This window comes from Ralstonia sp. A12, assembly GCF_000801955.1.
Taxonomy (GTDB): domain Bacteria; phylum Pseudomonadota; class Gammaproteobacteria; order Burkholderiales; family Burkholderiaceae; genus Ralstonia.
In genome coordinates this window covers 168,827-283,522 of record NZ_JSZO01000001.1, presented here as the reverse complement: position 1 = coordinate 283,522, position 114,696 = coordinate 168,827, and the positions used below count along the sequence as shown (strand labels likewise).

103 protein-coding genes (2 of these 103 only partly in view) are annotated in these 114,696 nt (G+C 64.0%); 63 read left to right on the top strand and 40 right to left on the bottom strand.

Annotated features, from left to right (window positions below; translation table 11 throughout):
* The 5 genes from smc to PI87_RS01275 all read left to right on the top strand — a co-directional run.
* Positions 1-965: the end of a chromosome segregation protein SMC gene (gene smc, locus PI87_RS01295; protein ID WP_039595878.1), read on the top strand. Its footprint begins 2,551 nt before the window's first position; the window shows 965 of its 3,516 coding nt (coding positions 2,552-3,516); its start codon lies off the left edge, out of view; its stop codon occupies positions 963-965.
* Positions 966-2,201 (top strand): cell division protein ZipA C-terminal FtsZ-binding domain-containing protein, encoded by a 1,236-nt coding sequence (locus PI87_RS01290; RefSeq protein ID WP_039595877.1) that lies wholly within the window; start codon positions 966-968, stop codon positions 2,199-2,201. It abuts the gene before it with no gap.
* A gap of 10 nt (positions 2,202-2,211) precedes the next feature.
* Positions 2,212-4,647: an NAD-dependent DNA ligase LigA gene (ligA, locus tag PI87_RS01285; protein WP_039595876.1), complete on the top strand. Its 2,436-nt coding sequence runs from the start codon at positions 2,212-2,214 to the stop codon at positions 4,645-4,647.
* Between the two features lie 24 nt (positions 4,648-4,671).
* A complete protein-coding gene (gene def, locus PI87_RS01280; RefSeq protein ID WP_039595875.1) occupies positions 4,672-5,205 on the top strand; it encodes a peptide deformylase in 534 nt (177 codons plus the stop codon).
* A gap of 80 nt (positions 5,206-5,285) precedes the next feature.
* Complete coding sequence (locus PI87_RS01275) at positions 5,286-6,407, top strand: hypothetical protein (RefSeq protein WP_039595874.1); 1,122 nt, start codon at positions 5,286-5,288, stop codon at positions 6,405-6,407.
* A gap of 78 nt (positions 6,408-6,485) precedes the next feature.
* Here the strand turns inward: PI87_RS01275 and PI87_RS01270 are convergent, their stop codons facing one another.
* The 3 genes from PI87_RS01270 to map all read right to left on the bottom strand — a co-directional run bounded on the left by PI87_RS01270 (position 6,486) and on the right by map (position 12,035).
* Positions 6,486-8,474 carry a pseudouridine synthase gene (locus PI87_RS01270; protein WP_039595873.1) on the bottom strand — a complete coding sequence of 663 codons (1,989 nt, stop codon included), beginning with the start codon at positions 8,472-8,474 and terminating at the stop codon, positions 6,486-6,488.
* Positions 8,475-8,499: 25 nt separating this feature from the next.
* Positions 8,500-11,094 (bottom strand): [protein-PII] uridylyltransferase, encoded by a 2,595-nt coding sequence (locus PI87_RS01265; RefSeq protein WP_039595872.1) that lies wholly within the window; start codon positions 11,092-11,094, stop codon positions 8,500-8,502.
* Between the two features lie 116 nt (positions 11,095-11,210).
* Positions 11,211-12,035, bottom strand: coding sequence for a type I methionyl aminopeptidase (map, locus tag PI87_RS01260; RefSeq protein WP_039595871.1), 825 nt, complete (start codon positions 12,033-12,035; stop codon positions 11,211-11,213).
* 305 nt (positions 12,036-12,340) lie between these two features.
* Here map and rpsB point away from each other — a divergent pair, with 305 nt between their 5' ends.
* The 19 genes from rpsB (at position 12,341) to PI87_RS01165 (ending at position 32,105) form a co-directional block, all read left to right on the top strand.
* A complete protein-coding gene (rpsB, locus tag PI87_RS01255) occupies positions 12,341-13,084 on the top strand; it encodes a 30S ribosomal protein S2 (protein WP_039595870.1) in 744 nt (247 codons plus the stop codon).
* Positions 13,085-13,347: 263 nt separating this feature from the next.
* A complete protein-coding gene (gene tsf, locus PI87_RS01250; RefSeq protein WP_039595869.1) occupies positions 13,348-14,238 on the top strand; it encodes a translation elongation factor Ts in 891 nt (296 codons plus the stop codon).
* Positions 14,239-14,533: 295 nt separating this feature from the next.
* Positions 14,534-15,244 carry a UMP kinase gene (gene pyrH / locus PI87_RS01245; RefSeq protein ID WP_039595868.1) on the top strand — a complete coding sequence of 237 codons (711 nt, stop codon included), beginning with the start codon at positions 14,534-14,536 and terminating at the stop codon, positions 15,242-15,244.
* Between the two features lie 176 nt (positions 15,245-15,420).
* A complete protein-coding gene (frr, locus tag PI87_RS01240) occupies positions 15,421-15,981 on the top strand; it encodes a ribosome recycling factor (protein ID WP_039595867.1) in 561 nt (186 codons plus the stop codon).
* 52 nt (positions 15,982-16,033) lie between these two features.
* Positions 16,034-16,810, top strand: a complete 777-nt coding sequence (uppS, locus tag PI87_RS01235) for a polyprenyl diphosphate synthase (RefSeq protein ID WP_039595866.1) — start codon at positions 16,034-16,036, stop codon at positions 16,808-16,810.
* Positions 16,811-16,813: 3 nt separating this feature from the next.
* Positions 16,814-17,632, top strand: a complete 819-nt coding sequence (locus tag PI87_RS01230; RefSeq protein WP_039595865.1) for a phosphatidate cytidylyltransferase — start codon at positions 16,814-16,816, stop codon at positions 17,630-17,632.
* A 14-nt stretch (positions 17,633-17,646) separates the two neighbouring features.
* Positions 17,647-18,837, top strand: a complete 1,191-nt coding sequence (gene ispC, locus PI87_RS01225) for a 1-deoxy-D-xylulose-5-phosphate reductoisomerase (protein WP_039595864.1) — start codon at positions 17,647-17,649, stop codon at positions 18,835-18,837.
* An 88-nt stretch (positions 18,838-18,925) separates the two neighbouring features.
* Complete coding sequence (gene rseP, locus PI87_RS01220) at positions 18,926-20,314, top strand: RIP metalloprotease RseP (protein ID WP_039595863.1); 1,389 nt, start codon at positions 18,926-18,928, stop codon at positions 20,312-20,314.
* A gap of 114 nt (positions 20,315-20,428) precedes the next feature.
* On the top strand, positions 20,429-22,726 hold the full coding sequence (gene bamA / locus PI87_RS01215) for an outer membrane protein assembly factor BamA (protein WP_039595862.1): 2,298 nt from the start codon (positions 20,429-20,431) through the stop codon (positions 22,724-22,726).
* The gene (locus tag PI87_RS01210) at positions 22,726-23,283 is read left to right on the top strand and encodes an OmpH family outer membrane protein (protein ID WP_039595861.1); all 558 of its coding nucleotides are present in this window, start codon (positions 22,726-22,728) and stop codon (positions 23,281-23,283) included. Before bamA ends, PI87_RS01210 begins: the two co-directional genes overlap by 1 nt.
* Positions 23,284-23,293: 10 nt before the next feature.
* On the top strand, positions 23,294-24,367 hold the full coding sequence (lpxD, locus tag PI87_RS01205) for a UDP-3-O-(3-hydroxymyristoyl)glucosamine N-acyltransferase (RefSeq protein ID WP_039595860.1): 1,074 nt from the start codon (positions 23,294-23,296) through the stop codon (positions 24,365-24,367).
* Complete coding sequence (gene fabZ / locus PI87_RS01200; protein ID WP_039595859.1) at positions 24,364-24,867, top strand: 3-hydroxyacyl-ACP dehydratase FabZ; 504 nt, start codon at positions 24,364-24,366, stop codon at positions 24,865-24,867. Before lpxD ends, fabZ begins: the two co-directional genes overlap by 4 nt.
* Entirely contained in the window at positions 24,864-25,676 is an 813-nt protein-coding gene (lpxA, locus tag PI87_RS01195) for an acyl-ACP--UDP-N-acetylglucosamine O-acyltransferase (RefSeq protein ID WP_039595858.1), read from the top strand. The genes fabZ and lpxA overlap by 4 nt, the downstream gene beginning before the upstream one ends.
* A 41-nt stretch (positions 25,677-25,717) precedes the next feature.
* Positions 25,718-26,851, top strand: coding sequence for a lipid-A-disaccharide synthase (gene lpxB, locus PI87_RS01190; protein ID WP_157003070.1), 1,134 nt, complete (start codon positions 25,718-25,720; stop codon positions 26,849-26,851).
* A 4-nt stretch (positions 26,852-26,855) separates the two neighbouring features.
* Positions 26,856-27,542, top strand: coding sequence for a ribonuclease HII (rnhB, locus tag PI87_RS01185; protein ID WP_039595856.1), 687 nt, complete (start codon positions 26,856-26,858; stop codon positions 27,540-27,542).
* Positions 27,543-27,547: 5 nt separating this feature from the next.
* Entirely contained in the window at positions 27,548-28,330 is a 783-nt protein-coding gene (locus PI87_RS01180; protein ID WP_039595855.1) for a TrmH family RNA methyltransferase, read from the top strand.
* 141 nt (positions 28,331-28,471) lie between these two features.
* On the top strand, positions 28,472-29,347 hold the full coding sequence (locus PI87_RS01175) for a M24 family metallopeptidase (RefSeq protein ID WP_039595854.1): 876 nt from the start codon (positions 28,472-28,474) through the stop codon (positions 29,345-29,347).
* A 17-nt stretch (positions 29,348-29,364) separates the two neighbouring features.
* Positions 29,365-31,164, top strand: a complete 1,800-nt coding sequence (locus PI87_RS01170; RefSeq protein ID WP_039595853.1) for an SDR family oxidoreductase — start codon at positions 29,365-29,367, stop codon at positions 31,162-31,164.
* A 44-nt stretch (positions 31,165-31,208) separates the two neighbouring features.
* Positions 31,209-32,105 (top strand): metal-dependent hydrolase, encoded by an 897-nt coding sequence (locus PI87_RS01165; RefSeq protein ID WP_039595852.1) that lies wholly within the window; start codon positions 31,209-31,211, stop codon positions 32,103-32,105.
* A gap of 76 nt (positions 32,106-32,181) precedes the next feature.
* On the opposite strand, the gene ppsR is transcribed toward PI87_RS01165, so the two are convergent.
* Positions 32,182-33,033, bottom strand: coding sequence for a posphoenolpyruvate synthetase regulatory kinase/phosphorylase PpsR (gene ppsR, locus PI87_RS01160; protein ID WP_039595851.1), 852 nt, complete (start codon positions 33,031-33,033; stop codon positions 32,182-32,184).
* 219 nt (positions 33,034-33,252) lie between these two features.
* On the opposite strand from ppsR, the gene ppsA reads away from it, so the two are divergent.
* From ppsA to PI87_RS01145, 3 genes are all read left to right on the top strand, one after another.
* Positions 33,253-35,640: a phosphoenolpyruvate synthase gene (gene ppsA, locus PI87_RS01155; protein ID WP_039595850.1), complete on the top strand. Its 2,388-nt coding sequence runs from the start codon at positions 33,253-33,255 to the stop codon at positions 35,638-35,640.
* Positions 35,641-35,790: 150 nt separating this feature from the next.
* Positions 35,791-36,222 carry an NfeD family protein gene (locus tag PI87_RS01150; RefSeq protein WP_039595849.1) on the top strand — a complete coding sequence of 144 codons (432 nt, stop codon included), beginning with the start codon at positions 35,791-35,793 and terminating at the stop codon, positions 36,220-36,222.
* A gap of 34 nt (positions 36,223-36,256) precedes the next feature.
* The gene (locus PI87_RS01145) at positions 36,257-37,183 is read left to right on the top strand and encodes an SPFH domain-containing protein (RefSeq protein WP_039595848.1); all 927 of its coding nucleotides are present in this window, start codon (positions 36,257-36,259) and stop codon (positions 37,181-37,183) included.
* A gap of 26 nt (positions 37,184-37,209) precedes the next feature.
* Here PI87_RS01145 and smpB read toward each other — a convergent pair whose 3' ends face one another.
* Positions 37,210-37,656: an SsrA-binding protein SmpB gene (gene smpB / locus PI87_RS01140; RefSeq protein ID WP_004626709.1), complete on the bottom strand. Its 447-nt coding sequence runs from the start codon at positions 37,654-37,656 to the stop codon at positions 37,210-37,212.
* Between the two features lie 126 nt (positions 37,657-37,782).
* Between smpB and PI87_RS01135 the strand changes: the two genes are divergently transcribed.
* On the top strand, positions 37,783-38,220 hold the full coding sequence (locus tag PI87_RS01135; RefSeq protein ID WP_039595847.1) for a type II toxin-antitoxin system RatA family toxin: 438 nt from the start codon (positions 37,783-37,785) through the stop codon (positions 38,218-38,220).
* Positions 38,207-38,578, top strand: coding sequence for an RnfH family protein (locus PI87_RS01130; protein ID WP_039595846.1), 372 nt, complete (start codon positions 38,207-38,209; stop codon positions 38,576-38,578). The genes PI87_RS01135 and PI87_RS01130 overlap by 14 nt, the downstream gene beginning before the upstream one ends.
* Positions 38,579-38,582: 4 nt before the next feature.
* Here the strand turns inward: PI87_RS01130 and PI87_RS01125 are convergent, their stop codons facing one another.
* Both PI87_RS01125 and PI87_RS01120 read right to left on the bottom strand, forming a co-directional pair.
* On the bottom strand, positions 38,583-39,128 hold the full coding sequence (locus PI87_RS01125) for a hypothetical protein (protein ID WP_039595845.1): 546 nt from the start codon (positions 39,126-39,128) through the stop codon (positions 38,583-38,585).
* Positions 39,129-39,283: 155 nt separating this feature from the next.
* Positions 39,284-40,228 carry a DMT family transporter gene (locus PI87_RS01120; protein ID WP_039595844.1) on the bottom strand — a complete coding sequence of 315 codons (945 nt, stop codon included), beginning with the start codon at positions 40,226-40,228 and terminating at the stop codon, positions 39,284-39,286.
* A gap of 153 nt (positions 40,229-40,381) precedes the next feature.
* On the opposite strand from PI87_RS01120, the gene guaB reads away from it, so the two are divergent.
* From guaB to pbpC, 5 genes are all read left to right on the top strand, one after another.
* Positions 40,382-41,845 carry an IMP dehydrogenase gene (gene guaB, locus PI87_RS01115; RefSeq protein ID WP_039595843.1) on the top strand — a complete coding sequence of 488 codons (1,464 nt, stop codon included), beginning with the start codon at positions 40,382-40,384 and terminating at the stop codon, positions 41,843-41,845.
* 126 nt (positions 41,846-41,971) lie between these two features.
* The gene (locus PI87_RS01110; RefSeq protein ID WP_039595842.1) at positions 41,972-42,550 is read left to right on the top strand and encodes a membrane protein; all 579 of its coding nucleotides are present in this window, start codon (positions 41,972-41,974) and stop codon (positions 42,548-42,550) included.
* The gene (gene guaA, locus PI87_RS01105; protein ID WP_039595841.1) at positions 42,525-44,144 is read left to right on the top strand and encodes a glutamine-hydrolyzing GMP synthase; all 1,620 of its coding nucleotides are present in this window, start codon (positions 42,525-42,527) and stop codon (positions 44,142-44,144) included. Before PI87_RS01110 ends, guaA begins: the two co-directional genes overlap by 26 nt.
* Before the next feature lie 374 nt (positions 44,145-44,518).
* The gene (locus PI87_RS01100; RefSeq protein WP_039595840.1) at positions 44,519-50,527 is read left to right on the top strand and encodes an alpha-2-macroglobulin family protein; all 6,009 of its coding nucleotides are present in this window, start codon (positions 44,519-44,521) and stop codon (positions 50,525-50,527) included.
* Positions 50,496-52,910 carry a penicillin-binding protein 1C gene (gene pbpC / locus PI87_RS01095; RefSeq protein ID WP_232313918.1) on the top strand — a complete coding sequence of 805 codons (2,415 nt, stop codon included), beginning with the start codon at positions 50,496-50,498 and terminating at the stop codon, positions 52,908-52,910. Before PI87_RS01100 ends, pbpC begins: the two co-directional genes overlap by 32 nt.
* Before the next feature lie 60 nt (positions 52,911-52,970).
* Here the strand turns inward: pbpC and PI87_RS01090 are convergent, their stop codons facing one another.
* The 8 genes from PI87_RS01090 to PI87_RS01055 all read right to left on the bottom strand — a co-directional run bounded on the left by PI87_RS01090 (position 52,971) and on the right by PI87_RS01055 (position 60,788).
* A complete protein-coding gene (locus PI87_RS01090) occupies positions 52,971-55,304 on the bottom strand; it encodes a putative bifunctional diguanylate cyclase/phosphodiesterase (RefSeq protein WP_039595839.1) in 2,334 nt (777 codons plus the stop codon).
* Positions 55,305-55,695: 391 nt separating this feature from the next.
* The gene (locus tag PI87_RS01085) at positions 55,696-56,955 is read right to left on the bottom strand and encodes an MFS transporter (RefSeq protein ID WP_039595838.1); all 1,260 of its coding nucleotides are present in this window, start codon (positions 56,953-56,955) and stop codon (positions 55,696-55,698) included.
* On the bottom strand, positions 56,952-57,281 hold the full coding sequence (locus PI87_RS01080; protein ID WP_039595837.1) for a hypothetical protein: 330 nt from the start codon (positions 57,279-57,281) through the stop codon (positions 56,952-56,954). Before PI87_RS01080 ends, PI87_RS01085 begins: the two co-directional genes overlap by 4 nt.
* Positions 57,282-57,304: 23 nt before the next feature.
* Positions 57,305-57,757, bottom strand: coding sequence for a MarR family winged helix-turn-helix transcriptional regulator (locus tag PI87_RS01075; RefSeq protein WP_039595836.1), 453 nt, complete (start codon positions 57,755-57,757; stop codon positions 57,305-57,307).
* A gap of 116 nt (positions 57,758-57,873) precedes the next feature.
* The gene (locus PI87_RS01070) at positions 57,874-58,332 is read right to left on the bottom strand and encodes a DUF3828 domain-containing protein (protein ID WP_039595835.1); all 459 of its coding nucleotides are present in this window, start codon (positions 58,330-58,332) and stop codon (positions 57,874-57,876) included.
* Positions 58,333-58,340: 8 nt separating this feature from the next.
* Entirely contained in the window at positions 58,341-58,715 is a 375-nt protein-coding gene (locus tag PI87_RS01065; protein ID WP_039595834.1) for a CHAP domain-containing protein, read from the bottom strand.
* A 146-nt stretch (positions 58,716-58,861) separates the two neighbouring features.
* Positions 58,862-59,530: a Vgb family protein gene (locus PI87_RS01060; RefSeq protein ID WP_039596414.1), complete on the bottom strand. Its 669-nt coding sequence runs from the start codon at positions 59,528-59,530 to the stop codon at positions 58,862-58,864.
* Positions 59,531-59,567: 37 nt separating this feature from the next.
* Positions 59,568-60,788: a hypothetical protein gene (locus tag PI87_RS01055; RefSeq protein WP_039595833.1), complete on the bottom strand. Its 1,221-nt coding sequence runs from the start codon at positions 60,786-60,788 to the stop codon at positions 59,568-59,570.
* 85 nt (positions 60,789-60,873) lie between these two features.
* Here PI87_RS01055 and PI87_RS01050 point away from each other — a divergent pair, with 85 nt between their 5' ends.
* Positions 60,874-61,644 (top strand): DUF899 domain-containing protein, encoded by a 771-nt coding sequence (locus tag PI87_RS01050; RefSeq protein ID WP_039595832.1) that lies wholly within the window; start codon positions 60,874-60,876, stop codon positions 61,642-61,644.
* The gene (locus PI87_RS01045; protein WP_039595831.1) at positions 61,619-62,416 is read left to right on the top strand and encodes a DUF2182 domain-containing protein; all 798 of its coding nucleotides are present in this window, start codon (positions 61,619-61,621) and stop codon (positions 62,414-62,416) included. Before PI87_RS01050 ends, PI87_RS01045 begins: the two co-directional genes overlap by 26 nt.
* Here the strand turns inward: PI87_RS01045 and PI87_RS01040 are convergent.
* The 4 genes from PI87_RS01040 to PI87_RS01025 all read right to left on the bottom strand — a co-directional run bounded on the left by PI87_RS01040 (position 62,409) and on the right by PI87_RS01025 (position 67,181).
* Entirely contained in the window at positions 62,409-63,920 is a 1,512-nt protein-coding gene (locus tag PI87_RS01040) for a UxaA family hydrolase (RefSeq protein WP_039595830.1), read from the bottom strand. The two genes, PI87_RS01045 and PI87_RS01040, sit on opposite strands and share 8 nt — an antisense overlap.
* 14 nt (positions 63,921-63,934) lie before the next feature.
* Positions 63,935-65,062 (bottom strand): D-mannonate oxidoreductase, encoded by a 1,128-nt coding sequence (locus PI87_RS01035; protein WP_039595829.1) that lies wholly within the window; start codon positions 65,060-65,062, stop codon positions 63,935-63,937.
* Between the two features lie 4 nt (positions 65,063-65,066).
* A complete protein-coding gene (locus PI87_RS01030) occupies positions 65,067-66,074 on the bottom strand; it encodes a zinc-binding alcohol dehydrogenase family protein (RefSeq protein WP_039595828.1) in 1,008 nt (335 codons plus the stop codon).
* Positions 66,075-66,473: 399 nt separating this feature from the next.
* The gene (locus PI87_RS01025) at positions 66,474-67,181 is read right to left on the bottom strand and encodes a FadR/GntR family transcriptional regulator (protein ID WP_039595827.1); all 708 of its coding nucleotides are present in this window, start codon (positions 67,179-67,181) and stop codon (positions 66,474-66,476) included.
* 245 nt (positions 67,182-67,426) lie between these two features.
* Here PI87_RS01025 and PI87_RS01020 point away from each other — a divergent pair, with 245 nt between their 5' ends.
* From PI87_RS01020 to PI87_RS00965, 12 genes are all read left to right on the top strand, one after another.
* The gene (locus PI87_RS01020) at positions 67,427-68,974 is read left to right on the top strand and encodes a sugar ABC transporter ATP-binding protein (protein WP_039595826.1); all 1,548 of its coding nucleotides are present in this window, start codon (positions 67,427-67,429) and stop codon (positions 68,972-68,974) included.
* Positions 68,967-69,998: an ABC transporter permease gene (locus tag PI87_RS01015; protein ID WP_039595825.1), complete on the top strand. Its 1,032-nt coding sequence runs from the start codon at positions 68,967-68,969 to the stop codon at positions 69,996-69,998. Before PI87_RS01020 ends, PI87_RS01015 begins: the two co-directional genes overlap by 8 nt.
* A 47-nt stretch (positions 69,999-70,045) precedes the next feature.
* Complete coding sequence (locus PI87_RS01010) at positions 70,046-70,993, top strand: ABC transporter substrate-binding protein (protein ID WP_039595824.1); 948 nt, start codon at positions 70,046-70,048, stop codon at positions 70,991-70,993.
* Positions 70,994-71,145: 152 nt separating this feature from the next.
* Positions 71,146-71,895 (top strand): SDR family oxidoreductase, encoded by a 750-nt coding sequence (locus tag PI87_RS01005; protein WP_039595823.1) that lies wholly within the window; start codon positions 71,146-71,148, stop codon positions 71,893-71,895.
* Between the two features lie 35 nt (positions 71,896-71,930).
* Complete coding sequence (locus tag PI87_RS01000) at positions 71,931-72,803, top strand: fumarylacetoacetate hydrolase family protein (protein ID WP_039595822.1); 873 nt, start codon at positions 71,931-71,933, stop codon at positions 72,801-72,803.
* 35 nt (positions 72,804-72,838) lie between these two features.
* Positions 72,839-74,116, top strand: coding sequence for an L-fuconate dehydratase (locus PI87_RS00995; RefSeq protein ID WP_039595821.1), 1,278 nt, complete (start codon positions 72,839-72,841; stop codon positions 74,114-74,116).
* 4 nt (positions 74,117-74,120) lie between these two features.
* Positions 74,121-75,017 carry an amidohydrolase family protein gene (locus PI87_RS29380; protein WP_039595820.1) on the top strand — a complete coding sequence of 299 codons (897 nt, stop codon included), beginning with the start codon at positions 74,121-74,123 and terminating at the stop codon, positions 75,015-75,017.
* A gap of 3 nt (positions 75,018-75,020) precedes the next feature.
* Entirely contained in the window at positions 75,021-75,797 is a 777-nt protein-coding gene (locus PI87_RS29375) for an SDR family oxidoreductase (protein WP_039595819.1), read from the top strand.
* A 7-nt stretch (positions 75,798-75,804) separates the two neighbouring features.
* On the top strand, positions 75,805-76,149 hold the full coding sequence (locus PI87_RS00980) for an L-rhamnose mutarotase (RefSeq protein WP_039595818.1): 345 nt from the start codon (positions 75,805-75,807) through the stop codon (positions 76,147-76,149).
* Between the two features lie 49 nt (positions 76,150-76,198).
* Positions 76,199-77,251, top strand: coding sequence for a porin (locus tag PI87_RS00975; RefSeq protein ID WP_039595817.1), 1,053 nt, complete (start codon positions 76,199-76,201; stop codon positions 77,249-77,251).
* A gap of 185 nt (positions 77,252-77,436) precedes the next feature.
* Positions 77,437-78,654, top strand: a complete 1,218-nt coding sequence (locus tag PI87_RS00970; RefSeq protein WP_039595816.1) for a DUF418 domain-containing protein — start codon at positions 77,437-77,439, stop codon at positions 78,652-78,654.
* Between the two features lie 127 nt (positions 78,655-78,781).
* Positions 78,782-80,170 carry an L-cystine transporter gene (locus PI87_RS00965; protein WP_039595815.1) on the top strand — a complete coding sequence of 463 codons (1,389 nt, stop codon included), beginning with the start codon at positions 78,782-78,784 and terminating at the stop codon, positions 80,168-80,170.
* Between the two features lie 115 nt (positions 80,171-80,285).
* On the opposite strand, the gene PI87_RS00960 is transcribed toward PI87_RS00965, so the two are convergent.
* Positions 80,286-80,720: a hypothetical protein gene (locus PI87_RS00960; protein ID WP_039595814.1), complete on the bottom strand. Its 435-nt coding sequence runs from the start codon at positions 80,718-80,720 to the stop codon at positions 80,286-80,288.
* 475 nt (positions 80,721-81,195) lie between these two features.
* Entirely contained in the window at positions 81,196-82,155 is a 960-nt protein-coding gene (gene pcaQ / locus PI87_RS00955) for a pca operon transcription factor PcaQ (protein ID WP_039595813.1), read from the bottom strand.
* 94 nt (positions 82,156-82,249) lie between these two features.
* Here pcaQ and pcaH point away from each other — a divergent pair, with 94 nt between their 5' ends.
* From pcaH to thpR, 3 genes are all read left to right on the top strand, one after another.
* Positions 82,250-82,990: a protocatechuate 3,4-dioxygenase subunit beta gene (pcaH, locus tag PI87_RS00950; RefSeq protein ID WP_039595812.1), complete on the top strand. Its 741-nt coding sequence runs from the start codon at positions 82,250-82,252 to the stop codon at positions 82,988-82,990.
* Complete coding sequence (gene pcaG, locus PI87_RS00945; protein ID WP_039595811.1) at positions 82,990-83,649, top strand: protocatechuate 3,4-dioxygenase subunit alpha; 660 nt, start codon at positions 82,990-82,992, stop codon at positions 83,647-83,649. The genes pcaH and pcaG overlap by 1 nt, the downstream gene beginning before the upstream one ends.
* A gap of 133 nt (positions 83,650-83,782) precedes the next feature.
* Complete coding sequence (gene thpR / locus PI87_RS00940) at positions 83,783-84,367, top strand: RNA 2',3'-cyclic phosphodiesterase (RefSeq protein WP_039595810.1); 585 nt, start codon at positions 83,783-83,785, stop codon at positions 84,365-84,367.
* Between the two features lie 41 nt (positions 84,368-84,408).
* Here the strand turns inward: thpR and PI87_RS00935 are convergent, their stop codons facing one another.
* Positions 84,409-85,104, bottom strand: coding sequence for a DsbA family protein (locus PI87_RS00935; protein WP_039595809.1), 696 nt, complete (start codon positions 85,102-85,104; stop codon positions 84,409-84,411).
* Between the two features lie 13 nt (positions 85,105-85,117).
* Complete coding sequence (locus tag PI87_RS00930; protein ID WP_039595808.1) at positions 85,118-85,999, bottom strand: MBL fold metallo-hydrolase; 882 nt, start codon at positions 85,997-85,999, stop codon at positions 85,118-85,120.
* A gap of 106 nt (positions 86,000-86,105) precedes the next feature.
* Here PI87_RS00930 and PI87_RS00925 point away from each other — a divergent pair, with 106 nt between their 5' ends.
* A complete protein-coding gene (locus PI87_RS00925) occupies positions 86,106-87,008 on the top strand; it encodes a LysR family transcriptional regulator (protein ID WP_039595807.1) in 903 nt (300 codons plus the stop codon).
* A gap of 81 nt (positions 87,009-87,089) precedes the next feature.
* Here PI87_RS00925 and PI87_RS00920 read toward each other — a convergent pair whose 3' ends face one another.
* The 4 genes from PI87_RS00920 to PI87_RS00905 all read right to left on the bottom strand — a co-directional run bounded on the left by PI87_RS00920 (position 87,090) and on the right by PI87_RS00905 (position 90,435).
* Positions 87,090-87,917 carry an isocitrate lyase/PEP mutase family protein gene (locus tag PI87_RS00920; RefSeq protein WP_039595806.1) on the bottom strand — a complete coding sequence of 276 codons (828 nt, stop codon included), beginning with the start codon at positions 87,915-87,917 and terminating at the stop codon, positions 87,090-87,092.
* Between the two features lie 3 nt (positions 87,918-87,920).
* Positions 87,921-88,592 (bottom strand): 2-hydroxychromene-2-carboxylate isomerase, encoded by a 672-nt coding sequence (locus PI87_RS00915; protein WP_039595805.1) that lies wholly within the window; start codon positions 88,590-88,592, stop codon positions 87,921-87,923.
* On the bottom strand, positions 88,585-89,424 hold the full coding sequence (locus PI87_RS00910; protein WP_039595804.1) for a CmcJ/NvfI family oxidoreductase: 840 nt from the start codon (positions 89,422-89,424) through the stop codon (positions 88,585-88,587). The genes PI87_RS00915 and PI87_RS00910 overlap by 8 nt, the downstream gene beginning before the upstream one ends.
* 66 nt (positions 89,425-89,490) lie before the next feature.
* On the bottom strand, positions 89,491-90,435 hold the full coding sequence (locus tag PI87_RS00905; protein WP_039595803.1) for a LysR substrate-binding domain-containing protein: 945 nt from the start codon (positions 90,433-90,435) through the stop codon (positions 89,491-89,493).
* A gap of 137 nt (positions 90,436-90,572) precedes the next feature.
* On the opposite strand from PI87_RS00905, the gene PI87_RS00900 reads away from it, so the two are divergent.
* From PI87_RS00900 to PI87_RS00875, 7 genes are all read left to right on the top strand, one after another.
* Complete coding sequence (locus PI87_RS00900; protein WP_039595802.1) at positions 90,573-91,799, top strand: MFS transporter; 1,227 nt, start codon at positions 90,573-90,575, stop codon at positions 91,797-91,799.
* A complete protein-coding gene (locus tag PI87_RS29815; protein ID WP_269746591.1) occupies positions 91,796-91,924 on the top strand; it encodes a hypothetical protein in 129 nt (42 codons plus the stop codon). Before PI87_RS00900 ends, PI87_RS29815 begins: the two co-directional genes overlap by 4 nt.
* Before the next feature lie 111 nt (positions 91,925-92,035).
* Positions 92,036-92,674, top strand: a complete 639-nt coding sequence (queE, locus tag PI87_RS00895) for a 7-carboxy-7-deazaguanine synthase (RefSeq protein WP_039595801.1) — start codon at positions 92,036-92,038, stop codon at positions 92,672-92,674.
* 77 nt (positions 92,675-92,751) lie between these two features.
* The gene (gene queD / locus PI87_RS00890) at positions 92,752-93,228 is read left to right on the top strand and encodes a 6-carboxytetrahydropterin synthase QueD (protein ID WP_039595800.1); all 477 of its coding nucleotides are present in this window, start codon (positions 92,752-92,754) and stop codon (positions 93,226-93,228) included.
* 19 nt (positions 93,229-93,247) lie between these two features.
* Positions 93,248-93,796, top strand: coding sequence for a tRNA adenosine(34) deaminase TadA (tadA, locus tag PI87_RS00885; protein WP_039595799.1), 549 nt, complete (start codon positions 93,248-93,250; stop codon positions 93,794-93,796).
* Positions 93,793-94,713, top strand: a complete 921-nt coding sequence (ldcA, locus tag PI87_RS00880; RefSeq protein WP_039595798.1) for a muramoyltetrapeptide carboxypeptidase — start codon at positions 93,793-93,795, stop codon at positions 94,711-94,713. Before tadA ends, ldcA begins: the two co-directional genes overlap by 4 nt.
* A 111-nt stretch (positions 94,714-94,824) precedes the next feature.
* Positions 94,825-96,447: an ABC-F family ATPase gene (locus tag PI87_RS00875; protein WP_039595797.1), complete on the top strand. Its 1,623-nt coding sequence runs from the start codon at positions 94,825-94,827 to the stop codon at positions 96,445-96,447.
* Positions 96,448-96,515: 68 nt separating this feature from the next.
* On the opposite strand, the gene PI87_RS00870 is transcribed toward PI87_RS00875, so the two are convergent.
* Positions 96,516-97,043: a hypothetical protein gene (locus tag PI87_RS00870; protein ID WP_039595796.1), complete on the bottom strand. Its 528-nt coding sequence runs from the start codon at positions 97,041-97,043 to the stop codon at positions 96,516-96,518.
* A 151-nt stretch (positions 97,044-97,194) separates the two neighbouring features.
* Here PI87_RS00870 and PI87_RS00865 point away from each other — a divergent pair, with 151 nt between their 5' ends.
* The gene (locus PI87_RS00865) at positions 97,195-98,631 is read left to right on the top strand and encodes an aldehyde dehydrogenase family protein (RefSeq protein WP_039595795.1); all 1,437 of its coding nucleotides are present in this window, start codon (positions 97,195-97,197) and stop codon (positions 98,629-98,631) included.
* Positions 98,632-98,685: 54 nt separating this feature from the next.
* Here PI87_RS00865 and PI87_RS00860 read toward each other — a convergent pair whose 3' ends face one another.
* Together PI87_RS00860 and PI87_RS00855 are read right to left on the bottom strand one after the other, a co-directional pair.
* Complete coding sequence (locus tag PI87_RS00860; protein ID WP_039595794.1) at positions 98,686-98,919, bottom strand: DUF1289 domain-containing protein; 234 nt, start codon at positions 98,917-98,919, stop codon at positions 98,686-98,688.
* A 37-nt stretch (positions 98,920-98,956) separates the two neighbouring features.
* On the bottom strand, positions 98,957-100,840 hold the full coding sequence (locus tag PI87_RS00855; protein ID WP_039595793.1) for a glycoside hydrolase family 15 protein: 1,884 nt from the start codon (positions 100,838-100,840) through the stop codon (positions 98,957-98,959).
* 35 nt (positions 100,841-100,875) lie between these two features.
* On the opposite strand from PI87_RS00855, the gene PI87_RS00850 reads away from it, so the two are divergent.
* The 3 genes from PI87_RS00850 to PI87_RS00840 all read left to right on the top strand — a co-directional run bounded on the left by PI87_RS00850 (position 100,876) and on the right by PI87_RS00840 (position 104,389).
* Positions 100,876-102,108: a DUF2252 domain-containing protein gene (locus PI87_RS00850; protein ID WP_039595792.1), complete on the top strand. Its 1,233-nt coding sequence runs from the start codon at positions 100,876-100,878 to the stop codon at positions 102,106-102,108.
* A 159-nt stretch (positions 102,109-102,267) separates the two neighbouring features.
* A complete protein-coding gene (locus PI87_RS00845) occupies positions 102,268-103,809 on the top strand; it encodes a methyl-accepting chemotaxis protein (RefSeq protein WP_039595791.1) in 1,542 nt (513 codons plus the stop codon).
* 52 nt (positions 103,810-103,861) lie between these two features.
* Positions 103,862-104,389, top strand: a complete 528-nt coding sequence (locus PI87_RS00840; protein WP_232313917.1) for a hypothetical protein — start codon at positions 103,862-103,864, stop codon at positions 104,387-104,389.
* 4 nt (positions 104,390-104,393) lie between these two features.
* Here the strand turns inward: PI87_RS00840 and PI87_RS00835 are convergent, their stop codons facing one another.
* From PI87_RS00835 to PI87_RS29370, 10 genes are all read right to left on the bottom strand, one after another.
* The gene (locus PI87_RS00835) at positions 104,394-105,116 is read right to left on the bottom strand and encodes an MgtC/SapB family protein (protein WP_039595789.1); all 723 of its coding nucleotides are present in this window, start codon (positions 105,114-105,116) and stop codon (positions 104,394-104,396) included.
* A gap of 109 nt (positions 105,117-105,225) precedes the next feature.
* Complete coding sequence (locus PI87_RS00830; RefSeq protein WP_039595788.1) at positions 105,226-106,329, bottom strand: SDR family oxidoreductase; 1,104 nt, start codon at positions 106,327-106,329, stop codon at positions 105,226-105,228.
* Between the two features lie 282 nt (positions 106,330-106,611).
* On the bottom strand, positions 106,612-107,643 hold the full coding sequence (locus PI87_RS00825; protein ID WP_039595787.1) for an XdhC family protein: 1,032 nt from the start codon (positions 107,641-107,643) through the stop codon (positions 106,612-106,614).
* A gap of 49 nt (positions 107,644-107,692) precedes the next feature.
* Positions 107,693-108,358 carry a CoxG family protein gene (locus PI87_RS00820; protein ID WP_039595786.1) on the bottom strand — a complete coding sequence of 222 codons (666 nt, stop codon included), beginning with the start codon at positions 108,356-108,358 and terminating at the stop codon, positions 107,693-107,695.
* Entirely contained in the window at positions 108,349-109,548 is a 1,200-nt protein-coding gene (locus tag PI87_RS00815) for a vWA domain-containing protein (protein WP_039596413.1), read from the bottom strand. Before PI87_RS00815 ends, PI87_RS00820 begins: the two co-directional genes overlap by 10 nt.
* 26 nt (positions 109,549-109,574) lie before the next feature.
* Complete coding sequence (locus PI87_RS00810) at positions 109,575-110,471, bottom strand: AAA family ATPase (protein WP_039595785.1); 897 nt, start codon at positions 110,469-110,471, stop codon at positions 109,575-109,577.
* A gap of 21 nt (positions 110,472-110,492) precedes the next feature.
* Complete coding sequence (locus tag PI87_RS00805; protein ID WP_039595784.1) at positions 110,493-111,299, bottom strand: FAD binding domain-containing protein; 807 nt, start codon at positions 111,297-111,299, stop codon at positions 110,493-110,495.
* A gap of 15 nt (positions 111,300-111,314) precedes the next feature.
* Positions 111,315-113,693: a xanthine dehydrogenase family protein molybdopterin-binding subunit gene (locus tag PI87_RS00800; RefSeq protein ID WP_039595783.1), complete on the bottom strand. Its 2,379-nt coding sequence runs from the start codon at positions 113,691-113,693 to the stop codon at positions 111,315-111,317.
* A 19-nt stretch (positions 113,694-113,712) separates the two neighbouring features.
* The gene (locus PI87_RS00795; protein WP_039595782.1) at positions 113,713-114,237 is read right to left on the bottom strand and encodes a (2Fe-2S)-binding protein; all 525 of its coding nucleotides are present in this window, start codon (positions 114,235-114,237) and stop codon (positions 113,713-113,715) included.
* A gap of 363 nt (positions 114,238-114,600) precedes the next feature.
* Positions 114,601-114,696 carry the 3' portion of a hypothetical protein gene (locus PI87_RS29370; RefSeq protein ID WP_021194451.1) on the bottom strand. 81 nt of this gene lie beyond the right edge of the window, so 96 of the gene's 177 nt are visible here — the last part of the coding sequence; its start codon lies beyond the right edge, outside the window — the gene reads right to left on this strand; it ends in the stop codon at positions 114,601-114,603.

The following is a 114,696-nucleotide window of genomic DNA, read 5'->3' as shown; positions in this document are numbered from 1 at the left end:
TCAACGAGCAGACCGCCCACACGGGCCTGCAGGATGCGCTGGAGCGCCGTGCCGAGAAGGAAGAAAAACTCGGCGTTGCGCGCATCGAACTGGATGCGTTGACCGCCCAGTTGCGTACCTTCGATGAGCAGCGTCTGACGGCCGAACGTGCGCAGCAGCCGTTGCGCGATCGCATTACCGAACTGCAGCTGAAAGAGCAAGCCGCACGCCTGAACCAGGAGCAGTTCTCCGAGCAGCTCACTACGGCCAACGTGGATGAAGTTGCACTGGCCGAGCGCCTGACGGGTGACCTCAAGCCTTCGTATCTGCAAGGTGAAGTCACGCGCATCAACAACGCGATCAACGCGCTGGGCCCGGTCAACATGGCTGCGTTGGACGAACTGGCGGCGGCGCGCGAGCGCAAGGGCTTCCTCGATGCGCAGTCGGCAGATTTGACCGACGCCATCACCACGCTGGAAGACGCGATCCACAAGATCGACCAGGAAACACGCTCGCTGCTGCAAGGCACGTTCGACCAGGTCAACCACCACTTCGGCGAGTTGTTCCCGACGCTGTTCGGCGGCGGTCAGGCCAAGTTGATCATGACCGGCGAAGAGATTCTCGATGCAGGCGTGCAGGTGATGGCGCAACCGCCGGGCAAGAAGAACTCGACGATTCACCTGCTGTCGGGCGGCGAGAAAGCGCTGACCGCGATTGCGCTGGTGTTCGCGATGTTCCAGTTGAACCCGGCCCCGTTCTGCTTGCTGGACGAGGTGGATGCGCCGCTGGACGACGCCAACACCGAGCGCTACGCCAACATGGTCAAGCGCATGTCCGACAAGACCCAATTCGTTTTTATTTCTCACAACAAGATTGCGATGGAAATGGCGCAACAGCTCATCGGTGTGACCATGCAGGAACAAGGCGTGTCCCGGATCGTGGCGGTGGATATGGATGCCGCGCTGACCATGGCGGAGGCCGCGTAAATGCAAGACAACAACCTGGTCATGGCGCTGCTGGGCGCCGGTTTGGTTTTCGTACTGGTTATCGTTGTCTACAACCAATGGCAGATTCGCAAGGCGCGCCGTCCGGAGGCTTACAACCCGCCCACGGATGAGGCGCCACGCGGCGAGGGCTGGACAGGGGCAGAGCGCCACGAACCGGCGCTGGGTGGTGAGCGTGATGACATTGGTCGCGTTGAACCGCGCCTCGAGCCCGGTCTCGCACCGCAAGCCAAGCCGCATACGCCGTCCACCGGCAGCGCAGAAACCGAAGCTGGCGTGATTGGTGCCGAACTCACTCCCACCGGGGAGGACGTTGCGCTAGAAGCTGCCGAGGCTGATGAAACGCAAGAGGCTGCCGAGCCTGCACCCGGCTCGCTGGAGCCTGCAAACGGCGTGATCGATCCGCTGATCGATTGCATCGTTTCACTCCACCCCGAGCGTGAAGTGTCGGGGGACCGCCTGCTGCCGACGCTGTCCAAGCTGCGCCGCGCAGGGACCAAGCAGATCCACGTGGAAGGCCTGAACCCGGCGGCAAATGCATGGGAAGCCATTCGCGCCGGCCAGCGCTACCTCGATCTGCAGGTGGCCGTGCAGCTGGCCAACCGCACTGGCCCGCTCAACGCGCTGGAGTTCTCGGAATTCATCAACGCGATCGACCCGCTATCGGATGCGGCGGATGCTGTGCCCGAGCTGCCGGACATGAACGAGACCATCGCCAACGCGCGCGAGCTGGATGCGTTTGCCGCTGAATGCGACGTGCAGCTCGGCGTGAGTGTGATCTCCGACGGTGCGCCGTGGTCGGCTGCCTACGTGCAGACCGTGGCCACGCAGGACGGCCTCGTGCTCTCGCGTGACGGCACGCGCTTCACGCGCTACCACGCCGGTACCGACGGCGTGCAGCGCGCGCTGTTCACACTGCAGTTTGGCGACACCAATTTCCTGCGCGACGACCTGACCGTCAAGGCCGGCCGCCAGATCACGCTGTTGCTGGACGTGCCGGTGGCCGAAGAGGCTTCCAAGCCGTTCAAGCTGGTCTGCGAATATGCCTACACGCTGTCGCAGCGCATGGGTGCGCAGGTGGTGGACGATAACCTGCGCCCGCTGACGGAGCAGTCCTTCGTTGCCATCCAGAAGCATCTGCGGGTGCTGTACGACAAGCTTGAATCGCGTGGCGTGCCCGCCGGTTCCAGTGCTGCGGTGCGCCTGTTCAGCCACTGACGGAATCACCATGAGCAAGACTGTAGAACCCGCGTCTGGCCCGTCATCGCAAGATCGGCCCGAGACGCGGGCAGCGTGGCTGCGCGCCACGCTGAACCGTTACGCCCACGAGTACTACGTGCTCGACCTGCCCAGCGTGCCGGACGCCGAGTACGATCGGCTGTACCGTGAGCTGGAGGCGCTGGAAGCAGAACATCCCACACTCAAGACGCCTGACTCGCCCACGCTGCGGGTAGGTGGCGCGATCCTGCCGGAGTTCGCACCCGTCAAGCACGTGGTGCCGATGCTGTCGATCCGCACCGAGACCGACACCACTGCGAACGGCGCGCTTGCCTTTGACGCCAGCGTACGTCGCGAGCTGGGCCTAGCCGATTCCGATTCCGCCATCGAATACGCCGCCGAGCTGAAGTTCGATGGCCTGGCGATCAACCTGCGCTACGAGCGCGGCTTCCTTGTGCAAGCCGCCACGCGCGGCGATGGCGCAACGGGCGAAGACGTCACGCAGAACATCCGCACGATCCGCCAGATTCCGCTGAGCCTGCACGCGGTGGATGGCGCCGTGCCTGAGGTGCTCGAAGTGCGCGGCGAGGTCTACATGCGCCGCAACGATTTCGAAAAACTCAACGCCCGTCAGCGCGAGCGCGGTGACAAGACCTTCGTTAACCCGCGCAACACCGCGGCCGGTGCCGTGCGCCAGCTCGACCCGAAGATGGCCGCCGAGCGCCCACTGTCGTTCTTCGCCTATGGCCTGGGCGAAGTCGTTGGCTGGACTGGCCAACCCAAGACGCACGCCGGCATGCTCGACGCGCTGCAAGTGTTTGGCTTCCCGGTTAGCAAGGAGCGCGCAGCGGTGCAGGGCGGTGCGGGTCTGGTCGAATTCCACGCAGCCATTGGTGCCAAGCGCGACAGCCTGCCGTTCGACATCGACGGCGTGGTCTACAAGGTCAATGACCTGGCGCTGCAACGCGAGCTGGGCTTCCGCACGCGCGAGCCGCGCTGGGCGGTGGCGCACAAGTATCCGGCGCAGGAAGCGTTGACCACCGTTGAGGCGATTGACGTGCAGGTGGGGCGTACCGGTGCGATTACGCCGGTGGCGCGCCTGGTGCCGGTGTTCGTTGGTGGCGTGACGGTCACCAATGCGACGCTCCACAACGAAGACGAAGTCCGCCGCAAAGACGTGCGCGTGGGCGACACCGTGATCGTGCGCCGCGCTGGCGACGTGATCCCCGAGGTGGTGAGCGTGGTGCTTGAGCGGCGCCCGATGGTGGAGCAGCCCGGTAGCGATCTTTTCAACGCAGAACGCGTGCCCGAGCACGGCCCTTACCTGTTGCCGAAGACGTGCCCGGTATGTGGCTCGCACGTGGTGCGCGAAGAGGGCGAAGCGGTAGCCCGCTGTTCGGGCGGGCTGTTCTGCTCCGCGCAGCGCAAGGAGGCGATCCGCCACTTCGCCGGCCGCCGCATGATGGACATCGAAGGCCTGGGCGAGCGCTATATCGACAACCTGGTCGAGCTGGACTACGTGCACGGCATTGCCGATCTGTACAAGCTCAAACTCGAGGACTTCCTTGAGATGAAGCGCCGCGCCGACGAGCGTGATGGCGTGACGCCTGAAACCGTCGCCGCCGGCAAGATCGCTACCAAGTGGGCGGAAAACCTGCTCGACGGCATTCACGCCAGCAAGACGCCGCCGCTGGCGCGTTTTCTGTTCGCGCTGGGCATCCGCCACGTGGGCGAATCGACTGCCAAGACGCTCGCCGATTGGCTGGGCAGCCTGGCCATGATTCGGCGTGCACCGGCGCCGTTGCTGTTGGCATTGCCGGACGTGGGAGGCACGGTGGCAGAAGCCATCGCAGATTTCTTTGCCGAACCGAAGAACCAGCAGGCATTGGATGCGTTGCTCGATGCCGGCGTCGCTCCGCAGGGTGAACACGCGCCGAATGCCAAGCTGCGCGAAAAGCTGGAGCCGGCCGAACTGTACGCCACGCTCGGCGTGCCCAAACTGACAGCCACACGCGCCAAGCAATTGGCCGTGGCTGTGCCGATGCTCGCACAACTAGCGAGTGTGGATGGTGCCCAAGTGGCCGGCTTGCCCGCCGACGTATCTGTATCACTGCACGAATGGCTTGGCGTTCCAGACCACCGCGCGCAGTTGGCAAAACTGGACGCGTTGCGCGAGGAACTGCTTGCAGCCATGCCGGCTGAGGCGGCGGAAGAAGGTGTGCTCGCCGGCAAGACCGTGGTGCTGACCGGCACGCTGCCCAACCTGACGCGCGACGATGCCAAGGCCATGCTGGAAGCGGCAGGCGCCAAGGTTTCAGGCTCGGTGTCCAAGAAGACCGACTACGTGGTTGCCGGCGAAGAGGCCGGCAGCAAACTCGCCAAGGCCGAAGAGCTGGGGGTGAAGGTTCTGGACGAAGCGGGTATGCTCGCGCTGTTGCAAAAATAGCCAGAAATAGGCAGGAGACTCGGCATGATCCGAAACATCCTCAAAATGGGCGACAGCCGCCTGCTGCGTGTGGCAAAACGGGTCGAGCGTTTCAACACGCCCGAGTTGACCGCGCTGATCGAAGACATGTTCGACACGATGGATGCCGCGCGCGGCGCCGGCCTGGCGGCTCCGCAGATCGGTGTTGATCTGCAGGTCGTCATCTTCGGGTTCGATCGCAACGAGCGTTATCCGGACGCACCAGCGGTGCCCAAGACGGTGCTCATCAACCCGACCATCGAGCCGCTGACTGAAGAGACCGAAGAAGGCTGGGAGGGCTGCCTTTCGGTGCCCGGCCTGCGCGGAGTGGTGCCGCGCTACACGCGCTTGCGCTATACCGGCTTTGACCAGCACGGCCACACCATCGACCGCATTGCCGAGGGCTTCCATGCCCGTGTCGTGCAACACGAGTGCGACCACCTTCACGGCGTGCTGTATCCCATGCGCGTGAAAGACTTCACCCGCTTCGGCTTTACCGAAATCCTGTTTCCAGAATTGCCCGCAAATCACGACGACTGAGACAACAGCAGATCGTGACTGTGGGAGCGCTGCACCTGCGGGGGCGGGTGGGCGCGTTTTTCATCCACGACGGAGATGATATGAAGCGTGATGGTTTGAGGGGGTGGCGCCGGCTGGCGCTTGGGATGGCCGCGGTGGCCTTGCTGGGGTTGGCGGCGTGCGCCGGTCCGCAGACAACGGACACTGCCGCCGCGCCGGTCGCTGAGAAGCCCCAGGGCCCGGTCTGGCAGCGCGTGCATCTGGGCCGCGATGCCGTTGCCTATGACTTCCCCGTCTACGCCAACCATCCGCTTGACGGCGACCTGAGCGGCATCCGCGAGGTCGTGCTCGTGCAGCACGGTCTGCAGCGCAACGGTAACGACTACTACGCCGCCGGTGCTGATCTGCTTGTAGCCAGCGGACGCAACGCCGACGAAATCCTGCTGATCGCCCCGAATTTCCCCGGTGAGCCGGACGCGGGCAAGGGCTTCGACGGTATGCCGGTGTGGTCGGTGGATGGCTGGATCGGCGGCTTCAATGCCACCAATGCGCCCTACACCGAGCTGAGCTCGCTCAAGGTGCTGGATGACCTGATCGGTTACGTGACCGACCCGGCGCGCGCACCCAACGTCAAGCGCGTGACGGTGGCCGGCCACTCGGGCGGCGGCCAGATCGTGCAGCGCTACGCCGTGCTCAACAACGTGGACGAAGGCATCCGCAAGCGCGGCATCGACCTGAACTACGTCGTCGCCAATCCGTCGTCGTACCTGTACTTCACGCCGGATCGTCCGCACGGCAAGAGCTTCGCTCGCTACAGCCCCCACACCTGCCCGGACTACGATCACTACAAGTACGGCATGGTCGACATGGTTCCGTACGCCGCCGGCAAGAGCGGCAAGGTGCTATTCAGCCGCTACGCGCAGCGTCACGTGACGTACCTGGTGGGCACGAGCGACAACGACCCGAACCATCGCGTGCTCGACAAGACCTGCGGCGCCGAGGCCGAAGGCCCGACGCGACTGGACCGCGCACGCAACTACTGGCGCTATGAGCGTCACCTGGCCGGCCCGCGCAAGCGCATCAATCACCAGTCGCACGAGGTGGTTGGCGTGGGGCACGATCAGGCGAAGATGTTCGGCTCGCGCTGCGGTGCGCAGGCCGTGTTCGGTACGCCGGCGTCGGCCAATACCACGGGTGCCGCCTGTCAGCCGCCGCAGCGTTGATCTAGCTGCAGCGGCCATAAAAAAACCGGTCAGCGCGTTCTGCGTTGACCGGTTTTTTATTTGGGGCAGAGGTGTGCCTCAGAACTTCTCGAACGGCCCCAGGAAGCGCCACTGGCCGACCGGCAGGTCGCCCAGCACGATGCGGCCCATGCGGATGCGCTTGAGGCCAATCACTTCCAGCCCCACCTGTTCGCACATGCGGCGGATCTGGCGCTTCTTGCCTTCGCGCAGCACGAAGCGCAGTTGCTCCTCGTTCTGCCAGCTCACCTTCGCGGGCTTGAGCTCTTCGTCATCGAGCCACAGGCCAAAGCGCAGCTTCTCCAGCAGCTCTTCCGGGAAGACCTTGGAGATGTCGTGTTCGACCCGGCCTTCCGGCGAGTCCCACACCACGCGCACCAGGTACTCCTTCTCGACAGTCGAATCTTCGCCGATCAGGTGGCGTGCCACGCGGCCGTCCTGCGTCAGCACGAGCAGGCCAGTGGAGTCGATATCCAGTCGGCCGGCCGGCGCCAGTGCCTTGCGCTGCCACGGTGCGAAGCGCTTGCGCGTGGGGTCTTGCTCCCACTGGTTTTCCGGCACGAACAGTGCCGCCGCCGGTTGGTAGCCGTCTTCCGCTTGCCCCGACACATAGCCGACCGGCTTGTGCAGCAGCACGGTCACGCGTTCGCCCTGTTCAGAACGCGCAGCCTGATGGATTTCGATGATCGCATCCGGCTTCACCCGCGAACCCAGTTCCGTCACGGGTTCGCCGTCCACCAGCACCCAGCCGCGCGGGATCCACTCATCCGCCTCGCGGCGCGAGCACAAGCCCAGCTCGGACATGCGCTTGGACAGGCGGACCAGCCCGCTCTCGTCGGCTTGCGGAGTCTGGCGCGGTGCCTCTTGCTCTGTGCGGCGCGGCGCGCGTTCTTCACGCTCGGCACGCTGCGGGCGATCTTCAAAGCGGCGTGGCGGGTGGTCGTTGTCGAAACGACGCGGTGCGCGGTCATCGCCATAGCGACGCGGCGGCCGTTGCTCGTCGTCGAATCGACGGGGAGGACGCTCGTCGTCAAAGCGACGCGGCGGGCGCTGGTCGCCATCACGACGTTGGGCGCGTTGATCGTCGCCATAGCGGCGCGGGCGCTCGTCATCGAAACGACGCGGCGGGCGGTCTTCGAAACGACGCGGTGGCCGCTCGTCGTCGGAGCGGCGGGGTGGGCGTTGATCGTCGTTGAACCGGCGCGGCGGGCGCTCATCGTCAAACCGGCGCGGTGGGCGGTCTTCGAAACGACGCGGCGGACGCTCGTCATCAAAGCGACGGGGCGGGCGTTGGTCGTCGCTGAACTTGCGCGGCGGACGTTCATCGTCAAAACGGCGCGGCGGACGGTCTTCGAAGCGACGCGGCGGACGCTCGTCATCAAAGCGACGGGGCGGGCGTTGGTCGTCGCTGAACTTGCGTGGCGGACGTTCATCCTCAAACCGGCGCGGCGGACGGTCTTCGAAGCGACGCGGCGGACGCTCGTCATCAAAGCGCCGGGGCGGGCGTTGATCGTCGCTGAACCGGCGCGGCGGGCGCTCGTCGTCAAACCGGCGCGGAGGACGGTCTTCGAAGCGACGCGGAGGGCGCCCGTCATCGGAGCGCCGTGGCGGACGTTGATCGTCGCTGAACCGGCGTGGCGGACGCTCATCATCAAACCGGCGCGGAGGACGATCTTCAAAGCGACGTGGCGGGCGCTGGTCGTCGCCAAATTTGCGCGGCGGGCGTTCGTCGTCAAACCGGCGGGGAGGGCGATCGCTCTGCGCGCGACGCGGTGCTTGGCCGCTATTGTTGCCGCCGTCGCGTCGTGGCGGGCGCGGCTTGCGCTCGCCTTCAGCAGGCTCGGGGCGACGTTGCGAGGGGCGCAGCGGCAGGCGATCGCGGTTCAGGTCGGACGCGCGCAGCGGCTTGCCGGTGGCTTTCACGGCGTTGCCTTCGTCATCGCGGCGTACGCCGAGCGTGGCGCGCTTGCCCGGGCGGGTGGCGCGTTGGGTCGGGTCGCTGCGGCGCTTGTCGTCGTCGCCCGGGAAATCGTCAGAATCGGTAGTCATGAATCAAGACCGGTAAGGCTGGCGCTCAAATGGCGAGCGCATCAAGCAGCTCGCTTTCAAGCGCGAGCTGCAGTTTGGTGTCCTGGGTCAGGCGTGCGCCGTCGACCAGGAAAATGTCTTCCACGCGTTCGCCCAGCGTGTTGATGCGCGCGGTGTGCACCGACACGCGATGGTGGGCGAGCACGCGGGCAATGGCATACAGCAGGCCGGTGCGGTCCGTGGCCGAGATGGAGAGCAGGTAGTACTGCCCACGCTCATCGGGGCGAAGATCGACGCGCGGCTTGATCGGGAAGCTGCGCGACTGGCGCGAGATGCGTCCGCGCGGCGGTTCGGGCAGGGCGGTTTCGCGCGAGATCTGCTCGGCGAGTTCGTGCTCGACCAGCGTGATGATGTCGCGGTAGTGGCCGGGCTCCACCAGGCCGGTTCCCGTGTCGGCCACCTGGAAGGTGTCGAGCGCGTAGCCGTGCTTGGTGGTGTGGATCTTGGCGTCGAGAATCGTCAGGCTCTTGCGCTCGAAGTAACCGCAGATGCGCGCGAACAGGTCGGGCCGGTCGGGCGAGTACACCGCCACCTGCAACCCTTCGCCCACGGGCGAGATGCGCGCACGCACGATCGGGATGGTGGTGTCGATCCGGTGGTGGAAGTGTCGCGTGAACCAGGCGATGTCGCTCGCGCCATGGCGCAGGAACACACCCACGTCGAGCTGCCTCCACAGCGCGTCATACGCAGTGTCATCCACCGTGGCCAGGCGCAGGAGGGCGCGCGCTCTTTCCTTGCGACCTTCCAGCACGGCGTGCGGATCGGTGGTGGCGCCGCCGAGCGCGCGCAACGTCATGCGATACAGGTCTTCGAGCAGCTTGCCCTTCCAGGCATTCCACACCTTGGGGCTGGTGCCGCGGATGTCGGCCACCGTCAGCAGATACAGGGCGGTCAGGCGCCGTTCATTGCCAACCAGATCGGCAAAGCGGCGAATGACATCGGGGTCGCCCACGTCCTGCTTCTGCGCTACCTGGCTCATGGTCAGGTGGTGCTCGACCAGCCAGACGATCAGGTCGCTGTCTTCCTTGGCGAGACCGTGGTCCTTGCAGAAGCGTCGCGCGTCGGTCATACCGAGCACGGAGTGATCGCCGCCGCGTCCCTTGGCGATGTCGTGAAACAGCGCAGCGATGGTCAGCACCCACGGCTTGTCGAAGTTCGCCATCAACTGGCTGCAGAACGGGAACTCGTGCGTGTGCTCAACGATGGCGAAGCGGCGGATGTTGCGCACCACCATCAGGATGTGCTGATCCACCGTGTAGACGTGGAACAGGTCGTGCTGCATCTGCCCGACGATGCGCCGGAAGTTGAGCAGGTAGCGCCCCAGCACGCTGGTCTGGTTCATCAGGCGCAATGCGTGGGTGATGCCCTGCGGCTGCTGCAGGATCTCCAGGAACAGCGCGCGGTTGGCCGGGTCCTTGCGCCACTTCACGTCCATCAGCGTGCGGGCGTTGTAGAGCGCGCGCAGCGTATTGGCCGACAGGCCCTTGATGCCGCGCACCTGCTCGTACAGCAGGAAGGTTTCCAGGATGGCCGTCGGCTCGCGCTGATACAGGTCGGGGGCGGCAAGCTCCAGCATCCCCTGGCGCTCGACAAAGCGCTCGTTGATCTTGCGCGTGATGCCGAGCTCGGTCGGGAACAGCCGCGCCTCGATGTTCTGCAGCACTACCGTATTGAGCTGCGTGACCGCCTTGGCCGCCCAATAGTAGCGGCGCATGATCTGCTCACTGGCGCGCTTGGCGGTGGTCGCGCGGTAGCCGAAGGCCTCGGCCAATTGCGTCTGCAGATCGAAGACGAGCACGTCCTGGCGCCGCCCGGCCAGCATGTGCAGGCGCGCGCGAATCGTCTTGAGCAGACGCTCGTTGCTTGCCAGTTCCTGCGCCTCACGGCGCGTGAGCAGCCCGTTGGCAAGCAGCTCGTTCCAGCTCGACCCAAAGCCCGCCGCACGCGTCATCCACAGAATCACCTGCAGATCGCGCAGGCCGCCGGGGCTTTCCTTGCAGTTGGGCTCGAGCGAGTACGGCGTGTCTTGGTACTTGGCGTGCCGCTGGCGCATTTCCAGCAGCTTGGACTGGAAGAAGTCCGTGGCGTCCAGATGGCCCTGGTAGTGTGTCTCGAACGTGCGGTACAGGCCCTCGTCACCGGTCAGCAGGCGTGCTTCCAGCAGCGATGTCTGCACCGTCACATCCTGTGCTGCCTCGTGGATGCATTCGTCCACTGTGCGCACCGATGAGCCGATATCCAGCCCCATGTCCCAGCAGCGGCCGATGAACGCTTCCAGGCGTGCTTGAAGCGATTCGGGTGCCTTGTCTGCGGCTTGCGGCAGCAACAGGAGGATGTCGACGTCGGAATGCGGGAACAGCTCGCCGCGCCCGTAACCGCCCACCGCGATCAGCGCACAGTCGGCGGGCATCTGCTCGTCCTGCCAGAGTTGCACCAATGCGTGATCCACCGCGCGGGCCAACTTGGTCACAAGTTGGTGCACGTTGGCATGCTGGTCGAACTGCGCAAACAGGTGCGTGCGTTCGGCCTTCAGGGTGTCGCGCGGCGAAATCTCGGGGTTGACGGCAGCGGCGGTGTGCATGAGTGGAGCGTGAATGGAACAACGACCGGAGGAAATGTCCGGTCGCTGCAAGAGTCGGGCCGGCGCAGGGCCGGCCGCTACGGTGCACTCGCGGGTGAATGCACCGCTTGGTTCAATCAGGCCGTGGCCGGCGTGCCTTCGCGCACGAATTCCGGTGCAGGTGGCGTCAGTGCCGACACAGTCAACACTTCGTAGCCGGTTTCTGTCACCAGCAGGGTGTGCTCCCATTGGGCCGACAAGCTGCGGTCACGCGTCTTGACGGTCCATTGGTCAGGCATCGTGCGGATGTCGCGCTTGCCTGCGTTGATCATCGGCTCGATCGTGAAGATCATGCCGGCCTTGAGCTCCATGCCGGTGCCCGGACGGCCGTAGTGCAGGATCTGCGGATCTGCGTGGAAGACCTTGCCGATGCCGTGGCCGCAATACTCGCGCACCACGCTGTAGCCGGCGGCTTCTGCATGCTGCTGGATCACGTGGCCGATGTCGCCCAGACGTGCGCCGGGGCGCACTGCGGCGATACCCTTCCACATGCACTCGAAGGTCACCTGCGTCAGTCGCTTGGCCAGGATCGAGCCTTCGCCGACGATGAAGGTGCGGCTGGTATCGCCGTAGTAGCCTTCCTTGGTGATGACGGTGATGTCCAGGTTGACGATGTCACCGTTCTTAAGCACCTTGTCGGTCGGAATGCCGTGGCAGATCACGTCGTTGACCGACGTGCAGATCGACGCGGGGAAGGGTGGGTAGCCGGGCGGCGCATAGTTGAGCGGCGCCGGCACAGTGCCTTGCACGTCACGCATGTAGGCATGGCACAACTCGTTCAGCTTGCCCGTGGTGACACCCGGTTTGACGAACGGGGTGATGTAATCCAGGACTTCGGACGCAAGCCGGCAGGCCACGCGCATGTGCGCAATGTCTTCGGCGGTGTGAATGGTAACGGCCATGCTGTGACTCTTTCTGCACGCAGGCGCGCGAGGCGCCACGTTGTATCTAAAGGATGAATTATCGCACCAAAGCGGCCCGGACGGGGTTTTTGGGCGTCGGGCGCTGGTCTTGGTCTATCCGGCGTCAATGCTCGGAAGGTCTTGAGTTGATTGGGTTTTTGTGGCTATAATCGCTGGCTGAGCAGATTGCTGGCCATGTGGCTGGCGGTGCTTGAAATCGCGAGCCGCTTCACCGCGGGTGTCCGTCGTATCGCATGCGAGGGATGTCTGAGGCGGCTTTAGACCTAACCCGACTGGAGAATTTCATGTCCGTGACCATGCGCGAAATGCTGGAAGCCGGTGTCCACTTTGGCCACCAAACCCGCTTCTGGAACCCGAAGATGGCCCCCTTCATTTTCGGCCATCGCAACAAGATTCACATCATCAACCTGGAAAAGACGCTGCCGATGTACCTGGACGCATTGAAGTATGTGCGCCAACTGGCAGCCAACCGGGGCACCATCATGTTCGTCGGCACGAAGCGTCAGTCGCGCGAGATCCTGGCTGAGGAAGCCGCTCGTGCAGGCATGCCGTTCGTCGACAGCCGCTGGCTCGGCGGCATGCTGACCAACTTCAAGACGGTCAAGACCTCGATCAAGCGCCTCAAGGACATGGAAGCCGCCAAGGAAGCTGGCGCGACCGACACCATGAGCAAGAAGGAAGCGCTGATGTTCGAGCGCGAAATGGACAAGCTGCAAAAGTCCATCGGCGGTATCAAGGATATGGGCGGCATTCCGGACGCCATCTTCGTGGTGGACGTTGGTTACCACAAGATCGCCGTGACTGAAGCTGCCAAGCTGGGCATTCCGGTGATCGGCGTGGTTGACACGAACCACTCGCCGGAAGGCATCGACTACGTTATCCCGGGTAACGACGACTCGAGCAAGGCTGTTGCGCTGTACGTGCGCGGCGTGGCCGACGCGATCCTGGAAGGCCGTGCTAACGCCGTTCAGGAAGTCGTGGAAGCTGCTCGCGGCGGCGACGACTTCGTCGAAGTCCAAGAAGGCTAAAACACAAAAAGGCGTGCACCCGCCGCATTACCGGGCGGGGAGTGCGTCAGGCCGCTTTCGATGCAGTGCATCGAAATCAATGGCCAGACAGGGGCGCGTAACAAACGCCCCTTTTTTTTGAAATTTGTCATGCGGATGTCCCACGCGCGTCGTATTTCGTGGGGCGGCCGGATACAACCCGGACGACAGGCCGGCGCGAAGCGAAGACGCAAAGACGGATTCAGCGCGTAGCCGGACGACGATCTGAAACAAGGAGCATGAGAATGGCGGCAATTACCGCAAGCATGGTTGCAGAACTGCGCGCGAAGACCGACGCGCCGATGATGGAATGCAAGAAGGCCCTGACGGAAGCCGAAGGCAACCTGGAAAAGGCCGAAGAAATTCTGCGCGTGAAGCTGGGTAACAAGGCAGGCAAGGCCGCCTCGCGCATCACCGCTGAAGGCGTGGTGGCGGCTGCGGTGGACGGTACGGTCGGCGCGCTGGTCGAGATCAATTGCGAAACCGACTTCGTCTCGAAGAACGATTCGTTCCTGGCCTTCGCCAACTCGGTGGCTGCGCTGATCGCCAAGAGCAATCCGGCTGACGTTGCGGCTATCGGCGCGCTGCCGCTGTCGCAAGACGGTTTCGGCCCGACGGTTGAGGATGTGCGTGTGGGCCTGATCGGCAAGATCGGCGAGAACATGACGATCCGCCGCTTCCAGCGCTTCGAAGGCACGCAGCTGACGTCGTACCTGCACGGCACCCGTATCGGCGTGATGGTGGCGTTCCAGGGTGACGAAGTGGCCGCCAAGGACGCTGCAATGCAGGCTGCGGCCATGAAGCCGGTGTCGCTGTCGGCGGATGACGTGCCGGCCGAGCTGGTCGCCAAGGAACGTAGCGTTGCCGAGCAGAAGGCTGCCGAATCGGGCAAGCCGGCTGAAATCGTCGCCAAGATGGTGGAAGGCAGCGTGCAGAAGTACCTGAAGGAAGTCTCGCTGCTGAACCAGCCGTTCGTGAAGAACGACAAGCAGACCGTTGAGCAGATGCTCAAGGCTGCCAACACGACCGTGAAGGCTTTCACGCTGTACGTGGTGGGCGAAGGCATCGAGAAGAAGCAGGACGACTTCGCTGCGGAAGTGGCTGCCCAAGTGGCTGCTGCAAAGCAACAGGCGTAATGCTGCAGCGATTGCTACCGATGGGGCGGCAGTCAGCCCGCCGCCGGCATAAGTACGGGCCGGCAGAGCAACTTTTCTCCATCGGCGCGATCGTATAATGCCGAACAGACAGGGCACCGCAAGGTGCCCTGTTTGCAGGTGCAGCCTGCTTGCGCGGGCGTCGGCCGGCTATCACGCCAGGACGGCTTCCGCGCAAGAAGGTTGCGGGATGAGCGGAGCCCCCAGGGCTTTGCCGGTCGCAGCGTCATTTCCCCCTTTCCTGTTTCCCGTACCAGGAATCGTCACGAGGATCTCCATGCCTGCCTATAAGCGCGTTCTACTCAAACTTTCCGGCGAAGCCCTGATGGGCGACGATGCCTTCGGCATCAATCGCAGCACCATCGAAGGGATGGTCAACGACATCGCCGAAATCGTGAAGTTGGGCGTGCAGGTGGCAGTGGTGATTGGTGGCGGCAACATCTTCCGCGGCGTTGCGGGTGGTGCAGCCGGTATGGACCGCGCCACGGCCGACTACATGGGTATGCTGGCCACGATGATGAACGCGCTGGCCCTGCAGGACGCCATGCGCCACGCCAACCTCGAAGGCCGTGTGCAATCGGCGCTGCGCCTGGATCAGGTGGTTGAGCCGTACATCCGCCCGCGCGCGATCCGCCAGTTGGAAGAGGGCAAGATCGTGATCTTCGCGGCTGGCACCGGCAACCCGTTCTTCACCACCGACACCGCAGCTGCGCTGCGTGGTTCGGAAATCGGCGCCGAAATCGTCCTCAAGGCCACCAAGGTTGACGGCGTCTACACTGCCGACCCAAAGAAGGATCCGAGTGCCACCCGCTACACCACCATCACGTTCGACGAGGCCATCTCGCGCAACCTGCAGGTGATGGATGCGACTGCCTTCGCGCTGTGCCGCGACCAGAAGCTGCCGATCAAGGTGTTCTCGATCCAGAAGCCGGGCGCACTCAAGCGCGTCATCATGGGTGAAGACGAGGGCACGCTGGTGCACGTCTGAGGCGGGCGCTCCGCCGCTTGGTAAGCCCCTTTTTTACCGTTCGCTGACTCCGCGTAAATGGCGTTGGCGAGCGGCTTCCATGTAAAATCGCCTATTGTCTTTTTGGTTTTGCCTGTGCCCTGTGTCGTGTTCCGGGGCGTTTATCTGGCAGGCCGCCGTTATCGTTCGGAGGAAGTATGAGCGTCGCCGATGTTAAGAAGAATGCCGAGCAGAAGATGCAGAAGTCGATCGAGGCTCTCAAGACGGATCTGGCCAAGATCCGCACTGGGCGAGCCCACACTGGTCTGCTCGATCACGTGCAAGTCGACTACTACGGTTCGATGGTGCCGATCAGCCAAGTCGCCAACGTGACGCTGGTGGACGCGCGCACGATCGGCGTGCAACCGTGGGAAAAGAAGATGGTGCAGGTCGTGGAGAAGGCCATCCGTGAAGCGGATCTGGGCCTGAATCCTGCCACCATGGGTGACATCATTCGTGTCCCGACGCCCGCGCTGACCGAAGAGCGCCGCAAGGAGCTGACCAAGGTCGTGAAGGGTGAGGGCGAAGACGCCAAGGTTGCCGTGCGCAACCTGCGCCGCGACGCGAACGAGCAGCTCAAGAAACTGGTCAAGGACAAGGCCATCTCGGAAGACGATGAGCGCCGTGGTGGCGACGACGTGCAGAAGCTGACCGACAAGTTCGTCGCCGAAATCGACAAGCTGGTCGCCGAGAAAGACAAGGAAATCATGACGGTGTAAGGCCGTCTCCCGAGGCCGGTGCATTGGGTGCCGGCTGCGGGAAGCCCGATTCATGCATATCAGTTCCACACAGGCGGTGCCGGACACCGCCGATACGCCGCGTCATGTTGCCGTCATCATGGATGGCAACGGCCGCTGGGCCACTGAACGCCACCTGCCGCGCGTGGCCGGACACAGTCGCGGCCTCGACGCCGTGCGTGCGACGGTTGAAGCCGCAGCGCGCCGAGGTGTCGGTTACCTGACGCTGTTCGCCTTCAGCTCCGAGAACTGGCGCCGCCCGGCCGACGAAGTCACCTTCCTGATGAAGCTGTTCATGACAGCGCTGCGCCGTGAAGTGAGCAAGCTGCACGACAACGGCATCCGGCTGCGCGTGGTGGGCGATCTCTCGGCATTCAGTCCGCGGATCCAATTGCTGATCCGCGAGGCTGAGGCCAAGACGGCTGCCAATCCGGGGTTGACGGTCACCATCCTCGCCAACTATGGCGGCCGCTGGGACATCCTCCAGGCCATGCGCGCCTTGATGGTGGCGCAGCCGGGCATCGCGCCCGAAGCCATCACGGAAGATGTTCTTGCGCCGTACATGGCGTTGGCTTACGCGCCCGAGCCGGATCTGTTCATCCGCACCGGCGGTGAGCAGCGCATCAGCAACTTCCTGCTGTGGCAGCTTGCGTACTCGGAGCTGTACTTCACCGATCGCTACTGGCCCGATTTCGACGCCGCCGAGCTGGATCGCGCCTTTGCCTGGTATCGCAACCGCGAGCGCCGCTTCGGTCGCACCAGCGCGCAGCTCGAGCCCGATGTTCCCCCCGCGCTATCTGCCGGAGCCTGACACATGCTGCTGACTCGCGTCATTACCGCTGTCTGCCTGCTGATTGTCATCCTGCCCATTCTGTTCTTTGCACCGCCAGCCGGCCTTGACGGGCTGGTGACGGTGTTTGCCGTGCTGGCAGCCTGGGAGTGGGGGCGGCTCGTGCGCTTGCCGAGCTGGTGGGGGCCGGTGCTGTATGCGGTGGTCGTGGTTGTGCTGACGATCGCCTGGCATGACATCCCTGTGCGTGGCGACGTGCGGCCGCTGTTTCTTGGTGCGGTGATCGCCTGGGTGGTCGCCTGGGGGCTGCTGGCGGGTGGTGTGCGTGAACTGCACGGTACGCGCAAAGTCGTCTTCACGCTGCTGGGCTTGGTGATGTTGCCGGCGTTTGTGCATGCCGCGATTGAATTGCGCACACACGGGGTTGCCTTCCTGCTTTCCGTGGCGGTGCTCGTTTGGGCGGCAGACGTGGGCGCGTATTTCGTCGGCAAGGCCATCGGCCGCCGCAAGCTGGCGCCGACCATCAGCCCGGGCAAGTCATGGGAGGGTGCGATCGGCGGGGCGGTGCTCGTGGCAATCATCGCCACAGTGGCGGGCGTTACGCATTGGTTTGCGCCGACATGGTTCTCGCATCAGTTCGACCAGAACGGTGCGGTCGTAGCCTTGGCGCTCACGATCGTGCTGGTGGCTGCAAGCATCGGCGGCGACTTGTTTGAATCTCTGCTCAAGCGTCAGGTCGGCATGAAGGACAGCAGCCGTCTGCTGCCCGGTCATGGCGGCGTGCTCGACCGTATCGATGCGCTGCTGCCGGTGTTCCCGCTGGCTGCGTTGCTGATTTCCTGAGGCGTCTTCCGAACATGATGCGTTTGACCGTTCTTGGCGCGACCGGCTCCATTGGTGACAGCACGCTCGACGTGGTGCGCAGTCACCCGGACAAGTACCGCGTATTCGCACTCACGGCCAACGCACAGGCCGACAAGCTCGCCACACTGTGCCGCGAGTTTCGTCCGCGGATGGCTGTGCTCGGTTCGGCCGTCGCAGCGGATGCGTTGCGCGATCAACTTGGCGCCGATGCCGTCGGTATCGACATTCGCTTTGGCCCCGAGGCACTGGAAGAGGCCTCGGCGCACCCCGATTGCGATGCTGTGATGGCGGCCATTGTTGGCGCCGCGGGCTTGCGTCCGACGCTAGCCGCTGTGCGTGCCGGCAAGCGTGTGCTGCTGGCCAATAAGGAAGCGTTGGTGATGTCCGGCGCGCTCTTCATGGACGCCGTTCATCAGCATGGCGCAACCGTGTTGCCGATCGACAGCGAGCACAACGCCATTTTCCAGTGCCTGCCACAGCAGGCCCCGAAATTTGGGCGCGGTGTGTCGCGTATCGTCCTGACCGCTTCGGGCGGTCCATTCCGCACACGTGCGGTCGACACGCTCGCCGACGTCACGCCCGACCAGGCCTGCGCCCATCCCAACTGGGTCATGGGGCGCAAGATCTCGGTCGACTCCGCCACCATGATGAACAAGGGGCTGGAGGTGATTGAGGCGTACTGGCTGTTCGGCGTGCCGGTCGAGCACCTGGAGGTGCTGATCCATCCGCAGAGCGTGATTCATTCGATGGTCGGCTACGATGATGGCTCGGTACTCGCGCAGCTCGGCAACCCCGATATGCGCACGCCGATTGCCTACGGGCTGGCGTATCCGGAGCGCATTGAAGCCGGCGTGCCGCTGCTGGATCTGGCCGCCACTGGCACGCTCACCTTCGAGGAGCCGGACTTGCGCCGCTTCCCGTGCCTGGCGCTCGCTTTCGATGCGCTGCGCGCCGGTGGCACGGCACCTGCTGTACTGAACGCGGCCAACGAGGTGGCGGTCGAGGCATTTTTGCAGCGCCGCATCCGTTTTACCGACATCGCTGCCGTGGTGGGTGACACGCTGGCGCGTGCCTCCATCGTGCCGGCAGATTCGCTCGACACCGTTTTCGCAGCTGATGCGCAGGCGCGCAGTTGCGCCGAGCACTACATTGCGACGGCGTGTGCGCATCTGCCAGCCGCGTGACAAGTGCTCTGTCAGCGCGAGCGGGTAACATAGTGCGCTCGCTCGGGTTGTGCCCGTGCGCGCCCATCAGTGCATCCGGAGAAGGTTCTTGCAGACCGTTTTAGCGTTTGTTTTTGCGATCGCGGTACTGATCGTCATTCATGAACTGGGCCACTACAGCGTCGCGCGCCTGTGCGGCGTGAAAGTGCTGCGGTTCTCGGTTGGCTTTGGCAAGGTGCTGTTCCGTCATGTCGGCCGCGGCCCGGACCGCACCGAGTGGACCCTCTGCGCCATCCCACTTGGCGGTTACGTCAAGATGCTGGGCGAGGGTGCAAGAGACCCCGAGAAAGACCCGCCCATCCTGCCCGAAGAGCTGCCGCGCACCTTCGACCACCAGCCTGTCTACAAGCGTTTCGCCATCGTGGCCGCCGGCCCGATCGCCAACTTTCTGCTGGCGATCGTTCTGTATGCCGTGCTGGCGTGGGTTGGAGCGATTGAGCCGCTGCCCATCCTTGGTGCGCCGCCACCGGGCAGCATTGCCGCTCAGGCTGATCTGCGCGCAAAGGATCGTGTGATCGCCGTCGGCACTGACGTGGAAGCCCCAAGCCCCGTGCGTAGCTGGAGCGATGTACGTATGCGTCTGTATTCCGCCGGTATTGGCGGACATGACGCGCTCCTGCAAGTGCGCGGTACTGATGGCGCGGAGCGTACGGTTCATCTGCAGGGGCTGCCGAGCCCCGCCCGTACGCCCCAAGCCGATGTGATTGACCAGATTGGTTTGCGTCTGCTTGGTGGCCCGGTCACCATCGTCGACGTTCTGCCGAATAGCGCTGCCTCCCGCGCCGGGTTGCGTGCCGGCGATCAGATCGTCCGCTTCGCAGGCCAGCCCGCAGACCAGGCGATGGATCTCATCCGCCAGATTCGCGCCATGCCGGAGCAGAACGCTTCGATCGACATTCTGCGTAATGGCGAGCCGATGACGCTGCCGGTGCGTCCCGACGCTGATACCGACCCGAAGAATCCGAGCGGGCCGAAGGTCGGCAAGCTGGGTGCCCAACTCAACCAGAAGGTCGAGACAGCGCTGATGCGTGACGCGCCGGGCGCCGCGTTGGTGCACGGTTTGCATCAGGTCTGGGAGACCTCGGTGCTGTCGCTGCAGGTGCTGGGCAAGATGATCGTGGGGCAAGCTTCGCTGCAGAACCTGAGTGGCCCGATCACGGTGGCCGACTTTGCAGGCAAGGCGGCAAGCCTTGGCTGGCAGACCTTTGTGGGCTTTCTCGCGTTGATCAGCGTCAGTCTCGGTGTCTTGAACTTGTTGCCCGTTCCGGTATTGGATGGGGGGCATTTGCTGTATTATTGCGTGGAATTTTTGACAGGCCGACCCGTGCCGGAATCCTGGCAAGCAGTACTTCAAAAGATCGGCGTCGCCTGCATTCTGCTTCTCACTTCGCTCGCCTTGTACAACGATTTGAGTCGGCTGTTTCTGACTCGAGGCTAGACCGAATCAAGCTTGATCGGCAGGCCTCATCGTTGCCACTAGCGTGAGTGGGCAACCCAAAGTTTTGAAAACACTCGGAAGTGGATTCCAACTGGATCCAATTAGGGGATTAGATTGATCAGACAACATCGCTTCCCGCTCAGCGTGCTGGCGGCCTCCGTGCTGACCGTGACTGCCGGTCAGGCTCATGCAGTGGAGCCGTTCGTCGTCAAGGACATTCGCGTGGAGGGGGTACAGCGCGTCGAACCGGGTACCGTGTTCGGCTATCTGCCCGTGAAGGTGGGTGAGACCTTCACCGACGAAAAGGGCGCAGAATCGATCCGCGCGCTCTACAACACCGGCTTCTTCAAGGACGTGCAGATCCGCGCCGAAGGCAACGTGCTGGTGGTGCGCGTGGAAGAGCGTCCGGCTATCTCGCAGCTCGAGTTCATCGGCTTCAAGGAATTCGACAAGGATGCGCTGCGTAAGACGCTGCGTGGTGTGGGCGTGGCCGAAGCCCGTTACTACGACAAATCGCTGATCGACCGCGCCGAGCAGGAAATCAAGCGCCAGTACGTTTCGCGCGGCTACTACGCCGCCGACGTGTCGACCACTGTCACGCCCGTCGATGCCAACCGTGTGTCGATCACCTTCACGGTGGATGAGGGCCCGACTGCCAAGATCCGCCAGATCAATATCGTCGGCAACAAGGCTTTTAAGGAAAGCGACCTGCGCGACGAGATGCAGCTGTCCACGCCCAACTGGCTGTCGTGGTACACCAAGAACGATCTGTACTCCAAGCAGAAGCTGACGGCTGACCTGGAAGCACTGCGCTCGTTCTACCTGGACCGCGGTTACCTGGAATTCGCCATCGAGTCGACACAGGTTTCCATCACGCCGGACAAGAAGGACATTTACCTGACGCTGAACATCCACGAGGGTGAGCAGTACAAGGTGTCGGACATCAAGCTGACCGGCGAACTGCTTTCGAAGCAGGCCGAGATGGAGAAGCTCATCAAGCTCAAGCAGGGCGATGTGTTCTCCTCGGCCAAGCTGTCGGCCACGACCAAGTCGATCACCGATCTGCTTGGCACGTACGGCTACGCTTTCGCCACGATCAACCCGCAGCCGCAGATCAACCAGAAGGACCGTACCGTTGCGCTCACGCTGGTGGTCGATCCGGGGCGTCGCGTCTACGTGCGTCGCGTCAACGTGCTGGGTAACAGCAAGACGCGTGATGAAGTGGTGCGCCGTGAAATGCGCCAGATGGAAGCCTCGTGGTTTGACGGCGAGAAGCTGCAGCTCTCGCAGAATCGTATCAACCGCACGGGCTACTTCACCGATGCGAACATCACCACCGAAGACGTGCCGGGCACGCCTGACCAAGTGGACGTGAACGTCAACGTGACGGAAAAGCCGACCGGCCAGATCAACCTGGGCGTGGGTTTCTCGTCGACTGACAAGGTGGTGCTCTCGGCCGGTATCCGTCAGGACAACGTGTTCGGTTCCGGTACCAGCCTGGGCCTGGACGTGAACACCTCCAAGGCAAACCGTACCATTGCGGTGACGCAGTACGACCCGTACTTCACGACTGACGGTATCAGCCGCTCGACCGAGCTGTACTACCGTACGTATCAGCCGCTGTATTACACCGGCGACTCGAACTACAAGATCGTGCAACAGGGCGGCAACATGAAGTTTGGCGTGCCGTTCTCGGAAACCGATACCGTGTTCTTCGGTATCGGCGTTGAGCGCACGACCATTGACGTGTCGACCAACACGCCGCTGGCCTATCAGAACTGGGTTGCCAAGAACGGTCGCGTTACCACCAACTTCCCGCTCACGATCGGTTGGTCGAAGGATCAGCGTGACAGCGCCCTGGTTCCGACGCGTGGCCGCTATCAGCAGGCCAATTTGGAAGTCGGCGTTCCGGGCGGTGTCACGTACTACCGCGCGTACTACCAGCACCAGTGGTTCTACCCGGTCTCGAAGTCGTTCACGCTGGCCTTCAACAACGAGTTCGGCTACGGCCGAGGCTACGGCGGCAAGGACTTCCCGATTTTCAAGAACTACTACGCAGGCGGTATCGGCTCGGTGCGCGGTTATGAGACCAGCACGCTGGGCCCGCGCGACGCCAACGGCATCGCCATTGGTGGCTCCAGCAAGATCGTCGGCAACGTGGAGTTCATTTTCCCGCTGCCGGGGTCGGGTGTGGACCGCACCGTCCGCCTGTTCACCTTCTTCGACTACGGTAACGTGTTCGCGGAAGCCGCTCAACCGTACAAGCTGAGCGATATGCGCTACTCGACCGGTTTCGGCCTGTCGTGGCTGTCGCCGATTGGTCCGCTGAAGATCAGCATGGGCTTCCCGATCAAGCGGAAGGCCGAGGATCAGACTCAACGCTTCCAGTTCCAGATCGGGACTGCATTCTAATGGCCGCATTCATCATGAAATCCACGCGCATCACGTTGTCCCGCATGGGTGTGTCCGCCGCTTTTGCCGCACTTGCTGCTGCCAGCTTTGCGCTGCCGGTTGCTGCGCAGGAAGCGCGTATCGCCGCTGTCAATTCCGAGCGCATCCTGCGCGACTCGCAGCCGGCAAAGGCAGCGCAGTCCAAGCTGGAAGCCGAGTTCGCCAAGCGCGACCGCGATCTGCAGGACACGGCTGCCAAGCTCAAGGCGATGTCCGACAAGCTGGACAAGGACTCGGCCGTGCTGGCAGATGCTGACCGCACGCGCCGTCAGCGCGAGCTGTCCGATCTGGACCGCGATTTCCAGCGCAAGCAGCGCGAATTCCGTGAAGACCTGAACCAGCGTCGCAATGAAGAGCTGGCCCAGGTGCTCGAGCGCGCCAACCGCGTGATCCGTTCGATCGCCGAGCAGCGCAAGTACGATCTGATCGTGCAGGAAGCGGTGTATGTGAATCCGCGTATCGACATCACCGACGATGTGCTCAAGGCGCTGAACGCGGCTTCGCAATCGGCGAAATGAGGTTGCTCCCATGTCGTTTTCGCTTGGTGAACTTGCCGCGTCGCTCGGCGCGACCGTCCAGGGTGACGCAGGCCTGATCGTCAAGTCGATCGCGCCGCTGGATCAGGCCGGCGCCGATCAGCTCGCCTTTCTTTCCAATCCGCTGTACCTCAATCAGGCTGTGGACTCCAGCGCGGGTGCGATCATCGTGTCGCCTCGCGATCTGGAAACGCTTGCCGCCCAAGGTCATGCCGACGGCCGCAACTGGCTTGTGGCCGCCAATCCGTATGCTGCGTTTGCCCGTGTTGCCCAACGCTTCGTTGCGTTGACTGCGCGGCCGGTGGTGCCTGGCATCCACCCGAGCGCGAGCGTCGGCGAGGGCGCCGTGGTGCCGGCATCGTGTTCGATCGGCCCGAACGTGATCATCGAAGCGGGCGCTGTGCTTGGTGAGCGCGTGCGTATTGCCGGCAACAGTTTTGTCGGCGCGGATGCACGCATTGGTGACGACACGCTTTTCTACGCCAACGTCTCGATTTACCACGGCTGTGTGGTGGGTGCGCGCTGCATCTTGCACAGCGGCGTGGTGATCGGCGCTGACGGCTTCGGCTTCGCACCGGATTTCGGTCCGCAAGGCGGCGAGTGGGTGAAGATTCCGCAGATCGGCCGCGCTGTGATTGGCGATGACGTGGAGATCGGCGCGAACACTGCGATCGACCGCGGTGCCATGGCGGATACGGTGGTCGAGCAGGGCTGCAAGATCGATAACCAGGTGCAGATCGCGCACAACGTGCACGTTGGCGCGTACACCGTCATTGCAGGCTGCGCGGCCATCTCCGGCAGCACGAAGATCGGGCGCTACTGCATCATCGGTGGCGCAGCCAACTTTGCGGGCCATCTGACGATTGCGGATCGTGTGACCGTCTCGGGCGGTACGTCCATCACAAAATCCATCACCAAACCCGGTGGCCATTTCACCAGCGTCTTCCCGTTCATGCCGCATGGCGACTGGGAACGTAACGCGGCCATCGTCCGAGGCCTGACGCGCATGCGCGAACGGTTGCAACAACTGGAACAGCGGGTCAAAGACCTGCGAAAAGAATCATGACTGAAGCATCGAATGTGACGAGCGCGACGACGAGCCTCGTCAGCGATTTCAACATCAAGAAGATCCTCGATTTGCTGCCGCATCGTTACCCGATGCTGCTGGTGGATCGCGTGGTTGAGTTGGAAGCCGGCAAGCGCATCAAGGCAATCAAGAACGTCACGTTCAACGAGCCATTCTTCAATGGTCACTTCCCGGGGCATCCGGTCATGCCGGGCGTGCTGATTCTCGAAGCGCTGGCGCAGACTGCCGCGCTGCTGACCTTCGGTGAGCCAGGCCACCAGCGTAACGAGAACGATCTCTACCTGTTCACGGCAATTGACGGCGCGCGTTTCAAGAGCCAGGTGGTGCCGGGCGACCAGCTTTGCCTGCATGCAGAAGTGCTGCGCGGCAAGCGCGGTTTCTGGAAGTTCAAGGTGTATGCGATGGTGGAAGACAAGCTTGCCGCCGAGGCCGAAATCATGTGCGCGATCGTCAAGGACGAACCGAAGGGAGCCGCATGACCACGAGCAAGATCCATCCGACCGCGCAGATCGACCCGAAGGCCGAGCTGGATTCGAGCGTCGAGATTGGTGCCTTCACCGTCGTCGGGCCGAATGTGCGCATGGGCGCGGGCACGCGTGTTGGCCACCACACGGTGGTCGAGGGCTACACCACGCTGGGTCGCGACAATAGCATCGGCCACTTCGCCTCGGTGGGCGGCCGTCCGCAGGACATGAAGTACCGCGATGAGCCGACGCAGCTCATCGTTGGCGACCGCAATACCATTCGCGAATTCACCACGATCCACACCGGTACCTCACAGGATGCCGGCATTACGTCCATTGGCGACGACAACTGGATCATGGCCTACGTGCACATCGCGCACGATTGCCGCGTGGGCAACCACACGGTGTTCTCCAGCAACGCGCAGATTGCCGGCCACGTGGAAGTGGGCGACTGGGCCATTCTCGGCGGCATGTCGGGTGTGCATCAGTTCGTGCGCATCGGCGCGCATGCGATGCTGGGCGGTGCATCGGCGTTGGTGCAGGATGTGCCGCCGTTTGTGATCGCCGCTAGCGACAAGGGCGGCAACAAGGCCGCGCCGCACGGTATCAACGTGGAAGGCCTGCGCCGCCGCGGCTTCACGGCCGAGCAGATCACCGGCCTGCGCCAGGCGTACAAGCTGCTCTACAAGAGCGACCTGAGCTTCGATCAGGCCAAGGCCGAGATTGCGGCGCAGACCGCCCAGACCGACGATGCCCCGACGCGTGAAGTGTTGACCGCGTTTGCTGACTTCATCGCCGCCACCAAGCGCGGCATCGTACGTTGACCGAGCAGGCCCAGGGGGCTGCGCCGGTACGCCGCATCGGCATGGTAGCCGGCGAGGCGTCCGGCGATCTGCTGGCCTCGCTGCTGCTCAAGGGGCTGCATGCGCAGCTGCCGTTCGATATTGCCTACAACGGCATCGGCGGTGCACGCATGGCGGAGCAGGGCTTTCAGTCGAACTGGCCGATGCACAAGCTGTCGGTCAACGGCTACGTGGAGGTGCTTGGTCAACTGCGTGAGATTCTCGCCATTCGCAAGGAACTCAAGCAGGACCTGCTGGCCAAGCCCCCCTTGGCCTTCATCGGCGTTGACGCGCCGGACTTCAATTTCAACGTCGAGATCGCCATGCGGCGGGCAGGTGTGCCTGTGGTGCACTTCGTCAGCCCGTCGATCTGGGCGTGGCGCGCCGGGCGTATCAAGACGATCGCGCGTGCGGTTGACCACATCCTCTGCCTGTTCCCGTTCGAGCCGGAGATCTATGCTCGCGCGGGCATTCCTGCCACGTATGTCGGCCATCCCCTGGCGGATGTGATTCCGCTGGTGCCGGACGTGGAAGGCGCACGCACACGCCTGGGTCTTCCGCTGGGCCGCAAGGTCGTGGCGGTGCTGCCGGGCAGCCGTAACTCCGAGGTCAAGAACCTGGGGCCGACGCTGTTTGCCGCCATGGCGCGCATGCAGGCGGTCGAGCCGGACATCGCATTTGTGCTGCCGGCCGCCAACGCGACATTGCGTGAGCGGATCGATGCCCTGCTTGCCGAGCATCCGGGCCTGCATCTGTGGGTGGTCGACGGTCAGTCGCACGCAGCGATGGAAGCCGCCGATGTCATTCTGCTCGCCAGTGGCACAGCCACCTTGGAAGCCGCGTTGTACAAGAAGCCCATGGTCATCACCTACAAGGTGCCCTGGTTGACGGCGCAGATCATGAAGCGCAAGGGCTATCTGCCGTACGTGGGGCTGCCGAACATCCTGTCCGGCCGCTTTGTCGTGCCCGAGCTACTGCAGGATGACGCGACGCCCGAGGCACTGGCACGTGAGACGCTGCTGCAATTGAGCGACCACGCCAATGCGGCATTCCTGCGCGAGCATTTCACGCAGATGCACCTGACGCTCAAGCAGAACATGGCGGAGATCGGCGCGAAGGTCGTGGTCGATCTGCTGCGCAGCCGTGGGAAACTTTGACGCCATGGCTTCCCGCAAACCCAATCCGGATCAGCTCGGCCTGCTGCTGTCGCAAGCGCCGGCAGGCGAGCGCGCACGCATCCTGTGCGGTGTGGACGAAGCAGGACGTGGGCCGTTGGCTGGACCGGTCACGGCCGCGGCCGTCATCCTCGATCCGCGCAAGCCGATTGCCGGGCTGGCCGACTCCAAGATCCTCACCGCCAAGAAGCGTGAGGCGCTGTACGACGAGATCCTCGAAAAGGCGCTCGCCTGGCACGTGGCTGAAGCGACCGTCGAAGAGATCGATCGCATCAACATCCTGCATGCGACCATGCTGGCCATGCAGCGCGCCGTGCGGGGCGTGGCAGCAAAAGGCACGTTGCCGGATCTTGTGCAGGTGGACGGCAATCGTTGCCCGCAGGTGCCGTTTGCCGTGGAGGCCATCGTCAAGGGCGATGCGCTGGTGCAGGAGATTTCAGCGGCGTCGATCCTTGCCAAGGTCACGCGTGACCGGCAGTTGGTTGCACTGCATGCGGAGTTTCCGCAGTACGGTTTTGACGTGCACGCCGGTTACGGTACGCCCCAGCACCTGGCTGCCATTGAGGCGCATGGCGTGACGCCGCATCATCGCCGTTCGTTCGCACCGGTGCGCCGTGCGCTTGAAGCGCAGCCCGCAACCAGGGCCGATGTCAGCCCTGCCTGGGACAACTGATTTTCATGAAGCACATCACTTCCCGCGATAACGCGGTGTTCAAGCACCTCAAGGCGCTGTCGGGCTCGACGCAGCAGCGCCGGCGCGCGGGGCAATCCGTGCTGGATGGCGTGCACCTCGTCGCCGCCTATCTGGATGCTGGCCATACGCCGGACCAGATTCTGGTTTCAGAGCGCCATGTCGCGCATCCGGAAGTCGCAACGCTGCTCGATCGCATCGATCAGCAGACCATCATCCTGCTGGCCGACAACCTGTTTTCTCAGCTCACCACGGTTGTCAACGGCGTGGATCTGATCGCCTTGATCGAAACGCCGGAAGGCCATCTGCCGCATGCCATCGATGCCGATTGTGTGATCCTCGACGGCATTCAAGATGCAGGCAACGTCGGCTCCATCCTGCGCTGCGCGGCGGCGGCGGGCGTGCGCGATGTGTTCATGACGGCAGGCTGCGCGTTCGCGTGGTCGGCCAAGACGTTGCGCGCAGCGATGGGTGCGCATTTCCACCTGAACATCGTCGAGCATTGCACGTTCGAAAGCGTGCATTCGCGCCTCCAGGTGCCGTTGCTGGCAACGTCGTCGCACGCCAAGCAGGCGGTTTTCGATGTGCCGTTGGGTGCACCTGTTGGCTGGGTGTTCGGCAACGAAGGCGCGGGCGTGTCTGACACGTGGTTGTCGGCCGTGACGACGCCGGTGACGATTCCCCAGCCGGGCGGCATGGAATCGCTCAATGTGGCTGCCGCAGCCGCCATCTGCCTGTTCGAGGCGGTACGCCAGCGCCGCGCTGGCTGATCTCATTTTCCTGTTGATTACCGGTCACACGGCGTTTTCAAACGCCAGAAAAGTCCCGCATTGACTTTGCCATTGAGTAATGGAACATTGGGCGTGGTGCCATTGAGCGCCCCTCGATAACCAGCCTCAAGGAGACCGGCAATGCCGAACCCCGCCCTGGCGCGCGTCAATGTCGACGAGCTCGCGCAGTTTCGCGAAATCCAACAACTCGCCTATCAATGCGTCGAGGCCGTCGGAGGCATGCTGCGCCCGGGCATGACCGAGAAAGACGCGGCCAAGCTGCTCACCGAGTGGTTGGGTGATCGCGGCGTGCACGACTGGCTGCACAAACCGTTCGCCTGGTTTGGCGATCGCACGGCGTTCCAGGGTTTTTCGGGTCTGACGCACATGGCGGGTTTCAACATGGCGTTCTTCCCGTCGTCGCGGCGGCTGGAGGAGAACATGCCGGTCATCCTGGACGTGGCGCCGGTGCGCAATGGTGTGATTGCCGATGTGGGCTATGCCACGTGTCTGGGCCAGAACGCCATCCTCGAACAACTTCTGGACGATCTGATGGCGCACCGGGAGCTGATCGTGCGCCTGATCCGCGAGCGTCGCCCGATGGCCGAGGTAGCGCGCGCGGTTGACCAGCTCTGCATGAAGCAGGGCGTTGAGCCCCGCCACAAGGCCTATCCGTTCAAAGTGCTGGCGCATCGCGTGGCCAAGCTGGACAGCCCATCCAAGCCGCGTTTCGTGGCGCGCTTCGGGCTGAACGCCACGCGCAACCTGATTCTCGACCAGGTGCGTAGCGGCAAGCAGGAGGGATGGTCGCCACTGTGGTCGATCGACCGCCGCTCCGAGCACGCACCCGTGCCCGGCCTGTGGGCCGTTGAGCCGCACCTGGGCTTCCATGGCGTGGGCGCCAAGTTCGAAGAGCTGCTCGTCATCACCGAAGACGACGCCTACTGGCTCGACGATGACCTGCCGCACGTGCGCCGCTCGCAGCAGCGCCAGCTTGCGCAGCAGCGCGCCGCCTGACGCTCGCGGAGGCCCAGATGAAAACGCTTCTTGAAGAGGCCCCGCTGGCGCTGTTCGAGCCGGCTACTGCTTTTCCACGTGCCGAGCGAACGGTGCAATCGGGCGACGTCGCTCTCGCCGTCAAGACCTGGGGTGATCCAGCGCGCCCGACCGTTGTGCTCGTCCACGGCTATCCGGACAACAGCGAGGTCTGGCACGAGATGGCACCGCTGCTCGTCCGCGACTACTACGTCATCGCCTACGACGTGCGCGGTGCGGGGCAATCGAGCGCGCCCAGGGGCATGCGCAATTACACCTTTGCCAAGTTGACCGACGACTTCATCGCCGTCATCGATGCGCTCAGCCCGGGCAAGCCCGTCCACCTGATTGCGCACGACTGGGGTTCGATCCAGTCGTGGGAGTTCGTGACGGAGGAGCGCCTGCGTGGGCGCGTCGCGTCATACACGTCGTGCTCGGGGCCATGTTTGGACCACGTGGGCCATTGGATGCGCGCGCGGTTGTTGCGGCCGACGCCGTCGTCACTGGGCAAGATGCTGGGGCAGCTTGTGCGCTCATGGTACGTGCTGCTGTTCCACCTGCCGATCGTGCCGGAGTTGAGCTGGCGCCTATGGCTGGGCCGTGCCTGGCCGCGCGTGCTGCGTCGCGTGGAGAAGACCCCCATTGTGCCGCGCGCCACGCAAACGGCTGATGGCGTGCGTGGCGTCTCGCTGTATCGCGCCAACTTCATCCGCAGCCTGTTCACGCCGCGCAAGCGCTACGCACATGCACCCGTGCAGGTGATCGTGCCGACGCTGGACAAGTACGTCAGCCCCGCGCTGTCTGAAGACCTGTCGCGCTGGGTGCCTAACTACTGGCGGCGCGAAGTTGTGGCGCGCCACTGGCTGCCTGTGACGCATGCCGAGCGCATGGCCGAGATGGCGCGCGAGCTGATCGAGCACGCTGAGGGCAAGCCGGAATCCGAAGTGCTGCAGCGTGCTCGCCAGTATGGCGAACGCAAACCGCTCACGGGCAAGCTGGCTGTCATCACCGGCGCGGGCAGCGGTATCGGCCGTTGTGCGGCACTGGAATTTGCCGAGCAGGGCGCGGCCATCGCCGCGGTCGACATTCGCGCAGAAGACGCTGAACGCACCGCGACGCTGATCCGCCTTGCCGGCGGCAAGGCTTGGGCACGCGTCGCTGACGTGGGCAATGCTGAGCAGATGGAGGCTCTGGTCGCTTGGGTCGGCAAGGAGTTGGGTGGCGCAGACATCGTCGTCAACAACGCGGGCATCGGCATGGCCGGCGGCATTGTCGACACCTCCGAGCGCGATTGGCAACGCATCCTGCATGTGAACGTGTGGGGCGTGATCCATGGTGCACGGCTGTTCGCCAAGCAGATGGTGGCGCGCGGGCAGGGCGGGCACATCCTGAATACCGCGTCAGCCGCTGCTTTTGCTCCGTCGCGTGATCTCGCGGCGTATGCGACTACCAAGGCCGCCGTGCTGATGCTGTCCGAGTGCATGCGCGGCGAACTGGCGGGGCAAGGTATTGGCGTATCGGCCATCTGCCCGGGTTTTGCCGAGACCGGAATCATGGCCTCCACCGTTTACGCCGGCACGACCGAGGCGCAGCAGGCCCAACTGCGCGCACGTGCGACCAAGCTCTATCAACTGCGCGGCCTGAAGCCCGAGTCCGTTGCCAAAGCCATGCTGCGTGCCGTGCTGCGCAACAAGCCGGTGGTCACGATTGGCATCGAGGCGCATTCGTCGCGCTTCATCTCACGCTATGCGCAATGGCTCAGTCGGCTGATCGCACGCGTGAGCATGGCTGGGCATTGAGCCGGCAGCCCGTCCCACGCACACAAGAACGACAGGAGACCACCATGACCGCGCCCGATTACTACATCAAGGCCCGCCACGTCCGCTTCGATTGGAAAGAAACGCCCATCCAATGGATTCCCGGCGATCCGTCCAGCACGCACATCATCAACATCTTGAACCTGCTGTTTCCGGCAGGTGAGTTGTGGTTCTGCCGCGTCTACAACAAGGCTATGCCGCAGATCACCGACGCAAAATTGCGCTCTGACGCCGAGGGTTTCCTGCGCCAGGAGGCTGTCCACTCGCGCTCGCATGGCGGCGTGCTCACGCACTACTACAAGGATCACGGCATCGACACCCAGCCGTTCACCAAGCGGCTGGACTGGTTGTTCTCCAAGGTGCTCGGCGAGCAGCCACTCGGCCTGAAGATTGGCCACACGCGCTTCTGGCTGCGGCAGCAGTTGGGCATCATCGCCGCGCTGGAACACTTCTTCGGTTATCTGGGCAACTGGGTGCTCAACGCCAAGGGGCTGGACGCAGCCAGCGCCGATCCGGTCATGCTGGACCTGCTGCGCTGGCACGGCGCCGAGGAGGTCGAACACCGCACCGTGGCGTTCGATATCTTCCGGCACATGGGCGGCACGTATCTCGAACGCTGCTTCCACATGCTGACCACGATCCTGCTGTTGCTGTACTTCCTGGTCACGGGCTTCCGCTTCATGTACAAGCGCGATCCGGGCGCGGGGCGGTTTCCGGGCTTCATCCGCGGCTGGTGGCATGGCTCGCGGCGCAATTGCCTGCCGTCGTTCTGGAAGATGTTGGGGGCCGCGCTGCGCTACTTCCGGCCCAGCTACACGCCGCATCATGAGGGCTCGACCGAGCAGGCGCTGGCCTACTTGGCTACTTCGCCAGCAGCGCAAGCAGCTGCGCATGGCGGCAACTGGGTGCGTGATCGCGCCTGAACCCGGACCCGGCCGCGCGCCGGAAAAGCAAAACGGCCGGTACAAGTCCGGCCGTTTTCATTGCTGGGGGTGACGCTCAGTAGTTGTCGCGCTCCATCTTGACGTCCTGCAGGATCGTCGTCGCAATCTCTTCGATGGACTTGTGTGTGGACGACAGCCACTTGATGCCCTCACGCCGCATCATCGATTCGGCCTCGTTGACCTCGTAGCGGCAGTTCTCAATGGCGGCGTATTTGCTGCCTGGGCGACGTTCGTTCCGGATTTCGGACAAGCGCTGCGGGTCGATCGACAAGCCAAAAATCTTGTTCTTGTAGTCGTACAGCACCGACGGCAGCTTGCCGCGCTCGAAATCGTCCGGAATGAGCGGGTAGTTGGCCGATTTCACCCCGTACTGCATCGCCAGGTAGAGGCTGGTCGGCGTCTTGCCGCTGCGCGACACACCCACCAGGATCACATCGGCCTCGGCCAGGTTCTTGTGTGACTGACCGTCATCGTGCGCAAGTGAAAAGTTGATCGCTTCGATGCGGTTCTTGTACGCCTCGGTGTCGGCGTTCTGGTGGAAGCGGCCGATGGCGTGAGTGGACTTGAGGTTCAGTTCCTTCTCGAGCGGCTCGATGAAGGTTTGGAACATGTCCAGGATGGTGGCCTTGGCCCGATGGACGATCTGATTGGCATCAGCATCCACCAGCGTGGTGAAGACGATCGGACGAACGCCCTCGGCATTGAATGCCTCGTTGATCTTGCTGACCGCCACATGCGCTTTCTCGACCGTGTCGACAAATGGAATCCGCACCTGGCGGAATTTCATCTCAAACTGGGCCAGGATGGAGTGGGCGAAGGTTTCTGCGGTGATCCCAGTGCCATCCGACACGATAAAGACAGTGCGGACGGCCGCGCGGGTGGCAGATGCGGCGGCGAGGTCGGTCATCGAAAACGAGGGGTTTTTCCAGCACGCAGGCAAGAAATCGTGCTGCGGCACGGTAGAATAGCGGCGATCGTTTCGCTAAGCAATTCGGGCCCGCCGCCTGCCAGACAATGTCACAGCGGCCGCCCCGGATCATTTAGCCAAGCGATTCGTGCGGCCAGACGACAAGAACAATGCCCCGCACGTATCCGACCGGTTTTCTTACTTTGTTTAGGGACTTGTATGACTAACCTGTCGCAAGACGGCGCCTATGTGCTGCCGTTCGAGCAACTGCGGATGACCGATGTTGAGGTCGTTGGCGGCAAAAACGCTTCGCTGGGCGAGATGATCTCCCAGCTGGACGGCGCCGGCGTGCGCGTTCCGGGCGGTTTTGCCACAACGGCACTGGCCTTCCGTGACTTCCTGGCACACAACAACCTGACCGAGCGCATCTCGCAGCGCCTGGCCGCGCTGGACGTCGACGACGTCAAGGCGCTGGCCGTCGCCGGCAAGGAGATTCGCGAGTGGGTTGCCACCGCACCGTTCCAGCCGCGCCTGGAGCAAGAAATCCGTGACTCGTACGCTCGCGTGTCCGCCCGTGAAGGTGCCGAGGCATCGTTCGCAGTGCGCTCGTCGGCCACGGCCGAAGACTTGCCCGACGCCTCGTTCGCCGGCCAGCAAGAGAGCTACCTCAACGTTCTCGGCATCGACGACGTGCTCGACAAGATCAAGCACGTGTTCGCCTCGCTGTACAACGACCGTGCGATTTCGTACCGCGTGCACAAGGGCTTCGCCCATGACGTGGTGGCCCTGTCGGCCGGTATCCAGCGTATGGTGCGCTCGGACTGCGGCGCGTCGGGCGTGATGTTCACGATCGACACCGAATCGGGCTTCCAGGAAGTCGTCTTCATCACCTCCAGCTACGGCCTGGGCGAAACGGTGGTGCAGGGCGCCGTGAACCCGGACGAGTTCTACGTCTTCAAGCCGACGCTGGCCGCCGGCCAGTACCCGATCATCCGCCGCTCGATCGGCTCCAAGCTGATCAAGATGGAATTCACCGCGCCGGGCGAAGCTGGCCGCGTGAAGACCGTCGACGTGCCGGGCGAACTGCGCAACCGCTACTCCATCAGCGATGCTGACGTGACGGAGCTGGCCCAGTACGCGGTCATCATCGAGAAGCACTACGGCCGCCCGATGGACATCGAGTGGGGCCGCGATGGCAAGGACGGCAAGATCTACATCCTGCAGGCCCGCCCGGAAACGGTGAAGAGCCAGGCACACGGCAAGGTTGAACAGCGCTTCCGCCTGAAGGGCTCGGCACCGGTGCTGACCACCGGCCGCGCCATCGGCCAGAAGATTGGCACGGGCCCGGTGCGCGTGATCAACGATCCGGCCGAAATGGAACGCGTGCAACCCGGCGACGTGCTGGTCGCCGACATGACCGACCCGAACTGGGAACCGGTGATGAAGCGCGCCTCGGCCATCGTCACCAACCGTGGTGGCCGTACGTGCCACGCGGCCATCATCGCGCGTGAACTGGGCGTGCCGGCCGTGGTCGGCTGCGGCGATGCCACCGACCTGCTGAAGGATGGCACCCTGGTGACGGTCTCGTGCGCGGAAGGTGACGAAGGCAAGATCTACGACGGCCTGCTGGAAACCGAAATCACGGAAGTCCAGCGTGGCGAAATGCCGGCGATCAGCACCAAGATCATGATGAACGTCGGCAACCCGCAACTGGCTTTCGACTTCTGCCAGATCCCGAACGGTGGTGTGGGCCTGGCCCGTCTGGAATTCATCATCAACAACAACATCGGCGTTCACCCGAAGGCCATCCTCGACTATCCGCAGGTCGACAGCGACCTGAAGAAGGCCGTGGAAAGCGTGGCCCGCGGCCATGCCAGCCCGCGCGCGTTCTACGTCGACAAGCTGGCCGAAGGCATCGCCACCATCGCCGCCGCGTTCTATCCGAAGCCTGTCATCGTGCGCCTGTCGGACTTCAAGTCCAACGAATACAAGAAGCTGATAGGTGGTTCGCGCTACGAGCCGGACGAAGAAAACCCGATGCTGGGCTTCCGTGGCGCCTCGCGTTACATCGCTGAAGACTTCGCAGAAGCCTTCGAGATGGAGTGCCGTGCCATGAAGCGCGTGCGCGACGAGATGGGCCTGACCAACGTTGAGGTCATGGTGCCGTTCGTGCGTACGCTCGGCCAAGCCGAGAAGGTCGTCGAGCTGCTGGCCAAATACGGCCTGAAGCGCGGCGAGAACGGCCTGCGCCTGATCATGATGTGCGAAGTGCCGTCCAACGCGATCCTGGCCGAGCAGTTCCTGCAGCATTTCGACGGCTTCTCGATCGGCTCGAACGACCTGACGCAGCTCACGCTGGGTCTGGACCGGGACTCCGGCATGGAATTGCTGGCCCGCGACTTTGATGAACGCGACCCGGCAGTCAAGTTCATGCTGCAGCGTGCCATCTCCACGGCTCTGTCGATGGACAAGTACGTCGGCATCTGCGGCCAGGGCCCGTCCGACCACCCGGATTTTGCCGAGTGGCTGGCCAAGGAAGGCATCTCGTCGATCTCGTTGAACCCGGATTCGGTGGTCGACACGTGGCAAAAACTGGGTTCGGCCTGAGCTTGCAGTAAAGTAGAAACGGTGCCCGCCCCCCGAGGCGCGCACCGACAAGAACGCGAAGTGCCCGGCGGCGTCCAACGCTGGTGGGGGCCGAGCGACATGCCCCCGCAGACGTGCAGCGTCGCGGGGGTTTTTTCTGGGAGAGGGAGCATGTCGGCGCAACAGATCGTCTGGTTCACGCTGGCTGTGCTGCTTGTCATCGGTGAGCTGATGACGGGTACGTTCTACTTGTTGATGGTGGCGATCGGCCTGCTGGCCGGTGGTCTGGCGGCGTTGGTTGGACTGGCGTTTCCGGCGCAGGCCATCGTGGCCGCCATCGTGGCGGTGTTCGGCATCGTGGGGTTGCGGCGCACGCGCTACGGGCGCGTGACGCGCGAAGATGCCGCCCGCAATCGCAACGTCAATCTGGACATCGGCGAGGTGCTGCGCGTGGATGCGTGGTCACCTGAGCGCCGTGCGCGCGTGCAGTATCGCGGCGCCGCCTGGGATGTCGAACTCGCGCCGGATGTCACCGCTTCAGGTGGTGAATTCCGCATCGTCGAGGTGCGCGGCAACGTGCTGGTTGTCGCGCCCAAGCCTTAAGCCTTAGCACCCAAAACCAACAACCGGAGGTTCTATGTTCGAGCTGGGGACTCTCGCGCTCATCGTTTTATTTGCCGCCATCGTACTGATTGCACAATCGTTCAAGATCGTGCCGCAGCAGCACGCCTGGATTCTGGAGCGGCTGGGCAAATACCACGCAACGCTGTCACCGGGCCTGAATATCGTGCTGCCGTTCGTCGACCGCGTGGCCTACAAGCACGTGCTCAAGGAAATCCCGCTCGACGTACCGAGCCAGATCTGTATCACTAAGGACAACACACAACTGCAGGTGGACGGCATCCTGTACTTTCAGGTGACCGACCCGATGCGGGCGTCGTACGGTTCGAGCAACTTCGTCATCGCCATCACGCAACTCGCGCAAACGACGCTGCGTTCGGTGGTCGGCAAGCTGGAGCTGGACAAGACCTTTGAGGAACGCGACTTCATCAACCACAGTGTGGTCAACGCGCTGGATGAGGCGGCTTCCAACTGGGGCGTGAAGGTGCTGCGTTATGAGATCAAAGATCTGACGCCACCGAAGGAAATCCTGCATGCCATGCAGGCGCAGATCACGGCCGAGCGCGAGAAGCGTGCCTTGATCGCTGCATCGGAGGGCAAGCGCCAGGAGCAGATCAACTTGGCGTCAGGCGCGCGCGAGGCGGCCATCCAGAAATCGGAAGGTGAGAAGCAAGCCGCCATCAATAAGGCGCAGGGCGAGGCGGCCGCGATTCTGGCGGTGGCAGAGGCCAACGCGCAGGCAATTCAGAAGATTGGCTTGGCGATCCGCACCGAAGGTGGCATCGACGCGGTCAACCTGAAGGTGGCGGAGGAGTATGTGAGCGCGTTCGGCAACCTTGCCAAGCAGGGCAACACGCTGATCGTGCCGGGCAACATGGGCGACCTGAGCACGATGATTGCGTCAGCGTTGACGATCGTGAAGCAACAGCGGCCGAACGCTTAAAGGTGTAGGGGTGAGGAAGGCCTCGGTTAGGCCTTCTCGCGCATGAGGCGCGCTTTTTCGCGCTGCCAGTCGCGGTCCTTCTCGGTCTCGCGCTTGTCGAATTGCTTCTTGCCCTTGGCGAGGCCGATTTCGCATTTCACGCGGCCGCGCGTGTAGTGCAGGTTGAGCGGCACGAGCGTATAGCCACGCTGCTCGACCTTGCCGATCAGCTTCTTGATCTCCTCGGCGTGCAGCAACAGCTTGCGGGTGCGCACGGGGTCGGGGTTGACGTGGGTGGAGGCCGATTGCAGCGGGCTGATGTGTGCGCCGATCAGGAACAGCTCGGCGTTGCGGATGACGACGTAGCCTTCCTTGATCTGCGCACGGTTGGCGCGAATGGCCTTCACCTCCCAGCCCTCGAGTGCCATGCCTGCCTCGTAGCGCTCTTCGATGAAGTAATCGAAAAAGGCTTTCTTGTTGTCGGCGATGGTCATACGTTGGAATGTGCGGTGAGCGCACCGGGGGTGACGATCCCTGCATGCGCTGCGATAAAATGGTGAGTTTAACAAATCCGCCGCGTGTCTTACGGGCGTGCGGCGTGCAAAGCTTTCGGATGGCGCATGGCAGACGTTGAAAAAACCGTGTTGATTGGCCACTCGGCCGAACAGATGTTCGACCTGGTCACCAACGTCAAGGACTATCCGAACTTCCTACCTTGGTGCGGCGGGGTGGAAATCTACGAGCAGACGGAAACGTCGCTCGATGCGCGCGTGGACATCGCCTTCAAGGGCATCCACCAGTTCTTCCGCACGCGCAACGTGCAAACACGGCCCACCCGCATCGATATGACGTTCGCAGACGGGCCTTTCAAGAGCTTCACCGGCTTCTGGGTGTTTACGCCGCTGCGTGCTGACGCCTGCAAGATCAATTTCCACCTGCACTACGAATTCTCGAATGTGATCCTGGAAAAGCTGATCGGCCCGGTGTTCAGCATGATTGCGAACACGTTCGTCGATTCCTTCGTCAAGCGCGCCGAGATTGTCTATGGCGAATCCTGAACCGATTGACGTGATGGTCTGCCTGGCGACGGTGACGCCGCCGCGACTGGTGAGCGTGCAGGTTCCGGCCGATGCGACGCTGGCCGAAGCCGTGCGCATGTCCGGCGTGTTAGAGGGTACTGATCTGGCGATCGAAACTTGCCGGCTGGGCGTCTACGGTAAGCGCAAGACGCCAGATGCGCCGCTGCACGCGCGGGACCGGGTGGAGATCCTGGGCCCGCTGATTGCCGACCCGAAGACGGCGCGCCGGCGCCGTGTACAGAAGGTGCGGGCAACGGGTACGCGCGAAGGCCTGAAGTGGCTGCGTAATGGAGCGCCACCCGAGGCGCCGCCCAAAGACGACGTCCTCAAGTCGTAATCGGTCAGTTGCAGTTGGCGCTGAGGGCTGCCTGGTTGCGCGCAACGGCGGCGGCGCGCTGGTTGTCATCCATATAGGCGATCGAACCGTCGGCCTGCGCGGTGCCGATGCGACGGCCTTCCTGCATATAGGTGGTTTCATTGCGCAGGCGAGCACATTCGGCTTGCTTGCGCTGGGCGGCTTCTGCCTGCCGGGCTTCGTCCTGCTCTTTCTTGGCGCGGTCGGCCATGCGTTTGCGCAGGGCTTCGTCCGGGTCGACGGCCGCCACGCTTGATGCGGGCTGGGCGGTCTTGGGCGCGGAGGCCGCTTGGACACCGGAGGCCGGTGCCGGCATTGCCTCATACGCGGTGGCGGTGCGGCTGTTCGGGTTGCGGATGATGCGGCTGGGCGGCACCGACGGCGGCGGCGCCGCGTCGCTGTACACCATCAGGCCTTTCTCATCACGCCACTGCCAGGCCCATTGTGCTTGGGCCGCCGGGCAGGCGAGGGCCAGGATGAGGGTGACAAGCGGGGTAGCAGTGGCGGGCAGCAGGACGTGCAGTCGTTTCATGGAGTTCTCGTTCGATGGCCTGCCGACGGCGCGTTGGCCGACCCGACGACGGCCCCACGACGCGCACGGGAGCCCGGTGGCGTGATCGCCACTCGATGATGTAGGCCGATGGCCCAGCTTGGCGCATCGACTCGCCCCCCGGCAAGGCGCCCAGTTTATGCAGACTTGTCTTCTGCGTGCAAGCGCACCGACCAGCCGACACCCGCGATCAGCAAGGCGATTGCAGCGATTTCGAGTGGGCGGGGCCAGCGCCCGTCGTACACAAAGCCATATGCCAGCGCAAACAGCGTCTCGAACACGATCATCTGGCCCGACAGCGTAAGCGGCAGCCGACGTGAGGCGATGTTCCACAGGTTGTTGCCGATCAGCGACGCGCCCAGTGCCACGGCAGCGTTCACCGCCCAGAACGTGCCCCAGACACGTCCGCCGCCGCTGGCCCAGCTGGTGCCGGCCACGAGTAGGGCAACTGCGGTCAGGGCCGTCGACAGAACGCCGCTCGAAATGCCGTACAGCGCTGACCACTCATTGCTCGAGAAATGCGAGTTGCGTTGCAGGTAGCGCGCGTTGTCCACTGCGTACCAGGTCCAGCTGGCCAGCGCACCGGCTGCGCAGGCAATGCCGGCGATGCGCTGCCAGATCGGTCGAGCGTTGGCTGCAGCCGCAGTGCCATCATGGCCGAACAAGTCAATGTTGATGCACACGATGCCTGCGGCTACCACCAGCAGCGGCCAGATCAGCTGGGAAAGCGGCACGGCGCCGTGGTCACGCCGGCCGAGCACCGTGACGGTGATGGGCAGGATGCCGATGATGAGCGAGGTGGGCGCAACTCCGGCCAGTTGCACGCCAAACGCCACCAGAACGTAATAGACAAGGTTGCCGCTGCAGGATTGCTTGATCAGCGCCAGGCAATCGGCACGGGTGATCTTGCGGGCAATGCGGGGGAGGATGGGGGTGGCGGCAATGGCCGCGATGGCGCCGTAGGCGAGGTAGCGTCCGAGGGTCAGTTCCCAGGGTGAGAACGCTGGCAGCGCGCGGGGCGCAATAAAGACCATGCCCCACATCGCCCCGGCCAGCAGGGCGCACAATACGCCAATTCCCATTCGAACACTCGCGAGGCTGATTCTGCGCGGCCGCTGGCGGCGCAGGGCGCTTGAGGTGCGTGCGCGAAGAAAAATTTATCGAGCATAGCACGGGTTATTACAGGGTGGTGCAAATTCCCGTATAATCCGATTTTGCGCCTAGAGGAAATGGCTATGCGTCTTGTCCAGAAAGCACTCACGTTCGATGATGTGCTGCTCGTCCCGGCTTACTCGGCCGTCCTGCCCCGCGATACGTCCCTTCGCACCAAGCTCACCCGTTCGATCGAACTCGCCATTCCGCTCGTGTCCGCCGCCATGGATACGGTCACGGAAGCGCGGCTCGCCATTGCCATGGCGCAGCAAGGTGGTATCGGTATCGTCCACAAGAACCTGAAGCCGGAAGAACAGGCGCGCGAAGTCGCCAAGGTCAAGCGCTTCGAATCGGGCGTGCTGCGCGATCCGATCACCATCGGTCCGGACATGAAGATCCGCGACGTGATGGCGCTGTCGGCGCAGCATGGCATCTCGGGTTTCCCGGTGCTGGAAGGCACGAAGGTGGTGGGCATCATCACCAACCGCGACTTGCGCTTCGAAGAAGAACTGGACGCCCCGGTGCGCGCCAAGATGACGCCGAGCGAGAAGCTCGTCACCGTCAAGGAAGGCGCCTCGCTGGAAGAGGCCAAGCGCCTGATGAACAAGCACCGCCTGGAGCGCGTGCTGGTGGTGGGCGAGGCTTTCGAGCTGCGCGGCCTGATCACCGTCAAGGATATCCAGAAGGCGACCGAATACCCGCTGGCTTCGAAGGACGAGCGCGGTTCGCTGCGCGTTGGTGCTGCCGTGGGCGTGGGCCCGGATAACGACTTGCGTATCGACCTGCTGGTCAAGGCCGGCGTGGACGTGATCGTGGTCGATACCGCGCACGGCCATAGCCAGGGCGTGCTCAGCCGCGTGCGCTGGATCAAGGACAACTACCCGCAGGTGCAGGTGATTGGCGGCAACATCGCCACGGGTGAGGCAGCCAAGGCGCTGGTCGACCATGGCGCAGACGGCGTCAAGGTCGGTATCGGCCCGGGCTCGATCTGCACGACGCGGATCGTCGCTGGCGTGGGCGTGCCGCAAATCTTCGCCGTGTCCAATGTGGCCGAAGCACTCAAGGGCACCGGCGTGCCGCTCATCGCCGACGGCGGTATCCGTTACTCGGGCGATGTTGCCAAGGCACTGGCTGCCGGCGCACATACCGTGATGATGGGCGGCATGTTCGCCGGTACGGATGAATCCCCGGGTGAGGTGTTCCTGTTCCAGGGCCGTTCGTACAAGAGCTACCGCGGCATGGGCTCGGTGGGCGCCATGAAGGATGGCGCTGCCGACCGTTACTTCCAGGAAGACAACACCGCCAACGTCGACAAGCTGGTGCCCGAAGGTATCGAAGGCCGCGTGCCGTACAAGGGCTCCGCGTTGCCGATCGTGCATCAACTCACGGGTGGTGTTCGCTCGTCGATGGGCTACTGCGGTTGCGCATCGATTGCCGAATGGCACGAGAAGAGCCAGTTTGTGGAGATCACCGCCGCTGGCATGAACGAATCGCACGTGCACGACGTGCAGATCACGAAGGAAGCGCCGAACTATCACCGCGATTGATCAGCAGCCTGATCACCGCAGACAAGATAGAAGGCAAGCAGTACTGCCGCCGGAGCGCGCGGGCGCTCTGGCGAGATTGAACCCGGTGGCCGGAGCACGGGCGGCCACCCGCAACTGGAGACACTGATGAAAGCGCTTTTGCGACTCGTTCTGTTTCTGGATGCGGCTGTCGCACTGTGCGTCGGTCTCGTCCTCCTGGCTTCGCCGATGACGTCCATCTTCGGCGCGCTGCAACTGCCGCAGCCGGAACCGGCAATGTACGGCCAGCTCCTCGGCGTCACGCTGATCGGCTTGGCCTGGTTGCTGTGGCATGCCACCGTCAACGGGCAACTGACCACGGCCGTGGCGCAGGTGATCGGCCATGTGAACCTGGCCGTGGCGGTGCTGGTCATTGCATGGCTGCTGTTCTTCCACTTGCCAGTGGAAGGTGCTGGCCGCATCTGGCTGCCGACGTTTGCTGCGGTGCTGGCGGCGTTCTCCGCCGTGCAGATTCCCGCCTCGCGCCGTGTGCGCACCAATGAGCGCGAGCGTGCACAGAAAGCCCGCGAAGATGCCGCTGCCGAGCGCGAACGCCAGCGCACGGAAACCTCTGAGCGCAAAGAACCCGCCTACATGCCGCCGCCTGGTTACGGCCCCGGCACTGAAGTCGACACGATTGCCGATTCCATTCCTCCACAACATGCACGACAAAGTCCTCATCCTTGATTTCGGCTCGCAGGTCACGCAACTGATCGCGCGCCGCGTGCGCGAGGCGCACGTCTACTGCGAAATTCACCCGAACGATGTGTCCGACGCCTTTGTGCGCGAGTTCGCGCCCAAGGCCATCATTCTGTCCGGCAGCCACGCCAGCACGTATGAAGACCACCAGCTGCGCGCGCCGCAGGCCGTGTGGGACCTGGGCGTGCCGGTGCTCGGCATCTGCTACGGCATGCAGACCATGGCCGTGCAGCTTGGCGGCAAGGTCGAGTGGAGTGACCATCGCGAATTCGGCTATGCCGAGGTGCGCGCCCACGGCCACACCCGCCTGCTCAAGGACATCCAGGACTTCGCCACGCCGGAAGGCCACGGCATGCTCAAGGTGTGGATGAGCCACGGTGACAAGGTCACCGAACTGCCCCCGGGCTTCAAGCTGCTGGCCTCGACGCCGAGCTGCCCGGTTGCCGGCATGGCCGACGAGGCGCGCGGCTACTACGCCGTGCAGTTCCATCCGGAAGTCACGCACACCGTGCAAGGCCGCGCACTGCTCGAGCGTTTCGTGCTGGAGATCGCCGGTGCCAAGCCGGACTGGGTCATGCGCGATCACATCGAGGAAGCCGTTCAGCGCATCCGCGAGCAGGTGGGCGATGAGGAAGTGATCCTGGGCCTGTCGGGCGGCGTCGATTCGTCGGTGGCTGCTGCGCTGATCCACCGCGCCATCGGCGACCAGCTCACCTGCGTGTTTGTCGACCACGGCCTGCTGCGCCTGGACGAAGGCAAGATGGTGATGGACATGTTCGCAGGCCGTCTGCACGCCAAGGTCGTGCACGTGGATGCGTCCGAGCAGTTCCTCGGCCACCTGGCTGGGGTGACCGACCCGGAAGCCAAGCGCAAGATCATCGGCCGCGAGTTCGTCGAGGTGTTCCAGGCCGAGGCCAAGAAGCTGAGCAATGCCAAGTGGCTGGCGCAGGGCACGATCTACCCGGACGTGGTGGAATCGGGTGGTACCAAGACCAAGAAGGCCACGACCATCAAGAGCCACCACAACGTGGGTGGCCTGCCGGAAACGCTGGGCCTGAAACTGCTCGAGCCACTGCGTGACCTGTTCAAGGACGAAGTGCGCGAACTGGGCGTCGCACTCGGCCTGCCGCACGAGATGGTGTATCGCCATCCGTTCCCGGGCCCGGGCCTGGGCGTGCGCATTCTGGGCGAGGTCAAGCGCGAATATGCAGACCTGCTGCGTCGTGCTGACGCTATCTTCATCGAAGAGCTGCGCGGCACCAAGGCGACGGCGCAAGACGCTGCTGCCGGCCTGTGTGCCGAAGCCGATGTCGGCAAGAGCTGGTACGACCTGACCAGCCAGGCGTTTGCGGTGTTCCTGCCGATCAAGTCCGTTGGCGTGATGGGCGATGGCCGCACGTATGACTACGTGACGGCATTGCGTGCAGTGCAGACGACCGACTTCATGACCGCACATTGGGCGCATCTGCCCTACACGTTGCTAGGCCGTGTGTCGAATCGGGTCATCAATGAAGTGCGTGGCCTGAGCCGTGTCGTGTACGACGTGTCGGGCAAGCCGCCTGCGACGATTGAGTGGGAGTGAGGTTGCGCTTCCCCAGGCATTGAGAGGAAAGCCCGCATTGCGCGGGCTTTTTTTTCGTCCAGGAACGCTCTGTAGATGGGGTGCCTGGTGTGTTTTAAAGCATTAACAAACAGTCTTGGTGACGGGCCCGATTTTGCCGTGTTTGGATATACGCAAATTGGAGAGACGAAGAGTTAAGCCGAACGTGGGCGACGCGGATTGGAGAACCGTTGTTTTTCTCGACGCGAGCATCTGCCGTTGTATTTTTTCCAGAGAGCTGTTGGATAATTTTGTGCGCACATGGTCTTCTGAAAATAAGAAGCACCACGGCGACACAAACAGAAGACAGAAGGGCGTGCCGCAAAGTGGCAACGTTCTGCTAAGGAATAATAACAATGGACTTGCTGCGCTTTCTGCTGCGATTGCCCGTTCGGGTCATCGGTTTTCTGTTCTCGTTGATTGCTCGCCTATTGCGGCCGGTATTCGGCAGCGTCGCCTGGTCCGCACCCGCATGGATGCCGGCCACGGCCGCCGCTGCTCGGCGTCGCCCTTGGCACTTCGGTGGGGGCGTCGCCGCATCCATTGCACTGGTGGCGGCCGGCGCGTTCGGCTGGCACTGGTATCAGCATCGCCCGAAGCCCGTGGAGCCCGAGCGCATCACGTTCAAGGTCAGGGCACCTGCCTTGACCAGCTATATGGATGAAGAGGGCAAGCCCAAGGTCACCATCCATCCGCTCGACATTGATTTCTCGCGTTCAGCGGCACCGATCGAACTGGTTGGCAAACCGGCTGGCAACGGTATTTCGATACAGCCCGCGCTGAAGGGCGAGTGGACGTGGCTCAATGACCGCACACTGCGCTTCATGCCGGCCGCCGACTGGCCGATTGGTGCGCATGTTGAGGTCAAGTTCGACGTGCTCCAGGTTTTTGCAAAGCACGTGCTGCTGGCAGACGACCATCTCGAATTCAATGTGCCCGCATTTGACGTGCAGTTTGGCGCCAGCGAGTTCTATCAGGACCCGCAGAATGCCGCGGGCAAGAAGACGATTTTCCCGATCCGGTTCAATTACCCGGTGGATGCAGCACAGTTTGAGAAGCGCATCGCGCTGGAGATGGTCGGCCGCGATGGGAAAACCACCACGCCGCTGCGCTTCAGCATTACCTACGATGCGGCCAAGCTCAATGCCTGGGTGCACTCCCAGCAGCTCGACATTCCACGTGATGATCTGTCGGCGCGTCTGACGCTGGACAGCGGCGTGCGCAGTATCCGAGGCGGCGACGGTACCAAGGCGCCGCTACAGACGGCTGTCCGTGTGCCGGGACTGTACAGCCTGGCCGTCAACCAGCTTGCTCCGACGCTGGTCGACAACGACCGCTACGAGCCAGAGCAGGTACTGCTGGCGGAAATGAGCGGCGCCGTGCGCGGCAGCGATCTGGCGGGCCTGGTCAAGGCCTGGGTGCTGCCCAAGCGCAAGCCTGGCGTCAGCCAGGGCGATGACGAGCCACCGTATCCCTGGAATACCACGGAAGTGGGCGAAGACGTGTTGCGCCAGTCGCAGCCGCTCAAGCTTGAGTTGACGCCGACGGAAGGCGAGTACGCCCCGCTGCAGAGTTTCAAATACCAGGCGCAGCCAGGTCAGCGCGTCTACGTGCGGGTGGATGCCGGCTTGAAGTCGTTCGGTGGTTATGAGCTTGGCAAGCCGGTGCAGCAGGCCCTGACCGTGCCGGACTATCCGAAGCTGCTGCGCTTCATGGCGGACGGCTCGCTGCTCTCCATGAGTGGCAGCAAGCGCATCTCGGTAGTGTCGCGCAACCTGCCGGGGATGAAGCTGGAGATCGGGCGGGTGCGGCCTGATCAGCTTCAGCATCTGGTGAGTTTCAACCAGGGCACGTACGCGCGCCCCCAACTGAGCTACAGCTTTGGCGAGGATCACATCGTCGAGCGCTTCGAGCAGAAGCTCGCCTTCCCGGAAACGGACCCCGGCAAAGCGCACTACGAGGGCGTCGACCTTGGCCAGTACCTGAAGAACGGCAAGCGCGGCGTCTTCCTGTTGCACCTGTCAGGCTATGACCCAGCGGCGGACAAGAAGAAGGCGGATGCAGATCAGGCCAATGGTGATGCCCAGTCGAGCGGCGACACCGACGGCAGCGGTGACACCGAAGCCGGCAACGGCGATAGCGACGGCAACGACGGCCAAGTGCCAACGGACACCCGCCTGATCGTCGTGACGGATCTCGGCATGCTGGTCAAGCGCGCGCTGGACGGCAGCCAGGACGTGTTCGTGCAGTCGATCCGTACCGGGCGCCCGGTGGCGGGTGCGTCTGTGTCGGTGGTGGCGGTCAATGGCCAGACGCTCTATACGCAGACGACCAGTGCCGACGGCGTCGTTCACTTCCCGACTTTCAAGGGCCTGGAGCGCGAGAAGCGGCCGAAGCTGTACATCGTCAAGAAGGGCGAAGACCTGTCGTTCCTGCCGATTGCGAGTTCCGACCGGCAACTTGATTTCTCGCGCTTTGACGTGGGTGGCGAGCGCAACGCGACCAACCAGGGGCAACTGTCGGCGTACCTGTTCTCTGACCGGGGGATCTACCGGCCGGGCGACCAGTTCCATATCGGCCTGATCGTGCGCGCCGCCAGTTGGGCGCGCAGCCCCGCCGGCATTCCGCTGCAGGCGGAGATTGTCGACCCGCGCGGCATGACGGTGAAGCGCCAGCCCGTGACCGTCGATGCCTCGGGCTTTACGGAACTCGACTACACCCCGGCCGAGACGGCGCCCACCGGTACCTGGGCGGTCAACCTCTACATCGTCAAGAACGGCCAGGCCATCGATGCACCGATCGGCAGCACCACGGTGCAGATCAAGGAGTTCCTGCCGGATCGCATGAAGGTCGAGGCCAAGCTGTCGCAGCAGGTGGCCGAGGGCTGGGTCAAGCCGGATCAGCTCAAGGGCATCGTCGATGCGCAGAACCTGTTCGGCACGCCAGCCGCAAACCGCCGCGTAACGGCGTCGCTCACGCTGCGGCCGGCATGGCCGGCGTTCCGCAGTTGGCCGGGTTACCAGTTCTTTGATGCGCGTCGCGCAAAGGAGGGCTATACGACCCAGCTGCAGGACGGCAAGACCGATGAGAAGGGCCATGCGGAATTCGACCTCGACCTGAAGAAGTACGCCGATGCCACGTATCAGCTGTACTTCCAGACCAAGGCATTCGAAGCCGAGGGCGGGCGCAGCGTGGCCGCGAACGCGCAGGGGCTGGTGTCGAACAACCCGTGGCTGGTTGGCTACAAGGCCGTCGACGACCTGGGCTATGTGAAGCGCGGCAGCCCGCGCACGGTCAAGCTCGTCGCCATTGATCCGGGCGCGAAGGCGATCGACCTGAAGGACTTGCGCGCGCAACTGGTTGAGCTGCGCTATGTGTCGGTGCTGACCAAGCAGGATTCCGGCGCCTACAAGTACGACTCGAGGCTCAAGGAGGTGCCGGTCGATGAAAAGCCGCTGGCGATTCCCGCTGCCGGGCTCGACTACGCCCTGCGCACGGACAAGCCGGGCAACTACGCGCTGGTGATCCGCAGCGCAGACCGCACCGAGGTCAACCGCATCCAGTACCTAGTGACCGGGGAGGCCAACGTATCGCGCTCGCTCGACCGCAACACCGAGCTGCAGATCAGCCTGAGCAAGCACGACTACAAAGCGGGCGAGTCAGTGGAGGTGGCCATTCGCGCGCCGTACGCCGGCAGTGGCCTGATCACGATCGAGCGCGACAAGGTCTATGCGCAGGCGTGGTTCCATGCCGACACGACCAGCTCCGTGCAGCGCATCACCGTGCCGGCTGGTTTTGAGGGCAACGGCTATATCAACGTGCAGTACATCCGCGATCCGTCATCCGACGAGATCTTCATGAGCCCGTTGAGCTACGGCGTGGTGCCGTTCTCGGTCAACATGGATGCGCGGCGCAATGGGCTGAAGGTTGAGGCTCCGGCGCTGGTCAAGCCGGGTGAGACGGTCAACTTCAACGTGCACTCCGCGCGGCCGGGCAAGGTGGTGGTGTTCGCGGTGGACGAGGGCATCCTGCAGGTCGCGCACTACAAGCTGGGCGACCCGCTCAAGTACTTCTTCCGTAAGCGCATGCTGGAGGTCGGCACATCGCAGATTCTCGATCTGATCCTGCCCGACTTCGAGAAGCTGATGTCGATGGCCGCGCCGGGCGGCGATGCCGACGACGCGATCGGCCGGCAGCTCAACCCGTTCAAGCGCAAGCGCGACAAGCCGGTGGTCTACTGGTCGGGCATCGTCGATGTGGATGGTGACAAGCGCCTGAGTTACACCGTGCCGGATTACTTCAACGGCAAGCTGCGCGTGATGGCGGTGTCGGTGTCGCCTGATCTGGTCGGCACCTATGAAGGGGCGACCACCGTGCGCGGCGATTTCGTCTTGTCGCCAAACGTGCCGACCACACTGGCCCCCGGTGATGAGGCCGAGGTGAGCGTGGGCGTGGCCAACAACGTGACCGGCGCCGGGGACAAGCCCATGCCGATTGCCGTGACGCTGAAGGTCGGGCCCCAGTTGCAGGTGGTCGGTCCGGCCACGCAGAACGTGACGCTGGCACCCATGCACGAAGGCGTGGCGCTGTTCCGAGTGAAAGCGACTGACACGCTGGGCTCGGGCAACCTAAGCTTTAGTGCGCGCGCGGGCAGTAAGTCTGCGCAGCAGAGCGTGGATGTGTCGATCCGGCCAGCCGCAGCGTTCCGCACGCAGTTGGACGTCGCGCGCATCGACGCGGACAAGAAGGCCAACCTGCCCAACTTGCGGAAGATGTATGACGCCTATGCGGCGCGTGAGGCAAGCATGTCCACCGGACCGCTGGTGCTGTCGCAAGGGCTGGCGTCCTATCTTGTCAACTACCAGCACTACTGCAGCGAACAGGTGGTGAGCGCCGCCGTGCCGCGCCTGTTTGCATCGAAGTGGATGTCGACGCCATCGCTGCGTAACGCCCTGGCGCCGCAACCTGCCGACGACAAGGGGGCGAATGCCGCGTCGATCGCGCAGTTCCTGGACGTTTTGCGTGCACGACAAAACGGGCAGGGTGGCTTTGGCGTGTGGACGGCAACGCCGGATGCTGACCCGTTCGTGTCGGCCTACACGATGCACGTGCTGATCGGTGCGCGCGAGCATGGCACGACTGTGCCGAAGGAGATGCTCGACGCCGGCACCGCGTACCTGCAGCAGCTTGCGGCCAACGACCGTCTCGGTACGCTCGATCAACTGCGGCAGCGCGCCTACGCCGTCTACCTGCTGACGCGCCTGGGCAACGTCACGACCAACAGCCTGGCTGCGGTGCAGAAGCGCCTGCAGGATGCCTTCCCGAACGAGTGGAAGAGCGACCTGGCCGCGGGCTGGCTGGCCGCGTCGTATCAACTGCTCAAGCAGGACAAGGAGGCCAACAAGCTGATCGCCGGGCCGCAGGAGGTGCTGGAGCGCAAACCGTCGCGCGACGAGCCCTATGCCTATGGTTACTACATCGATCCGCTGACGCGCGACGCCAGTGTGCTGTACCTGCTGGCCAAGCACTTCCCGGAGCGCGCGCAGGCGTTGCCGCCGCGTGTGCTGGACAACCTTGCCGGGCCGGTGCAGCACAACCGCTACAACACGCTGTCGTCCGCCATGACCATCCTGGCGCTGGACGCCTATGCCTCGCAAAACGCCAGCGGGCTGGACAAGCTGGCGATTGAGGAGGTGCGCCCGGATGGCAGCGCGAAGGACATCTCCGCGGTTCAGGGCAGCGTGATGCGCTCAGGTTCGTGGAGCGCAGCAGCGTCGCAACTGCGCTTTGTCAATGGCAGCAGCCTGCCTGCGTGGCAGATCACGAGCCAGTCGGGTTACGACCGTACCGCATCTACGCAGGCGATCAAGAACGGCCTCGAGATCATCCGCGAGTACACCGATGCGAACGGCAAGCCGCTGGACAAGGTCACGCTCGGCCAGGAGATCGACGTGCACCTGAAGATCCGCGCGACCGACAGCAAGAGCCTCGGCAACGTGGCGATTGTCGATCTGCTGCCGGGTGGTTTCGATCCGGTCACCACTCCGCCGCCAGCAACCGATGCGGCAGATGGTGACGGGCAGGGTGACCAGAATGCAGCGGCCAATGCTGCGCCGGCGCCGTGGCGTTCACCGGTAGGGTTGCCGGGCTCCAGCTGGCAGCCGCAGTATGCGGACGTGCGCGAGGACCGCGTGGTCATCTACGGCACAGCCACCGCCGATGTGGGCGAGTTCGTCTACCGGATCAAGGCGACCAACGCCGGCCGCTTCATCGTGCCGCCGGCCTATGGCGAGTCGATGTATGACCGGCGCGTGCAGGCGCAGGCCGCGGGTGGTGCTGCGCTCAACGTGGTGCGGGCACCGTAACGTGGTGCGGGCGTTGGGCGGCTGGCTGGTTCGCTGGCAGAACTGGCTGGTCGGCGCCTTGCTGATTGGGGCGGTGCTGGGCGCTTGCCGGCTGTGGCCGCATCCGCCGCTGCGCGACTGGAAGCCTTCGTCGATCGCGGTGCTGGATGATCAGGGCCGACTGCTACGGCTCGCCCTCGCCAAGGACGACCGCTACCGGCTGTGGGTGCCGCTCGATCAGATGTCGCCGCAGTTGGTCGAGGCGGTGCTGTTGCACGAAGACCGCTGGTTTCACTGGCACGCGGGCTTCAACCCGTATGGGCTCGCGCGCGGCGCCTGGGTGACCTACGTGCGCGGCGGCAATCCGCAGGGGGGCTCCACCATCACCATGCAGCTTGCGCGCTCGCTGTGGCAGCTCAACACGCGCACGCCGCTGGGCAAGCTCAAGCAGGTGGCGCGGGCTGTGCAGCTGGAGCTGTTCTATTCCAAGCGGCAGATTCTTGAGGCCTACCTGAACGATGCGCCATACGGCCGCAACGTCGAAGGCGCAGGAACAGCCAGCCTTGCCTATTTCGACAAACCTGTCGCCAACCTGACTTTGCCCGAAGCGCTGGCACTGGCCGTGATTCCGCAAGACCCAGTGCGCCGGCTGCGTGGGTTGCCGACGCAGGATCAGATCAACCGGCAGCTCACCACCGCGCGCAACCGGCTGTATGCGCGCTGGCTCCAACTGCATCCGCAAGACGCCGCCTTGCAACCGCTGTTTGCTTTGCCGTTTGCGTTACGGCCGCTGATGGCCCTGCCGTTCGAGGCGCCGCACGCTGCCGACCAGATCCTGGCGGCACGCCGCGCACTGGGCGACTGGAACGGCGCCGACAACCGCGATGCTCGCGTCGTGACAACCATCGATCTTGATCTGCAGCATGTGCTGGAGCGCCAGATCAACCGCTATGTCGCGCGCAACGGCGGGCGGGGTATCCGCAATGCGGCGGCGCTGCTGGTGGATACGCGGGACATGGGCGTGAAAGCGCTGGTGGGGTCGGCCAACTTTTTCGACCGAACGATCCAGGGGCAGGTCAACGGTACGCTGGCGCGCCGCTCGCCTGGGTCGACACTCAAGCCGTTCATCTATGGATTGGGTTTCGACCAGGGCGTGCTGCACCCGCAGACCGTGCTGCGCGATGTGCCGACCTCGTTCGGGCCGTACTCGCCGGAGAACTTCGATGGCCACTTTCTCGGCCCGATCACGGCAACCGACGCGCTGAACCGCAGTCGCAACATTCCAGCCCTGTGGGTGGCATCGAAACTCCACGAGCCCGATCTCTACCGGTTGCTGCAGCAGGCCGGTGTGAGCCGGCTGGCGAGCCCGCAGCACTACGGCCTTGCGCTGGTGCTGGGCGGTGGCGAGGTCACCATGCAGGATCTGGCCGGCCTGTATGCCACGCTGGCCAACGGCGGTTTGTTCAAACCGCTTCGCCTGCGCGCAGATGCCCCCACCGTGCCAGGCAAGCGCCTGTTGAGCGCTGAAGCCAGCTTCATGGTGACGGACATGCTGCGCCAGCACCTGCGTCCGGATGAAACCAGTGGCGCCCAGCCTTCACGCCTGCCGGTGTACTGGAAGACCGGTACGTCATGGGCATTTCGCGACGCGTGGACAGCGGGTGGTTTCGGCCCCTATGTGCTGGTGGTGTGGGTGGGCAATTTCGACAACACCGGCAACGCCTCCTTCGTTGGCGTGGATGCGGCGGCGCCGTTGTTCTTCCAGATCGTTGATGCACTCCAGGCCGAGCAGCCGCAACTGACGGAGCCGTTGCGACGCATTCCACCGAACGTCAAACGCGTGCAGATCTGCCTGGCCAGCGGTGACTTGCCTAACCAGTGGTGTCCGCAAACCGGCTCGACGTGGTTTATTCCGGGCGTTTCGCCGATTCGCGTCAGCAGCGTGCATCGCCCTGTCATGATTGACGACGCCACTGGGCTTGCGGCCTGTCCGCCCTATACCGATAAGCGCACGCACCAGGAAATCTACGAGTTCTGGCCGACAGACCTGCAGCAGGTGTTTACGCAGGCGGGCATCCCGCGCCGCAAGCCGCCGCAGAACCCGGCGTGCCGCGGTGCCGGAACGGTGGAGGGCGATCCGCCGCAGATCACCTCACCGGTGCGCGGCAGCGTGTATGCCGTGCGGATCAAGCAGTCGGCCGAAACGCGCATTGCATTCAACGCGACCGCCGATGCCAGCGCGCATGCACTGTACTGGTTCGTCAACGACGCCTATGCCGGAAAGACGGCGGCCGGTGAAGTCCTGTTCTGGCAGCCGCCGACTGCGGGTGACTACAACGTGCGCGTGGTTGATGACCACGGCCGGAACGATCAGCGGCGGTTGCAGGTGCAGCTCGTTGAGTAGCCGTTGATGCGGTGCGTGATCCGCATCAGCAAGGGCAAGAAAGCTCGCAGCGCAACCCAGTCAACCGACACACGCTCGAAGTGCCGAGGGTTCCGGTGCCTCTACGTAACACGCCTCCACGGAGGCCTTGTCTTCATCGGACGGTGCGGGCCGAGCGTAGAAGTACCCCTGCGCTTCGGTGCAGCCTGCCTGACAGATCATCCTGACGTGCGCCTGCGTCTCCACGCCTTCGGCCACGGTGGTTACACCGAGCTGGCGGCCCAGATCGGCGATGGCCTTGACCAGCACCGCGCTGTCAGAACGCTCGGGCAGGTCGCAGACGAACGAGCGGTCGATCTTGATCTTGTCGAATGGGAAAGCGCGCAGATGCGCCAGCGATGAGTAGCCGGTGCCGAAGTCATCGAGCGCGACACGTACGCCCATGTTGTAGAGCTGGCGCAGGTCTTCAAAGCTCTCCGCCTCGTTCTGGATGAGGGCGGTTTCCGTGACTTCAATCTCCAGGCGGTCGGCCGCGAGGCCCGAGTCGAGCAGGGCGGCGCGCACCGTCTGCGCCAGCGTCGCCTTGCCCAGTTGCATGGGCGAGATATTGACAGCGACACGGGCACCGTCCTTCCAGCGCGTCGCTTCACGACAGGCCTGGTGGAGTACGAAGCGGCCGAGCTGGTCGATGAGGCCGCTCTGCTCGGCAATCGGCACGAACTCCGCCGGCGGGACCCAGCCGCGCTCCGCGTGGTGCCAGCGCACCAACGCCTCGCGCGCGGTCACGTCACCGGTCTCGAGATTGATGATCGGTTGATAGAAGACGAACAGCCGGTCCTGGCTCTCCAGCGCGGCGCGCAACTGGGCTTCCAACCGAGCGCGTTCCTGGATGCAGGTTTCCATGGCAGTGCTGAACAGGCGTGCTGTGCCCTTGCCGGCCGCCTTGGCGGCATAGAGCGCGATGTCGGCGCGCGAGAGCAGGTTCTCGGCATCCTGACCATGCGCAGGCGCCAGCGCAATGCCGACCGATGCCCCGATCCGCACGCTCTGGTCGACGCCGAGCGGGTACGGTGCGCTGAGGGCTGTGATGATGGCGCAGGCCAGCGCGTTGGCGTGATCCGCATCGTCGTGCGACACGAGCACGGCAAACTCATCACCACCTAAGCGCGCGATGGTTGAACTGGCGTGGTTGCAGACCGCGCACAAGCGCGCTGCGACCTGCTCCAGCAGCGCATCCCCCGCGCGGTGGCCCTTGGTGTCGTTGACGAGCTTGAAGCCGTCCAGGTCGATATACAGCAGCCCGAGGCGGGTCTCCGGTATTGCCAGGCGGGCATCCAGCTCTTCCCGGAAGTTGGTGCGATTGGCCAGCCCGGTGAGCATGTCGTAATGGGCAAGCTGGCGGATGCGGTTTTCGGCCTCCACCTCCTTGGTCACCAGCCCCCAGGTGAGCATGGGGCCGATGTAGCTGCCGTCGTTGGCGTGCACGGCCGAAATCTTCAGGTCCAGGACTTCCGGCCCAAGCTGCACGCGCGTGTTGTAGGGCAGGTTGGTTGGGTCGGCAAGCAACCGGCGCTGTACCTCCGGATGGGCGTGGAAGATATCAATCGAGGTGCCGAACGAGGCGTCTGGTCTAACCGGCAGCAGATGCGCGATCCGATCGACCAGGCGCTTGGAGGTGTTGTTGGCGTAGTTGATGGTGAACGTGTCCGGCTTGACCGTCATCACCGCGATCGGCATGTCGTCGATCATGTGCAGCAGGCGGCCTTGTTCCGCCTCTCGGCGGCGGGCCTCGGTCTGTGCGTTCACCATGAGCGTGAAGTCCCGATAGTTGATCATCAGGATGACCAGCAGACCAAACGACACGAGGGCCATGTTGATGGCAATGGCCACAAACGTGGGTTGCCCCGTCGCCGCGAAGAACGCGATGAATGCGCCATTGACGATCACCGTGACCGTGACGGCGGCCGGGCGCAGATGCATCAGACAGAAGATGCAGGCGATCACGGTGATGGCCATGTAGAAGGCCAGGTAAGAGCGCGTATAGGGATCGCCATAGTGAAACAGCGCCAGCGACCAGGTCGTGAACGACACGGCGATGACACTCGCCAGCCGGTTGGTGCGTTGGAGGGCGCTGAGCGCAAGCTCAGGCGTTGGGTCGATGCGTCTGGATCGCCACCAGTGCGTCACACGCACGGCGCAGGCCGCGGTGAGCAGCAGCGGAATCCCGATCGACAGCCAGACAGGGGTAACGGCGCGGAAGGTCAACGCGACGGCCCAGGTGCTGGTGATGAGGATGAAATACATCATCGGCAACTGGCGCGAGAACGCGCGGTACTGCGCTTTGAGCAGCTCGGGGTTGTCCGAGGACACCCCCATGAAGTGAATGGCGGTGCTCGCAAACGTTCTGATGTTCATGGAACGCTCCAGGGTTCGAAACGGTCGGGGTGCGAGCAGGACTCCGACACGATGGGCAACGACAGAGCACTAGGTCGGGGCAGGGCCCAGGGCATATGCGGCAGTTGCAGCGTGAATTGGCGTGACGACCATGAACGGCGCTATCCCAGAACCGGTCGGCGACAGGGGGGGGGCAGCGGCATGGCACTTCTTTTGGGTGTGACAGGGCGGCCATGTGTTTGACATGGCCTATGCAAAAGAAGCGGACGATTCGTCCCATTCTGCATAGCACGTTCGTATGAGGGGCCACGGCCAGAAAGGACTAGGCCTTGCATGAAGGGCGGCGCTCCCACGACGCCCCGCCTGCTGGCGCGATGCACCGCCAGATAGCGATATGCACGGGTTCGTGATCTCAGGACGTGCCTTGCCCCAACGTCGGCTGTGCTTGCTGAGGCAGATGAATCTGCTGTCGCATCACATAGATGGCAACGGCGGCCGAAAGCAAGCCTGAAAGCGCACCCACCCCGAGCGACCAGCGCGGCCCGAGATGGTCTGCCACCCAACCCACGATCGGCGCGCCAATGGGGGTGCCGCCCAGCGCGATTGCCACGCGCAACGCCATGACGCGACCGCGCATGGCCGGCTCGGTGGAGAGCTGCATCAGGCTGTTGCTCGTATTGGTAAACGTGAGTGCAGCGATGCCTGTGAGGACCAGCGCCGCCGCAAATAGCCAGTAGCTCGGTGCGATGGCTGCCAAGGTGCAGCCCAGGCCAAACATTGCCGCACCGATCAGCAGCGATTTGAACTCAGGGCGCTCACGACCGGCGGCGAACAGCGCACCGGACATCGTGCCCACTGCCATCATTGACGACAGCACGCCATAGCCGCGCGCATCCGAATGAAAGACGCTCGCCGCCATCGTCGAGATGAAGATCGGGAAGTTCAGCCCGAACGTGCCGATCAGGAACAGCATGACCAGCATGGCCTTGAGGTCGGGGCGGGCCCACACGTAGCGGATGGCCTCGGCGAAACCGCCTTCTGAACGCCGTGCCCGCGCATTGGGCCGCAGCTCGGACTTGCGCAGGAAGAACAGCGAAGTCAGCACGGCAATGAATGAGAGCCCATTGGCCAGGAACGCCCAGCCTGTGCCGATGGTGGCAATGGCGATGCCGGCCGCCGCGGGCCCCACCATGCGCCCCGCATTGAATGATGTCGAGTTGAGCGCCACCGCATTGGGCAAGTCGCCATCGCCCACCAGTTCCGCCACGAACGTCTGGCGCACCGGCGCATCAAACGCCGATGCGCAGCCAGACAGAAACGCGAGCAGATAGACGTGCCAAAGCTGAACCGCGCCGGTCACGGTCAACAGCCCCAGTATCAACGCCAGCACGCCCGACGTCGCCTGGGTGGCCATCAGCAGCTTGCGCTGGTTGTAGCGGTCTGCGGCAACGCCCGTCCAGGGCAGCAGCAGAAGCTGCGGCCCGAACTGCAGCGCCATCACCGTGCCCACTGCAGATGCGTTGTGGTGGGTGAGCTGGGTCAGAACCAGCCAGTCCTGAGCGGTACGCTGCATCCACGTCCCCACGTTGGAGACCAGCGAGCCCGCCGCCCAGAGGCGGTAATTGAAAACACGCAGTGAACGGAAGACGCCCGTTGACGATGTACTACTCATTGGCGTTGTGGCAGGTTGCCGCCGTTGAAGCGGCCAAAGCGTCGCGCCAACGGCACGCTGAGGGCCAGGATGCCCAGGCCGAGTGCAGTGGCATCCGCCGTGTCTCGCAGGTTGAAATCCCCCACGCGGAGAACGAGCACATAGCCGACCACCAGGTTGAACAGGCTCCAGAGCACGTTCACGGTCGAGGACGAGAGCCCCTCACCACGCGGCGTTGCAAACGGACTTTGAAACGGCCTGCCGGCGATGCCGAACACGAAATGCGGCACGGCGTTGGCAAGGAATGCGCCGCCGAAGAACCACGATACGAGATGCAGTGATGCCATGTCAGGGGCTCCTTGGTCAGAAGTCAGAATTCGGCAAGCCGTTGCAGCAGCCTGATGGCGCGCGCCAGTTCCGCTTGTTCCTCAGCTGATAGTTGGGCTTGCAGTGCACGGAAGAGCCAGTCGTCCTTGGCGGCGCGGCTTTCCTTGAGCACCCTGCGGAAGCCGGGCGTCAGCTCGATGAGCGTCTGCCGCCCGTCAGTCGGGTCCGGCTTGCCCGCAACCGCCCCCATCCCCTCCAGTCCCGCAACGGTGACGCGCATGGACTGCGGTTTCACGCTCTCGGCACGGGCAAGCGCAGAAACCGTAGCAGGGCCGTCACGGTCCAAGCGCAGGAGAACCGACTTTTGTGCGTGGGTGAGATCGTTCGGATGCACTTGCTCGCGCAACCGTCGGGACAGCTTGCCCAGGGCAATGCGTAGATCACCCGCGAGTGACGCCGGCGGGGAGGGATCATTCGAGGACGGTGATTTGGCCATGCGCGAAGCATAGCATTAATGCAGTTTAACTGTGCAGTTTGACTGTAATGTTTGGCGTGGCGCACAAAGACGAAAAGCCCGCAGTGACGCGGGCTTTTTCATGGGGGCGGCGGGCGTTACTGGAAGTCCAGCGTGTCTTCCACCTTGGTGATCTTCCACCCATCGTCCAGCTTGCGCAGGAAGACAAGCACGCTCACCTTGTCTTTCGAGCCGAACGTGACCGGTACGACGGCAACACCCTCCAGCAGGATCGGGGCGCGGGCCACGGTGTGTTCGGTCCAATCCTTCTCGTCGTAGTCCTGGACTTTCATGAAGTAGTCGGTATCACCCGGCAGTTCGTTGCGGCGGTAGGCGTCGCGCAGGCGGTCCACCGTGTCTTTCGCAACGTAGGTGTAGATGCCGCTGTCTGTGAGCGGGTAGACCGACTTGGTTTGCAGCTTGATGTACCACGCGTAGAACGCCTTCGTATCGGCTTCCGGCGTGGCGGCCTTGCCTTGTGCCATGACGGCCTGCATGCCGAGCATGCCGATTGCCAGAACCAGCCATGCCAGCACCCTGGAAAGTCGTGTCTTCATGGCGGCCCTCAGTCGTCGTGGCGATAGATTTTGTAGGCGGGCTGCGCGGTCCGATAGGCCGGTCCGGGGTAGAAACCCTGCTCACCTGCGTTCTGCGTGAAATCGGATACCCATACCGTGCCGTTATAGATCGCCATGTGCCCGGACGGATGACCCGGTGCCGGCTGGATGACGACGATGTCGCCCTTGCGCGGGGCGGTCAGTACGGTGTGAAAGCCGGCGTCTTCGAGGACGGGGCCGTAGTCCTTGGCGTAGTGGGTTCGTCCAAGCGTTGCGCCGCCCCATTCGAGGGCCTTGCGTACATACTTTGCGCAGTTTCCGGTGCTGTTCGGTTGCACGTGGCTGTCGGCGTAGTTGGCGGCGCGGTTTCCATCGTAGGGCATCGTGTCTCTCCTGAAAGACGAGTGCGGGCGCGGTCATCGTACAAGGAGTGCTTCGGCGGAATGTTATGGGGCTTTCAAATAGGCGAGCGCGCAACAAAGAAAAATGCCCGCGCGATGGCGGGCTTCATGCTAGGGCTCCGGTTTGGCTATTCGGCGGCGCTATCGGCCGGCGTTTTCGCGCCTTTTCCGGGGCGGCGTACGGCTCGAATCTTCCCAGTGGTGCCGCCGCCGCAGAAGAATTGATCCGTCCCATTTGATTCAAGCCCCGACACGCCTACGCCTGTCGGCATGTCGATCTGCTCGAGCACTTCGCCCGTGCGCGGATCGATGTGTCGGATATCGCTTTCATCGCCTTCCCAGGTGGCATGCCAGAGTTCGCCGTCGACCCAGGTGACGCCGGTCACGAAGCGGTTCGACTCGATGGTGCGCAGCACTGCGCCGGTTTCGGGGTCGATCTGGCGGATCTTCTTGTCCCGATAGTGGCCGACCCAGAGCGTGCCTTCTGCCCAGGCGAGCCCGGAATCACCGCCGGCGCCTGGGGCAGGAATGGTGGCAAGCACTTTGCCCGTTTGCGGGTCGATCTTGTGGATGCGGTCTTCGGCGATCTGGAACAGGTGCCGCCCGTCGAAGGCGGTGCCGGCATGGGCGGGCACGTCAATCGCGCGTAGCGCTTCACCGCTGGCCGGATCGACTTCCTGCACATGGCCGCCGGCGGCAAACCAGACATGCTGGCCGTCGTATGTCACGCCACCTACGTTGTCAGCCCCCGGGAACGGGCCATATTCGCGCACGATTTCGGCGGCGGATCGTTTCATGTTCTTGTCCTGTGGATTCGGTTGTGGAGTCTTCATCCTAGCCACTCGGCAGCGGCGCGGGGAGTAACAAGGTGGTCGCGAATCCGGGCACCGGTGGCGTCATCCAGCGGCGCGCGCGCCCATGACCGAAGAACTGCACCTTGCCGGCCGTCGCCAGCGCATCGAGCGAGCGCTGCACGGTGCGCTGGCTGCTGCCCAGCGCAAGCGCCAATGCCGAGCTGGACCACGATTCCCCATCCGCCAGACACGCGAGCACGGCCGCATGCGGCTCCTCAACAGGCTGTGCCAGCACGACAAGCTCGCGAGCGCGCCGTGGCCGCAGTGCGAATCCGTGCTTGGTTGCGCTCACCGTTGCCAGATCGCCGAGTGCCGTGCGCAGCCGCCCGATCTCGACACGCAGGCGCACGCGATGCGATTCATCGGCGTGTTTGGCGCGGAATGCGCGGGCGATGAGCGTGTCTCTTGGCACGTCTGCCGGCCACGCTTCGGCCAGCGCGCGGGCAAGGGTGAACAGCACCGGTCGCGTGGCGAGCGAAACCACGGTATCCGTTTCGCGCACGGCAAGGCGGCACGCATCCACAACGAGCACCTTCGATGCGAACAATGCTTCCACCGCTTCGAGCCGGAGGATGCGTTCGTCGCCGCGCGAAATCAGGCGGGCGGCGGGCGCATTCAGGGCGAGGGCGGCGCTTTCCACTTCCGCCGTCAATGCGGCAATGCCGGCCTGGCGCGCGGCGCGCTCAGCATGCGCAAGTGCCGCACGTGCGGGCGCCGTTTGCAGACGACGCAGCGCAATGCCTGCAATGACCAGTTCATGCGCGGCCCGCAATACAGGCGGCAGGGCGGCAGGGTTCTGCCCCTCCAGCATGTGCTCGGCATCGTCCAGCCGGCCGATGAGGAGAAGGCGTCGAATGTGGAGGTAGCGCGCGTGCGCGGCGTTGACGTGATCGCCGTGCGCTTCGAGCGTGACACGCGCTGCGTCCAGCGTTTTCTCGGGCCAGCCAAGGTCTCGGGAAGCCAGCGCGATTTCGGCTTCAGCGACGATGCAGCGCGCGCGGGCCAGCGCTTCTCTTGAGCCGAAGGCGCGTGCTGCGCGACGCAGCAGCAGCTTGGCGCGGGCCAGGTCACCAAGCTGTGCCATGGCGATGCCGCGCAGCGCGAGCGCGGCGGCATCGTCGCGCAGCGCGACGCGGTTCAGTGCTCCAAATGGATCACCGGCAGCGAGTGCGCGCGCTGCGGCTGTGATCAGTGAATCCATTCGAATCCCGCCACACTTGTCACTCCCGCCGTTTGAGGTCGGCGCCTAATCTAGCACACGACCACTCACCCAAATGGAGGCAAGCATGAGTGCAACACACCCCACAGCAACCCGCGCAACCTGGCTCGCAGAGCGCATTGAATTGCTCAAGGCAGAGAAGGAACTCACCCGTCGCAGCGACGAGCTGGCACGCCGCCGGCAAGCACTGCCGTGGGTCCGCATCGACAAGCACTATCGCTTTGAAACCGAGAGTGGCAGCGCCTCGCTGGCCGATCTGTTTGGCGGGCGCTCGCAGTTGCTCGTCTATCACTTCATGTTTGGGCCGGACTACAAGGCGGGCTGCCCGTCGTGCTCGATGATTGCCGACGGCTTTGATGGATTCGTCACGCATCTGGCAAACCACGACGTCACGCTGCTGGCCGTGTCACGCGGGCCGCTGGCCAAGCTGATGGAGTATCGCGAACGGATGGGCTGGTCCTTCCCGTGGGTGTCGTCGGTGGGCACCGATTTCAACTACGACTTCAACGTCTCCATCACGGAAGACCAGCAGCGCGCCGGCAGCGCCGACTACAACTACGTGCGCGGCAGTCACGTCATGGACGCCTCGGACTTGCCCGAGCCCGTGCAGCAGTTCGCGAACATGTGCGGCACCGATGCGCCGACCTATGTGCGCGACCGGCCCGGCATGAGCGCGTTCGTGCTGGAAGATGGCGTCGTGTACCACACGTACTCCACCTATGCGCGTGGGCTCGATGGCTTGTGGGGCGCGTATCAATGGCTCGATCGCGCACCGCTGGGTCGCAACGAAACCGGTGTCTGGTGGCGTCGCCATGACGAGTACGCTCAGCAGCGTTGAGCTGCCACGCGAGCGTGCAGTGTCCGAGCGCGGTTTCCTGGCCGCCTCGGCGCTGCTGTTCGTCACCAGCGCAGCCGCGACGGTGGCGTGGTGCCGCTCCATGTCGGCCATGAACACGATGCCGATGGGCTGGATGCCGATGTGCGGCCAAACGTGGTTGACCTTTGGCGCATCGTTCATCGGCATGTGGGCGGTGATGATGGTCGCGATGATGCTGCCGTCATTGCTGCCGATGTTGCGGCAGTATCGGGTGGTGCTGCGTGCAGCGGGCACATCGAACCTTGATGCGCTGACGGCGTTGGCAGGTACCGGGTACTTCGCGATCTGGTCGGCGATCGGCGTCGCGGTCTTTGCGCTGGGCGCTGCGCTGGCGGCAGTTGAAATGACATGGCCGACACTGTTGCGCGCTGCGCCTGCGGCGACCGGCGTCATCGTTGTTGCCGCCGGTGTGCTGCAAATCAGCGTGTGGAAGGCGCGTCAGCTTGCGCAATGCCGTGAGGCGCTAGGGCCGGGCAACACATCTCGCACAAAGGCGGGCGCAGCGTGGCAATACGGTCTGCACATGGGCATGCGTTGCGCGCGTTCCTGTGCGGGCCTGACAGCAATGCTGCTGATGATGGGCGTCATGGATCTGCGCACCATGGCGGCCGTGTCCGTGGCAATTGCGCTGGAACGCCTTGCCCCAAACGGAGAGATTGTCGCGCGCAGCGTCGGCGCGATGGCCATCGCGGCCGGTTTGCTCCTGACGCTGCGTAGCGCGTGCGTTACATGACGGCGCCGAGTTGCCACGGTACGAACTCGTTGTCGCCCAGACCGTTGAGCTCGCTCTTGGTGTGTGTGCCTGAGGCGGTGGCCAGCATCAAATTGAACAGGGCTTCGCCGGCCTGCGCAATGCTGAGGTGGCCATCGACGATGCCGCCGCAGTCGTAGTCCATGTCGAGTTCCATGTGCCGGAACAGCGTACTGTTGGTGGCGAGCTTTAAGGACGGCACCGGCTTGCAGCCGTAGGTGGAGCCACGGCCCGTTGTGAAGCAGATCAGGTTGGCGCCTCCCGCGACCTGGCCGGTGGCTGAGACGGGGTCGTAGCCTGGTGTGTCCATGAAGACGAGACCATGCGTCTGCACGGGCTCGGCGTACTCATACACCGCCATCAAGCCGCTGCTGCCACCCTTGGCGACCGCACCGAGAGATTTTTCCAGGATGGTCGTGACCCCGCCGGCCTTGTTGCCGGGCGAAGGGTTGTTGTTCATGTCAGCGCCCAGCGTGCGGGTGTAGTCCTCCCACCAGGTCAGGCGGGCCATCAGTGCATCGGCGACGGCGGGTGTGGCGGCGCGCGCGGTCAGCAGGTGTTCCGCGCCGTAGATTTCGGGCGTTTCAGACAGCACCGCCGTGCCCCCATGCCTCACCAGCAAATCGACCGCCGCACCAAGCGCGGGGTTGGCGCTGATGCCGGAATAACCATCCGACCCGCCGCATTGCAGGCCCACCGTCAGTTGGCTCGCGGGCACGGTGCTGCGCTGGGCCTGATTGGCGATCAGCAGCATGTCGCGCAGCATGGCCTGGCCAGCCGCGATGGCGTCGCGCGTACCACCTTCCTCCTGGATCGTCAGCGACGCGAACAGCCCGGGCGCGCGTGCCCCGAGCATCTGCACCAGCGGTGCGACCTGGTTGACCTCGCAGCCCAGGCCGACCACCAGCACGCCGGCAAAGTTCGGATGATCGGCATAGCCGCGCAGCGTGCGCTGCAGCAGCGTCAGCCCTTCACCATTGCCCGCCATGCCGCAGCCGCTGCCGTGCGTGATGGCGACCACACCATCGACATTCGGGAACGCAGCCACCTCTGCCTGCGCCGCCTGAGCGATGTGTCGGCAGACGGTCGCCGAGCAGTTCACGCTGGCGATTACGCCGATGAAGTTGCGCGTGCCGACGCGGCCGTCTGCACGCACGTAGCCCTCGAACGTGGCGGGCGCATCCACCGGCACGGTCGCGCGGTAAGCGTGGCCGGCGTTGTGCTCGGCAGCAGAACCGGTCATGCCGACGTTGTGTACGTGCACGTGCTCGCCTGCGCGGATTGGCGCCGTTGCCACGCCGATGACCTGCCCGTACTTGTGCACCGGTTGCCCCGCCGCGATGTCGCGCAACGCAACTTTGTGGCCGGCGGGAATGGGGGCGAGCGTGACGAGTGCGGCGTCGAGCGCAGTGCCCGGCTCCAGCGCAATGCGTGCGACAGCCACGTCATCGTCGGGGGCGAGGAGGATCAAAGAATGGTGGGGCATGGTGCTTTGCGGGTTCAGTTCGGATTGGCCAACGCGTCATTCAGGCGAGGCTGGGCTACGTCCAGGCCCAACTGCAGTGTCAGCGCAATGATGGGCACCAGGCGGCGCTGCTTTTTTTGCACGTGGTTCTGCGCGATGTCTGCCACGCGGTGCGCGAGATACGGGTTCAGCAGCCGTTCGCGTAGTGAGATCAGATACGCCTCGGCGGCCTCGCGCTTGCCCAGGGCTTCGAACACCGGGACGATCTCGTCGCGCCAGAGGGCTTCCAGCTCCGGCCGCAAGTGCGGATGGGCCATGGCTTGTGCCACGGTCAGGTCTGCGGGGTGCGCATCTGCGCGCCAGCGCTCGGCCAGGAAAGTGTGGCCGGCATTGAGTAGGAAGAGCTTGAGCCGTTCGTGGTGGTCAAGCTCATCCGTCAACACGATGGCCGGGTGGGTGCAAGGCAGCACCAGCCGCGACTGACGCTCGATTGCCCACAACGCGTAGGGCTCGGCCACTGCCCCCACCGGGTGCAAGGCTTCGGAGACGATGCGATCGACCAGCGAGTTGGCCCACACGCAATGCATGCGCAGCCAATCGATGAACGTTGCCGGCAGCGCCCATTGCTCTGCCAACGTGCACACCACCGCGCAGAGCGTGTCGCCATTGCGCTCGATCAGTTCACATGGAAATAGCGATAGTGGCGCTTCGGGTTGCCGCAGCCAGCGGCCATGCAGCAGCGCGACGAGCTTGGCGGGAAAGCTGTGCGGCACGCGCGATGGATCGAGCAGCAGGCCGGCATCGTCGCGGGGGTCGAGCTGGTAGCCCTGGTCAGCGGTGTTGGAGACCACCACCCGCACGTGCGATGCCATCGCCTCGCGCAGTTGTACCCAGTCGGCATCGGCCTGGAGCGCGCGGTGCACGGCGCGGCAGGTGATCACGTCGTCGATGGGCGCGCCGTCTTTCAACCCGCGAATGCGCACCGGGTATCCCGCGCCACTCGCCAGTGCTGCCACCCGCGCCGTGCTAGCCGGGTTAGCGGTGGTCTGCACGACAGTGATGCCGCCCAGTGCCTGCCCGGCATCGAACGCTTCCGACACGAACAGATCGACATGTGCCTGCAGGAAGCGGCTCGTGCCGAACTGGAGGATGGGCTCCGTCATGCGCTCAGCACTCCACGATGGCTTTGACCACGCCTGCGGCCGGGTCGAGCAAGGTCTTGAAGCGCTCCGGCACCTCTGCCAATGCCATGCGGTGCGTGTTCAGCGCGGCCGGAATGTGGCCCGCGCGCATGGCGTCGAGCACGGTCTCGAAGTCTTCCGTGGTGGCATTGCGGCTGGCGAGCAGCGTGGTCTCGCGCTTGTGGAACTCCGGATCGGAGAACGAAATGTTGGCCGCCACGACCGAGATCAGTACATAGGTGCCGGCATGCGCCACGAAACGCAGGCCGCGCTCCATCGCCTTGGGATTGCCGGTGGCATCGAACACGACGTCGTAGAACTCGTTGGCCGTGAGCGCGGCGAGTTGTGTTTCGTCCGTGTCACCCAGCGCGACGCTGGCATCGACACCGAGTTGCTGCGTGGCAAACGCGAGCCGGTCGGCGCGTGAGTCCAGCGCCGTGACGGTGGCCCCGCGCAGCTTGGCAAAGATCATGGCCGCCATGCCGATCGGGCCTGCGCCCACCACCAGCACGCGCTGCCCGGCACGCACCTGCGCGCGCCGCACCGCATGTGCGCCAATGGCGAGAAATTCCACCATGGCCGCCTGGTCCAGGCTCACGCCTTCTGCCCTGTGAACGAAGGCCTGCGGCACGCTGAGGTATTCGGTGAAGGCGCCATCACGGTGTACGCCCAGCACCTGGATGTTCACGCAGCAGTTCGTCCGGCCCTGCCGACATGCCACGCAGTGGCCGCACGACAGGTAAGGCATCACGTAGACCACGTCACCCTTGGCGAGCGCACTGCCAGCCGGTGCCTGTTCGACGATGCCGGACAGCTCATGCCCCATCACGCGCGGGTAGCTCAGATATGGCTGGTTGCCGGTAAAGATGTGCAGATCGGTACCGCATATGCCCACGCGCTTCACGCGCAACAGCACCTCGCCTTCAACGACTGCAGGTACAGGGCGATCCTCGGCGAGCAGAGTCCCAGGGGTTTCGCAAACGACGGTCAGCATGACGCGCCCTCCGGCTGTGAAGTGCTGCGGTGGGCGCCGATGTGGCGCAACCCACGACCGGAAGCTTCCGGCGCGTGCGGCAGGTGCGAACGAGGGATCACCTGATGGTCTCCTTGGGCGATAAGACGGGCCACACGGCATGCGGACGCGCGTGCCGAGCCCCGGTTAATTTGGTCAGGCCAATTTAACATCCTGGGGCAAGTTTACTTATCGGGGAAACCCTGATGCCGTAGAACCGTTGATTTTATGCGGTCTTTTCGGCGCGGCCTGATATTTGGTCAGACCGGTTTGGTGCGGTTGAAGCGGTGGCAGGGAGGGGGCTGGTCGGGAGAGGGGCCGTGCGGCGATGTGCAAGTGCGGCCGGTGGCGCGGCCGCACTCGACTGGGCTACAGGCCGGGCTACGAAGCGTTGTCCTGCTGAATGGCGCCCGCGATCCAGCGTTCTTCCGATGCCTTCAGGTGCGCCCGCATCGCAGTCTGTGCGGCGATGGGGTCGCCGGACTGCAATGCCTTGAGGATCTCCTCGTGTTCATGCACGGCGGCGTGCCAGCTTGCCGCACCTTCGGCATGGTCGCGGATGGCCACGGCGATCGGGTCATGCCGGCTGTCGAACAGCTCGGCGACGAATCGGCTCAGGACCGAGTTGCCCGCGGTCTCGGCAATGAGCATGTGGAACTGGCGGTCGGCATCGGTGGGGGATTTTCCGGTCGAAGCGAGCTTCTTCATGCGCTCGACGGTGCGCTGCAGCTTGTCGAGCATTGCAGCGGTCAGCCGCACCGTGGCCAGCGCAATCACGTCGCCTTCCAGAACGGCGCGGGCCTGCATCAGTTCTGAAGGGCTTTCACCCAGCGACGGGATTGCGGTGGTCTCGCTCGCGGCGCTGGCGTCTTGCACGTACACGCCCGAGCCCATGCGGATCTCGACTTGGCCGCCAATCTCCAGGGCAATCAGGGCCTCGCGCAGCGAAGGGCGGGAAACGCCCAAGGTCTGCGCCAGTTCTCGCTCTGGCGGCAGGCGCGTGCCTGGTTGGAGGTTTTCCTGCCGGATCAGCGCCAGGATCTGCGCGGCGACAGATTGGTAAAGCCGCTTGGGTTCTGTCTGCTTCATTGGGCTTCGAATTTGGGTGAGGTGATGCCCCGGTATGTACGCGCCGAGTCTAGCATGTGTGCCGTAATCCGTTGCCACGCCTAGGGTATCCCGGTATTTCAGGGTTTGCACTAGTGGTAAGGCAGGTTCGTTATAAGCAGTATTGGCTTGACCAAAACATCTTGGCCGATCATGATGCGCCTGAACTGGACTTACCAGTCCGTCAGGCGGAAGATCGCCAGACTCAGAACAATACGGAGACAAGGATGACGAGTGCTGATGCCGTGCTCGCGCACGGAAGCGGCTCCAAACCGTCGATACCGCAAGAGATGCTTCGATTGCAAGGTATCGGCAAGCGCTTTCCCGGCGTCGTCGCACTGGACGGTGTGGACCTGAACTTGCGCGCCGGAGAAGTCCACGCGATCTGCGGTGAAAACGGCGCCGGCAAATCCACGCTGATGAAAATCATCAGCGGCCAGTACACGGCGGACGATGGAACGGTGTGGTACCGGGGGGAGGCCGTACGGTTCTCGTCCACCACCGAAGCGCAGGCGGCCGGCATTGCGATCATTCACCAGGAGCTCAATCTCGTCCCGCATCTGTCGGTGGCGGAGAACATCTTTCTGGCGCGCGAGCCCAAGCGCGGTCCGTTCATCGATTACCGCAAGCTCAATGCCAACGCGCGCAGCTACCTGCAGCGCATCGGCCTGAACATCGAGCCGACCACGTTGGTCAGCGCGCTGTCGATTGCGCAGCAGCAGATGGTGGAAATCGCCAAGGCGCTGTCGCTCGATGCCTGTGTGCTGATCATGGACGAGCCCACGTCTTCGCTCACGGAGTCGGAAACCGTCCACCTGTTTCGCATCATCAAGGAACTGCGCGCCGACGGCGTGGCGATTCTGTATATCTCGCACCGGCTCGACGAGATGGCTGAGATTGTCGACCGCGTGACCGTGCTGCGTGACGGGCGCTACATCGCAACGAGCGATTTCGCATCCATCACGGTCAATGAAATCGTGGCGCGGATGGTGGGGCGCTCGCTGGATGACGTGTTTCCCGCTCGCCAGTCGGTTCCGACGGACGAGGTCTTGCTGCGCGTCAACGAACTGAGCCGGGCAGGGGTATTCGGCCCGGTGTCGTTCGAGTTGCGCAAGGGCGAAATCCTTGGCTTCGCAGGCTTGATGGGCGCCGGTCGCACGGAAGTGGCGCGTGCCATCTTCGGTGCGGATCGGATCGATGCCGGCTCGATCATGCTGGGTGATTCACCGGTCACGATCCGCTCGCCGCGCGAGGCGATCCGGCAAGGCATTGCCTACTTGTCTGAAGACCGGAAGAAGGACGGGCTGGCGTTGTCGATGCCGGTGGCCGTCAACATCACCCTGGCCAACGTGCGGGCGATTTCATCACGCGGCTTCCTGCGCTTCTCGGAAGAAACCGCGGTGGCCAAGCGCTACGTGCGCGAACTGAATATCCGCACCCCGTCGGTCGGGCAGACCGTACGCAACCTCTCCGGTGGCAATCAGCAGAAGATCGTGATCGGCAAATGGCTGTACCGGGGTTCACGCATCCTGTTTTTCGACGAGCCGACGCGGGGCATCGACGTGGGCGCGAAATATGCGATCTACGGGCTGATGGATGAACTCGCGGCCGATGGAGTCGGCGTTGTTCTGATCAGCTCGGAACTGCCTGAACTGCTCGGCATGACCGACCGCATTGCCGTATTCCACGAAGGCCGCATTACCGCGGTTCTCGAAACAAAAAAGACCAATCAAGAAGAGATTCTGCATTACGCATCGGGGCGAACACATGCTTGAAATGACATCAGATCCCTCACAAGTCGTGAAAACACAGCGCAAGCAACACCATCGGGACTTGATTCAGAAATTCGCGGCGCTGGGCAGCCTGGTTGCGCTCGTCATTGCGTTCTCGGCAACGAGTGCGGCGTTCTTTTCCGTCGGCAACTTCATGACGGTCGCGCTTCAGGTGACGTCGATTGCGTACCTGGGTGTGGCAGCCACGTGCGTGATCATCACGGGCGGCATTGATCTGTCTGTGGGCTCGGTGCTGGCGCTGTCCGGCGTGGTGGCCGCATTGCTTGTGAAGATGGGCGTGCCCGTTCCGTTTGCGATGCTGGCCGGCATTGTTGTGGGTGCCATGTGCGGTTGGGTCAACGGTATCTGCATCACCCGGATGGGCTTGCCGCCCTTTATTGCCACGCTGGGCATGATGCTGGTCGCGCGCGGCCTTGCCTTGCAGATCACCGGAGCGCGGCCGGTGTCGGGCCTTGGGGATGCCTTTGGCGAACTCGGTAACGGCGCGCTCTTCCGCATCTCGCACATTGGGGCAGATGGCTTTCCCGATACGGTCTTCCCGGGCATCCCTTACCCGGTGGTGATCATGCTTGTGCTGTTCGTCGCCATCTCTATCCTGCTGGCACGCACCTCCCTGGGCCGCCATATCTATGCAGTCGGCTCGAACGCAGAGGCGGCACGGCTGTCCGGCGTGAACGTGCAGGGCGTCAAGTTGTTCACCTACGTGCTGTCGGGCCTGCTCGCCGGCGTGACGGGCTGTGTGCTCATGTCGCGCCTCGTCACGGCGCAACCGAACGAAGGCGTGATGTACGAACTGGATGCCATTGCCAGCGCGGTCATCGGCGGCACCTCGTTGATGGGCGGGGTCGGAACGGTCTCGGGCACCGCCATCGGCGCGTTCGTGATCGGCGTGTTGCGCAACGGGCTCAACATGAACGGCGTATCGAGTTTCATCCAGCAGATCATCATCGGCGTGGTCATCCTCGGCACGGTGTGGATCGATCAGCTCAGAAACCGCAAGTTGTAAGTCGTAAATCGGAAGCGAAGTGCAAACCAAAACCAAGGAGTGAGACCATGAAGAAGTTTTCCGTGCTGGCGGTGGTTGCTGCAACGTGTGCGATGTTTTCTGCCTATGCACAGGCCGCTGGCGGTGAGATTGCCGTGATCGTGAAATCGGCCAACTCGAATTACTGGCAGAACGTGCAGAAGGGTGCCACCGCAGCCATGGCCAGCGCGAAGGGCTACACGATGACCTTTCAGGGGCCCGCCGCCGAATCGAACATTGCGGATGAAGTGAACATGGTCGAGAACGCGGTGACTCGGAAAGTCGCCGGCATTGTTCTCGCGCCGTCTGATCCGGATGCGCTGGTGCCGGCCATGAAGAAGGCCTGGGAAGCGCACATCCCTGTCGTGCTGATCGACTCCATGGTGTCGGACTCGGGCAAGCAGTACTACCAGTCGTTCCTGTCCACGGATAACGCGAAGGCCGGTGAGCTGTGCGCAAAGGCGATGATCGAGGCCGTCGGCCAGACGGGCAAGATCGCAATCATGTCGTACGTGCCGGGTGCCGGGTCTGAAATCGGCCGCGTCGGTGGCTTCCGCAAATACATCGAGCAGCACTCGAAGCTGCAGGTCGTTGGGCCGTTCTACTCGCAGTCGCAAATGGCAACGGCGTTGAACCAGACCACGGATGTGCTTGCCGCCAACCCTGACCTCAAGGGCATCTTCGGCGCGAACGAGCCGACGGCGGTCGGCATGGGCCGCGCCCTGCAGCAATCCGGCAAGACCGGCAAGGTTGCCGCCATCGGCTTTGATGGCAACCAGGATCTGCAGGGCTTTGTGCGTGACGGCACGATCCGCGCGGTTGCAGTGCAAAGCTCCTATCAGATGGGCTTCAAGGGCATCGAGACGGTCGTCAGCACGATCGAGCGCAAGCCGGTTCAGAAACAGGTGGATACCGGCGTGATGCTGGTGAACAAGCAGAACCTGGATTCGCCCGAAGCCAAGAACGTCCTGTACTGACGACGCACAGCACGGAGAGGCGTGGCGGAGTGTCGTTCGCCGCCATGCCGGTTGGCCTCTCTCTCTGAACGATGCGGTGTTCTAACCCAGTTGCCGGAATGGGCGGGTGCTGACTCGTTTCACACCTCGCCTCACACCGGTACGCAAACGCAATGAGACTCCAAGGAAAACGCATCCTCGTGACGGCGGCAGGGCAGGGTATTGGCCGTGCCAGCGCGATGATGTTTGCAAAGGAAGGCGCACAGGTGCTCGCCACCGACATCAACGCAGGCGCGCTTGCCACGCTGGCAGAGACGGCCGGCATCCGCACCCTGCGCCTGGATGTGACGGATGCCAACGCCGTTGCCGTTCTGGCGCGCGAAGAAGCCGCCTTTGATGCGCTGTTCAACTGCGCCGGCTTCGTGCACCACGGCAGCATTCTCGAATGCTCGGAAGACGACTGGGCATTCTCGTGGCAACTCAACGTGACGGCGATGTATCGGCTCACGCGTGCGCTGCTGCCCAAGATGCTGGATAACGGCGGCGCATCGATCATCAACATGGCTTCCGCCGCATCGAGCGTGAAGGGCGTGCCCAATCGCTTTGTGTATGGCGCCACCAAAGCAGCCGTGATCGGCATGACCAAGGCGATTGCCGCCGACTTTGTGGCGCGCGGCATCCGCTGCAATGCCATCTGCCCGGGCACGGTGGAATCGCCCTCGCTTGAGCAGCGCATTGCCACGCAGGCCCAGGAGCAGAACGTGTCCATCGACACCATCCGCGCGGCCTTCGTGGGGCGCCAGCCGATGGGCCGCGTCGGCACGGCCGATGAAATTGCCGCGCTGGCCACCTACCTGGCTTCGGACGAATCCCGCTTCACCACCGGCACGTGCTGTGTGATCGATGGCGGCTGGTCTAACTGATGCACTGATTGATTGCAGTCCACAACGATAACGTTATGAAACTCCTCCGCTACGGCCCTAAGGGCCACGAGAAACCCGGTCTGCTCGATGCTCAAGGCCAAGTGCGCGATCTGTCTGGCGTGATCGAAGACGTTGGCGGTACCGCGTTGCTGCCCGAGAACCTGGCCCGCCTGCGCACGCTCGACATCAGCAGCCTGCCCGTCGTCGATGGCACGCCGCAAGCTGGCCTGCCGAATGGTCTCCGTCTCGGCCCGTGCGTGGGCGATGTCGGCAAGTTCATCTGCATTGGCCTGAACTATGCCGACCACGCTGCCGAATCCGGGCTGGAAGTGCCGGCCGAACCGGTGGTCTTCGGCAAGTGGACGAGCGCCATCTGCGGCCCGGACGACGACATCGAGATCCCGCGCGATTCGGTCAAGACCGATTGGGAAGTCGAGCTGGGCGTGGTGATCGGCAAGGAAGGCCGCTACATCAGCGAGGCGGATGCGCTGTCGCACGTGGCGGGCTACTGCGTCATCAACGATGTGTCGGAGCGCGAATTCCAGATCGAGCGTGGCGGCACGTGGGACAAGGGCAAGGGCTGCGACACCTTCGGCCCGATCGGCCCGTGGCTGGTGACCGCCGACGAGGTGCCCAACCCGCAGGCGCTGCACCTGTGGCTGGAGGTGGATGGCCATCGCTACCAGAACGGATCGACGTCGACCATGGTGTTTGGCGTGGCCCATCTCATCAGCTATCTGAGCCGCTTCATGAGCCTGCAGCCGGGCGATGTGATTTCGACCGGTACGCCGCCGGGCGTGGGCCTGGGGCAGAAGCCGCCGGTCTACCTGCACGCTGGCCAGACCATCCGCCTGGGCATCGAAGGCCTCGGTGAGCAGCACCAGCGCACGGTGAACGCGCAAGGCTGAAGACTGAGCATTCCGCAATCCAGAACCACAGACACATGACCATCATCCGATCCTTGCGCGTGCTGGACGTGCGCTTTCCGACTTCCCAGCATCTCGACGGCTCCGACGCGATGAACCCGGACCCGGATTACTCCGCGGCCTACGTGATCCTGGAAACGGATCAACCGGGCCTGGAGGGCCACGGCCTGACCTTCACGATCGGGCGCGGCAACGAAGTGTGCTGCGCCGCCATCGAGGCGATGCGCCATCTGGTGGAAGGGCTTGACCTCGACTGGATTCGTGAAGACATGGGCCGTTTCTGGCGCCACGTCACCTCCGATAGCCAACTGCGCTGGATCGGCCCGGACAAGGGCGCTATCCATCTGGCCACCGGCGCTGTCGTCAATGCCGCGTGGGATTTGTGGGCCAAGGCCGAGGGCAAGCCGCTGTGGCGCTTGGTGGCCGATCTCACGCCGGAGGAATTCGTACGCTGCATCGACTTCCGCTACATGACCGACGGCATTACGCCCGAGGAAGCGCTCGATCTGCTGCGCAAGCAGGCGCCCGGCAAGGCTGCGCGCATCCGCACGCTCGAGGCAGAAGGCTATCCCTGCTACACCACCTCCGCCGGCTGGCTCGGCTATGACGACGACAAGCTGCGCCGCCTGTGTCGGGAAGCAGTCGACAGCGGCTTCCGCCATATCAAGCTCAAGGTCGGGCGTGATCTGAAGGACGACATCCGTCGTGTCTCCATCGCCCGCGAGGTGCTCGGGCCAGACCGCGAGCTGATGATCGACGCCAACCAGGTCTGGGAAGTGAACGAGGCCATCGACTGGGTGCGCGAACTCGGCTTCGCCAAGCCGTGGTTCATTGAAGAGCCGACCAGCCCGGACGACGTGGAAGGCCACCGCGCCGTGCGCAAGGCCATTGCCCCCGTCAAGGTGGCAACCGGCGAGATGTGCCAGAACCGCATCCTGTTCAAGCAATTCATCATGCGCGGCGCCATTGACGTGGTGCAGATCGATGCGTGCCGCCTGGGTGGCGTGAACGAGATTCTGGCCGTGCTGCTGCTGGCGGCAAAGTACGGCCTGCCGGTGTGCCCGCACGCTGGCGGCGTGGGCCTGTGCGAATACGTACAGCACCTGTCGATGATCGACTACATCTGCGTGTCGGGCACGCGTGAAGGCCGCGTGGTCGAGTATGTGGACCACCTGCACGAGCATTTTGTCGACCCGTGCGTGGTGCGCAACGCGGCGTATCTGCCGCCGCAGGCGCCCGGCTTCTCGATCACGATGAAGCCTGCTTCGCTCGAGCAGTACCGTTTCCGTGGCTGAGACGATGGCTGCCTCTGTTCTGCCTGTTCCGCGCATTGACGCGCACCAGCATTTCTGGCGCTATCGGCCAGAGGCCTATCCGTGGATCGGCCCCGGTATGGAAGTGCTGGCCACCAATCGGCTGCCGGAGGATCTGCTGCCCGAACTGCGCGAGCAACGGCTGGATGGTGCGATTGCCGTGCAGGCGCGCGGCGAGCAGGAAGAGACGCGCTTTCTGCTTGAGCTGGCCAACACGCACGACTGGATTTTGGGCGTGGTGGGCTGGGAAGACCTGTGCGCCGTCGATCTGGAGACGCGCCTGGAAGCGCTCAGCGGCGAACACAAGCTGGCCGGGTTCCGGCACGTGGTGCAAGACGAGCCCGACGCGGCGGCGTTTCTGTCGGCCCCGGCGTTCGACCGTGGCATCGCACTGTTGCAGGCTTGGGGCTACACGTACGACGTGCTGGTGTTCGGCCACCAACTGAAACCAGCGGTGGAGTTCTGCGGCCGGCATGGCAACCATTGGCTCGTGCTCGACCACCTGGGCAAGCCACCGCTGGAGGCCTTCGCACGTGATGCCGATGCGCTCGCACGTTGGAAGGCCGCGCTCATGCCGCTCAAGAACATGCCACACGTGGCCTGCAAGCTCTCGGGCCTGCTCACGGAAGCCGACTGGCGCAAGGGCGTGACCGTGCGCGATGTGCAGCACGCACGGCAATGCCTGGATGTGGCGCTCGACGTGTTCGGCCCGCAGCGCCTGATGTTCGGCTCCGACTGGCCGGTGTGCCTGTTGGCGGCGTCTTACGGCACCGTCTATGACGTCCTGCACGTCTGGGCCGAAGAGCGCCTGAGCCCCAGCGAGCGCGCAAACCTATGGGGTGGCACGGCCACCCGCTGCTACAACCTGCAACTCAAGGCTTGAACCATGGATTTGCATCTGCAAGACAAAGTCGTAATCGTCACGGGTGGCGCGGCGGGTATCGGCGCGGCCATTTCACTGCAACTGGCCGCTGAAGGCGCCATCCCAGTCATCTGCGGCAAGAGCCCGATGTCCGCCGAGTTCGAAGCCGAACTCATGCGCCGTCAGCCCAAGGCGCGCTTCTTCCAGTTCGACCTGGAGCAGGAAGTGGACTGCCGCGGCATGGTGGACGAGACAGCGCGCGCCTTCGGGCATATCGACGGCCTTGTGAACAACGCAGGCATCAACGACAGCATCGGCCTGGAGGCGGGCCGCGACGCCTTCGTGCGCTCGCTGGAAAAGAACCTGATCCATTACTACGTCATGGCGCATCTGTGCCTGCCGCACCTGAAAGCGAGCCAAGGGACCATCGTCAACATCTCGTCGAAAACGGCGGTGACGGGGCAAGGCAACACGAGTGGATACACCGCCGCAAAGGGTGCGCAGCTGTCACTCACGCGGGAGTGGGCGGCATCGTTGGCGCCGGATGGGGTGCGCGTCAACGCGGTAATTCCTGCAGAGGTGTTGACGCCACTGTACGAGCGCTGGATCGCCACGTTCGACAATCCCGACGCCAAACTGACGGCGATTGCATCCAAGATCCCGCTCGGCCAGCGCATGACGACGGCGGATGAGATCGCCAGCACCACGGTGTTCCTGCTCTCGGCGCAGGCGTCGCATACGACGGGGCAGTGGGTGTTTGTCGATGGTGGCTACACGCACCTCGACCGCGCCCTGACGTGAGGCTGCAATGCGCTATTGCCTTGCTCTTGACCTGAAAGACGACGCGGCGCTGATTGCCGCGTACGAAGCGCATCACCAGCGCATCTGGCCGGAGGTCGCGCGGCACCTGCGCAAGCACGGTGTGATCGGCATGGAGATCTACCGCGTGGGGACGCGCATGGTGATGCTCATGGACACCGACGATGCGATCTACAACGCCGATCGCATGGCCGAAGCGACCAGCACCGACCCCAAGCTCATCGAGTGGGAAACGCTGATGTGGCAGTTCCAGGCCCCAACGCCCTGGACGCCCGCCAGCCAGAAGTGGACACCGATGACCCGCATCTTCGATTTGCAGCAGCAACAGGAGTAGCAGTAGCAATACCGGCCGTGGCCGGCATGACACCAGAGAGGAGACGACAATGAAGAACCGAGCAACCTGGCCGCTGGGTGCGGCCATCCTGTGTGCGGCCGCCGGCGCGGCGCACGCACAGAGCAACGTCACGCTGTACGGCCGGGTGGTCGCAGGCGTGGATTTCCAGAGCAATGTGCAGACGGCGAATGGTTCGTCGGGCAGCCTGTGGCGGGGCGCCGATAACCAATGGGGCACCAGCATGTTCGGCCTGAAGGGCAGCGAAGACCTGGGCGGAGGGCTCAAGGGCATCTTCCAGCTCGAATCGGGCTTCGGTGCCACCAAGGGCCGCACGAACGGCGATGCGTTGTTCAATCGTCGTGCGTATGTGGGCCTGCAAAGCGGCTCGTGGGGCACGCTCACGCTGGGCAAGAACCAGCCGATTGCCGATGCATTGTGGGCGCTGGACCCGACCGGCCAGCAGTTCATCGGTTCGGCCACGCTGGTGCGCGGCCGCAACTGGCAGGGCAACAACAACATGGTGATGTACGAGACGCCCAACTGGGGTGGCTTCAGCGCGCAGGTGCTGACCAGCCTGGGTGAGCAGGCGGGCTCGTTCAGCAACCTGCGCAAGGATGCGATCTCGCTTACGTACACGGCGCCGACGTTTGAGTTGCGCGCCATCTACGACGTGGCCCGCGATGCCAACGGCAAGTACAGCGATCTCTTCAACACGTCGAAGGAGTTGACGCTCGGCGGCACGTACACCATCGGCGCGCTCAAGCTGTTTGCCGGCTACGAGAATCTCTCCGCCCCGGATGCCGCAGCCGGGGCGCCCACCAAGGCCAACCACTACTGGATCGGCGCCAACTACCAGCTCACGCCGGCGCTCACGCTCATCGGTGCGGGTTACCGCGTGAACGTCAACAACGGCGGCGGCAACGCCAACCTGTTCATGCTCGGCGCCAACTACAACCTGTCCAAGCGCACGCTGCTGTATGCAAGCGTGGGGACGGTGCAGAACAGCGCCACCGCCAACTTCTCGGTGGAAGCAACCAACAACAACCCTGCACCCGGCAAGAATCAGGTGGGCTTCTATACCGGCATCGCACACTCGTTCTGAGCGGCGTGACCTCCTGATCGCTCAGCGCCTTGTCAGCCCGCATGCGTGCGGGCTTTTTTTCGTTTGTGCGCCAGACTCTTGCAGCCGGCTGAGGGCATTGTGTGCACAGTCAGTGGGCCACAAGGCGACGCGTCAGCATGCGGAATATCCTGCGTTCCGTTCAAGCTGTCTTGTCGGAATCCGTCATGGCCCTGTCTTCAATCGAGCGTCAATCCAGTCTCGACGCGCTGCGCGGTTTTGCCCTGCTGGGCATCCTGGTCGTCAACATCATCGCCTTTGCAACGCCGTACTACGGCACCGGTGTGCCCGATCCGATGGCGCAGAGCCGTGTCAGTCACGTGGTCATGTACGGCATCGCCTTGCTGTTCGAGTGGAAGTTCTACCTGCTGTTCTCGTTCCTCTTCGGCTACAGCTTCACGCTACAGATGCAGTCGGCTGAGCGCGACGGCAAGGCATTCGTGCCACGCATGCTGCGGCGGCTTGCCGGGCTTTGGGTGCTTGGGCTGTTGCACGGCGTGCTGCTGTATCACGGCGACATCCTCACTACGTACGCGGTGGTGGGCGCTGCGCTGCTGATGCTGCGCAATCTGGCAGACAAGAAGCTGGCCAAGCTGGCGGTGGGCCTGATTGTGGGCACTGCCGCGGTGTGGGCCATCGTCGGCGTGCTTTCCGTGCTTGATGTCGATGCAACGCACGATTCAAAGGCGTTGGCGGAGATCACCTCGGCGCTCACGGCATTTCGCAGCACCCCCTCTGGCGTCATTGCCCAGCACGTGGAAGAGCTCAAGGGCGTGTGGGTTGTGACGGTGCTGATGCAGGCTCCGACCGCGTTGGCGATGTTCCTGATCGGGTGCATTGCAGGGCGGCGGGGGCTGTTCTCGGCATCGTCGCCAACCGCGGGCACCAGTACGCTGTTCAAGCAATGTCTGATTGCCGGTGTCTGCGTGGGCCTGCCGGCAGCGGTGGCGTATGCGTATGGCACAACCCGGCTGGCCGGCACACCGTGGGATCTGCTGGGCCTGTCGCTGAGCTTGCTGACGGCGCCGTTGCTGACCGCCGCGTACATCGGCGGGATGCAGTTGCTGTTCCGCAGCCGTTGGGGGCAGTGGTGGCTGCGCGTGCTGGCGCCGGCCGGGCGGATGGCGTTGTCAAACTACCTGATGCAGTCGCTGGTGTGCTCGGTGATCTTTCTGGCGTACGGGTTCCGCATGATGGGGCAGGTCGGGCCGCTGGGCACGCTGCTCATCGCGTTCGCCATCTTTGCGGTGCAAACGGTCATCAGCCGCTGGTGGCTGCAGCGCTTTGCGTATGGCCCGGTGGAGTGGCTGCTGCGCGCGGTCACGCATGGGCAGTTTTCGTCACTGCGCGCGGCGCGAGCGGGACGCGGGCAGCAGCCAGGCTAGGGCGGTTGCAGAAGCCACAGCGCATCGGTCGGCATGTTTTTGAGGCGACCTGTGCGCCGACGCCCTTTGTGCATCTGGCGTAAGATGCCGGCTCGATTTCGCTCGCAGCTTGCAACGCAAAGGGAAAATGAACGTTCCGCTTCTACTGAATATCGCGACTTTCGTCGCCATCCTGATCGCTCTGGGCCGCGTTAACGCGAACTGGAGCCTGGCGAAACGCGTGCTGCTGGGCATGGTGCTGGGCATCGTGTTCGGTCTGGTGCTGCACCTGATCTATGGCGACGACAGCGCGACGCTCAAGCAGTCGATCTCCTGGTTCAGCATCGTTGGCGGCGGCTACATTCAGCTGCTGCAGATGATCGTCATGCCGCTGGTGCTGGTCTCCGTGCTCAATTCGGTGGCCAAGCTCAACAGCACCGCGTCGCTGGGCAAGATCAGCGTGCTGACGATCGGCACGCTGCTGCTCACGACGCTGATCTCCGCGCTGGTCGGCGTGTTCGTCACCAACCTGTTTGGCCTGACCGCGCAGGGCCTGGTGCAAGGTGCGCAGGAAACCGCCCGGTTGACCGCGATCCAGGACAGCTACGTGGGCAAGGTGGCGGACCTCACGGTGCCGCAACTGCTGCAGTCCTTTCTCCCGAAGAATCCGTTTGCTGAACTGACCGGCGCCAAGCCCACGTCCATCATCGGCGTGGTGATCTTTGCGGCGTTCCTGGGTGTGGCTGCACTGAATCTGCTCAAGGACGACGCAGTGAAGGGCGAGCGTGTGCTGACGGCCATCGATACCGCGCAGGCCTGGGTCATGAAGCTCGTGCGACTCGTCATTCGCCTGACGCCCTACGGCGTATTGGCGCTGATGACCAACGTGGTGGCCGTGTCCAACGTGCAGGACATCATCAAGCTCGGCGGCTTCGTGGTGGCGTCGTACCTGGGGCTGGCGATCATGTTCGGCGTGCATGCCGTGCTGCTGACCGTCAACGGCATCAACCCGATCCGCTTCTTCCGCAAGGTGTGGCCGGCACTGTCGTTCGCGTTCACGAGCCGGTCGAGCGCCGCCACCATTCCGTTGAGCATCGAAGCGCAGACGCGCCGCATTGGCGTGCCGGAGTCGATCGCCAGCTTTGCGGCGTCGTTTGGCACCACCATTGGCCAGAACGGCTGCGCTGGCCTGTATCCCGCCATGCTGGCGGTGATGGTGGCGCCCACCGTGGGCATCAACCCGCTGGACCCCGTGTGGATCGCAACGCTGGTTGCCATCGTCACCCTCAGCTCAGTTGGCGTGGCGGGTGTTGGCGGCGGCGCCACCTTTGCCGCGTTGATCGTGCTGCCGGCGATGGGCTTGCCGGTAACGCTCGTGGCGCTGCTGATCTCCATCGAACCGCTGATCGACATGGGCCGCACCGCGCTCAACGTCAACGGCTCGATGACCGCCGGTACGATTACCAGCCAGTTGCTGCGGCAGACCGATCGCAGCGTGTTTGACGCCGGCGACGAGCCAGAACTGATGCATCGCTGATCTCTGCGCCAATACAGAAAATGCCGACCTTGTGGTCGGCATTGTTCTTTGAAAGCCCCAAGTGAAAAAGCGCCAACCGCTTCGGCCGGCGCTTTCGCTTGTCTGCGGGGACGCGTCAGCCGATGTTCGGCCCGGTCGGGATGAAGTCGATGACGACATCCGGCACCGTCACGATCTTGTCCCAGTTGAAGGCAAATTTGTTGAAGGTCTCCGGGTTGGGGATCCACAGCTTCTGGCCGTTGGTGACAAGGTAGACAGGTGAGCCGCTGCCCTTGGCCAGTACGGCGCCATTGGTGAGTGCCGGTCCGCGCGGGACGTTATCGACCAGGTAGTCGCTCACGATGATGCCGTCCCACGAGGCGAACAGGTTGGTGTACGTGGCCGGGTTGGGGATCCAGCGTAGTTGGCCGTGCAGAACCAGGTAGACCGGGGAGGAATTGCTGCCTGTGACCCGTTCTCCGTCGTACTTCGTCCAGTCGTTGACAGCCAATGCTTCCTTTGCCTGGTTTTCAGTTGCGTGCACGCGTTCAGCAAGAGATTGTTCCGTCATTGTGGCGCCTCGTTTAATGGGGTTGTCCTGGAGTCTGGGTGCCAAGGCATGAATGCACTTGGTCGGGTCATTATATTTTCCAGAAAATGTCGCGCCTCGCTATCTGGAACTAATCATTATTAGATTGGCAAGGCGATCCCACATGCATCGGAATTTTTTGAACGGCGGGTAGGTAATGTGAAAGGCAGGCGGGGGCTGTGCTTGCACTCAACTCATTGATTTTTCGATGTATATCCTGAAGGGGGCGACTGTCAGGGCAGGATGATGATCAATGTTGCATAGGCTGTTCAGGTGATTGCTGATATTTTCTTTGATCTGCTTTCAATAAAATTGATTGGCGATTTTCTGCCGTTTCAAACAGCGCACAATCAGGTTATTTTCATCGAATATTTTTGATGGCTAATGAAGTTGTTATTTAATTATCTGCGTCTTGCAAGCCGTTACGTTTACATATCGGTCGACTAACGTTGCAGGTTCAGCGGGTTTTTTCCGGAACGGCATGCGCAAGCGCGCGGAGGGTCTCCAAGAACGCATCAGCCAATTCGGTAGGCGTGGCGGCGCTGCGGCGCAGCAGGCCAACGGGTTCCCCGGTGCCGGGTGTCGGCAGATTGAGGCGCGTGAGCCAGCCTTGTGACAAATCATCCTGGGCGGCGCGCTCCGGCGTGATCCAGACCGCATCGGAGCGGCGGGCCAGCAGCCGCGCGACCGATACCGACAGCGTTTCCGTCACGCCCGCCGGCAGCCGCAGGCCGTGGGTCTGGAACAGCGCGTCGGTGTGATGACGAGGCACGGTGCCGGGCGTGGCAATCACCAGCGGATAGTCGAGCACCGCCTGCAGGGATGTCACACCATTTGCAGACGCGGCCAGCGGATGCTGTGGCCGCACAATCAGCGCAAGCGCTTCTGCATACAGCAACTCGAACGACAACCCCTGCATCATGGTCGGCTCGGCCATGCGGCCGACCACGAAATCGAGTTCGCCCGCTTTGAGCGCAGCCAGCAGTTCGGCATTGGTACCGGTGCGCAGGCGTACGCCGGCATGCGGGCGTTGCGCATGCAGTGTGGCAATCGCCTGGGGCAGCAGGCCGCTGGCCACCGTTGGCAGGGCGCCCACATGCACGACAGGGGTAGAGGCTTCGCCCGAACCCATCAACGCGGCGGTGGCAGATTCCAATGCCTGCGTCACCCCCACGGCGTGGCGCAGAAACTGCTCGCCGGCTGCGGTGAGCCGCGCCCCCTGGCGTCCGCGCTCGACCAACTGCACGCCAGCCAGCGCTTCCAGTTCGCCCAGCGTTTTCGATACCGCCGGCTGGCTCAGGTGCAGCCGCTCGGCGGCGCGCCGCAGGTTGCGCTCCTGCGCGATGGCGACAAAACAGCTCAGGTGGCGGAAGCGGATGCGCGAGGGCAGGTCACCGAGCAGGTCTGGTTTATCCATAACTTGGGGTTATCGATTTTTCGATCAGAAGTCAATTTACTTCACTTTTTGGCGGCGATACAGTCGTTCCCACAGATTCCAACGGAGACGCCCCATGACCCTGCCGCTTTCGGGTACCGGCGAGTTCGCCCAGCGCGATACCGCCCAGCACCCGCCCGCGCTCACCCCCGTGTACAAGACCAGCGTGCTGCGCTCGCCGCGCAACGCGCTCATCTCCACGCTCAATACGCTGTCGGAAATCACCGCACCGGTGTTCCACCCGGATGACCTCGGCGCACTCGACAACGACCTCATCCTCAACTACGCCCAGGAAGGCCTGCCGATCGGCGAGCGCATCATCGTGCACGGCTATGTGCGCGACGAATTCGGCCGCCCCGTGCCGAATGCGCTGGTGGAGGTGTGGCAGGCCAATGCCGGCGGCCGCTATCGCCACAAGAAAGACCAGTACATCGCGCCGATCGACCCGAACTTCGGCGGCTGCGGTCGCATGCTGACGGATGCCAACGGCTACTACGTCTATCGCACCATCAAGCCGGGCCCGTATCCGTGGCGTAACCGCATCAACGACTGGCGCCCCTCGCACATCCATTACTCGCTCTCGGGCGATGGCTGGGCGCAGCGCCTGATTACGCAGATGTACTTCGAAGGTGATCCGATGATCGCGCAGTGCCCCATCATCAAGACCATCCCCAGCGAAGAGCAGGTGCGCGGCCTGATTGCGCTGCTCGATACGGCCAACCATGTGCCGCTCGATGCGCGCACCTACCGCTTCGACATCACGCTGCGCGGCCGCCGTGCCACGCATTTCGAGAACGCTGTGCAAGGAGCCAAGTGATGACGATGACGACGACTCCGCCGTTTGCACATTTCAGTGAAACGGCCTCGCAGACGGGCGGCCCGTATGTGCACATCGGCCTTGCACCGCGCCAGGCCGGCTTCGACATCTACGAGAAAGAATTCGGCAACGTGTTGACCACGCCGGCCACGCGCGGTGAACGTATCGCGCTGGAAGGCCGTGTCTTCGATGGCACCGGGTCGCTCGTGCGCGATGTGCTGATCGAGATCTGGCAGGCCAATGCCGACGGCAAATACGCCCACCCCGCAGATCGCCAGGACAAGCCTGTCGATCCAGCTTTCCGCGGTTGGGGCCGGGCGGGCGCGGACTTCGACACGGGCGTCTACCGCTTTGACACCATCAAGCCCGGCGCCGTGGCCGGGCGCGCAAGCGCAGCGCAGGCACCGCATATCTGCATGATCCTGTTTGCGCGTGGCATCAATCTGGGGCTGCACACCCGCGTGTACTTCAGCGACGAGGTTGCCGCCAACGGCACCGATGCTGTGCTCAACGGCATCGAATGGGAAGTGCGTCGCAAGACGCTGATTGCCCATCGCAGCGAGCCGAATGGTGAGCGTGGCGAGGTGGTCTACACCTTCGACGTGCGCCTGCAGGACACGCCCGATGGTGGTGCGGAAACGGTGTTCTTCGACATCTGATCGATCGCTGCACCACATGCAACAACGCCCGGCGGGTTAGCCCCGTCGGGCGTTGTTTTTTGGCGCAATGCGCAAGACGTCATGCGTGTGTCGATAATGGAGGCCTTGATGCTTTACACGTGACACCAACGCTGTGACCCAACTCACCCTTCCCGGATTCGAAGCCACACCGCAGTTGCCTGCACATCGCGTGTTTCTGGCGATCAAGCCCGATGCCGCCACTGCAGAGCGCATTGCACGGTTGATTGAGCAGTTGCGGCCAGTAGTCGGGTTCAAAGGGAAAGCGCTACGCCCGGAGCGCCTGCACATCACGCTGCATCACCTGGGTGATTTTGTTCAACCGCCGGCTGAGGATCTTGTTGCGCGGGCGCGCCTGGCCGCCGAGCAGCTTGCGGCATCGCCCTTTGATGTCACGCTCGATCAGGTGGTGAGCTTTCATGGCCGACGTGACCATCGACCGTTCGTGCTGCTGGGCAGTGAAGGTGTTACTCAGCTGATGGCGTTTCAGCAGGCGCTGGGTGAGGCTTTGCGGCATGCCGGTGTGCCTGTGCCGCTTGGGCATTTCAAGCCGCACATCACGTTGCTGTATGACCGTGGCGGCTTTGCGCTGAAGCCGGTCGAACCCGTCACCTGGACGGTGCGCGAGTTCGTCCTCATCCATAGCTGGCTCGGCAAGACGCGCTACGACGAGCTTGGCCGTTGGGCACTCGGAGGCTGAGCTTCGCGCCCGCCGTTACGCACCGTTACGCGCCGCTACGTTTACGCGCAGCCATCGGGCCCACAGACAGGGCCGTCAGCTTCATTTGCCGGGGCCGGTGCGCCGATGTGCTGCGTCAGCGCTTGCGCCCATTGCTCCGGGCGGCCAAGCCACGGGCCGACGTCAATGGTGCCCAGGCGGCCCTCCGCATCTTCCAGTGCAAACGTCGGGTAGCCGTGGCCGCCCACGCGGTCCAGCCACTGCCGGCTCGCCGCGATGTGCTGTTGAGTGAGCGCACCGGCTTGCCGGGCGTATTCCGCGTCAAACGCCTCGGGCGACAAGCCCAACGCCACAGCCAACTCACGCAGCACCGGCAGGTCGGCAATGCGCCGGCCTTCTTCGTAATGCGCGCGTTGGACACGATGGATCATGTCCAACCCATGCCCGCCAAGCGCTTCGGCAGCCAGCACTGCGGTAATGGGTGGCTCCGAATCCATGACCGCGCTGGTGTCGCGCAGCAGGCTTTCAAAATACGGCGTGCCGAACGGCTGGCCGGTCATCTCGGCGATGCGGTGGTCGTGCGGCATCACGTAGTCGCGCCATTGGGGCGTGACCATGCGGCGGTTTGCGCCGGCCAGCATGCCGCCGCCATGAAAGACTACCGTCAGGCCCGGCACCGTGCGGGCGGCGTCCACCAGTGGTGCTGCGCCGTAGCACCAGCCGCACAGCGGGTCGAAGATGTAATGCAACGTCGTCATGAACAATCCTTGGTTACTGCGGCCACTTCATTTCACCCTTGATGACCTTGGCGCTCAACTCCAGCGAGGCATCACCGGGCAGCGAAGGGTACGCCGCTTTCATCGCCTGGATCAGGTCGGCTGAGTTGCTGGCGCGGGCAGCTTCCACCTCGAAGGTTTTCAGGTAGTCCGCCGTAAAGCGTACCGCTTCCAGCCCCTTGGGCATCGGGCCGGTGAAGTGCCCGGGCACCACCGTGGTCGGCTGGAGCGCGGTGATGTTATCGAGCGTTTGCAGCCAGCCCAGGCGCGATTCGCGCGTTTGCGTGTCGGCTACCCATACGTGGTCGCCGTGGTTGACCACCACGCCGCCGGCCACGGTCTTGAGCGACGGAATCCACAGATACGTGCGGGCTGGGTTCGGACCGTTCAGGCCCTTGATCTCGATGGTGCGGCCTTCCAGCGTGAGGTGGTCTGCATGCAGCACGTCGGGCAGCACAAGTGCCTTGGGCGCGTTGTCTTTCAGGATCGGGCCCCAGTAGGCCAGCTTGCCGTTCATCGATGCCTGGATGGCTGCAACGGTTTGCGGCGTGGCCACGATCTTCGCCTTCGGGAAGGCCGCACGGATGACGTCCAGCCCAAAGTAGTAATCCGGATCACTCTGGCTGATGTAGACGGTGGTGAGTGTCTTGCCGCTGGCTTTGAGTTTCTGCACCAGCGCTTCGGCATCGCTGCGCTGGAATTGCGCGTCGATCAGGATGGCCTCGTGCGCGCCGGTGATGATTTCTGACGACACCGGGAACACGCCCTTGTCACCGGGGTTGTAGACCTCCAGGTGCAGCGGCGCCGGGGCGGCGGCATGGGCAATGAGACCGGCGCTGACAAGGCCGGCGGCAAGCAGGGTACGGATCAAGGTCATCGGACGCTCCTGGGTAGGTGTGATGGCAATGTCGCCACTGTACGTTGCTTGATTCGATCGAAAAACCACCTAAGATGCGCATATTTGTTTCGCGGATCGATCAAATATGGACCGAATCAAGGCAGCTGAGGTGTTCGTTGCGATTGTCGAGCGTGGCAGCCTGAGCGGTGCTGCAGAGGGGCTCGACATGTCGCGGGCCATGGTCACGCGCTATCTGGCGCAAATGGAGGACTGGTCAGGCTCGCGCCTGCTGCACCGGACCACGCGCCGCATCGGCCTGACTCCTGCCGGTGAGGCCACGCTCGCGCGCTGCCGCCAGATTGTGGAGATCGCAGCGCAAATGATGGTGGCCGATGGCTCCGAAGCCGATACCCCACGCGGGCTGCTGCGTATCGCGTGCGCGCAATCGCTCGCGCAGGAGGTGCTGAGTGCGGCGGTGACGGCCTACCTGCGGCGCTATCCGCAGACGGCCGTCGACCTCGTGGTCGACAACCGAACCATCAACCTCGTGGAAGAGCGCATCGATCTTGCCGTGCGCATCACCAATGATCTGGACCCGAACCTGATCGCGCGGCCGCTGGGCAAGTGTGAGTCGGTGGTGGTGGCCGCGCCGTCGTATCTGGCCGCGCATGGCGTGCCGCGCCGGGTTGAGGATCTGGCCGTGCACAACTGCCTGACGTACTCGTATTTCGGCAAGAGTCTGTGGAAGTTCACCGACGCAAAGACGGCCGCGCCGTCCGATGTGCCGGTGAGCGGCAACCTGAGTGCGAATGAGTCGATGGCGCTGCTGGCGGCGGCCAGGGAGGGTGCGGGTGTGGCGCTGCAGCCCGTGTTTGCCGCGGCGCCGCTCATCGCTACCGGCCAACTTGTGCGCCTGCTGCCCGAGCATGTGCCGCAAGCGCTCGGTATCCACGGGGTGTACAGCTCGCGCCGGCAGATGCCTGCGGCGTTGCGGGCGATGCTGGATTTTCTGGTGGACTGGTTCAAGGTGCTGCCGGGCGCAGCATGAACGATGTGCGAAGGGCGCCATGAAGCACCCCCGCCAAGGCGATACGCACAGGGCATCACCTTGGCGTGACAACCGTGAATGTCAGACGAACGGCGCAAACAGCCCGTTGAGCTTGGCCCCGCTGGCAGCATCGCGCGCAAAGTCGAAGGTGCCCTTGGTCCGTAGCTCTTCCGCTGCGCGCAGGAACGCCCCTTGTGCCGCACGTGCGAGTGCGGCGCCCACGCTGATGCGCTTGACGCCCAGTTCGGTCAGCTCCGCTACGCTCAGGTTGCCATCGGCAAAACCCATCATCACGTTGAGCGGGCGGTCGATCTCGCGCAGCACCGTAGCGATCTCTTCTCGCGTTTTCAGGCCGGGGGCGTAGAGCACGTCGGCGCCGGCATCCTGAAAGGCCTGCAGGCGGCGGATGGTGTCGGCCAGGTCGTTGCGGCCGTGCAGGTGGTTTTCTGCGCGTGCGGTGAGCGTGAAGGGAAACGGCAGCGAGCGTGCGGCTTCCACGGCAGCGCGTACGCGTTCGACCGAGGCCTCCAGCGGATAGATGGGCGCATCGGCATAACCCGTGGCGTCTTCAATCGAGCCGCCCACGATGCCAGTGGCGCCCGCCAGGCGGATGGTCTCGGCCACGGTCTCGGGGGCATCGCCAAAGCCGTTTTCCAGGTCGGCGGCCATCGGCAGATCGGTTGCCGCAGCCAGGTCGGCTACGTGCGCGAGGATGAGGTCGCGACCCACGCCGTAGTCGGGCAGCCCGCGCGAGAAGGCAAAACCCGCGCTGGTGCTGGTGAGCGCCTCAAAGCCCATCGTCGCCAGCAGCCGGGCCGAGCCCGGGTCCCACGGGTTGGGGATGACGAAGGTGCCGCTGCGCTCGTGCAGCGCGCGGAAGGTGTGGGCTTTTTCGATCTGAGTCGGCATAGGCTATCCGGTGTGGAGTGGATGGGGGTTGGACTGCAAAGCTGCGGCGCAGGCGAGCGCGTCGTCCAGGCGGTCATTGCCCCAGAACATCGCGTCGCCGACAAAGAACGTGGGCGCGCCAAAGATGCCACGAATCTGCGCGGCGTGCGTTTGCTCGCGCAGGCGCTGCTTGTTGGCGTCGGATTGGGCTTCGGTCAGGATCGCTTTCGCGGGCAAGCCCAGTGCGGTCAGCTCTTCGCTCACGGCTTCGGGCGTGTTGATGTCGCGGTCCTGCGCGAAGTTGCGCAGCATGATGCGTTGGCAGAACGCGCCGATCCAGGGCTGGTCCGCCCCCACCAGCGCGACGCGCAGTGGCAGCACGGAGCCGCTCGGGAAGGTGCTGGGCCGTGTCCACGGCACGCCGATCTTCTGGCATTCGCGAGCGATGTCCTGCCACATGTAATCGCCCTTGGCCTTCTGCAGCATGAACGGTGAGTTGCTCCAGCCGAACGACTGGAAGATCGGCCCAAGCAGAAACGGCTTCCAGCCGATGCGTACATCCAGGCGAGTGGCAGCGGCCTCGATACGCATCACGCTCAGGTAGCTGTAGTTGCTGGCGAAGTCGAACCAGAACTCGATAGTGGGTGTGGGCACGAGGGCCTCCCAGGTCGCGTTGTAGGGGACGGGCTTAGTCATAGACCACCAGGCAGCGGATTTCGATGCTCTCGCGCGGCGGCGTGCCGGCCGGCGCATCGGGGTGGACGAACGCGGCGTGCGGCGTGAAGCGCGCGACACCACTGACCTGCGAGTCGTACTGCTTGAAGACCAGCGCTTCGTGCCGGTCGATGGCTGACGCATACCACCAGCGGTGGTGCGGGTTGTGCGTGGCGAGGTACAGCTCGCCGGTACGCGTGGGGTAGCGGATTTCAGCGGCGACGAGGTCAGCGACATTCACGCTGCGCGCATCGCACAGGGCCAGCGGCGTGTCGAGCACCGGCCCGCGGATCGAGCGCCAGATGTTGACGATGCTGTAGCGCCTGACTGCGGCGGCCCGTGCCGGGTCGGTTAGCACACGGCCCAGGCGCAGGCGGCCGGAGGTTTCGGTGTAGTCGTTGTGGATGCGGCCCACGGCGGAGGGCGCGCCGTCGCCTTCGCGCCCGAAGGTGAGGGCAGGGCGGTTCGGGTCGCGTCGGCGGACCAGGTGGTCGAACACATAGGCGCCGCGCGCGCCTGTGGCGGCAAGGGCAAGCTCAGTGGCTTCTGCGTAGTAGATGGCGCGGATGGCATTTTCGTCGCCAAAGTCCGTCACGCGCGTGGGTGCATCGGCAAGGATGAAGCCGTTGCGCTCCAGTTCGGGTGCTTGCGCCGTGCGCATGTCGGCGATGCTGACGTCGCGCAGTTCGTATTCGCAGGTCTGCCATGGCTCGCCGGCGGGCGGCGGGTACATGTAGTTGATGGGGTAGGGGCCGTCGGGTTTGACGTAACTCAGGCCGCCAACCACCGTTTGCGGTTGGGTACGGGTGTCCATGCAGCCTCCAACGTGGGTGTCGTTGGCTGCATTACACGTGCTGCACCGCGTGCGCTCAAGCGCATTTCATGCAAGTTCGGATGCGCCAGGCGCATGCGAAACCTGGGCGGCGGCTTCGGAGCGAATCCATTCAGCCACGTCACGCACGTCACGGCGCGGGTTGGGTTCGGATTGAATCAACCAGTACGCATGCGTATTGCGCACGCCAGGGGCCGTGGTCGGAACAATCGCCAGACGGCCATCGGCCAGCAGGGGCGCAATCAGTTCCAGCCGCCCAAGCGCAATGCCCTGGCCCGCCACCGCCGCGTGGATGATCTGGTCGTGCTGGTTGAAGCGCAGCACGGTGCGGGGCTTGGCGTGGCTCCAGCCGGCTTCCGCCAGCCAGTCGGTCCACTGGAGCCAGGGGCGGCGCAAGTCACGGTCGTCGAAGTCGAGCAAGGTCTGGCCGGCCAGCGCATCGGCGGAGTCGATCGAACGCAGCCCCAGTGATGGGTGCGCGACCGGCGCCACCGTTTCGCCAAACAGCCGAATCGCCCCGGGCGGCGCATCGCCGGGCGGACAGTAGCGGATGGCCAGCTCGATCCCTTCGCTCTTCAGGTCGACGAGCCGGTTGTTGGTGGCGACGCGGACGTCGATGTCCGGGTACTGCTGCTGAAAGCGCGCCAGGCGCGTCAGCAGCCACAGGCCAGTCACGCCGATGCTGGCGGTGATCGTCACGGGCCGGCGTTCTGCGGCCACGCGGATCGCGCCGATGGCGTCCTGCAACTGCTGCACGGCGCTGTCGGCGCTGCGGAACAGGCGTTCGCCCTCCGGCGTGAACGCGATTGAGCGGTGCCCACGCACCAGCAACTTCACGCCCAGCGTCTCTTCCAGCACTGACACCTGCCGGCTCACGGCCGATTGCGTCAGGCACAGGTCATCGGCGGCCAGCGTGATGCTCATGCGGCGGCCTACGGCCACGAAGCCGCGCAGCAGATCCAGCGAGGCCAATCGAACCAACGGTGTCGACATGCGTTTTCCTCATGTGAAGCGTTCTCAAAGATCAATTGAGAAGGCACGTTTGACGAAGTTTAATAAGCCATCGGGCGACATTCCAGCTAAACGCACGCTTGCAAAATGGGAATGCCAGCCGCACAGGAGAAACATCCATGACATCGAAATCTCTCGCGCAATCGCCCTGGCTACCGGTACTGGCCGGCGGGGCGGTGATCGGCCTAGCGCTGGGCATTCGTCACGTGCAGGGCCTGTTTCTGGTGCCCATTACGATGGGCCACGGCTGGACGCGTGAAACCTTTGGCCTGGCCATCGCGCTGCAGAACCTGATCTGGGGCGCGGCGCAGCCGTTTGCCGGCATGCTGGCGGACCGCTATGGCGCTGCCAAGGTGGTGGTGGCGGGCATTGCCGTCTATGCGCTGGGCTTGGTGCTGATGGCACATGCGGGCACGCCGCTGGGCTTTACGCTGTCAGCAGGTGGGTTGATCGGCATCGGGCTGTCGGGCACGTCGTTTGGCGTGGTGTACGGCGCGATCAGCCGGCTCACCCCGCCCGAACGGCGTAGCTGGGCGCTGGGCGTGGCAGGGGCGGTAGGCGGTGTCGGCCAGTTCATCATGGTGCCGACGGCGCAGGGTCTGCTGAGCAACGTTGGGTGGGTGACAGCGCTGGTGGTCATGGCTGTGGTGATGGCAGTGTTTCTGCCGTTGGCCGCGCCGCTGCGCGAGAAGGCATCCACAGCCGTCGCGCAGGAAGCGCACCAGAGCATGGGCGCAGCCATTCGCGAGGCCTTCGCGCATCCGGGTTTCTGGCTGTTGAACCTCGGCTTCCTGACGTGTGGCTTCCAACTCGCGTTCATTGGTGCGCATATGCCGGCGTATCTGCTCGACAAGGGGCTGACTGCGCGGCACGGGATGATTGCGCTGGCCCTCATCGCGGCAGCCAACATCATCGGTACGTACTACTGCGGGGCGCTGGGCGGGTTGTTCCGGCGCAAGTATCTGCTGTCGTTGCTGTACCTGATCCGTACGGCGGCGATCGCGCTGTTCATCCTGCTGCCGCTGTCGCCGATCACGTTGTATGGGTTTGCCATCGTGATGGGGCTGCTGTGGCTGGGCACGGTGCCGTTGACCAACGGGTTGCTGTCGCAGGTGTTCGGGGTGCGCTATATCGGCACGTTGTTCGGCTTCGTGTTCCTCGGGCACCAGATCGGGGCGTTCCTGGGCGTGTGGCTGGGCGGTGTGGTGTACGACCACCTGCATTCATACGACACGATCTGGTTTGGTGCGATGGTGCTGGGCGTGGTGGCTGCGCTGCTGCACTGGCCGATCGATGACCGCCAACTGGCGCGCACGCCGATGACAAAACTGGCAGGTGCGGCATGAGCGGGCAACTCAAGGGTTGTGCGGCATGGGCGCTGGCGGCGGCTGGCGCTGCGCTGATCTTCTCGGCGTGGTTGACGCCGGAGGGGGCGTTCTCCTTTGTGACGTTGGCATCCTTCTGCGGGTAGAACGACGCAAACGCCCGATTTGTGAAACAATATCGGGTTAATCACTTAGTGGGTACTGGTACGGTTTGCGCGGGAATCCAGCAGTTTTCCTGTGAATGCCACCGTTCAGACATGACTTACGCCGTCAAGGAAATCTTCTACACGCTGCAAGGCGAAGGTGCCAATACTGGCCGCGCAGCCGTCTTCTGCCGCTTTGCCGGCTGCAATCTCTGGAGCGGGCGCGAAGCTGATCGCGCCACCGCCGTCTGCCAGTTCTGTGACACCGACTTTGTCGGCACGGACGGCACGCAAGGCGGTAAATACACCACCGCAGACGCCCTGGCTGATACCGTTGCCGCCGAATGGCCGGCCAGTGCCACGGGCGGCAAGCCGCTCGTCATCTGCACCGGCGGCGAACCACTGCTGCAACTGGACACCCCCCTGATCGACGCCCTGCACGCACGCGGCTTCGAGATCGCCATCGAGACCAACGGCACCATCGCCGTCCCGCCCGGCATCGACTGGGTGTGCGTGAGCCCGAAGATGGGCTCGGAGCTGGTCGTCACGCGTGGCGATGAGCTGAAGGTCGTGATCCCGCAAGACGGGCAGGACCTCGACGCATATGAACGGCTGGATTTCCAGCATTTCTTCCTGCAGGCCATGGATGGCCCGCTTGCGCGGCAGAATACGGCGCTCGCCGTTGAGCTGTGCCAGCGCCGGCCGCGCTGGCGCCTGTCGCTGCAAACCCATAAGATGCTGGGCATCCGCTAAGGCGGGCCGCAGCATTTTGTCCCCGGTTTTCACCGGTTCCAGCCGTTTTGCGGCGTCCGCTGCCGCCCCCTCGCTCCATGACCAAGACCGTTTCCATCACGCGCCGGCTCGAATTCGATGCCGGCCACCGCATCCCGGGCCACGCCGGCCAGTGCCGCAACCTGCACGGCCATCGCTACCAGCTCGAACTCACGCTCACCGGCGAAGTCCTGCATAACGACAAGGCCGCCGACGACGGCATGATCCTCGACTTCGGCGACGTCAAGCAGCTCGCCAACAAGCACCTCGTTGACCTGTGGGACCACGCGTTCCTGGTCTACCGCGGCGACACCAAGCTGGTCGAATTCCTGAACGACATGGAAGGCGGTCACAAGACCGTCGTGCTGAACGACGTGCCGACGGTCGAGAACCTCGCGCAGATCGCGTTCGACATTCTCGAGCCGGTATTCCGCAATACGTTCGGGCACCATCTGCGCCTGTCCAAGCTGGTGCTGTACGAAACTCCCAACTGCTGGGCCGACGTGAAGCTCGCGCGCCCGCACGAGCAGGATTGATCGGATACAGCCGATACGCATGACCACGCCCCACGTTCTCACGCCGCCTGCCGACATGTCCGCTCACGAGCGCGACGGCTACTGGATGCAGCAGGCGCTGGTGCAGGCCAAGTTTGCGTGGGGGCAGGGCGAGGTGCCGGTGGGCGCCGTGGTCGTGCGCGGTAACGAGATCGTGGGCGTTGGCTACAACGCGCCGATCGGCACGCATGATCCGTCTGCCCATGCGGAGATGCGCGCGCTGCGCCAGGCCGCTGAAAAGCTCGGCAACTACCGCCTGCCCGACTGCGAAGTCTTCGTCACGCTGGAGCCGTGCGTGATGTGCGCCGGTGCCATGTTGCATGCCCGCGTGGCACGCGTCGTCTACGGCGCACCCGACCCCAAGACCGGTGCAGCCGGCAGCATCCTCGACCTGTTTGCCGAGACGCGCCTGAACCATCAGACCGCCATCACCGGCAGCGTGCTCGCGCAGGAATGCGGCGACATGCTGCGTGCCTTCTTTGCCGAGCGTCGCGCCAGTCAGCGCGCTGCGCGACTGGCCTCTACCGAATCCGACGATTCCTCTACATGACCACCGTCCGCCTGATCGCACCCTCCGGTTACCCGAACGATGCTGAGATCGCCAAGCGCGGCGTGGCGGTGCTGCAGGCGCAGGGCTGCGATCTGGTGAATACGGAATGCCTCACGCGCCAGCACCAGCGCTTTGCCGGTGATGACGATGCGCGGCTGGCTGACCTGCGCCAGATTGCCATCGGCAGCGGGCAGGAAATCGCCATGGCTATCCGCGGCGGCTACGGCCTGACGCGACTGCTGGACCGCATCGACTTTGCGTCGATCCACAAGCGTGCACAGGCTACGGACGGCATCATCGTCGGCCACAGTGATTTCACCGTGTTTTCGCTGGCGTATCTGGCCGCGACAGGTGGGGTGACCTTTGCGGGGCCGCATCTGTGCTCGGATTTCGCGCTGCCCGAGCTTGATGCCTACATGGTCGAGCACTTCTGGGGGATCCTGCGCAACCCGAACTACACGTTGCGGGTGGAGGTTCCGCAGACCACGGCGCGCGCAGGACGCATTGCCGGTACGTTGTGGGGCGGCAATCTGGCCATGCTGTGCAGCCTGATCGGCACGCCGCATCTGCCGAAGATCGACGGCGGCATCCTCTTCGTTGAAGACATCAACGAGCACCCGTACCGCGTCGAGCGCATGCTGCTGCAACTGCAGCAGGCTGGCGTGTTAGAGCGTCAGCAGGCGCTGGTGCTGGGTGACTTCTCGGGCTACCGCACCACGCCGTACGACGCTGGCTACGACTTCGGCCCCATGTGCGACTACCTGGCCGCGCGTCTGCCGATTCCGGTCGTCACGGGCTTGCCGTTCGGCCATTGCCCGACCAAGGCGACGCTGCCGATCGGCGCGCAGGCCGAGTTGGATATCGATGCCACGGGCTTTACGCTGCACTTGTCGGGCTATCCGACGTTGCGCGGTTAGGTCGTCTACCCATCCGGGTCACGCTCGGATGGTAAAATCCCAGGTTCTCTAAATGGCGTGCAGCAACTGGTTGCCGCGCCAGATCACCGCTTTCCAAATCAAGGTTTCCACGTGCTTTCCACCGCCAATATCACCATGCAGTTCGGGCCCAAGCCCTTGTTCGAGAACATCTCGGTCAAGTTTGGCGAGGGCAATCGCTACGGCCTGATCGGTGCCAACGGCTGCGGCAAGTCCACCTTCATGAAGATCCTGGGCGGCGATCTGGAGTCGAGCGCAGGCAATGTGATGCTGGAGCCGGGCGTGCGCCTGGGTAAGCTGCGCCAGGACCAGTTCGCCTATGAAGACATGCGCGTGCTGGACGTGGTGATGATGGGCCACACCGAAATGTGGGCCGCCGCGCAGGAGCGCGATGCCATCTACGCCAACCCGGAAGCCACCGACGACGACTACATGAAGGCCGCCGACCTGGAGGCCAAGTACGCCGAATACGACGGCTATACCGCCGAAGCGCGTGCGGGTGAACTGCTGATGGGCGTCGGCATCCCGACCGATCAGCACAACGGCCCGATGAGCGGCGTCGCCCCCGGCTGGAAGCTGCGTGTGCTGCTGGCACAGGCACTGTTCTCGAACCCGGACGTGCTACTGCTGGACGAACCGACCAACAACCTCGACATCAACACGATCCGCTGGCTGGAATCGGTGCTCAACGAGCGCAATTCCACCATGATCATCATCTCCCACGATCGCCACTTCCTGAACTCGGTCTGCACGCATATGGCCGACATGGACTACGGCACGCTCAAGGTCTACCCGGGCAACTACGACGACTACATGGAAGCCTCCATGCAGGCGCGTGAACGCCTGCAGGCCGCCAATGCGCGCGCCAAGGAGCGGATCTCGGACCTGCAGGACTTCGTGCGCCGCTTCTCAGCCAACAAGTCCAAGGCGCGTCAGGCCACGTCGCGCTTGAAGATGATCGACAAGATCAAGGTGGAAGACATCAAGCCGTCGTCGCGTCAGAACCCGTTCGTCCGCTTCGAGATGGAGAAGAAGCTGCACAACCTGGCAGTGGAAACCGAGAGCGCGCGCAAGACGTACGACCGCAAGATTTTCGACAACCTGACCATGGCTGTGCGCGCAGGTGAGCGGATCGCCATCATCGGCGAGAACGGCGCGGGTAAGACCACGCTGCTGCGCTCGCTGCTGAACCACTCGGTCAAGACTGGTGTGCAGCGCGGTATCGAGATCGACGGTGGCAGCGTCAAGTGGGCGGAGAACGCCAATGTCGGCTACATGCCGCAGGACACGTACGAAGAATTCCCCGAAGATCGCGACCTGATGGACTGGATGAGCCAGTGGACGCAAGCCGGTGACGACGACCAATCGCTGCGCGGCACGATGGGCCGCCTGCTGTTCTCGGCCGACGACATCAAGAAGAACGTCAAGGTGCTGTCCGGTGGCGAGAAGGGCCGCATGATCTGGGGCAAGCTGATGCTGGGCCGCCACAACGTGCTGGCGCTGGATGAGCCGACCAACCACATGGACATGGAGTCAATCGAGTCGCTGCAGATCGCGCTGGACAAGTTCGAAGGCACGCTGATCTTCGTATCGCACGACCGCGAACTGATCAGCGCCCTGGCCACGCGCATCATCGAAGTGCGCCCGAACGGCACGCTCAGCGATTACGCAGGCACGTATGACGAATACCTGCAGAGCCAGGGCGTGGAAGTCTGAGTACTACACGCACTAAACAAAAAGGCGGCCTCAACAGCCGCCTTTTTTGTTGCCCGCGTGGTGCAAGCCTAGCTGGTTGCTTCGTCGATCAGCAGATCCAGCTGAGCGATGACATTGCTGGCTTCCGCCTCGCCGCGCGCCTTGGCGAGCGCGGCCTTGAGCGTTTCGCGCAGGGCGACGAGGTCGGCCACGTTGCCGGCCTTTTCCACCTTCATCTCGAGCAGGTAGCCGCGCAGGCCGAGGTAGCGGCTGATGGTTTCCGTATAGAAGCGGTAGAGGCGCTGATAGCCCTCGACACCCTGTTCGCCGGAGGCGGTGTTTGGCGCAGGTGCAGCGGGCAGACCGGGTGCGGTGGCCGGTTCACTTTTAACGGGTATCGTCCCCACCATCTGTGAGCGGATATACCCGGCTTGCTCCAATTCTTCGAACACCGCCTGGTTCATGCCCAGCGGCGCAAGCTGGATGAGGATCTCGTCGCAGGTTTTCTCGCCATTGACCATGAGCAGCAACGCACGGTGCTTCTGATCCAGGCGGTTGGCGCGCGTGCGGATCTCGTCCTGGCCCTTGTCGGTCTTCTGGTAGATGGTTGTCGTCATGCTGTCTCCCTCGGCCGGCGCGTCTGCAGTGCGCGCTCTGCTGGCTCTACAATAGGACGATCATAACCGCCCGGGTGCGGTGGGCATCTCCGTCGCAACCCGGATAGCACAACGCGCAAACCGCGCATCCACCAGAGCGAGACAAGCAACGATGCAGCAACGCGACAAGCTTTTCATCAACGGTAAGTGGGTGGCGCCGCAAGGCAAGGGCGTCATTGAAGTGATTCATTCGGCCACCGAAGAGGTGATGGGGACGATTCCTGAAGGCAGCGCCGCCGATGCCGAAGCGGCCGTGGCAGCCGCCCGCGCCGCGTTTGACGGTTGGGCCGCCACGCCCGTGGCCAAGCGCGCCGAATACATCCAGAAGATCACTGACGGCCTCAAGGCCCGCAGCGAAGAACTGGCCCAGCTGATTGCCGGTGAAGTCGGCATGCCGATCAAGCTGGCGCGCGCTATCCAGGTGGGCGGCCCGGTGTTCAACTGGGGCAATTTCGCCAAGCTGCTCGGCAAATTCGAGTTTGAAGAGCAGGTCGCCAACTCGCTGGTGGTGCGCGAGCCGGTGGGCGTCGTGGGCGCCATCACGCCGTGGAACTACCCGCTCAACCAGATCACGCTGAAGGTTGCGCCGGCACTGGCCGCGGGCTGCACGGTGGTGCTCAAGCCGTCGGAAGTGGCGCCGCTCAATGCGTTTGTGTTGGCGGAAGTCATTGAAGAGGCCGGGTTGCCGCCGGGCGTGTTCAACCTCGTCACCGGCTACGGCCCGGTGGTGGGCGAAGTGCTGGCGAGCCATCCGGATGTCGACATGGTGTCGTTCACGGGCTCGACGCGCGCAGGCAAGCGCGTGGCCGAGCTGGCAGCGCAATCGGTCAAGCGCGTGGCGCTGGAGTTGGGCGGTAAGTCCGCCTCGGTGATCCTGGATGATGCGGACCTGTCGGCGGCGGTGAAGGGCACGCTGTCGGCCTGCTTCCTGAACTCGGGGCAGACCTGCTCGGCGCACACGCGCATGCTGGTACCGCGCGCCAAGTACGAAGAGGTGAAGGCGCTGGCCGCGCAGTTTGCGGCGGGCTACGTGCCGGGTGACCCTGCGCAGGAAACCACGCGCCTGGGCCCGCTGATCTCCGCCGTGCAGCGCGACCGCGTGCTTGGCTATATCCGCAAGGGCCTGGAAGAGGGCGCTGAACTCATCACCGGCGGGGCGGATGCTCCGGAAGGCCTGTCCACCGGCTTCTTCGTCAAGCCGACCGTGCTGGGCAACGTCAAGACCACCGACACCGTGGCGCGTGAAGAGATCTTTGGCCCCGTGCTCACCGTGATCTGCTACGACAACGAGGACGAGGCCATCCGCATTGCCAACGATAGCATCTACGGCCTGGGCGGCGGGGTGTGGTCGGGCGACGAGGCGCGGGCGATTCGCGTGGCGCGGCGCATCCGCACCGGGCAGGTCGACATCAATGGCGGGCCTTTCAACATGCAAGCGCCGTTTGGCGGCTACAAGCAGTCCGGCAACGGACGCGAGAACGGCAAGTACGGGCTGGAGGAGTTCCTGGAGTACAAGGCGCTGCAGCTCAAACCCGCGCAGACGGCCTGATCGGTCTTCTGCATCAACAAAAAACCCGGCTTCGGCCGGGTTTTCTTTTGGGGCTTACTTGCGGCTGCCGTCGGGGTTGTAGCCTTGCGCTGTGCCTTCGGCCAGGATGCGCGTCCAGACGGCGTTGCGCTCCTCATCGGTCATGAACACCCAGTTGCTGACTTCCAGCTGGGTGCGCCCACAGCCCTGGCAGACCTCGTCGAAGAGGGTCGAGCAAATGCCGACGCACGGGCTGTCGGGGCGGCCGAGCAGGGTGCTTTCGGGCGCACTGGAGATGTCGTCGGGCATGGTGGCGAGGGCGGTGAAAATCGGTTGGGCCGCTATTTTACCGGGACGGCGGATTCGGGGCCTGGGCACCTGTCCGCTGGCTGACATGATCGGCCGCGGCGGATAGCGCCAACGCTGAGTTCACCAGTGCGATATGCGAGAACGCCTGCGGAAAGTTGCCGACCAGCCGGCGCGCGCGCGGGTCGTACTCTTCCGAGAGCAGGCCTACGTCGTTGCGCAGTGCCAGCAGTTTCAGGAACAGCGCGCGCGCCTCTTCATCGCGACCCTGCAGGACGAGGTTGTCGACATACCAGAAGCTGCACGCGAGGAACACGCCTTCGCCTTTGGGCAACCCATCGGCCATGGCTTCTGTGCGATAGCGGCGGACAAGGCCATCGACGAGCAGGTCTTGTTCGATAGCCCGCACCGTGGCCTGGATGCGTGAGTCCGTTGCGGGGAGAAAGCCAACCAGCGGTAGCATCAGCAAGGCGGCGTCGACCTCTTCACCGCCGTACCTCTGCACGAAACAGCCACGGCGCGGGTGGATGCCGTGCGTGCAGACCTCGGCGTGAATACGGTCACGAACCGCGCGCCAGCGCTCAACTGGGCCATCGACGCCAAACTGCTCGATGCTTTTGACGGCGCGATCGAACGCGACCCACGCCATCACCTTGGAATGCGTGAAGTGCCGGGATGGGCCGCGCACCTCCCAGATGCCTTGGTCGGGGGACTGCCAGGTGTCTTCCAGATGCGTCATGAGCGCGACCTGCAAGCGCCATGACGTGTCGTCACCCGCCAGGCCGCCTTTGCGGGCGAGATAGAGCGCGTCCATCAGCTCGCCGTAGACATCGAGCTGGAGCTGCAGTGCAGCCGCATTGCCGATGCGTACTGGTCGTGCGCCTTCGTAGCCGGGCAACCAGGGGACCGTCCATTCGCCCAGGCGGCGTTCGCCGGCAATGCCGTACATGATCTGCCCCTGCGCTGGGCTACCGGCAATGGCGCGTTCGAGCCAGGCGCGCCAGGCAGATGCCTCGTCGTAGTAGCCGGCGTTCATGAGGGCGAGCAGTGTGAGGGTGGCGTCGCGCAGCCAGCAGTAGCGGTAGTCCCAGTTGCGTACGCCGCCGAGTTGTTCCGGTAGCGACGTCGTTGGCGCGGCGACCACGCCACCGGTGCGGTGATACGTCAGCGCCTTGAGCGTGATGAGGGAGCGCTCGACCGCCTCTGTCCATTCGCCCGCGCCATGGCATTGGCTGGACCACGCACGCCAGCGCGCCTCGATGTCGAACTGGGCTTCCAGTGCGTCGATGGAGGCCGGCAACGGCAAGTGCGATGGCGAATGCGTCAGTACGAAAGGCATCGCCTCGCCCTCGGCAACGGTGAATTCGGCCACGGTGGAGAGATTCTCGCCACGAATGGGTGCCGGCGTGCGCAGCGTCACCATGTCGGGGCCGGCAATGGCGCGCAGCACGCAGTCGGGTGTATCGCATGGGCCGTCGGCAGGGCTGCCGGTGGTTTCCTCCACGCGGCTGACCCACGGGACGGAGGTGCCGTAGTCGAAGCGCAATGTCAGGTCCATGTGCATGGCGACCGTGCCCGAGAGGCCCCGCACGATGCGCACGAGGTCGGACGTATCGCCGCGCACGCTGGGCGTGCCCGGCAGGCGTACGGGCATCAGGTCGGTCAGGCTGACGGAGCCGGTGTCGGTCTCGAAGACGCTCTCCAGCACGAGCGTGCCGGGCAGGTAACGGCGGTGAACATGACGAACGTCATCTTGTGGCGCAATTTGCCAGCGCCCATGATCGGGTGTGCCCAGCAGGGCGGCAAAACAGGCGCCCGAATCGAATCGGGGCCAGCACAACCAGTCGATCGAACCGTTGCGCGAGACCAGCGCAGCGGTTTCACAATCGCCGATCAGAGCGTACTCTTCGATTTTCGAGGGCATTGCACTCCACTCCAACAATCGATAGGGCCGTGACCATGCACGACAGTACCCGCGTCATCCTTGAGTACAACGCCGGGCGAGACCCGGAGCGCCTCACGCGCAAGCTGGCCGCCATTGCCGCCGATCCGTTCTCGTTCTTCCGCGGCACCAACAACCTGTACGCGGCATCGATGATCGACGCACCGCTCATGCACGAGGCACCTCGCACGCTGGTCTGCGGCGATCTGCACCTGGAGAACTTCGGCAGCTTCAAGGGCGACAACGGCCTGGTCTACTTCGATATGAACGACTTCGACGAAGCCCTGACCGCGCCGTTTACCGTCGATCTCGTACGCGTGCTGTCGAGTCTGCAGGTGGCCGCATATAGCTGGAAGCTGGCCGATGAAGACGCAAACAACCTCTGCCGCCGGTTTCTCGATACCTATGCAACCACGCTCGTCGACGGCAAACCGCGCTGGGTCGAGCGCGCCACTGCCACCGGCATCGTGCGCACCCTGCTGCGCGACCTGCGCAGGCGCAACCGCGCGGCCTACATTGCCGAGCGCACAGAACGCAACGGCAACCAGATCAACCTGCGTAACGATGGGCGCCGCACTTTGCGTGCCAGCAAGGATGAGGCCCGCCGCGCGCGTCGCATTCTCCAGGCCTATTCCGAGCAGGGCAATGGACACGGGCAGCGCTTTGTCGCCGTGGATGTGGCGCGTCGCATTGCCGGCACCGGCAGCCTGGGGCTGGAGCGCTATTCGGTGCTGGCCCGCCCCGAGAACGACCCCGACACCCTGCGCCTGATCGACATCAAGCTCTCGGTGCCGAGCGTCTGGGCCGATGTGCTGGGCGATTCGTGCAGCGTGGCGCCGTGGCATAGCGAGGCCGGGCGCGTGGTCGGCATCCAGCGCATCTCGCAGGCAATCTCGCCGGCGTTGTTGCGCGGCGTGGTCTACGGGGCCAAGGGGGAAAAGCCGAAGTCGTACGTGGTCAAGAGCCTGCAGCCGACGGCGGACCGTGTAGAGCTGGGCTCCGGCAAGCACGTCGTGGCCAACCTGGACGATGCGCTGCAGACCATGGCGCGCGTGGCCGCATGGTGCCATCTGCGCAGTTGCGGCCGGCTTGGCACCGACCTAGTCGAGAAGGTACAGGACTACGCAGCCGGCACGGCGTGGCGCAAATCGGCGCTGAAGCTGGCGACGCACGGGCGCAAGGTATCGCTCAAGCAGTGGGCCGAGTTTGCGGAGGACTACCGGCAGGCGCGCAAGAGCAAGACAGACTGAAAATTTGGGTGCGAGGTGGCATCGGGTGATGCATTGAGCGCTTCGCCCTCAAGTTCCGCCCCCGGGTGACCGATAGTGCCAAGGTAGCCGGCCGCCCGGCGCGATGGTCGCGCCTGCGTGAAGAGCCGCGCACGCTACCCTTGCCACTCTCCAGCGCCCATGTCTGCTCGTCTGACCATCCGCACCCGTCTGGTGCTCACGGTTTCCATTTTGTTTCTGTTGGCTCTGCTGATTGGCGTGGCCGGGCTGCTTGGCCTGCGGGACGCCAATCGCGCGCACGAACAGACCTTCACCAACCAGTTTCCGTCCGCGCTTGCCCTGGGCGAATCCGACCTGAGCCTGACGCGCGCCCGCACCGCGCTCGACAAGGCGATGCTGTATCCGGAAGACAAGGGCGCCATGCAGTTGCTCGATCGCACTGAAGAGCTGATCGCCCGCTCGGACGAGGCGTGGAAGAAATATCTGGCCCTGCCGCGCGACGATGAAGAGGAGCGCCTGGCCAAGGAAGTCGCCACCAAGCGTGACGCCGCGTCGGGCACGCTGCGCGACATCATCAAGGCACTGCGCGCAGGTGATCGCGCCACGGCCGACAAGATCATGGAGAAGGGCGTCTCCAAGGCCTTCCGCGATTCCAACGACACGAGCCTGGCGCTGAGCAAGAAGCAGCTCGCCTTCTCCAAGGCCAACTACGATGAATCGCGCGAAGCCTACGCGCGTTTCCGCATGATCGTGATTGCCGCGATTGTGTTTGCACTGCTGGTGGCGCTGGTGTGCGCATGGTCGCTGCTGCGCGCCATTGTCGGGCCGCTGAACGCCACACTGGCACAGTTCGACCGCATTGCCGCAGGGGACCTGACGCAGCCTGTGCATGTCGACCGTGGAGACGAGATGGGCCGCCTGCTCGAAGGCCTGGCCCGCATGCAGGGCGCGTTGACCGACACCGTGCGCCGCGTGCGCACCGGCTCCGAATCGATCGGCGCAGCCACCAAACAGATCGCTGCCGGCAATGCCGACCTTTCGCAACGTACGGAAGAGCAGGCCAGCTCGTTGGAGGAAACCGCTTCCAGCATGGAAGAAATGACCTCCATCGTGCGCCAGAACGCTGACAACGCCCGCCAGGCCAGCCAACTGGCCGACAGCGCCTCGCATGTGGCCAGCCAGGGCGGCGCGGTGGTGACCGACGTGGTGGCAACCATGCGCGAGATCAGCGCGTCGTCGCGCACGGTGTCTGAAATCATTGGTGTGATTGACGGCATTGCCTTCCAGACCAACATCCTGGCGCTGAACGCCGCTGTGGAAGCGGCCCGCGCAGGTGAACAGGGCCGTGGCTTTGCCGTGGTGGCCGGCGAGGTGCGCAACCTCGCGCAGCGCAGCGCAGCAGCGGCCAAGGAGATCAAGGAGATGATTGAGGCGTCGCTGTCCAAGGTCGAGACGGGCAGCGCGCTGGCCGAACGCGCCGGCACTACGATGGAGGACATCGTCGCCTCCATCCGCCGCGTGACGGACATCATGGGCGAGATTGCCGCCGCCTCCAACGAGCAAAGCTCGGGCATCGAGCAAGTCAACAAGGCCGTCACGCTGATGGACGAAGCCACGCAGCAGAACGCCGCGCTGGTCGAGCAGGCGGCCGCAGCAGCCGAATCACTGGAAGAGCAGGCGCAGGTGCTGAACGCCGCCATTGCTGCCTTCCGACTGGCTTGATCTGATCGGTACGATGTATCGGTTTGATCTGGATGTGTGGCAATGACTTGCCTTGAGCGCCGTTTCGGTTGATATAACCGGAACGCTTATTCAAGGATCAAGGAATCACACCATGCCGTTCATCATTGCCGCGTTTGCGCTGGTAGGTTTGCTCATCTATGGCGCTATCCGGTTGTATGTAGCGGTGGCTTCGGCTTACGGTGCGGTGGCGGGCGGTGCTGCGGTATTGATTGCAGCGGCGCTCCTCGCTGCGGCCGTCATCAATCTTGTTCGCCGCTACCGCGCGGTACACGGCGTCAACGTGAAGGGGCAGCGGATCGTGTCCCTGAGCGGGAGCTGGGGCCAGGTTGCCGTCGACGCTGAACAGAAGCGCGGGTCATTGCGCCTGCATGACCAGGACGCACGATTCCTCTTTGCCGATATTGCCGGCGCCGATGCGGTTGAACGCGACGGCGCGTGGTCTCTGGCATTGCGGCTGAAGCATCAGGCACAAGCGGATTGGCTGATCCCGATGCGCAACCGCCAGGAAGCAAAGCGCTGGGCGAAGATCTTCGCCCTGGCAGCCACGCAGGAGCTTTGAGCCATTACTCGGTCGTACTCGGGTTCCAGAACGCCTGGGCAATGTGCGGCTGCGCCTGAAGCGATGCGACGATGCGATCCAACTCGCCGGCGTTGACGGCGGTGGACATCAGCATGGCTTCGATTTCCACGTGGTCTTCACCAAACGGTTCGACCGACAGATCGCTGATCGGATAGCTGGCTTCTTCCAGCAGGCGCTCCAGATCGGCCAGGGCTTCTTTCTGGCGCTCGCTGGTCGAGATGACGCACATCGTGTACGTGACTTCGCTGGCCTGGTTGTCCAATGGCGTGCGGTTGATGCGGTTTACCACGGGGCGCAGCAGAATGTTCGAGGCCAACACAAACAACGAGATCAGCACCGCCTGGCCGATGAGGTCAGAGCCCGCCGCCGCGCCCACTGCGGCAGAGCCCCACAGCGTGGCTGCTGTGTTCAGCCCGCGCACGTTCAGCCCTTCCTTCATGATGGTGCCGGCACCCAGGAAGCCTACCCCCGAGACCACGTAGGCGATCACGCGGGTGGTGTCCGATGCGGTGCCGATCTGCGCAGCCATGTCGACGAAGGCGGCCGCTGCAACTGCCACCAGGGCGTTGGTGCGCAAGCCCGCCGTCCGCTGTCTGACCTGTCGCTCAAAGCCGATCAGCGAGCCGAGCGCAAACGCGGCGGCAAGGCTGATGAATGAATCCACCAGCGTGGCGACATTGAGATGGACGAGGGCTTGCAGCTGCATCGGCGGCTCCTTGTTATGCAGACCGGAGTCTTGCTCAGGTGCTAGATAAGGCGCCGATGGTTATAGCACGGCGCCATGACACGCCGTGCGGACCGGGTAGATCCGACGGCTACTTATAGTCCCACTGCATCTGCTCGGGAATCGGCACGGCGTCCGACGTCTCGAGGCAGCGGTCAAGGTAAGCGAGCAGGGAGCGCGGCTGGAAGCCGGTCTCCTGCACCAGTCGCGTGTTGTCAAACACGTAGCTCATGCTGGCGAACTTGGCATACAGGTGGATGCAGCGCGCGACCAGTCGCACATTGCCATCCCCCGTCATGCTCAGGAATTTACGTGCCAATGCTTTCTCGGCGATTTTTTCCTGATACACGTACCCTGCCAGCGCTTGGGCCTCTTCTTCCGGGGTCTTGCAGCGCTTGAAGCGCGGATACAGCGTTTCGATGCGCTCGGAGTTCTTGTCGCCGGCACTGATGTGGTACAGGTCGTGCGCCAGCGTCGGCTTGGTTGCCAGACGGACGATGGCTTCGGCGCAGTCATCGACCGGCAGGATGTCGACGCGATCCGACAGTTGGCAGCTGAAGGTCTCCAGCATGGCCACCATGCGCAGCATCCAGAAGATGCTGCCCGAGGGCTCGCAGCCCAGCGTGCTGTGGCCGACCACGATGGACGGCCGCACCACGACCAGCGGCAGTTCGGGCACGGCTTCGCGCAGCTTCAGCTCCGCCATCCCCTTGGAGTAGGTGTACGGCACGGCGTGCTGCTCGATCGGCGGCACATCCCAGCTCTCATGCACATGGCGATTGGCCAGTTGGCCGCACGACATGGCCGTGCCGATCTGCAGGAAGCGCTTGAGCCGTTTGCCCTGCGCCGCCAGTTTGCCCAGCGCCAGCACGCCGCCTACGTTGGTATCCCACAGCGACGGATGGTTTGAAAACGTTGCCAGCGCCGCGCAGTTGATGATGACTTCCGGATCGCCCAGCGTGGCTGCGCCGCCTTCGCGCAGGTCGAACAGGACGATCTGCGATTCGGTGATGCCGTCCAGCACGGCCTGCGGCAGTTGGAACCGGCGCAGGTTACTGCGCAGGCGCGCGAGCCCGTCCGCCGGCGTGTCGCCGCGCACGGCAAAGCGCGTATCGGCTAGCAAACCTTTGGCAGCCAGATCTGCGGCAATGGCGCCGCCCACAAAACCGGTCGCACCGGTTAGCAGAATACTCATGCGAGAAAGCTCGAAATCTTTGAAGTGCGAAGCGGGCGACCAACCCACCTGCAAACAACGTTATCGGTGCCGCAGATGCGGACGCGGAACGCTGGTGGTGCGCGCAAGCCCAGAGCGGATGCATCCGCCAGGCGCGCAGGGTGCGAGGCTCGCCGCGCCGCATGACAGGTGTGATGCGATGCGGTCAGAAACCCACGCAGAATCAGCGATTTATAAGAATGTAACCTTTCAGGCGCCTTTCGGCACGTCCTTTTGTAGACCTTTCACGCTAGAAAGTTGACCTCACCCGTGGGGCACAGCGCAGCTGGACGTGGCATTTGCCGCAATTTCGCGCGCGGCCTTGGCGCCTTCCACCTGCAGGATGGTCGGCAACGAGACGCCGTTCTTGGCCGCCGTCACCTCGGCCAGGATGGAGATGGCGATCTCCGGCGGCGTGCGGCTGCCGATATAGATGCCCACCGGGCCGTGCAGGCGGGCCAGTTCCGCCTCGGTCAGGTCGAACTCCTTCAGGCGTTCACGGCGGCTGGCGTTGTTGCGGCGGCTGCCGAGCGCGCCCACGTAGAAGGCCGGTGTCTTGAGCGCTTCCATGAGCGCCAGATCGTCGAGCTTGGGATCGTGCGTGAGGGCAACGACGGCGCAGCGCTCATCCAGCTTCATGGCCATCACCGTATCGTCGGGCATGGTGCGGACCATGGCAACGCCCGGGATATCCCATTCCTCGCTGTACTCTTCACGTGGGTCGCACACGGTCACTTGGTAGTCCAGGCCCACGGCAATCTGGCATAGGTAGCGTGAGAGCTGCCCCGCGCCAATGACGAGCATCCGGTAGCGCGGGCCGTGAATCGTCACCAGGCGTTTTTCGTCAAACTGCAGGCCATCGGTCACGGTGGCGTGCTGCAGCAGCGTCGCGCCCGTTGCCATGTCGAGCGTACGGGCGACAAGCTGGCCGGCTCCCACGGCATGCAGTAGCGCGTCAAGACCGCTGGCGGCGTTCAGCGGCTCGAGCACGAGTTGCAGCGTGCCACCGCACGGCAGGCCGAAGCGGTGGGCTTCTTCTGCGCTGATGCCGTATTTGACGGCCTCAGGTTTGACCTGCAGCAGGCCTTCGCGGCGGACGCGGTCGATGAGGTCGTCTTCAATGCAGCCGCCCGAGACCGAGCCGACCACCACACCGTCATCACGCAGCGCGAGCATGGCGCCTTCGGGCCGGGGGGATGAGCCCCAGGTTTTCACAACGGTGACGAGCAGCACGCGCCGTCCCTGTTCCAGCCAGCGCACGCTGGTTTTCAAAACTTCAAGATCGACGCTGTCCATGATGCGTTTCCTGCGCTTATTAAGCAGTATTCAATGCGGGGATGCCGGATTATGCCCCGTGGTGCAAAAACAGGTAGGCAGCCACCACGGCCACAGCGGCCACGATGATCCACGGCCACGGATTGCGAGGCTGCACGGCAGGGCTGATGATCGGCGCCGCATAGTCAGTGGGCGGCGCTCCATGCGCCCGCAGTTCGCCGGCGGCCAGATCCGGGATGGCCTGTTCAGCAGGCTTGCCGTCGAGCGCGGCTGCCTCATCCGCGGCGGGGCCGAATTCTGCCGCAAAACGCTGGAAGAACTCATCCGCCAGCTTGCGCGCAGCGCCATCAATCAAGCGTGAGCCGATCTGCGCGAGCTTGCCGCCCACCTGCGCGGTGGCGGTGTAGGACAGCCGCGTGACCGTCGGGCCTTCGGGCGAGAGTTGTACCTGCGCACTGCCCTTGCCGAAGCCGGCGGCACCGCCCTGGCCGTCGAAATGCAGGGTGTAGCTGCGCGGCGGCGTCATGTCGGTGAGTTCCATGCGTCCCTTGAAGCGCGCCTTGACGGGGCCGACTGCGGCGGTCATGGCGACCTCGTAGGCGGGATTGCTGCCCTCGCCAGCGGAGGTGATGCTCTCGCAGCCGGGGATACAACGCTGCAGCACGGCGGGATCGTTGAGCGCATCCCAGGCGGTCTGCAGTGGCACGGGCAGGAGGTGGGTCTGGGTCAGTTCCATGGTGCGGTCGGGCGGACTGGGGTGGGGCCATGCCGAGCATGCGCCAATTCCTGCTCCAGCGCAGCCAGGCTGTCGAAATGGTGCGCCGGCACCATCGCGTCGACATGCGGCAGGATGGCTCGCACGCCGCGTGCCCGGGGCTCGAAGCCGGCAAAGCGCAGCAGCGGGTTGAGCCAGACGATGCGGTGCGCGAAGCGGGCCAGACGGGCCATCTCGGCGTCGAGCAGGTCGATGTGTTCGTGGTCGAGCCCATCGGTCACGAGCAGCACGGTGGCACGGCCGGACAGCGTACGGCGCGCCCAGCGGCGGTTGAACTCGGCCAGCGCCGCGCCGATGCGCGTGCCGCCAGACCAGTCCGGCACAAGCTGCGCGATGGCTTGCACGGCGATGTCCGGATCACGCTCGCGCAGATGCAGCGACACGTTCGTCAGTCGCGTACCGAACAGGAAGGCCTGGATGCGCTCGCGCGACTGCACCAGCGCGTGGCAGTAGTACAGCACCGCGCGCGAGTAGCGGCTCATCGATCCGGAGATGTCGAGCAGGAGCACGAGCGGCGGTGTGCGGTCGACCGGCTGGCGGTATTTCCAGCCCGTCCATTCGCCACCGGCGCGCACGGCCTGGCGGGCGGTGGCGCGCAGATCTGGATGTCGCCCGCGCGAGGCCGCTTTCAGCCGGCGTGTGCGTTCCTGTGCCAGATGCACGCGCCGGCGGCGGATCATGTGCTGCAGCGTGCGCCATTCCGCCGCATTGAGTGTGTCGAAGTCACGCGTGCGCAGTGCTTCGTTTGCGGAAAACGCCAGCGGCGCAACGATGTCATGGCGTTCGCCGTCGGGCTGGGGGCCGGGTGGCAGGTTGATCGACGGCTGTGCACGTAGCGCATCGGCCAGGCGGTTGCTCCGCGCAACGGGAATGCCGCCGCGCACCTTGGGCAGCAGCAGGGCGCGCAGCTTGCCTTCCCAGTCCGGATCGCGCCAGAACACGTTGAACGCCGCATCGAACAGCGTGCGTTCGTCGGGGTGCGAGACGAGCAGGGCGGACAGGGCGGCCTTCACGTCATCACGGCGGCCGATATCGATGTGAACCATGGCTTCGATGGCATCCACCGCGCGCGAAGGTGCCAGCGGCATGCCGGCGTTGCGCAGCAAGCGCACGAAGTGCGTCACGTTGCGGGGCAGCATGGGTAGCGACATGGGCGGCGCGGCCGATGTGTCCACGGCTACTCCGGCAACGCCGGCGAGGCCAGCAATTGCTCGATGGTCGGCGCATCCACGCGGGCCAGATCGTCCTGGTACTTGAGCAGCACGCCCAGCGTGTCCTGCACCGATTGCGGGTCGAGCTCAGTCACATTCAGTGCGGCCAGCGCGCGGCACCAGTCGATGGCCTCGGCAATGCCCGGTGCCTTGAACAGATCGATGCCGCGCAAGCGGTGCACGAAATCCACGGCGCGTTGCTGCAACTTGGCGGCAGTCTCGGGCGCGCGCTGCGCCACGATCTGCAGCTCGCGTGCCTTGTCCGGATAGCCGATCCACTGATACAGGCAGCGCCGCTTGAGCGCGTCATGTACCTCGCGCGTGCGGTTGGAGGTCATGACGACCAACGGAATCACGTGTGCGCGCACGGTGCCGAACTCCGGAATCGATACCTGAAAGTCCGACAGCAGCTCCAGTAGGAACGCCTCGAACGGCTCGTCGGCGCGGTCGATCTCGTCGATCAGCAAGACGCGGGGGGTATCGGGGTGGGCGGGGTCCGGCAACAGCGCCTGCAGCAACGGGCGCTTGAGGAGAAATTCATCGCGGTAGAGCGTGTCGGCGTGGGGCTTTTCACCGGCGGCTTCTGCCAGGCGCAGCGCCATGATCTGGCGCGGGTAGTCCCACTCGTAGAGGGCGCTGGCGGTGTCGAGCCCTTCATAGCATTGCAGCCGCAGCAGCGGCGTGCCCAGCAGCCCGGCCGCCGCCTTCGCCAGCTCGGTCTTGCCGACACCGGGCTCGCCTTCCAGAAACAGCGGCCGCTGCATACGCAGCGCGAGGAACAGGGCGGTGGCCAGCTCGCGGCTGGCGAAATAACCCTGACCTTGCAGTTGCGCGATGCAGTCGTCAATGGAGTCGACCGGCATGCCGTTCCTTGGCCAATGCGCTTAATGGTGTTTCGCCAGGGCGTGCTCCACGGCGCGGGCTGTCAGCACTGGGATCAGGTGCGCCCGATACTCCGGCGAGGCATGCAGATCGCCCACCAGGTCATCGGGCGACACCACCACCTTGCGCGCCGCTTCTGCCGTGAAATTGGCCGCCAGCGCCTGCTCCAGCGGCGTACAGCGGAACACACAAGGCGCCGCGCCCGTCACCGCCACACGCACGTTGTTGCCCTTACGACTGACGAACACGCCCACCAGCGCAAAGCGCGACGCGGGGTTGCGGAATTTCACGTAGGCGGCCTGGTCCGGCACGGGAAACTGCACCTCAGTGATCAACTCGTCCGCAGCCAGTGCTGTCTCGTACATGCCGAGAAAGAAATCGTCCGCCGCAATGTTGCGCCGCTCGGTGACGACGGTGGCGTTCAGGCCCAGCACGGCCGCCGGGTAGCACGCGGCGGGGTCGTTGTTGGCGAGCGAGCCGCCCAGCGTGCCCATGGCACGCACCTGCCTGTCGCCGATACCGCCCGCAAGGTCTGCCAGCGCAGGCAACATGCGGACGATGTCTGCGTTCTCCGCCACATCCGCATGACGCGTGGCCGCACCCACGGTGATCACGCCCGGCTGCGAGCGGATGCCCGACATGCCGGGAATGCGCGTGACATCGACCAGCGTGGAGGGCTGCGCCAACCGCAGCTTCATTGCCGCCAGCAGGCTCTGGCCGCCGCCGAGGTACTTGGCGTCCGCATGCGTTTTCAGCGCGGTGACTGCGGTCTGGGCGTCGGTGGCTTTCTGGTATTCGAAGTCGTACATGGTGGGCTCCTCTACCTAGGCCTTGGCCGCTTGAATGGTTTGCCAGACACGGTGCGGTGTGGCAGGCATCTGGAGGTCTTTCACACCAAGCGGCGCCAGCGCGTCGACGATGGCGTTGATGAGCGCCGGTGGTGAGCCGATCGCCCCCGCCTCGCCGCAGCCTTTCACACCCAGCGGGTTGTGCGTGCACGGCGTGCCCTTGGCGGTTTCCACCGTGAAGCTCGGCAGATCACCCGCGCGAGCCATGGCGTAGTCCATGTAGGAGCCGGTCAGCAATTGCCCGGTCTCGTCGTACACGCAGCGCTCCAGCAGTGCCTGGCCGATGCCCTGACCAAGCCCACCATGCACCTGACCCTCGACGATCATCGGGTTGATGATGTTGCCGAAATCGTCCACGGCGACGAAGCGGTCGATGTGGACTTCACCGGTATCCGGGTCGACTTCCACTTCGCAGATGTAGGCGCCAGCCGGGTAGGTGAAGTTGGTCGGGTCGTAGAAGGCGTTTTCATCCAGCCCGGGTTCGAGCTTGTCGAGCGGATAGTTGTGCGGCACGTACGCCGTGAGAGCGACTTCGCCGAAGGTCTTGGTGCGATCGGTGCCGGCCACGCGGAAGACGCCATCCTTGAACTCGATGTCCTCAGCCGAGGCCTCCAGCAGATGCGCGGCGATCTTCTTGGCCTTGGCTTCGATCTTGTCGAGCGCCTTCATGATGGCCGAGCCACCCACGGCAATCGAGCGCGAACCATAGGTGCCCATGCCGAAGGGAATGCGCCCGGTGTCGCCGTGTACGACCTCGATGTTCTCCAGCGGCACGCCCAGGCGATCGGCCACCACTTGCGCAAAGGTGGTCTCATGGCCCTGGCCGTGGCTGTGCGAGCCGGTGAAGACGGTGACGGAGCCTGTCGGATGCACGCGGATTTCGCCGGCTTCAAACAGGCCGGCACGCGCTCCCAGCGCCCCAGCGATATTCGATGGCGCCAGCCCGCACGCCTCGATATAGCAGGAGTAACCCATGCCGCGCAGCCGGCCCTTGGCGCGCGAGGCATCGCGGCGAGCCTTAAAGCCTTTGACGTCAGCCAGTTCGATGGCGCGGTCGAGGCAGGGTTCGTAGTCGCCGGTGTCGTAGGTCAAGCCGACTGGCGTGGCATACGGGAACGTGCGGATGAAGTTGCGGCGTCGCAGTTCAGCCGGATCGATCTGCATTTCACGCGCGGCGGTTTCGACCAGCCGTTCGACCACATAGGTTGCTTCCGGCCGCCCGGCGCCGCGATACGCATCGACCGGTGCGGTATTGGTAAACACCGCCTTCACCTCGGCATAGATGGCCGGCGTCTTGTACTGCCCGGCAAGCAGCGTCGCATACAGGATGGTCGGCACGCTGCTGGCAAACGTCGACAGGTACGCGCCCATATTGGCCGTCGTATGCACACGCATGGCGAGGAAGTTGCCATGCGCATCGAGCGCCAGTTCAGCATGCGTGACATGGTCGCGGCCATGCGCGTCGGTGAGGAAAGATTCGGACCGCTCGGCCGTCCACTTGATCGGCCGGCCCACCTTCTTCGATGCCCAGGTGAGCGCCACATCTTCCGGGTACAGGAAGATCTTCGAGCCGAACCCGCCACCCACATCCGGCGCAATCACGCGGACCTTGGCTTCGGTCAGGCCCAGCACGAAGGCCGACATCAGCAGGCGTTCCACGTGTGGATTCTGATTGGCGACGTAGAGCGTGTAGCTGTCGTCCTGGCGCGAGTAGCTCGCGTTGACGGCGCGCGGCTCGATGGCGTTCGGGATCAGCCGGTTGTTGACGATATGGAGCTGCGTCACATGCGCGGCCTTGGCAAAGGCGGTATCGGTGGCGGCCTTGTCGCCGTGGCCCCAGGTGTAGCAGGTGTTGTCGGGCACCTCGTCGTGGACGGCGGAACCGGCTGTCGGCGCGGTGGCGGTGTCGACCACGGCGGGCAGCTCGTCGTATTCAACGTCGATCATCTCGACGGCATCCTTGGCGATCTTCACCGATTCGGCCACCACCAGCGCTACCTGGTCACCCACGTGGCGCACCTTGCCCTGGGCGATCACGGGGTGGGGCGGCTCCTTCATCGGCGTGCCGTCAATGCTGTGGATCAGCCAGCCGCACGGCAGGCCGTTGACCTTGTCGGTGGCCAGGTCGTCGCCCGTGAGCACGGCCAGCACGCCCGGATGGTGGCGTGCCGCATCCACGTTGATGTGCTTGATGCGGGCATGCGCGTACGGCGAGCGCAGGAACACCGCGTACGACTGATGGGCCTGGACGACATCGTCCGTGTACTGCCCGGCGCCGGTCAGGAAGCGATAGTCTTCCTTGCGTTTGACGGCCGCGCCGATCAGGTGGTTGTTGGGTTCTGCGGGAGCGTTCATGGTGGTCTCCTCGCTGGGTTCAGGCGGCGTGGGCGCGCGCGGCGGCCAGGCTTTGCAGGGAGGAGGCATCGCCTTCTTCGGCCATGGCTTCAGCCCCCTTCATCACGGCGCGCACGATGTTGTGATAACCGGTGCAGCGGCACAGGTTGCCGTCGAGTTGCTCGCGCACCATGTGTTCATCCGGATGCGGGTGTTGCGCGACCAGGGCGGTCGCCGCCATCACCATGCCGGGGGTGCAGAAGCCGCATTGCAGGCCATGGCATTCACGAAAGGCCTCCTGCATTGGGTGCAGCGCACCATCCTTGGATAACCCCTCAATGGTGGTCACCTCGGTGCCATCGGCCTGCACGGCGAGGATGTTGCACGACTTCACCGCGCGTCCGTTCATATGCACGGTGCACGCGCCGCACTGCGCGGTATCGCAGCCAACGTGCGTACCGGTCAGGCGCAGGTGCTCGCGCAGCAATTGGACCAGCAGGGTATGGGGTTCGACACTGACGGTGACAGGCGCACCGTTGACCGACAGCTTGAGGCTGATCGCCATGGGAGTCTCCTTGGGGGATGGTCGCCGTGTGTCCCGCTATGCGCCTTCCTTGCAGCGAAGATGCGCGCGGATTCTGGGTATCGGTGGTCGCGGCTTTAATCAGTTAAGCACAGGCAGTGCAGAACACAACTGCGGCGCAGTTGGGGGAGGGAGGAGGCAGGAGAGGATGCTGCGGCACGCAAGACATGCGCCGCAGAAATGACAAAGGGCCGGAATCCGGCCCTCGATTGGCACCAGGCGGTCATGACCTGGCGGGTGTGGCGGCTGCTGTGTGAAGACACAGACCGGCGCACGGTACTGCTGGTATTGCGACTACTACGCTACAGCTAGCTCGGGCACATGCCCATCGACAATAACGGCGGGTTAGGCCTTGGCGGTGCGCTGCGTGCTGAACAGGTTCGCGATTGCCGAGAAGAACTGGGCGAAGGAGAACGCGTGGCCCGACGGGCGGCGATAGTA

Bases quoted from the DNA above. Each gene is read 5' to 3' on its own strand.
- PI87_RS01275 (WP_039595874.1), top strand. From the start codon at position 5,286: ATGAAGCGTGATGGTTTGAGGGGGTGGCGCCGGCTGGCGCTTGGGATG.
- PI87_RS29380 (WP_039595820.1), top strand. From the start codon at position 74,121: ATGGCTGCCTCTGTTCTGCCTGTTCCGCGCATTGACGCGCACCAGCAT.
- PI87_RS00900 (WP_039595802.1), top strand. From the start codon at position 90,573: ATGACATCGAAATCTCTCGCGCAATCGCCCTGGCTACCGGTACTGGCC.
- frr (WP_039595867.1), top strand. From the start codon at position 15,421: ATGAGCGTCGCCGATGTTAAGAAGAATGCCGAGCAGAAGATGCAGAAG.
- PI87_RS01055 (WP_039595833.1), bottom strand. From the start codon at position 60,788: ATGGATTCACTGATCACAGCCGCAGCGCGCGCACTCGCTGCCGGTGAT.
- PI87_RS01030 (WP_039595828.1), bottom strand. From the start codon at position 66,074: ATGCTGACCGTCGTTTGCGAAACCCCTGGGACTCTGCTCGCCGAGGAT.
- PI87_RS00905 (WP_039595803.1), bottom strand. From the start codon at position 90,435: ATGTCGACACCGTTGGTTCGATTGGCCTCGCTGGATCTGCTGCGCGGC.
- PI87_RS00855 (WP_039595793.1), bottom strand. From the start codon at position 100,840: ATGCCCTCGAAAATCGAAGAGTACGCTCTGATCGGCGATTGTGAAACC.
- PI87_RS01090 (WP_039595839.1), bottom strand. From the start codon at position 55,304: ATGAACATCAGAACGTTTGCGAGCACCGCCATTCACTTCATGGGGGTG.
- PI87_RS00800 (WP_039595783.1), bottom strand. From the start codon at position 113,693: ATGAACGCTCCCGCAGAACCCAACAACCACCTGATCGGCGCGGCCGTC.
- PI87_RS00995 (WP_039595821.1), top strand. From the start codon at position 72,839: ATGACCATCATCCGATCCTTGCGCGTGCTGGACGTGCGCTTTCCGACT.
- PI87_RS00915 (WP_039595805.1), bottom strand. From the start codon at position 88,592: ATGACTAAGCCCGTCCCCTACAACGCGACCTGGGAGGCCCTCGTGCCC.
- PI87_RS01040 (WP_039595830.1), bottom strand. From the start codon at position 63,920: ATGCCCCACCATTCTTTGATCCTCCTCGCCCCCGACGATGACGTGGCT.
- ligA (WP_039595876.1), top strand. From the start codon at position 2,212: ATGAGCAAGACTGTAGAACCCGCGTCTGGCCCGTCATCGCAAGATCGG.
- PI87_RS01175 (WP_039595854.1), top strand. From the start codon at position 28,472: ATGCCGAACCCCGCCCTGGCGCGCGTCAATGTCGACGAGCTCGCGCAG.
- pcaQ (WP_039595813.1), bottom strand. From the start codon at position 82,155: ATGGATAAACCAGACCTGCTCGGTGACCTGCCCTCGCGCATCCGCTTC.
- PI87_RS00910 (WP_039595804.1), bottom strand. From the start codon at position 89,424: ATGGACACCCGTACCCAACCGCAAACGGTGGTTGGCGGCCTGAGTTAC.
- PI87_RS01145 (WP_039595848.1), top strand. From the start codon at position 36,257: ATGTTCGAGCTGGGGACTCTCGCGCTCATCGTTTTATTTGCCGCCATC.
- PI87_RS01080 (WP_039595837.1), bottom strand. From the start codon at position 57,281: ATGGCATCACTGCATCTCGTATCGTGGTTCTTCGGCGGCGCATTCCTT.
- lpxD (WP_039595860.1), top strand. From the start codon at position 23,294: ATGTCGTTTTCGCTTGGTGAACTTGCCGCGTCGCTCGGCGCGACCGTC.
- PI87_RS01085 (WP_039595838.1), bottom strand. From the start codon at position 56,955: ATGAGTAGTACATCGTCAACGGGCGTCTTCCGTTCACTGCGTGTTTTC.
- fabZ (WP_039595859.1), top strand. From the start codon at position 24,364: ATGACTGAAGCATCGAATGTGACGAGCGCGACGACGAGCCTCGTCAGC.
- PI87_RS01170 (WP_039595853.1), top strand. From the start codon at position 29,365: ATGAAAACGCTTCTTGAAGAGGCCCCGCTGGCGCTGTTCGAGCCGGCT.
- PI87_RS01135 (WP_039595847.1), top strand. From the start codon at position 37,783: ATGGCAGACGTTGAAAAAACCGTGTTGATTGGCCACTCGGCCGAACAG.
- PI87_RS01130 (WP_039595846.1), top strand. From the start codon at position 38,207: ATGGCGAATCCTGAACCGATTGACGTGATGGTCTGCCTGGCGACGGTG.
- PI87_RS01025 (WP_039595827.1), bottom strand. From the start codon at position 67,181: ATGAAGCAGACAGAACCCAAGCGGCTTTACCAATCTGTCGCCGCGCAG.
- PI87_RS00935 (WP_039595809.1), bottom strand. From the start codon at position 85,104: ATGACGACGTTGCATTACATCTTCGACCCGCTGTGCGGCTGGTGCTAC.
- PI87_RS01000 (WP_039595822.1), top strand. From the start codon at position 71,931: ATGAAACTCCTCCGCTACGGCCCTAAGGGCCACGAGAAACCCGGTCTG.
- PI87_RS01050 (WP_039595832.1), top strand. From the start codon at position 60,874: ATGAGTGCAACACACCCCACAGCAACCCGCGCAACCTGGCTCGCAGAG.
- ppsA (WP_039595850.1), top strand. From the start codon at position 33,253: ATGACTAACCTGTCGCAAGACGGCGCCTATGTGCTGCCGTTCGAGCAA.
- def (WP_039595875.1), top strand. From the start codon at position 4,672: ATGATCCGAAACATCCTCAAAATGGGCGACAGCCGCCTGCTGCGTGTG.
- tadA (WP_039595799.1), top strand. From the start codon at position 93,248: ATGACCACGCCCCACGTTCTCACGCCGCCTGCCGACATGTCCGCTCAC.
- lpxA (WP_039595858.1), top strand. From the start codon at position 24,864: ATGACCACGAGCAAGATCCATCCGACCGCGCAGATCGACCCGAAGGCC.
- queD (WP_039595800.1), top strand. From the start codon at position 92,752: ATGACCAAGACCGTTTCCATCACGCGCCGGCTCGAATTCGATGCCGGC.
- PI87_RS01110 (WP_039595842.1), top strand. From the start codon at position 41,972: ATGAAAGCGCTTTTGCGACTCGTTCTGTTTCTGGATGCGGCTGTCGCA.
- PI87_RS00930 (WP_039595808.1), bottom strand. From the start codon at position 85,999: ATGACCTTGATCCGTACCCTGCTTGCCGCCGGCCTTGTCAGCGCCGGT.
- queE (WP_039595801.1), top strand. From the start codon at position 92,036: ATGACTTACGCCGTCAAGGAAATCTTCTACACGCTGCAAGGCGAAGGT.
- PI87_RS00860 (WP_039595794.1), bottom strand. From the start codon at position 98,919: ATGCCCGACGACATCTCCAGTGCGCCCGAAAGCACCCTGCTCGGCCGC.
- PI87_RS01120 (WP_039595844.1), bottom strand. From the start codon at position 40,228: ATGGGAATTGGCGTATTGTGCGCCCTGCTGGCCGGGGCGATGTGGGGC.
- PI87_RS01290 (WP_039595877.1), top strand. From the start codon at position 966: ATGCAAGACAACAACCTGGTCATGGCGCTGCTGGGCGCCGGTTTGGTT.
- tsf (WP_039595869.1), top strand. From the start codon at position 13,348: ATGGCGGCAATTACCGCAAGCATGGTTGCAGAACTGCGCGCGAAGACC.
- pcaH (WP_039595812.1), top strand. From the start codon at position 82,250: ATGACCCTGCCGCTTTCGGGTACCGGCGAGTTCGCCCAGCGCGATACC.
- smpB (WP_004626709.1), bottom strand. From the start codon at position 37,656: ATGACCATCGCCGACAACAAGAAAGCCTTTTTCGATTACTTCATCGAA.
- PI87_RS01045 (WP_039595831.1), top strand. From the start codon at position 61,619: ATGACGAGTACGCTCAGCAGCGTTGAGCTGCCACGCGAGCGTGCAGTG.
- PI87_RS00845 (WP_039595791.1), top strand. From the start codon at position 102,268: ATGTCTGCTCGTCTGACCATCCGCACCCGTCTGGTGCTCACGGTTTCC.
- ispC (WP_039595864.1), top strand. From the start codon at position 17,647: ATGATGCGTTTGACCGTTCTTGGCGCGACCGGCTCCATTGGTGACAGC.
- PI87_RS00810 (WP_039595785.1), bottom strand. From the start codon at position 110,471: ATGCCGGTCGACTCCATTGACGACTGCATCGCGCAACTGCAAGGTCAG.
- rpsB (WP_039595870.1), top strand. From the start codon at position 12,341: ATGTCCGTGACCATGCGCGAAATGCTGGAAGCCGGTGTCCACTTTGGC.
- PI87_RS00830 (WP_039595788.1), bottom strand. From the start codon at position 106,329: ATGAGTATTCTGCTAACCGGTGCGACCGGTTTTGTGGGCGGCGCCATT.
- PI87_RS00815 (WP_039596413.1), bottom strand. From the start codon at position 109,548: ATGTCGCTACCCATGCTGCCCCGCAACGTGACGCACTTCGTGCGCTTG.
- map (WP_039595871.1), bottom strand. From the start codon at position 12,035: ATGGCCGTTACCATTCACACCGCCGAAGACATTGCGCACATGCGCGTG.
- uppS (WP_039595866.1), top strand. From the start codon at position 16,034: ATGCATATCAGTTCCACACAGGCGGTGCCGGACACCGCCGATACGCCG.
- PI87_RS00960 (WP_039595814.1), bottom strand. From the start codon at position 80,720: ATGACGGAACAATCTCTTGCTGAACGCGTGCACGCAACTGAAAACCAG.
- PI87_RS01165 (WP_039595852.1), top strand. From the start codon at position 31,209: ATGACCGCGCCCGATTACTACATCAAGGCCCGCCACGTCCGCTTCGAT.
- PI87_RS01020 (WP_039595826.1), top strand. From the start codon at position 67,427: ATGACGAGTGCTGATGCCGTGCTCGCGCACGGAAGCGGCTCCAAACCG.
- PI87_RS01005 (WP_039595823.1), top strand. From the start codon at position 71,146: ATGAGACTCCAAGGAAAACGCATCCTCGTGACGGCGGCAGGGCAGGGT.
- PI87_RS01150 (WP_039595849.1), top strand. From the start codon at position 35,791: ATGTCGGCGCAACAGATCGTCTGGTTCACGCTGGCTGTGCTGCTTGTC.
- PI87_RS00980 (WP_039595818.1), top strand. From the start codon at position 75,805: ATGCGCTATTGCCTTGCTCTTGACCTGAAAGACGACGCGGCGCTGATT.
- PI87_RS01100 (WP_039595840.1), top strand. From the start codon at position 44,519: ATGGACTTGCTGCGCTTTCTGCTGCGATTGCCCGTTCGGGTCATCGGT.
- PI87_RS01060 (WP_039596414.1), bottom strand. From the start codon at position 59,530: ATGAAACGATCCGCCGCCGAAATCGTGCGCGAATATGGCCCGTTCCCG.
- PI87_RS00925 (WP_039595807.1), top strand. From the start codon at position 86,106: ATGGACCGAATCAAGGCAGCTGAGGTGTTCGTTGCGATTGTCGAGCGT.
- pyrH (WP_039595868.1), top strand. From the start codon at position 14,534: ATGCCTGCCTATAAGCGCGTTCTACTCAAACTTTCCGGCGAAGCCCTG.
- PI87_RS01010 (WP_039595824.1), top strand. From the start codon at position 70,046: ATGAAGAAGTTTTCCGTGCTGGCGGTGGTTGCTGCAACGTGTGCGATG.
- PI87_RS00795 (WP_039595782.1), bottom strand. From the start codon at position 114,237: ATGGCGATCAGCCTCAAGCTGTCGGTCAACGGTGCGCCTGTCACCGTC.
- ppsR (WP_039595851.1), bottom strand. From the start codon at position 33,033: ATGACCGACCTCGCCGCCGCATCTGCCACCCGCGCGGCCGTCCGCACT.
- PI87_RS00825 (WP_039595787.1), bottom strand. From the start codon at position 107,643: ATGGACAGCGTCGATCTTGAAGTTTTGAAAACCAGCGTGCGCTGGCTG.
- PI87_RS01065 (WP_039595834.1), bottom strand. From the start codon at position 58,715: ATGCCCTACGATGGAAACCGCGCCGCCAACTACGCCGACAGCCACGTG.
- pcaG (WP_039595811.1), top strand. From the start codon at position 82,990: ATGACGATGACGACGACTCCGCCGTTTGCACATTTCAGTGAAACGGCC.
- PI87_RS00870 (WP_039595796.1), bottom strand. From the start codon at position 97,043: ATGACGACAACCATCTACCAGAAGACCGACAAGGGCCAGGACGAGATC.
- PI87_RS01035 (WP_039595829.1), bottom strand. From the start codon at position 65,062: ATGACGGAGCCCATCCTCCAGTTCGGCACGAGCCGCTTCCTGCAGGCA.
- PI87_RS00835 (WP_039595789.1), bottom strand. From the start codon at position 105,116: ATGCAGCTGCAAGCCCTCGTCCATCTCAATGTCGCCACGCTGGTGGAT.
- PI87_RS01180 (WP_039595855.1), top strand. From the start codon at position 27,548: ATGAAGCACATCACTTCCCGCGATAACGCGGTGTTCAAGCACCTCAAG.
- PI87_RS01125 (WP_039595845.1), bottom strand. From the start codon at position 39,128: ATGAAACGACTGCACGTCCTGCTGCCCGCCACTGCTACCCCGCTTGTC.
- PI87_RS00805 (WP_039595784.1), bottom strand. From the start codon at position 111,299: ATGTACGACTTCGAATACCAGAAAGCCACCGACGCCCAGACCGCAGTC.
- PI87_RS00975 (WP_039595817.1), top strand. From the start codon at position 76,199: ATGAAGAACCGAGCAACCTGGCCGCTGGGTGCGGCCATCCTGTGTGCG.
- PI87_RS00970 (WP_039595816.1), top strand. From the start codon at position 77,437: ATGGCCCTGTCTTCAATCGAGCGTCAATCCAGTCTCGACGCGCTGCGC.
- lpxB (WP_157003070.1), top strand. From the start codon at position 25,718: ATGGTAGCCGGCGAGGCGTCCGGCGATCTGCTGGCCTCGCTGCTGCTC.
- ldcA (WP_039595798.1), top strand. From the start codon at position 93,793: ATGACCACCGTCCGCCTGATCGCACCCTCCGGTTACCCGAACGATGCT.
- PI87_RS00820 (WP_039595786.1), bottom strand. From the start codon at position 108,358: ATGGAACTGACCCAGACCCACCTCCTGCCCGTGCCACTGCAGACCGCC.
- PI87_RS00850 (WP_039595792.1), top strand. From the start codon at position 100,876: ATGCACGACAGTACCCGCGTCATCCTTGAGTACAACGCCGGGCGAGAC.
- PI87_RS00920 (WP_039595806.1), bottom strand. From the start codon at position 87,917: ATGCCGACTCAGATCGAAAAAGCCCACACCTTCCGCGCGCTGCACGAG.
- PI87_RS01265 (WP_039595872.1), bottom strand. From the start codon at position 11,094: ATGCACACCGCCGCTGCCGTCAACCCCGAGATTTCGCCGCGCGACACC.
- rnhB (WP_039595856.1), top strand. From the start codon at position 26,856: ATGGCTTCCCGCAAACCCAATCCGGATCAGCTCGGCCTGCTGCTGTCG.
- PI87_RS00965 (WP_039595815.1), top strand. From the start codon at position 78,782: ATGAACGTTCCGCTTCTACTGAATATCGCGACTTTCGTCGCCATCCTG.
- guaA (WP_039595841.1), top strand. From the start codon at position 42,525: ATGCACGACAAAGTCCTCATCCTTGATTTCGGCTCGCAGGTCACGCAA.
- PI87_RS00865 (WP_039595795.1), top strand. From the start codon at position 97,195: ATGCAGCAACGCGACAAGCTTTTCATCAACGGTAAGTGGGTGGCGCCG.
- PI87_RS29375 (WP_039595819.1), top strand. From the start codon at position 75,021: ATGGATTTGCATCTGCAAGACAAAGTCGTAATCGTCACGGGTGGCGCG.
- PI87_RS01230 (WP_039595865.1), top strand. From the start codon at position 16,814: ATGCTGCTGACTCGCGTCATTACCGCTGTCTGCCTGCTGATTGTCATC.
- PI87_RS01070 (WP_039595835.1), bottom strand. From the start codon at position 58,332: ATGAAGACACGACTTTCCAGGGTGCTGGCATGGCTGGTTCTGGCAATC.
- guaB (WP_039595843.1), top strand. From the start codon at position 40,382: ATGCGTCTTGTCCAGAAAGCACTCACGTTCGATGATGTGCTGCTCGTC.
- PI87_RS29815 (WP_269746591.1), top strand. From the start codon at position 91,796: ATGAGCGGGCAACTCAAGGGTTGTGCGGCATGGGCGCTGGCGGCGGCT.
- PI87_RS01075 (WP_039595836.1), bottom strand. From the start codon at position 57,757: ATGGCCAAATCACCGTCCTCGAATGATCCCTCCCCGCCGGCGTCACTC.
- PI87_RS01210 (WP_039595861.1), top strand. From the start codon at position 22,726: ATGGCCGCATTCATCATGAAATCCACGCGCATCACGTTGTCCCGCATG.
- PI87_RS01015 (WP_039595825.1), top strand. From the start codon at position 68,967: ATGCTTGAAATGACATCAGATCCCTCACAAGTCGTGAAAACACAGCGC.
- PI87_RS01270 (WP_039595873.1), bottom strand. From the start codon at position 8,474: ATGACTACCGATTCTGACGATTTCCCGGGCGACGACGACAAGCGCCGC.